This window comes from Actinomadura vinacea, assembly GCF_039532545.1.
Taxonomy (GTDB): Bacteria; Actinomycetota; Actinomycetes; order Streptosporangiales; family Streptosporangiaceae; genus Spirillospora; species Spirillospora vinacea.
Genome location: NZ_BAAARW010000045.1, coordinates 1 through 86,425, shown reverse-complemented (window position 1 = coordinate 86,425; position 86,425 = coordinate 1). Strand labels below are relative to the sequence as shown.

Sequence of the window (86,425 nt, the reverse complement as noted above, 5' to 3'; positions counted from 1 at the left end):
AACCTAGGATCGGTGTCAAGCATCACCCGAGCACCAAACGTCAAGCACCAACCGAGGTTGCACAAGCGATCTGGTGTCGGCTTGGCTCCTGGTTCTCATCGCAGCGATGTCATGCGGTGGAGGGATGCCCGTGCACCGCTGGAACCCTCAGCGCCAGCATCTAGCGCCCGAGGACGCCCGACGATCACCCTCGCCGCGGGATACATCGAGGAGCGCGACTCGATGCGGGACGGTCAGCCCATGCGGGAGGCGTTCCACGCCTGTTCCACAGATGGCCGGGAAGAGCCGGGGACGGCTGGGAAGAGGTGTAAGCAGCAAACAGGCCCTTCGCCAGTGTCTTGCCTGGTGAAGGGCCTTCTGCGCTGTGGTGGCGGGTCCAGGATTCGAACCTGGGAAGGCTAAGCCGACGGATTTACAGATCTACGCTCGGTTTGTGATCTTGGCCGGTTCCATCGCAGGTCAGGCCGGGATTGGAGCGGCCGGAGGGTCGTCGTCGTCCTGGTCGTGCCCCGTACGTGCCCCAGGCTCGATCTTGCCGTCTCGGAACGCGTCCAGGCCCCGCGCGACGTCGTGATCCCTGCCTTCCAGCCTACGCGCGTAGTGCCGGGTCGTGATGGTGGTGTTGGAGTGCCCGAGACGGCGCCCAGCCGCCAAGACGCCGAACTCGTCCGCGACCCATGACGCGTGAGTGGCCCGCAGGTCGTGAGGGGTCACGCCGTCGAGTCCGGCCTTCTCGACCGCCGGGTCGAACTTCCAGGTACGCCACGCGTTGTAATGCAGTGCGTTCCCCCGCTTGTTCACGAACAGGAGGGCGTTCGGCGACTTGCCCGCCATCTCGTCCAGGTGAGCCCGGAGCCGCCGCACCAGGAAGGCCGGGATCTGCACGTCCCGGATCTGGTGATCCTTGGGGGTGCCGAAGGACGTCTTCCCCGAGATCTCAACCAGGGTCTCAGTGACGCGGATGGCCCCCGCATCGAGATCGATGCTCTTGCGCCGCAGCGCGAACGCCTCGCCGACGCGCAGCCCCGCGTAGGCCATGATCTCGACCAGGAGGTCATGCGGAGCGACCGCCGCCTTGACCAGGTTCTCGACCTGGACCCGCGTGAGGATGACCGGATCGTGCACGACCAGACGGGGCAGCTTGGTCCCCGCGCAGGGCGAGACGCGAATCAGTTCGTTGGTCACCGCCGTTTCCATCACCAGGGCGAGCACGACGTGAGCCTGCCGGATCCGGGAAGCACTCAGGCCCCGAGCGTTCATCTCCGCGACCCACTCACTCACCCGGATCGGTCGAATGGACGTGAGCGCCGAGTCGCCGAATTTCGGCTTGATCTGGGTCGTGAACAGCGAGAGGTACGAGGCGTACGTCTTCGGTTTGAGGCTCGGACGGACTGATTCCAGCCACCGGGCGCCCCAGTCCCCCAGGAGGATCTTTCCTGCGTCCGGGTCGATCCACTCCCCCTTTTCGATCTCCGCCGCCTTCAGCGTGAGCCAGCGGTTAGCCTCCCGCTTGGTCGCGAACGTCATCGGGGCGTTAAACCGTTCCCCGTCCGGCGACCGGTAACGAGCCTGCCAACGTCCAGAGGGCAACTGCCGCAAAGTCCCGAAATCACGCTTTGCCATTACGCAGCCCTCCGAATGTCAGACGCGGTCATAGGCTCGACCAGCCCGGCGGTCACGTACTCGCTGAGTGCGGATTCCGGGATGCGGATAAGACCTCGTTTACCGGGCTCGCCCAGGCGGACGAAGCGAATGCGCCGTTCGTCGATCAGCCGCCGGGGGAACCGTTCGGTTGTGTTCAGGTACTCCGCCGCTTGCGCGACGGTCAGCAGCCGGTCATTGGCCGCGAGAGGGGCGGGGGGAACGGCCTTCAGGGTCAACCAAGACTCCCGTTCATCGGGTTTGGAGGGGGTAGGTCCTTGCCGGTCAGTGCTGCGGTGACCAGCGCCTCAGCACGGGTGAGGCCCTGGGAGTGGAAGCGCCATTCAGCGAGGGCGATGATCTGGCCGTCGGTCTGGTCGTCGCCCGGTTGCCAGGCGGGTTGCTGGGCGCGGATGAAGTCGATGCGCACCTGGCGGAGCGCGCCGAGGGTGGTGGAGTAGCGGCGGGACTTGGTGGAGAAGTGGCCCCGGAAGCCGAGCATGTGAGCCCAGGCCGTCAGCCGCAGGTCTGCGAACGCTTCCAGGGCGCCCAGGCGAAGGCATTCGGTGATGAGCCGCCGCGCGTGGGGTGTGATCGGTAGGACGTCGAGGTCTTCGTTCGGGCGTAGCCGCCGGTCGAGGGTGCCGACGCATTCGGCCGCCTTGGTGGCGTACTTGGCGACGTAACCGGCGACAGCTTGATCGGTGAGCGTCCCCGACGAGGTGATGGGGCGGATGTCGACCTGTGGGCCCCAGGCCAGGCCCCGCGCGGGCATCCCCTCAGCCTCAGGGGTGGTGACCGTGACGGCCCCGGCAGCGTGCCGCACGGCTGCATCCAGCAGGCCAGCCGTAGCCCAAGCTGGCGGGGACGTGGCGGGTCCGTCGGGTCCGTCGAACCTGATGACGGCGTGGAAGTGCACCACGCCCCGCCGCTGGTACTCGGCGACCTTGGCGTAGGAGACCGCGAGGGTCTGGCCGAACTCCTTGAGGGTCAGGCCCGCCGCCCGCGCCAGGTAGCGGCGCAGCGCCAGCGTGAACCGGCGCCACAGCTCCGGCGCCATGGCGTTGAACAGCACCGACCCGGCGTAGTCGTAGCAGTCAGGGCACAGCGGTTGCCCGAGCTGGGCGTCATCGACGCCATGCCGCACCGTGCACGAGGGCGTGACGCCGTGCGGGCACCTCTGGGCGTCGCGCCGGGGGTGACAGCTGGCGGGCTTGCCGCCCTTGCCCAGGAGGCGGGAGTGGACGGGACCGAACGAGGGGGCCGTCAGGGTGACGAACGCGGCCGGATGTGCGGTGACCGTGGCCGGGACGCCCTTGCCGCCGACCAGGCCCGCGCGGATCAGCTGGTAGGTGTCGGCCCGGTAGATCTCGGCGCAGGCCGGGCAGCGGGAGGCCCGCCGGGTCTTGCAGGCCACCGGAAGCGCGCCGTCCGGCTCCCCATCGGTGGAGTAGCGGCGCAGCACTTCCCCGGTACCAGTGTGGACGTGTTCGACGCCGCCCTTGAGGAACACCGGCTGTGCACACCCGCCGGTCGACCGGGCACGGGCAGCCCAGCGGACGAAGTCGGGACGGTCGAGGAGGCGGGATATCTGCCGGGCGTCATGCGCAGTGATGACGGGTTGGGGCACGATGAAGAGGTCTCCTGTCACTCATCAGGGGTGGTCGGTGAGGCGGGCCCCGGGCGGAGCGGCGAAACTTGGCGGTGGAGCAGCCCCGCCCGGGGCGTAATCAGCAGTGGCCGAGGCCGGAGCAGTGGGGGCAGGTGTCGCCGTGGGAGTCGAGGCCGGTGCCGCCGCAGTTGCAGCACTGCCACCACTCGACCGGCGGGACGAGCGGCCGGGGGAAGGTGATCGCCGATCCGGTCGCCGGGTCCTGCGCGGTGACTTCGCTCGACCCGCAGGCCGGGCACGAGGGACCGCCCCCGATGGCCAGCAGGGCCACCCAGGTCAGGCCGCCGGTCGTGATGTCACAGGTCCGGCACCGCAGCCGCCATGCCGTCGAGTCTCCGGAAGTCGTCGAGGTCATCAGGCCGCCTCACCCTCGAAGTCGGCCCGGATGTTGGCCGCGTAGCTGTGTTCCGCGTTGAGCTGGGCCATGCGGCGGGCCGGGATGTGAGCGGCCGAATAAGTGACCGGGCCGAAGTGCCGCCGCGCGGTGTAGGGGCCGCCGTCGGAGGTCTCGTCCCAGACCGGGACGCCGAGCAGTTCGGCGATGCGGTCGATCTCGGCACGCTGTCGGAGGTCGGTGGTCCCGTTGACGCTCACGCCGGAAGGGACGCGCAGTTCCCAGTCGAATCGGGGGACCGGCAGCGCCGGGTTTGCCTCCAGGAAGGCCGCCAGGTCGATCAGGCCCTGAAGCATGCGGTCCCGGTGGGCTGTCTCGTCGGCGTCGGGGGTGAAGTGGTGTTCAGACATGGTGATCTCCTGGGGTGATGGGGTTCAGGCGGGAGCGTCGGTGCGGAGCTGGCGGAGCAGGTCGGAGGCGAGTTGGTTGGACACGCCCAGCCGCCCCCGGAGGACGTCACGGGTGATCGGGCGCCCGTGCTTCGCGCTGTGCTCGTCCGCGACGCGGCGGGCAAAGTCCAGGAGCGGCGCGGCCGGACGAGGCGCCGACTCGGCGACGGGGACGGGGATCTCGGTTGCGGGGACGGGGATCTCGGTCTGCCCGTCCGGGACGGCCGGGAGTTCCGGGCGAGGCTCGTCCTCCACAGCCGGGGCAGGGGACGGCGCGTCCGGGTGGCCGAAGGACGGCGGGACGATCAGCGCGTCCGGGGACGGGACGGCCGACGGCGCGGGACGGGACGAGCCGGATGCGCGGCGTTCCAGCATGGAGACGGCCACCAGGAACGCAGCGGCCGGAGTCGCCGCCGACAGCCACCCCCACACCGACGGTTCCGCTTGCGCGAGGTTCGCGGCGAGGCTGAGCAGGATGCCCCCGACGAGGACGAGCGTCGGCCACGACAGCCGCCCCGTCCGCCGCTCGGTGCGCTTGTCACGCTGCCGCTCACGCGCCGCCATCACACAGGTCAGGTCGATGCACACGGCGACGGCCCAGGCCATCCACCCGCCCTGACCGTGCTCGGCAGCGGTATCGCGGATGTGAGTGAACGACCCAGCGGCAGCGATCCCCGCCAGCACCAGCACCGGGCCGGAGTCGACCAGGGCGCCCAGGACGCGGCGCATCAGGACGCCTCACCGAGGACGAGAGCGAGCAGCGCGGCCAACTCCGGATCGCAGGTGTGCAGGTCCGCCCACTCGTCCACCTGACCGACGTCCCGAGTGTCGATCGACTCGGCGCAGCGCTCGCACCGGGCGACGTGCAGGTTTCGGGAGTCGTCCCAGCCGACCCGCACGCCGCCGGCGGGGACGAGATCCCGGAACGAGGACGAGGCGGGACGGGTCACCAGAGCGGGGACGGAGGCAGGACGACGGCGGGGACGGAAGGCGATCACGCGCGCACTCATGGCAGATCCTTCAGGACGGTTTCGGGCATGGATCGGGTAGGGACGTGGCGCGATCAGGGCTCACACCAAGCCCGTTGGGAGGGGGAAGGTCAGGCAGCCTCAGGCAGGTCCGGCAGGTCCGGCAGGTCGGTTGGCACCGGGCCGCCGCCGGTCAACTCCGCCCAGGACGGCGCCAGGTGGGCGTACTCACGTGCAGCCTGTTCGGTCTCCTCTTCGGTCACGTAGACCGAGCGGGCACGGTGCCAGGTCCCGTCCTGTCCGGCGACGACGCACACGCCGGGGGTCTCGGCGGGGATCGCTCGTGCCGTGACCAGGGAGGCGGGGTCCAGGTCGCCGAGGGTCATGTTCGCGGTCTCGGGATCGTTCACTCGATGGCAGACGCGGCCGGACAGTTGCGCGCGGAGCGCGGTGACGCCGGGGCCGAGGTCGGAGCCGATGCGCTGGCCGGAGATGATCAGATAGACGGCGAACGCGCGTCCGAGCTGTGCCAGCCGCAGCAGCGCCGTACCGGTCTTGGCGATCTCCTCTTTCTCGGACTTGTCCGCCATCAGGAACAGTTCGGCCACCTCATCCACCAGGACCACGATGGGAGTCGGGCGAAGGTCCTCAGGCAGCGTCCACACGTTCCGGGCACCGTAGGCCCGGCACACGGCCATGCGCTTGGCGACCTCGCCGACCAGATCACCCAGCAGCCCTACCGACTCTTCGCGGTTGGTCGCCAGCGCCGACAGGCGGGGGGCGTAGGGGGTGAACTCGACCCCGCCCTTGAGGTCGAACCCGACCAGAGCGACCGGCTGTGGCGCCAGGCCCTTGATGACGGCGTTGGCCAGGTTCGACTTACCCGACTGAGTCGCCCCCGCATTCAGCCAGTGCGGCATGGTGCGGAAGTCGATCACCCAGTCATGGCCGTTCTCCAGCAGCCCCGGGCGCACGGTGAGAAGCTCCCCCGTCTCCGGGATCACCCGGACATCGGTGAGCGAATCGCGCAGGGTCGCCCACAGGGTGACCTTGCCCGGCTTCACGTCCACGACGCGGACCGAATGGACCCGCCAGGCATGCGCGATCCCCTCAGCCGCGCGAGCGTAATCGGCCGGAACCTGGCCATCATGCAGCCGGAGCCGCATACGCCAGCCCAGCCGGGTCGGCCGCAGCAACCCCAACCGAGGGGACCGTTCGACGTCCACACGACGGACACGACGCTTGTGCACCACCGTCGACGCCGAGCGCGCCGCCGCACCCGCCAGCGGAACGGCATCCAGGGTCCAGCGCCAGCGCCGCCGACTACGGGTCAGCTTGCACCCGGACGCGACATGGTGCCAGGTCAGATAGACCAGGACGGCGCGGAGGGGGAAGCCGACGCCGTACCAGAACGAGACCGGATGCCAGCGGCGCCAGGCCCAGAGCCCGACCGCCGCAGCGGCCGAGGCTCCGAGCACCAGAGCGAGAGCGGAGTCATCCATCTCAGGCAGCCGCCGCACCAGAAGCGCCAACGGGGACGATCTGTTCCGCGCGGAACGCGACGCCGGATCGGTGCTGCCCGTTGAGGGTCTGTTCCCAGAAGAACCCGACCAGCCCGACCGGGGTTACCACCTGGCCGAGCGTCACCCCCGGGTCTCCCGTGATGGCGACGTTCACCAAGTCGACGCGGCCCGTCTGGTCCGCCGCCGACAGCCCGACCTGAAAGACCGCTTCGCCGTTGCGGTCAACCTTGATCTCTCCCGTCTCCTGATTCACCAGCTTCGGACGTGGCGCAGACACGCACACGAACGTGAGTGCCGAGGTGTCCACCGGGATGTTCCGCATGTGCAGTCTCCTGACCGTCGTTCGTTCCTAGACACATAGGTTACCCAGGAAAGTAGGAAGGTCAAGCGATTGGCCGAAACTTACCTAGGAACACAGGAACCTAAGTCAGGGAGCTATGCTGCTGACATGGGAAAATCCACTCCGGCCGACCGGCGTAAGATCTACGTCCGCATCGCGGACGAGCTGCGCGCAGACATCGCGTCAGGTCGGTATCCGGTCGGTGAGACCGTCCCGAGCATCGCGGCCCTCTGCGACCGCTTCGGCGCCGCCAAGGCCACCGTAGAGCGCGCCCTTGCCGTTCTCCGGGATGACGGCCTCATCATGAGCAGGCAGGGAAGCCCCAGCGTCGTCATAACCAAGCCCGAGCACGACGAAGCCGAAGAGGCGCCCCAGGAGCAGGAGCCGAGCCAGGAGTTCACGCTTCTATGGGGCCAACTCCAGGAGATGAGGGAGCTACTCCGACGCCAGGCCGCCAAGCTGGACGAACTGGACGAGCGGACGAGAAACCTGTGACTCAGCACAGTCCAGACATGGAAGACGGGGCCGATGACGGAACGACGAGGGTAGGGGTCAGGCTTGCCCCTCGTCCACATCACCGGCCCCGCCGCTTGCGAGGCCCCGAGCATCTACGCGCGGGGCACTATCGGCCGAGGCAGAGCGCCTACCGGTCAGGCGAACACCTGAAGATCTTGCCTAGCTCCCACGCCAGTCCTTCCGGCGTAGTCGCCTCCACCAGGCGCCCAGACCGGCCCCAGAACACGGCCGCCCACCAGTGCGACGTGTGTACGCCGTACCAGAGAAACACCCCAGGGAACCGGCGCCGCAGATCCTTCGTGATTGCTGCGATCTCGTCCGGCCCGCGCGCCATCGCCTCAGGCGGACCCGTCACGCCGCACCGTGCCAAGTCGACCGCGCGGGAGTCTCAGCGCCAGCGACCCGCCGCCCGATCTCCTCAGCGCGCGAGAGAAGCTCGTCAAGTTCGGCCGTGATCTCCGCCAGTTCCGTAAGCACGGCCTGACGTTCTTCGTCGGTCAGGGTGACCGTCCTCCTTGCCCTCGTGCCACGCGGGCCGAACGACACGACCCCTTCCACACCGGACGTACGCCGACGACCGGTCATCGATTCCCCTCCTGGGTCACGACCCCCGAGAGCTTGGCCCGCAGGCCAATCGAGTTCTTGGCGTAGAGCTGGCCCCAGTCCGGCCGGGTCGCCGTCCACCGGCCGGAGCTCTCCCGAGTGATCAGCCACCCGGGAAACTCCGACTCCAAAGCCCCCTCCATGGCTTTGACCAGTAGGGACAGGTCGATCTCTGCGTCACTCATGCGCCGCCGCCTCTCGAAGCGACCCAAGAAACCCCGCAGGGCGCACAAGCCGCCCTGTTGTGCAGAACCCAACGTCTCGCCATCAGGCGCCTCCCGACCCAAAGACCAAAGGATTGGTGTATGAGCTAGCCTGGACCTGCCACACGTTGGGCGTCAAGAGATACCAATGGTTTGGTGTTTGATCGAAGTTGACCTTAGGGTGCGGTTAGGTTGCCCTAACAAAGGAAGGAGCGCGTCACATGTCGCCGACCAAGCTCGGCTTTCGCGAGATCGCTAAGGAGATCCGCCGCGAGATTCTGGACGGCCGGTACCCTCCGGGATCCGTGCTGCCTGCGGTTCCTGTGCTGGCCGAGCGGTACGCAGCATCGCCCAGTCTGGTCAACCGTGCGATTCAGGTCTTGGCGGCCGAGGGGAAGGTTCGGCCGCAGCAGGGACGCGGGACGAAGGTCACGTGGTTGCCGCCCCGGGTCCACTCCCCCGCTCGGTTCAACCGCAGCACCCGCGAGGAGGGTGGTGCCAAGGGCGCGTTCGACGCCGAGATCAAGGCGCTTGGCTTGGAGCCCAAGCATGAGATCACCGTTGAGCACGCCGAGCCACCTGCGGAAGTCGCCGACTTGATGAACCTCCCGCACGGTGAGGTGAACTGCCTTGTTCGCCGCCGCCGACTGCTGGCGAGCGGTATCCCGATCGTGCTCAACGCCTCATGGTTCCCGCTATCGATCGCCCAGGGCACGATCCTTGAGGAGGCCGGACCGGTCATCGTCGGAGGTGTCAAGTCCGCCCTTGCCGAGCTGGGCCACCGGCAGACGCGAGCGACTGAGCGGATCACCGACCGCTTGCCCGACGAGGCCGAGGCACTCGCCCTGGAGATCAGCCCCGAGCGCACCGTGTTCGAAATCGTGCACGTCGGACACACCGCCGACGACGCGGTTGTGGAGGTGACCATCACGGTCACGCCAGCGCACTACCTGATCATCGAGAGCAACTTTCGGCTCGACTGACTCCCGCCCGTCCGACCCACCAAGGAGGATCCCAAGCATGATCACGAACCGGGCCCGTGAGTACGCCGCCGATCTGGCCGCCGCCGACAAGGGACTACCGGCGTTCGTCTACGATCTGGGCGCGCTGGACGAGCACGCCGCCGCCATCCGCCAGGCGCTCACCGTCCCCGGAGCGCCGGAGATCTTCTACGCGGCCAAGGCCAACCCGGACGCCCCGATCCTGCGCACTCTCGCCCCGCACGTGGACGGCATCGAAGTCGCTTCAGGTGGCGAACTGGAACACGTCCGCCGCACCCTGCCCGAGGCCCGCATCGCGTTCGGTGGCCCCGGCAAGACCCTGGACGAACTGAAGCTCGCCCTCGACCTGAACGTCGAACGTATCCACGTCGAGTCGCCCCACGAGCTGACGCGACTGGCCACCCTTGCGCGCTCGTATGACCGCCAGGTCGACATCATGCTTCGGGTGAACCTCGCCGGAGACCGTACCGGGGTGGCCCTGGCGATGTCCGGCCCGTTCGGCATGGACCCCGACACCATCGAGGAATGCCGAGCGATCCTCGCCGACTCCCCGCAGCTCCGGCTACGCGGTATCCACGCACACCTCGCCTCAGGGCTGGACGCCGACGCCATGGTCACCCAGTCCCGCGAGATCCTCGACTGGGCCCGCCCCTGGCTGGACAAGGCCGAGGTGACCAACCCCGAGTTCAACCTCGGTGGTGGCATGGCCGTCGACTACGCCGACCCGAACCACCGGTTCGACTGGCAGTCCTACGCCCGCCAAGTCGCCACTCTGGGACTCCCGGGCGAGACGCTGAGGATCGAGCCGGGCAGGGCCGTCAGCGTGTACGCAGGTTGGTACGTCACCGAAGTTCTGGACGTCAAGAAGGCCCACGGCCAGTGGTACGCCGTCCTACGCGGCGGGACCATGCATCTCCGCACACCGGTCACCAAGCAGCACGACCACCCGTTCACCGTCATCCCCCAGAACGGCACCGGCCCGAGCGTCACCGACGAGCCCGTCACCCTGGTCGGGCAACTGTGCACCCCCAAGGACGTCTTCGCCCGCCAGGTCCCCACCCAGCACCTCGCCGAAGGTGACATCGTGACGTTCGCCATGTCCGGCGCGTACGGCTGGAACATCTCCCACCACGACTTCCTGATGCACCCCAAGCCCGGACACCACTACCTCAACGACGAGGAGAGCTAACAGCAGCACGCGGCCGGGAAGCACTTCACCGCCCAGCCGACCACATCCCCACAGGGCCTTCAGGACCGCCACGAGCGGACCCGGAGGCCCTGACCTTTTACAACGACCAGGGCGAGACACCCAGACGAGCCCGGATGAGGACTTTCTATACGTCTTTAAAGGCGCCCCGCTTCGCGGGTCGCCGAGCGGCCGCCCGCCCCGGCACGCCGGGCGTGCGGCCTGTTCCGTCCGGTCCCGCCGCACCGTGTCGCCCGACCGCTCCGACAGCAGCAGGGACCCCTAAAGGACGATCGAGAAGCACCACCAGGGCGACGAGCTTGAGCCCTGTCTCAGCAGATCAGACGGGTCTCGACCGTGACGGCCCCAGCATTGGACGATTGGACGTGCCCGAAGCGAGGGCTTCGCAGCCCCCAGCCCCCCGCGAGCCGGAGCACTCATCCGCGCGAAACGGTCTGTCACACACTCGCGCCGTTCGCGCGGATAAGCACTCCGGTCCGTGGTGAGCGAGGACGCCCAGGTGCCGGGCAGCGGCTTCTATGTGGGATGACTCTTGGGCTGGAATCTGCCCACGGCGCCGGCCACTCCCTTCGGTCGCCCCTACGGGGTGGCCTCCGGCCACGGCAGGCCCCGACCCTGTCAGCGCGGAGAGGAAGCCGCGGCCCTCATGCCGTCGAAGAGGCCCTACCGATGAACCTGCGGAGGCGGAGCGGTGTGCCCCTGAGAAGGAGTCACAGGCCACGACCGCCGGAAGCGGGCAAGAACCCACTCACAGCCGATCCGGACGACCAGAACCGCAATCAGCCCCGCCCCGACCACGATCGGAGCCGCAAGCCACATCCCCCAGCCCATCCACGACGCCAGAGACCACACCAACAGCAGTCCGAAGAGGATCCCCAAGCCGACCACGCCCAGCGCGCCAACGTAGACCCACCGGACGAGGATCGGGGTTACCTGCCGCTCGAACTTCAAGTCGGACAGGGCAGCGAGCAACGAGGCAGGGCGCGCCGAACGGGCACGGTCGTCGGGAGGCATCATGCAGCCAAGATCACCGCATGGAATAAGCACCGGTCAACCGCGCCCAGACCATGCCCCGCGCGTGCCCCACGCGTGCCCCACGCGTGCCCCACGCGTGCCCCACGCGTGCCCCACGCGTGCCCCAAACGTGCCCGTAAGGGCGGTCAATCAGGGGTATTCAGGGGGACTCACGGTAAGAAAGAAAAGGGCCTTCCCCAGGGTGTTTCGCCTGATAGGAAGGCCCTTTTGCTGGTGGTGGCGGGTCCAGGATTCGAACCTGGGTAGGCTAAGCCGACGGATTTACAGCCCGCCATGGATCTTGGCGGCAGTATCCTCCTGACCTGCACCGAGTCTGTTTGGCTGCCTCCCACAGCTCCGGAGCGTTCCGCGTATATTCCGGATCTTGGTATGCGGCTCGACTTGCGCCTTGACCTTGTCCGCTTCCATCCGGTGATCTTGGGTGCATGGTGCCTCCCGACCAACACAACCGCTCTCGTGAACGCTCGTCGCTCGTGGCTGCCCTGCTAGATCTGAAGTTCGAGCGCCAGGTGACGCCGATCCTCGTCCGCTGGGTCTACTTGGCTGCGCTCGTCGTAGTCGCCTTCGGCGTGCTGTTCGCGCTGCTGTGGGTGTGGTCGTTCGCCTCGTGGATGGGGGCGGCCGTCTGGTTGGCTGCTCCGGTCGTCGTCGGCCTGGGCCTGGTGGTGCTCCTCGTCGTCCGTATCGCATGTGAGCGAGTCCTTGCCAGCTTCCACGTGACCATGGGTCGTACACCATCCGCGGACCACATCCCGCCTCGTCGTTGAACGCTTCAACCTGCGGACGCGTGGTGTGCGCTCCCCGTGACGTGCTTGAGCGTGCGGCGTAGCCGCTGTTCTTCCCCCACCTTCCTCCCCCCGGCCCCGACGAGACCTGTACTTAGCGACGGACAGGTTCCGTCAAGGGTGGCGTAGCCATCACGAAGTGACGCGTAGCGCCCTTGACGGGTTCTGGCCGTCGCCATCCTCGACAGATCGGGGTCGGGGGGAGCCCCGTGCCATTCCAGATCAAGCGGCGACATGCTCAACCGAGGTTCGTTAAGGCCGATCTTTCGGCAGTGCGAGCGGGCTGCCTGCCAATGCCGAAGGCACCCCGTAGGGGCGAGCTTGCTCGTTGGCCGGCGGCCTGCGGCCCATGAGTGATGACGTTCGGGCGGCGGCGCGTACCCCGTGGCCGGAGTCAGCCGGGGAACTGGGCGGGGCGCGCGACGCGCGGCCGTCCGGGCCGCCGGTCGGTGACCGGCGCCCACGCCGCACGCGCCGACCGGCGGAGCCGGGCGGCCGGGGCAGCGCGGCGAGCGGCGCCGCCCCTTGATCTCAAACAGCGCAATTCGGCAATGCTCGCTGGCTGCTCGGCGTCACGAGCGGGGACGTCTGCACCGGTCGATAGGCTTCGATGCGCAGGACGGCAGCGCAGGGAGCGGTATGGAGAAGTGGAAGCTCACGTACGTGATCAACGACGGGAGCGGCATGTTCGGCCTAGAGCGGGCAACGGAGTACACGCACGAAGTTGAGTTGGACACTGCCAACTTGGAACGTACGGGCGAGGATGAACAGCGCATTCTAGAGATGATGCGCTCTGCGGTCCGTGAGCACGCGGGAGAAGGCGCGATACTCACGGACGCTGAAGAGGTCACCCGTTAGAACTGGCTCGGCTACGTGCGTCCCGGTAGCGGGCCGAGTAGTACGCGTGATCGCGTGGGTACTCGCGAAGCTGGTCAAGGTTCTGGGCGTATCCGGCTGCGGCGTCGCTGAAGTCACGTACCGCATATGCCCTGTCGGCGCGCTGAAGCTGGGCACGTACCGGATCAAGCCAGTACAGCCAACCCGGCCGGTCCTCGGCATCTGGAGCCTGTAGCGCAAGGTCTAGTGCCTCGTCGGAGAGACGGCGTGCCCGGTCACGCTCTCCGACTGCCGCCGCTGCCATGCCTTCTTGGTGCGCCGCAACGGAAGCGGCTGCCGGTGAGAGCCCATTCGCGCTTCGGCGGGCCAGCTCGGCAGTGCGCAACGCGCGGACGGGGTCACCTCGATCTAGGGCGTAGTGGGAACGCACGCGGTTGACCCATGAGCCAAGGTCTTCGGCTCCGGCGTCGATTGCCCACCCCTGAGCAAGGTCCAACCATGCCAAAGCCGGGCCGCGCTTGCCCTCCTGGGCAGCTACCCATGACAACCAGTGCGCGTGCTCTGCGGCCAAGGTGAGCAACCCATCAGCGACCTTCCCTGACGAATCGGGGAGGCGCTCCGTCACGGCGTCCAACTGGCTGCGGACGACTGGCCAGAGATCAACACCCCCGGCGTTGTCCTCCGCTCGGCGGTAGGTGCCCAACACGTTGGCAATCCAGTTCGCGAGGCTCATGTCAACGCGACCACGGCTCTGAGAGTGGGCGATGCGCTCTCTCAGCTCAACGGCCGGTTGCCAGATGGATGGATCGTCCTGGTGTCGTGCTACGCCGCTCAACTCTTCTGGCACCTCTAGACCGCGAGTGATCCGCTCTACTACCTCGGCGGACGTCACCTGGTGACGCCCCTTCTCGATGTTCGATATGTACGGTTGCGCCATCCCCACCAGGGGCTCTAGCTGGCGCTGCGTCAGACCGGTTACGGCTCGGTAGCGACGGAAGATCACAGCCCAATCGCCCCTTGCCCATGCCGCGCGTAGTTGTGGGTCTGCCCAGGGTTGCGGATCGCTCACGCTCCGACGATACGACGCTCATATACGAGCTGCATATCGGATTCGGTCACTTGCTTCCGCACGATGGTCCTCACCTAATCGCCGATGGGGTCGGAGGTAGCGCGTGAAGGCGAACGACCGGAACGAGTGCGTTGCGTGCATGGGGCGCGGTTGGTCCTGGGTGTCGTCCAGGGCTGACCTGTTGCTCGCGCAGCACAGCTCCGGACGTGGACCGGAACGACGTCGGGAACCCTGCGCCACGTGCCGCGGGAACAAGCGGGCCGAGGTGGCGTAACAAGCTGCGGGACCGGCGACATAGCAAGGAGCTAAGGGGTGGCGGCCCCGTCGCCGGTCCCGCTTTCACTGGAGGTGGGGCGTGGACGTAGTGGAAGCTCCCGTTCCTGACGGGGCCTGGTACCCGGCGGCCCGTGCGCTGACGACCCGGCTGAAGGCTTCGGGCCTTGCGGTCGTGGTGTTGGGGTATGGCGCCGTCCGCGTGTGGAATCCGGCCGGTGCGCCTGACCCGGACGACAAGCGCGGGCAGTTGATGAGTCATGGTCTTCAGCAAGAAGTGCGATGCGGACGCCGGGCTGATGGTCGCCTGTGGTGGTTCTGGGTGTGGTCGGGTCCGACCCGCGACGCTCCTCCGGAACTCGAACCGCTCTGCCCCCTCGAAGATGTCGAGATGGCGGCTGGCCTCATCGTCAAAGTCCTAGCGGTTCCCTTCGCTGAGGCATCGCACGAGGTTGTGTGATGGCAGCCCTTTGGGATGGGTCCTGGCACGCTGAGGACATACGGCGGGCGAAGAGCGCGCTCAAGCGGGACTTCCCCCAAAGCGTCATCTGGTACGGAGAGCGAACCGGATCTTGGTGGGCGTTCGTACGGCTGGGGGAAGGCCCTCGTCTCCTAGAGGCGATCAGTCCTGATGAGCTTCGGGAAGCATTGTCCCAAGCTCTAGCGTGGCCATGGCCGCGCTGAAGAAGTGCCAGCTCAGGAACTAGTGAGGGCGTGACAGCACGGGGCCGGTCTGGTTTCCTTGTGCTACTCGTGTTGTCGAGCTGTTGGCAGGCCCTCATGTCGGATCACAGTGCGTACGCCCCGAAGTATGTCCGGATCATGGAGACACTTCGTCGCCGGATCAAGGACGGGGCCTATCCCGTTGGTGAGCCGATTCCTTCTGAGGCAATGCTCGGCAAGGAGTTCGGGGCGTCACGTCCGACTGTCGTCCGCGCGCTGAATGAGATGCAGCTTCTTGGCGAACTCCAGCGCGAGCATGGGCGGGGCACCTTCGTTAAGGCCCCAGCGTCCTCCGGTCCCGCTCAGCACAGTCGTCCGGGCCTGGCTGTCCTGGACCGCCAGGAAGACGAGACGTCTGTCCGCGTCCTGGAGATCGGCCGTCGCCCCGTAGCGAACCCGATCGCGGTACTGCTGGGCCTGGCCGAGTCGGCGCCGGTCCACCTGCGGCGGTATGTGGGGCTGTACGACTCCATCTCTAGCGAACTGGTCTCGCTCTGGGCTCCGCTCGATGTGGCGCGGGCATCTGGTCTCGACCAAGAGGGCCCGCTTACCGTCCCGGTCCGCCAGCTGCTCACAGCCCGAACCACGGATCGACTGACCCGCGTTGACGAACGGCTCCGGGCTCGGCGTCCCACCGACGAAGAGCGCAAGGCACTCGACCTGGTCGAGAATGAACCGGTCCTTGCGGTGCTCGGCTCGGTGATCGACTCCACGGGACGGACAGTCCTCGCGGTTGAGGTCGTCCTTCCGGGGTCGCTTCACGAACTCGAAGACAGCTACCTCCTGTGACATAGGTCACCTCGATAAGTCGTCTGCGCCTCTTGCGTTTCGATCTTCCTCGCGTAGCCTTCAATACAGCAACTCGACAAACCGAGTTGTCGTCAGGAAGACCTCTCGATGGGAGTGCAAGGATGGCGATTCAGGGTCGGATCCCGGTGAGCTTCGGGGACGTGTTCCCGCACGGCGTCTACGCGACGGGACCAGCGGAACCGCTGACCAACTTCGACACCAAGCGGCAGGAGCTCGACAAGGAGACCGGTCTGCCGGTGTGGGTCGTCGACGTGTACGACGCGGACCCGGACGCGAATCACAAGGCGTCCGCGATCAAGATCAAGATCGATGCGCAGGTGTGCCCGGTGGTGCCGGAACCGGCGTTCGGGCCGTTCCGCCCGGTGGAGTTCGACGGGATGACCGTCACGCCGTGGATCGAGGAGACCGGACGCATGCCCAACGGCGAGATGCGGACGCGGGTGGCGTACTCGTTCCGTGCTCGGACGGTGCGGGCTGCGGGCGGCGGCAAGGGTGCGGGTCGTCCCGCGTCGGCTAAGGACGCTGCCTGATGGCGGGCGGGCGTACCTCGGCGCTGTCGCTGCCCGTCGACGCGACCGCGAGCAGCGAGTTCCGTTCGTTCCGGGCGCGTACTCCGCTGTTCACCGTCTCGGCGGGGCGGGTGCTGGTCACGCTGACGCTTCCCGAGCGGCTGGGGGCGGCGGATGTGGAGTTCGCGCGTGGCCTGGCCGAACAAGCGGCGGCGTACGCGGTGGAGGTCGAGCGGCTTTACCGCTCCGGGCGGCGTCCTTCTGGCCGATCGGGTCGGGGCTCGGGCAAGGGGAGGGCGGCGTGAAGGACTCCTACGGCGACATGCAGATCGTCCTCGGTGAGGGCGCGCACTTCCTCTGCCACACCTACCCCAACGATCCGGAGTCGGGGCCGATTCTGGTGATCGACACCTCGGGCGTGACGTTCCGGCTGACCAACCGTGTCCGCGGCGGGGTGGAGGTCGGCGACGTGCGCAACGCCCGCCGACTGTTGGAGGTCGTCTCCCGCTTCGTGGCCGAGGTCGAGCGGCTGCACGCCCAGAGCAGCGAACGCGCCGAGAGTGCCGCGGAGTCGGCGGCTTGATTTGGGTGGGGCGGCTGGAGCTGGTACCTCCGGCCGCCCCGCTTCTCTGCCCTCCAACCACGAAGAGAAGAGGTGTCCAGGCTATGTCCTGGGAGTTCCGCAAGCTCGGTCCCGGCGAAAACGTCGCCGTAGAGGCCCAGAAAGACCCGTTCGCCGCGCCCAAGTGGGCGCCTCCGGTCTGGCACATGCCCGAGGGGCTGGTGCTGCTCGTCAACGTCGTCCGCGTCCTGGTGCGGACGGTGGTGTTCCTGGTCCGCAACATCGTCCCGGTCTCGGCGGCGGCCGGTCTGGGCTGGCTCGGTTACCGGTTCGGGTGGGTGACGCCCGTGCTCGTCCTGGCCCTGGTCGGCGTGGTCCTGGGGACGTGGGCGGTTGCGGACCGTCCGTCCTTCGTCCGGTACGCGGTCCGTCCGGCGCGGGCCCGGTGGCGGCTGGTGAGGGTGTACCGGCGGGACTGGCAACCGGTCTTGGTCACGGCCGGGCTGACCAAGACCCACAAGGGCCGCGAATACCTGCCCACCCTCGTCCGGGTCCGGTGCGGGCCTACGTCGGATCGCGTGCTGGTGCGCATGCTCAAGGGGCAGGCTCCGGATGCCTGGGAGAAGGTGGCGGCCAACCTCGCGCACGGCTTCGGTGCTCAGCTCGTCCGCGTCCGGGAAGGCGACCGTCCCGGCCGGATCTGGTTGGAGTTCGTCCGCCGAGACGCTCTCGCCGTCCCCATCCCTGCCCTGCCGGTCCCCGATCCGGCTGATGTCGACTTGTCCGGGGTGGTGGTCGGGCGCCAGGAGGACGGGGCGCCCTGGCGGCTGCGGCTGTCCGGGACACATGTCCTGGTCGCTGGGGCGACGGGGGCCGGTAAGGGGTCGGTGATCTGGTCGACGGTGCGGGCGCTGCTGCCGCTGATGCTGGCCGGGCTGGTGGAGGTCTGGGCGGTCGATCCCAAGCGGATGGAACTCAGCTTCGGGCGTTCCCTGTTCGAGCGCTACGGCCGCTACAGCGATGACCCGAAGGGCGGCATGGTCGAGCTGCTGGAGACGGCGGCCGAGGACATGAACGCGCGGGCCGAACAGTTCGCCGGAGTGACGCGCTCGTTCACACCGACGCACGAACACCCGTTCCGGGTCGTGATCGTCGATGAACTGGCGTTCCTGACGGCGTACTGCCCAGAACGGGACCTGCGCAAGCGGGCTGAGCAGGCGATTGGAGTGCTCACCTCGCAAGGGCGGTCGGTCGGTTACTGCGTGATCGGGGCCCAGCAGGACGCGCGCAAGGAGGTCAACAACCTGCGCAACCTGTTCCCCACCCGGATCGCGCTGCGCCTGGACGAGGACGACCAGGTTGACATGGTGCTCGGGCAAGGTGCTCGCGACCGTGGCGCCCTGGCCGACCAGATCTCACCCATCCCCGAGATCGGCGCGGGCGTGGGCTTCGTCCGGCTGGAAACCGTCCCCGATCCGGTCCGCGTCCGCGCGGCGTTCGTCTCCGATGACGACATCCGCGCCATGGTCGCGCTCGGGCTCCCCGAGTCGGGTACCGGGGCCGCCGCATGACACAGCTCACCCTGGACGGCCACGGCTCGGACTCGCCTGCGGCCGAGGAAACCACGGGCGCGGTGGTCAAGAGGTTGCCGCCGCTGGCGCGTGGGGTGCTGGAAGCCGTGGCGGTCGAACACGGGGTGTGCATCCGGCCCGTTCCGATGCGGCGGGTGGACCTGCACACGGGCGCCTCCGAAGTCGTCTACGTCCCGTGCAATCACACCTTGGCCTCGGTCTGCCCGTCGTGCGCCGAACGCAAGCGCAAGCTGCGCGCTGTGCAGTGCAATCAGGGCTGGCACCTGGCCGAAGAACCGGTCATCGAACGTGCCGACCCCGATGAACAACAGCGCTCGTTGATGGAGCTTCGGGCTCGGGCACAGACCGAACGCGACAACGCGTCCGAGACCGGTTCCGCACACGGGGAAGGGGTCGAGTTCTGGGACGGGCTCCTGCGCGAACTCGATGTCGAGATCGAACGCTCGGGAGTCCGCGGTGCCCTCAAGACCGGTGAAGAGACCAAAGGCCGGCGGACTCGCTCCACCCGGCGGCGCCAGGACGCACCCGATCTCCCCCGGCGGCCGGTGGACTCCCGCACGGTCGGGAAGGTGTTCCGCGGCAAGGACGGCAACACCTTCCGACCGTCGATCTTCCTCACGCTGACGCTGGACTCCTACGGACGGGTTCGGGACGGGGTGCCGGTCGACCCGGACGGCTACGACTACCAGCGGGCGGCCCGTGATGCCCTGCACTTCTCCAAGCTGGTCGACCGGTTCGTCCAGAACCTCCGCCGGTTCGTCGGCTACGACGTGCAGTACTTCGCCACCGTCGAACCACAGCGCCGTCTCGCCCCACACCTGCACATGGCCATCCGCGGGACGATCTCACGCGCTGAACTGCGTCAGGTCGTCGCCGCGACCTACCACCAAGTGTGGTGGCCTCCGACCGACCGCGTCGTCTACCCGGGGGATCGACTCCCGGTCTGGGACGACGCGGCGGGCGAGAACGGCGGCTACCTCGACCCCGATACCGGCGTGGTCCTTCCCACCTGGGACGAGTCCCTAGACGCCCTCGGTCAGGACGACGACGCCGAACCTCTGCACGTGATGCGGTTCGGCCGCCAAATCGACGCACAAGGCGTCATGGCAGACTCGCCCGAATCCCGCAAGCTCATCGGCTACCTGACCAAGTACCTCGTCAAGGGCGTCGCCGAATGCCATGAAGCCGAAACCGACGCGCAGCGTGAGCACGTTGACCGGATGGCCGAAACGCTCCGCTACGAGCCGTGCTCACCGACGTGCGCGAACTGGCTGCGCTACGGCGTCCAGCCCAAGAACCCCCGGCAAGGGCTCACCCCCGGCTTCTGCAAAGGCAAGGCACACCGACGCGAACACCTCGGCTACGGCGGACGCCGCGTCCTGGTCTCCCGCAAGTGGTCCGGCAAGACCCTCGCCGACCACAAAGCCGACCGCAAAACCTGGGTCCTCGCCCGACTCGCCGAAGCCGGAATTCCCGTCCTGAATCCGGCCGACCCAGCCGCGGTGCATGTCTGGGAACGGGCGGGGCCTGGTGATCCGGACGTCAAGCCAGTCGAGCAACGGCTGATGCACATGATCAACGAACGCGTCACGCGACGCGCACAACTCGACCAAGCCACCACACAGACCACCCCAGAACTTTCGGCAGCACGGGAGGCAGCGTGAGCACGCGGCGTGATGAGCTTCTCACCGTCGCTCAAGTCCTCGACGAACTCGGCGGCGTCTCGGAACGCACGTTCTACCGCTGGCGCGAGGTCGGGAAGGGTCCTGAGGCTCTCAGACTTCCCAACAAGGAGCTTCGCATCTGGCGGAGTGACCTGATGCGCTGGCTCGGCACCCTGCGGGAGGCGGCGTGAACACCTCCTACAAGGTCACGTTCTGGGAGCTGCGGCCGAACAAATCGGCTCCGAAGCCGGGCAAGCCGTCCAAGGTCATCTCGTACACGGCCCGGTGGACGGTCGGCGGGCGGGAAAGGTCCCAGACCTTCAAGCGGTCAACGCAAGCGAACAACTTCCTCTCAGACCTCCGGCAGGCTGCCAAGAAGGGCGAAGCCTTCGACATCGACTCGGGCCTTCCCCTGTCAATGCTCGCCAAGGAAAAGCCCGTTCAGACGTGGCTAGCGTTCAGCCTGGACTACATCGACATGAAGTGGCCGGATGCTGCTCCGAACAGCCGGGACGGCCTCACGGAGACGATCGCGACTGTGAGCCCTGTCCTCGTGCGGGAGGACGCTCCGAAAGCACCCGATCCCTCGATCCTCCGAACGGCGCTGCGGGGGTACTACCTGTCGCCCGGCGATCGTGAGCGCCGTCGGCCTCCCGAGATCATGGAGGCGCTGACGTGGCTTGAAAAGGTCTCTCTCACCATGGCCGAGGTGCCGGAGCCTCGGAACGTGCGGGCGGCGCTGAACGCGCTTACACGCCTCCTGAACGGCTCTCCGGCGGCGGCCTCGACGGTGGCGCGGAAGCGAGCCGTCCTTCACAACGCTTTCGAGTACGCGGTCGAGCTGGGGGAGTTCGAGCGCAACCCGATCGACAGGGTGAAGTGGACTCCGCCCAAGCTGGCGGAAGAGGTCGATTGGCGCGTCGTGATCGGTCCTCGGCAGATGCGGGAGTGCCTGACGGCGGTTACCTACATCGGCAAGCGTGGGCGGGGCCGACGGCTGCGCGCCCTCTACGCCTGTCTGTACTACGCGGCCCTTCGTCCGGCTGAGGCCGTGGCGCTGTGCCAGGACGACTGTCACCTACCCTCGTCCGGCTGGGGTCGGCTGGTCCTGACCAAGACTCTCCCGGAGACCGGATCACGGTGGACCGACAGCGGCACAACCCATGAACAACGCGGGCTCAAGCTCCGGCCGGTGGACGAGATCCGTACAGTCCCGATCCCTCCCGCGCTGGTCAAGATCCTCCGGGAGCACATCGCCGCGTACGGGACGGCTCCGGATGGGCGGATCTTCCAGACCGAACGGGGCGGCATCGTCGGATCGACCGCCTACGGCGACGTGTGGGCCGCGACTCGGGCTCTGGCGCTCACACCTGCCCAGGTCGCCTCTCCCCTGGCTCGGCGGCCGTATGACCTCCGGCATGCGGGGGTCTCGCTGTGGCTCAACTCCGGTGTTCCGGCAACCGAGGTGGCAGAGCGGGCGGGGCACAGCGTCAAGGTCCTGTTGCAGATCTACGCCAAGTGCATAGAGGGCCAGCAAGACAGGGCGAACCGGCGGATTGACGATGCACTCGACGAGTAGCGGGCGGGCTGTGCCGAACACGTGCCGAAGCGGCGGCCGACTCGACTACCTTGCAGGGACCCCGGTTCACGCCGGGGTCCCTTCCCCGTTCGGGGGTCGACCTGCTGAAACGCTCCGGATTGCATTCCGCGTATATTCCGGGACCAGTGACATGCGGCTGCATCTGGCTGCATCCGGCTGCGGGGCACGAGGTCGCGGCAACAGCACAGCCCCTGACCATCATCCCTGGTCAGGGGCTGTTTCAGCTGGTGTGGCGGGTCCAGGATTCGAACCTGGGAAGGCTAAGCCGACGGATTTACAGTCCGCTCCCATTGGCCACTCGGGCAACCCGCCAGTGGTGTCGCTCTGCGACGGCACTGGAAAGAATAGCGGACGGTGGGAGTGGTCGTGACATCGGGAGCCGTGCGGGGCGGGGCGCTACGCTGAGGCGATACGCGAAAGGTGCGCCGGCGGCGGGGGTGTGCGCGGGCCGGGCGTGCCGTGGTCTGGCCTGTGCGGGTTCGCGTCCCCGGGCCTACTCCGGAGAAGGGCTGGTGTCCCAGTGGCAGATTCTTCTTTTGACATCGTCTCCAAGCTTGATCGGCAGGAGGTCGACAACGCGCTGAACCAGGCGGCCAAGGAGGTCGCGAACCGGTTCGACTTCCGGAACGTGGACGCTGGGATCAAGTGGTCCGGTGAGGTCATCGAGGTCCAGGCCAACACCGAGGAGCGGGCGCTGGCGGTGCTGGACGTGCTCAAGGACAAGCTCGTCAAGCGGGGGATCTCGCTGAAGGCGATCGAGCCGGGGGACGCCAAGGTGTCCGGCAAGGTCTACAAGATCGTCGTGGCGTTGCGGGAGGGCATCTCCCAGGAGAACGCCAAGAAGATCGGCAAGATCATCCGGGAGGAGGGGCCCAAGGGGATCAAGGCCCAGATCCAGGGGGAGGAGCTGCGGGTCAGCTCCAAGAAGAAGGACGACCTGCAGGACGTCATCGCGTTGCTGAAGGGCAAGGACCTCGACGTGGCGCTTCAGTTCACGAACTACCGGTGAGTGTGGCGAGCGCGCCGGTCCCCCTCCCCCGCTGAGGAAGTCCGGCGCGCTCAGTGTGTATGACGGGGTAAACGGGCTGGTGGTTCGTTGCTCTTCGGGCAGAGAATCTTCGCATGGTGTCGTATCGAAGCCCCCGCGAGTGGGAGATCATGCGCGAGGCGGGCCGGGTCGTGGCCCGGACGCTGGAGGCGGTGCGGCGTGCGGCCGAGCCCGGGGTCACCCTGGCCGAGTTGGACGCCGTGGCGGCCCGCACGATCAAGGAGATGAACGCCCGCCCGTCGTTCCTGCACTACCACCCCGACTGGTCGCCGACTCCGTATCCGGCGACGGTGTGCGTCTCGGTCAACGAGGTGATCGTGCACGGGATCCCCGACGGGCGCGTGTTGCACGAGGGTGATCTGGTGTCGGTCGACTGCGGGGCGGAGGTGGGCGGCTATCACGGGGACGCGGCCGTCACGTTCGCGGTGGGTACGCCTGATCAGGCCGGGCAGCGGCTGATGGACGTCACGCGGCGGGCACTGGAGCGGGCCATCGAGGCGGCGCGGCCGGGCGCGCGGATGGGTGATCTCGGGTACGCGGTCGAGCGCACGGCGCGGGAGGCCGGCTACGGGATTTTGGAGGGCTGCACCGGGCACGGCATCGGCACCGCGATGCACGAGGACCCGGAGGTCCCCAATGTGGGGCTTCCCGGGGAGGGGATGGTGCTGCGGGAGGGGCTGACGATCGCGATCGAGCCGATGCTGCACGAGGGCGGGGGCGACCAGGCGGTGATGCTCCGGGACGGCTGGTCGATCGCCACGGCGGACGGCAGCCGCGCCGCCCATTTCGAGCACACGATCGCGGTCACGGCGGACGGGCCTAGGATCCTGACCCTTCCTTAGGGCGGCCCGCCATTCGTTCCAGGCGGGCGATCCGCTCCTCGACGGGCGGGTGGGTGGAGAACAGCCGCCCGATCCCGGCGCCGCGGAACGGGTTGGAGATCATCAGGGAGCTGGTGGTGGCCAGTTCGGGGTCCTGCGGCAGCGGTCGCGTTCTGGTGCCGGCGTCGATCTTGCGCAGGGCGGAGGCCAGCGCCAGCGGGTCGCCGGTGAGGCGGGCGCCGGACGCGTCGGCCTGGTACTCGCGGGTGCGGCTGATCGCCATCTGGACGACCGCGGCGGCGACGGGGCCGAGCACCAGCATCATCAGCGCGCCGAGCAGCCCGGGGCCGTCCTCGTCGTCGTCGCGGCCCAGCGACAGCAGCAGCGCCAGGTGCGACAGGTAGGTGATCAGCGTGGCGATCGCGGCGGCGACGGAGGAGACCAGGATGTCGCGGTTGTAGACGTGCGACAGCTCGTGGCCGAGGACGGCGCGCAGCTCGCGCTCGTCCAGGATCCGCAGGATGCCGCGAGTGCAGCAGACCGCGGCGTTGCGCGGGTTGCGGCCGGTGGCGAAGGCGTTGGGCTGCATCGTCTCCGAGACGTACAGCCGGGGCATGGGCTGGCGCGCCGAGGTGGCCAGTTCGCGGACGAGCCGGTACAGCATGGGCGCCTCGACTTCGCCGACCGGGTGGGCGCGCATGGAGCGGAGGGCGATGCGGTCGCTGAAGAAGTAGGCGACGCCGTTGCCGCCGATCGCCAGGATCAGCGCGAGCGCCAGCCCGCCACCGCCGCCGGCCGCCCATCCCGCGGCGAGCAGCAGTGCCGACAGCGCGGCGATCAGTGCCGCCGTCCTGACGCCGTTGAACCGCACGTGCCCCCCGTTCGTGTGACTACCGGTTGAACGGGTCGACGTGCCCGAATCGTTCCCGCTGGTCAGGTGACCGCCGAGACGGTCTGCAGGACGAGCTGCGGGGCCGCGCTGAGCACGATCGCGCCGGCCGCGGTGGCGGCGATCGCGGCCCTCACGGCCGGGCCGGCGTCGGCCGCCTCGGCGGGGCCGGGGGCGAAGAGCCGGGCGGCCCAGGCCAGGTAGTAGTAGAGCCCGATCACGGTGTTGATCGCCATGACGACGGCGAGCCAGGTGACCCCGCCGGCGACGGTGGCGCGGAAGACGACGACCTTCGCGAACAGCCCCATCACGCCCGGCGGCAGTCCGGCCAGGCAGATCAGGAAGAAGGCGAGGGCCGCGGCGGCGGCCGGGCTGGTGCGGGCCAGGCCGCGGAAGTCGTCCAGGGTCTGCCAGCGCCGCCGTCCCGCGTGGAAGGCGATGACGACGGCGAACGCGCCGAGGTTCATCGCCGCGTACAGGGCGACGTAGGCGGTGGTGGCGGCGACCGCCTCGGGGAGCCGGCGGGCGCCGACCGCCAGCGGGGCGATCATGTAGCCGGACTGGGCGATGGACGACCAGGCCAGCAGCCGGATCGCGGTGCGCTGCCGCAGCGCCATGAGGTTGCCCAGGGTCATGGTGAGGGCCGCGAGCACGGCGACCAGCGGCCCCCAGACGTGGCCGTAGGCGGGGAAGCCGAGGGCCAGGACGATCGCCAGCCCGGCGAACCCGGCGGCCTTGGACACCACTGAGAGGAACGCGGCGACGGGCAGCGGCGCGCCCTGGTAGACGTCCGGTGCCCAGAAGTGGAACGGGACCGCCGCGACCTTGAACCCGAACCCGGCCAGGACGAGCACGACGCCGACGGCGGCGACCGGTTCGAGGTCGGCGGGCAGCCGTTCCAGGGCGGGCGCGATCCGGTCCAGGTGCATGGCGCCGGTCGCGCCGTACACGAGGCTGATCCCGAACAGCATGACCGCGGCGGAGACGACCGAGACCAGGAACAGCTTGAGCGCGGCCTCGGAGGCGGCGCCGTCGTAGCGGCGCAGCGCGACCAGTGCGAACACCGGCAGCGAGAGCGTTTCCAAGGCCACCACGAGCAGTACCAGGTCGCGGGCGGCGACCAGGGTGAGCGCGCCGATGATCGCGGCGAGCAGCAGGAAGTGGTACTCGCCCGCGGGCATCTTGGACGCGCCGATCTCGCGCAGCGACAGCAGCACGACGATCAAGGCCGCGGCCAGCACGATGCCCTGGAACAGCAGGGTGAAGTCGTCGGCGACGTAGGAGCAGGACGGCGGGCCGCCGGCGCGCAGATCGCCGGGCAGGCAGAACGTGGCGCGGCGGTCGCCGGCGGCCAGCGCCACGACGGCCGCCAGCGCCGCCGCGAGGGCGCCGCCGCAGATCGGGCCGAGCAGGCGGCGCGGGACGTCGAAGGCGTCGGCGAGCAGCAGCGCGACAGCGCCCACGGCCAGGATCAGCGGCGGTGCGATCGCCGCGTAGTCGATGCCCTGGATCATCGCTCAGCCGCCTCCCAGGAGCGCGCGGACCGGCGCGGTCGTCACGTCCAGCAGTGTCTTGGGCCAGAGGCCGACCAGCAGGGTGAGCGCGATCAGCGGCGTCCAGGCCGCGTACTCGTACGGCGAGATCGCCGCGACCGGTCCGGCGGCGCCCGGACGGCCATGGGTGATCTTGGCGAGCAGGCGGAGGAAGTAGGCGGCGGTCAGCACGGCGCCCAGCGCGGCCACCGCCATGAACGTCACGAACGTCTCGCGCGGCAGCCCGGCGTGCGGCTGGTACGAGCCCATCAGCGCCAGCAGCTCGCCCCAGAACCCGGCCAACCCGGGCAGGCCCATGCTGGCGACGCACGCGAAGGTGAGGAACGCGGCGAGGCGGGGCGCGGCCGCGAGCATGCCGCCGCCGAGCGCGTCCAGGTCGCCGGTCCCGTACCGGTCCTTGACGGCGCCGGCCAGGAAGAACAGCAGGCCGGTGATGAGGCCGTGCGCGATGTTGCCGAAGAGGGCCGCGTTGATCCCGACCGGGGTGAGCGTGGCGATGCCCAGCAGCACGAAGCCCATGTGCCCGACCGACGAGAACGCGATCATCCGTTTGAGGTCGCGCTGGGCCAGGCAGGCCAGCGCGCCGTACACGATCCCGGCGACCGCGAGGAACCCCAGCCAGGGCGCCCAGAACTCGGCGCCGTCGGGGGCGGCGGGCAGCGCGACCCGGACCAGGCCGTAGGTGCCCATCTTCAGCAGCACCCCGGCCAGCAGCACCGAACCGACCGTCGGCGCCTCGGTGTGCGCGTCCGGCAGCCAGGTGTGCAGCGGCCACATCGGCGCCTTGACCGCGAAGCCCAGCCCCATCAGCAGGAACGCGGTGATCTGGACGCCGCGGGTGACGCCCGAGCCGTGCCGCGCGGCCAGCCCGGTCATGTCGAGGGTGCCCGCGTTCACCGCGACCAGCAGCATCCCGGCCAGCAGCAGGCCGGAGCCGAGCAGCGTGTAGAGGATGAACTTGTTCGCGGCGGCGCGGCGGGCCGGCCCTCCCCAGCGCGCGATCACCACGTACATCGGGATCAGCACGACCTCGAAGAACACGAAGAACAGCACCATGTCGAGGGCGACGAAGGTGCCGAGCAGGCCGACCTCCAGGACCAGCAGCAGCCCGACCAGCAGCCGCGCGGCGCCCCCGGCCGGCGGGTGCTTGGCCAGGTGGACGAAGCAGAGGAAGGTCAGCAGCGCGGTCAGCACGACCAGCGGCAGCGAAATCCCGTCGACGCCCAGGTGGAACCGCAGCCCGATCGCGGGCGCCCAGGCGCCGTCGACCTCCAGCTGCATGCGGGAGGTGGCGCCGAAGTCGAACGCGGCGGCCGCGGAGACCGCGACCAGCAGCGCGGCGCCCGACACGCCCAGGCCGTACCGGCGGACGGCGGCGTCGCCCGGCAGGAAGCGGTCTGCCGGAAGCAGGAGCAGCAGCGCCCCGGCCAGCGGGATCGCCGTCATCAGCACGAGGATCATAGGAAGATCACCACTCCGGCCGCGATGACGACGACTCCGGCGAGGAGGCCGGTGAGGTAGGCCTGCGGATTGCCGTTCTGCGGCCTGCGCAGCGGGCCTGCCAGCCGGCGTGCGACTCTGGCGGTGCCGACGACGAGGGCGTCCAGCCCCCGGCTGTCGAACGCGACGACCCGCCAGGCCAGCGCCCGCACGGGACGGACGATCGCGAACGCGTACGCCTCGTCCACGTAGAAGGCCCTGGCGAAGAGCGTGCGCACGGACGTGCCGAGCACCCGCACGGGATCAAGGGCCGGGTCCTTGTTCCAGACGAGGAACGCCGCCCCGCCGCCCACCGCCGCGAGCAGCAGCGCCAGCAGCGCCGACCCCGCGTGCGGACGCAGCTCGGGCGCCCCGAGCCCGAAGAACCCGAGGATCGCGGCCGGTACGGCGAGCGCCGCGACCGTCCACGACATGAGCTTGGGCGCCTCCCTGATCTCGTACCCGCAGCGCGGCTCGCCGAAGAAGGTCATCAGCCAGGCGCGCATCGCGTAGGCGGCGGTCAGCGCCACCGTCACCAGCAGCCCCAGGTAGATGGTCCAGGCCGCGGCGGCCGGGATGTGCGGGAGCGTCGTCCGGGCGGCACCGCCGGTCGCGAGCTCGCCGCCGTGCAGGGCGGTGTGCTGGGCCGCCTCGATGATGGAGTCCTTGCTGAACCAGCCGCTGACCGGCGGGACGCCCACCAGCGCCGCCAGCCCGATCGTCGTCGACCAGAACGTGATCGGCATACCGTGCCGCAGGCCGCCGTAGTCGCGCAGCAGGTTCGACCCGGCGACCAGGATCACGCACCCGGCGGCCAGGAACAGCAGCGCCTTGAACGCCCCGTGCGTGAGCAGATGGAAGATCGCCCCGGTCTCGGTCCCGGTGGCGAGCCCGGCCGCCATCACCGCGAGCTGGCTGATCGTGGAGTAGGCCAGCACCCGTTTGAGATCGTCCTGCGCCAGCGCGGCCAGCGCCGAGCCGGCCATCGAGACCACCGCGAGCAGGCCCAGCACGGCCAGCGCCGCCGGGACGGCCAGGAACACCCCGTACAGCCGGGCCACGACGTAGATCCCGGCGGCGACCATGGTGGCCGCGTGGATCAGCGCGCTGATCGGCGTCGGGCCCGCCATCGCGTCCGGCAGCCAGGTGTGCAGCGGGAACTGCGCGCTCTTGCCCGCCACCCCGGCGAGCAGCAGCAGCGCCGCGGCCGTGACGGTGCCGTCCGGCAGCGCCGGGAGGCGGGCGAGCACGCCGTCGACCGTGAACGTCCCGGCGCCCAGGCCCAGCACGATGATCCCCAGCAGGAACCCGACATCGCCGAGCCGGGTGACCAGGAACGCCTTGACCGCGGCCCGCGAGTTGGCCCGGTCCTCCCAGTGGTGCCCGATCAGGAAGTACGAGCAGATGCCCATGACCTCCCAGCCGGCGTACAGCAGGATCAGGTCGCCCGCGTACACCACCAGCAGCATCGCGGCGGTGAACAGCGACACGAACGCCGCGTAGGAGGAGTAGCGCGGGTCCTTCTCCATGTACGCGACCGAGTAGAGCTGCACGGCGAGCGCGACGCAGCAGACCATGAGGCCGACGACCGCGGCGAGGCCGTCCACCAGCAGGCCGACCTCGATCTGGACGGTGCCGGTCGGGACCAGCGTCAGCGTGCCGGTGCGGGCGCCGGGCTCCCGCCAGACGGCGACCGCGACGATCGCGGCGAGGACGGTCGCGACGGCTATCGGCAGGCAGGCGATGAGCGCCGGGCCGTCGCGCAGCGGCGAACGCCGGTCCGCCTCGGTCTCCGTCTCTGTCTTCGTCTCCGGGGGCACGGGCGCGGGGCCGCGGGCGCGCAGCAGGCGGGAGAGCCGGGGGCCGAGCAGCAGCCCGGCGAACGCCGCCGCGAACGGCAGCAGGATCACCAGTGCGGCGAGCGCGATCACCGGACGCCTCCCTCGGTCCGGGCTGCCTGTTCGGCGGGCGGTTCGGCGGGCGGCTCCCCGCCGGACTCGCGTTCCGGCCCGGACCCCGCGAGGGCCGGGACGGTGCCGTCCTCGGCCAGCGTCCGCAGCCGGTCCACCTCGATCATCCGGCGGTTGCGGAACACCAGCAGCACGATCGCCAGCCCCAGCCCGACCTCGGCCGCCGCGATCACGATCGTGAACAGCGTCAGCACCTGGCCGCCGTGCAACCGGTCGCGCAGCCACACGTCGAACGCCACCAGGTTGAGGTTGACGGCGTTCAGCATCAGCTCGACCGACATCAGGACGAGGATGGCGTTGCGGCGTGCCAGCACGCCGTAAACGCCCACGGAGAACAGCAGCGCGGACACCACCGTCGGGTACGCGAGATGCATCAGCGCTCGCCCTCCCCGGCGCCCGCGTCGGCGTCGGCGTCGGCGTCGGTGTCGGCGTCGTCGGGGGCGTCCGGGCCTATGTCGGAGCGGGACAGCACGATGGCGCCGACCAGCGAGGCCAGCAGCAGCACCGACAGCACCTCGAACGGCAGCACCCACGTGCGGAACACGCCCGCGCCCAGCGCCTCCGCCGACCCGCCGCCCGCGCGCAGCCGTATCGAGGCGTCGCCGAAGCCCATCACCATCACCGTCACCAGCACCGCGGCGGTCGCCCCCGCGACCGCCAGCGCCGCCCACCGGTTGCCCGAGTCCAGCTCGGCCGACTCCCCGATCGGCGCCCGGGTCAGCATGATCCCGAACAGCAGCAGCACGACCACCGCGCCGACGTAGATCAGCACCTGCACCCAGGCGACGAACTCGGCCGTGAGCACCAGGTAGCCCCCGGCCAGCGCGCCGAACGACACCACCAGCCACAGCGCCGCGTGCACCAGCTGCCGCGTCGTCACCACCAGGATCGCCGACCCGACGGTCACCACCCCGAGCAGCGCGAAGACGATCTCCTGCCCGGTCATGCGGGCCCTCCCCGGGCACCGCCCCGCGGGCCGCCCCCCGCGCCGCCGCGGGCGGGGCGCGCCGCGGCCTTCTCCGCGGCCGACACCTCCTTGGGCGGCTCGGCGCCGGGATCGTGCGCCTGCGGCGGCGGGACCGTCCACATCCACTCGCGCAGCCGATCCTTCTCGTGGGTCAGCTCGGCGATGTCGTACTCGGCGTACTCGAACTCCGGCGACCAGAACAGCGCGTCGAACGGGCAGACCTCGATGCAGATCCCGCAGTACATGCACAGCGCGAAGTCGATCGCGAACCGGTCCAGCACGTTGCGGGTGCGCGCCCGGCCGCCGCCCTCGGCGGGCAGCGTCTCCTTGTGTGAGTCGATGTAGATGCACCAGTCGGGACACTCGCGTGCGCACAGCATGCACACCGTGCAGTTCTCCTCGAAGAGCGCGATCACCCCCCGGCTGCGCGGGGGCAGGTCCGGTTGCACCTCCGGGTACTGTCGCGTGATGGAGCGCCGGGTCATCGTCCGCAACGTGACCGCCAGCCCCTTGGCCAGTCCGCCTCCTGGTAGCCGTCCCACGGGTCACCATGATTCCGTACTAACGGCCGCGGGGGAACGTGGCAGCCCCCGCGTTCGTCAGACCAGACGTGACCGGCCGTGCCGATCACTCGTCCAACGGTGAGGAGGGGACGTGGACCACAACGTGGACGGTCCTCCCGACAAGGAACGTGACCAGGGCGAGCCTCGGCACCGGCCGCCGTCCCAGCCGCCCGGCCACGCTCCAGGGCCGGGCGCGGGTCCGGGTCCGGGTCCGGGCCCTGGTCCGGGGGCGGGGCATCCGACCGGGCCGTTCCGGCGCCCGCCGCACCCCCACCCCGGTTCCATCCCCGGCCGGCCGCCGATGACGCCGGGCTGGCGGCCGGGGCTCCCGGTCCCGCCGGTCCCGCCCATGCCGCCCTCCCTGCCGAGCCAGCTCCCCATCACGCCCGGCGTGCCGCGCGGCATCCTCTGGTCGCTGGTCCCGCTCCTCACCTTCGGCTACGGCACCCCCTTCTCCTTCATGTTCGCGGCGCTGCGGAACCGTTCGGCGGGCCTCGGCGCGACCGCGGCCGGGTACGGCGTCGTCCTGTCGGCCGCGATGGTGGCGATGGTCTCGGGGGGCATCGGCCTCCCCGTGATGGGCATGATCATGATGTTGGTGCTGTGGCTGGGCGGCACCGCGCACGCGTTCGCGGTGCGGCCGTCGGTGTTCCCGCGCGCCTCCCCGCACAGCCGCCGCAACGAGCACGCCGTCAAGCTCGCCCAGTACCGCCGGACGCTGCGGGACGAGGCGCGCGCGCTGGTCACCGAGGATCCGGCGCTGGCGCACGAGCTGCGGATCGGACGGCCCGACCTGCCGCGCGGCTACGACGACGGCGGGCTGATCGACGTCAACCACGCCCCGGCGGCAACCCTGGCCCTGCTCCCCGGCCTGACCGAGGAGCTGATCGAGCGGATCGTGCGGCACCGGGACGAGCAGGGCGGCTTCATCTCGGCCGAGGAACTGGCCGTGGACGTCGACCTGCCCCCGTCGCTGCTGCCCCAGCTGTCCGAGTACGCGATCTTCCTGCCCTGACCGTCCGCCCGGGGATCAGCTCTCGATCGCGACCTTGACGACGCCGGTCAGCGCCAGCTGCGCCAGCGACAGCGGCACCAGCCACGCCCACGCCAGCCTCTGGAGCTGGTCCTCGCGCATGCGCGGGTAGCTGACCCGCAGCCAGATCACCACGAACGCCAGCGCGAACGTCTTCAGCAGCGTCCACAGCCAGCCCAGCTCGGCGTCCAGGAACGGGCCCTTCCACCCGCCCAGGAACAGCACCGCGGTCAGCGCGCTCAGCACCACGATGCCCGCGTACTCGGCCAGGATGAACAGCGCGAACCGCAGCCCGCCGTACTCGGTGTACGGGCCGAAGATGATCTCCGAGTCGGCCACCGGCATGTCGAACGGCGGGCGGCGCAGCTCGGCCAGCCCCGCCACGAAGAACACCACCGCGCCGACCGCCTGCCAGGGCAGCCACCACCAGCGCCACTCCTCGACGATCCCGCTCAGCGACAGCGTCCCGGCCGCCATCGCGACCGACGAGGCCGCGAACACCAGCGGCAGCTCGTACGACATCAGCTGCGCCGCGACCCGCATCCCGCCCAGCAGCGCGTACTTGTTGGCGCTGGCCCAGCCCGCCATGATCGCGCCGATCACGCCGACGCCCATCACGGCCAGCGCGAAGAACAGCCCGAGCCCGAGCTCCAGCGCGACCTGGCCGTCCGGCCCGACCGGGATCACCAGCAGCACCAGCAGGTACGGAACCAGCGCCACCGCCGGGGCCAGCTTGAACACCCGGCGGTCGGCGGCCAGCGGGACGACGTCCTCCTTCTGCGCGAACTTCACCCCGTCGGCGACCAGCTGCGCCCAGCCGTGGAAGCCGCCCGCGTACATGGGGCCGAGCCGGCCCTGCATGTGCGCCATGACCTTGTGCTCGGCCTGCCCCACCAGCAGCGGCAGCAGCGCGAACGCGGCCGCGACCAGCGCGAGCTTGACGACGGCTTCAAGCATTGGGCCCCCAGTCGTCGGGCACTCCGGGCGGCCGGACCCGGCGGCGGCTCGGCGCCCCGCCGGCGGACTCGCCGGGCTCCTTCGCGCCGGGCCACGCCTTGGCGACCCGCGCGGCCAGGACGAACTCCTTGCGCAGCGGATGCCCTTCGAAGCCGTCCGGCAGCAGCAGCGGTTCGAGGTTCGGGTGGCCCTCGAAGACCACCCCGAACATCTCGAACGTCTCCCGCTCGTGCCAGTTCGCGCCCCGGTAGACGCCGGTCGCCGTCGGCAGCACCGGCTCCGCGCGCGGGACGCGGGTGCGGATCAGCAGGTGGTGGCGCCGTTCCAGGGAGTAGAGGTGCACGACGACCGCGAACCCTTCGTCGAGCTCGTCCACGCCGGTCAGCCAGTCGAAGAAGCCGCAGGAAAGGTCGTCGCGGGCGAAGGCGAGCGCCTCCAGCCACAGGTCGGACGGCACCCCGACGGCGAGGCCGCCGAAGGTCTCCTCCATGCTGACGTCCTCGCCGAAGCGCCGCTCCCACGCCGCCGTCAGCACCGCGCCCACGTCTTCAGGGCCCGCTTCTTCGAGGTTCGCTTCTTCAGGGCTTGCGTCTTGCGGGCTCGCGTCTCCGGCGCCGGTCTCGCGCTCGCTCACCGGCCGGCCCGTCCGATCTGGTCGTCGGGCTCGTCGTCGGCCAGGCCGGGGATGATCGAGGGGTCGTGGTCGGCGGACCTCGGCCGCCGGGGCCGCGCGGCACCGCCGGCGCGCCCGGGCCCGACGTCCGGCTCAGCGGCCGCCTCGGGCCCTGGTTCGTCCGGCGTTCCGGACGGCGCGGGCTCCTCGACAGGGGTGACCGGCTGGGTCGCATGGGCGGGGCCGCCCGGACGGTTCTGGTCATCGCCGGCCGCCCTCGGCTCGGCGGCCCCTTCGGTGTCCGGTGCGGTGTCCGGTGCGGTGTCCGGCGCGGTTTCCGGTTCAGCGGCGGGTCCGGAGGTCGCGGTGGGCGGTGAGGGGGGTTCCTCGTCCGGGACGGGGGTGAGGCCAAGGGCCGGGATGTCGTTCTGGGGCGGTGGAGGCTGCAGTGGCCTGCGCAGAACCGTGGCCGAAAGCGGACGCGGCGCGGGTGGCGGCGTGACAGGCTCGCCGCCGCCGTTGTAACGGTCCCCCAGCGACTCGCCCGCGATCTTCTCCTGCAGTCGGACGATGCCGTGCAGCAGGGCCTCGGGACGGGGCGGGCAGCCGGGCACGTACACGTCCACCGGGACGATCTGGTCGACGCCCTTGGTGACGCAGTAGGAGTCCCAGTAGGGGCCGCCGCAGTTGGAGCAGGCCCCGAAGGAGATCACGTACTTCGGCTCGGGCATCTGCTCGTACAGCCGCCGGACGGCCGGGGCCATCTTGTCGCTGACCGTGCCCGACACCACCATCAGGTCGGCCTGCCGGGGGCCGGGCGCGAACGGGATCACGCCGAGCCGGATGAAGTCGTGCCGGCTCATCGAGGTGGCGATGAACTCGATCGCGCAGCAGGCCAGGCCGAAGTTGAAGACCCAGAGGGAGTACCGGCGGCCCCAGTTGAGCACGAACTTCACCGGTTTGGGGGCAAGCCGGGACAGCGGCCCGACGCTGGGCGGGGGCAGGTCCACCGCGCTCATCGGCTCGCTCCGCTCATCGGCTCGCTCCGGTGGTGGTCACAAGAGCATTCTTACAGCCGCGGGCCGGTGCGGCCGAGCCTCAGACCCACGACAGAACACCCTTTTTGCCCGCATAGAGCAGTCCGGTCGCGAGGAAGCCCAGGAAGACGAACATCTCGCCGAGGGTGGTCATGCCGTAGCCGGGCGCGGCGAAGACCGTGGCCCAGGGGAAGAGGAACACCGCGTCGACGGCGAACACCACGTACAGGTAGGCGAAGACGTAGTAGCGCACGTACGACTGGGCCCACCCGCTGCCGACCGGATCGACGCCGCACTCGTAGGTGGTGAGCTTCTCGGCGGTGGGGCGGTGCGGGCGGAGCATGCGGTTGGCGGCGAGCCCCCCGCCGACGATCCCGCCACCGACCAGGATCAACGCAACAACGACGACATATCCGTCGAAATAGTCGGCCACAACCGCCTCCCTGAGCCTCCCGGCGCCGGAAGTCAAGTATCCCTGAGATCACGAGATCGTGAACGTCGCGATCTCGCCCGAACCTCTCAAACGTTTTGTCCGTCTTTGCTGTCAGACTAGATAACTATTGGGGGCAATTGACCTGGAAGGACGTGACCGGATGAGCAACCCTCCGCCTCCGCCGGGTTGGGAACCACCTGGCGGGTCGTCGTGGCCTCCTCCACCCCCCGCGGGACCGGGCGGGGGCGAGCCCGGGGCACCGGGTGCTCCGGGCGGGCCGGGCGCGCCGCCTCCGGCCGCTCCGCCGCCGCCTGGCGCCCCGCCGCCGCCTCCGGGCATCCCTCCGGCGCCGGGCGCTCCGGGCGCCGAGGGCTACCCCGGGCCCGGCACCCCGCCGCCGTTCTACCCGCCGCCGCCCGGTGCCCCGGTCGGGCCGCCCGGACCGCCCGGGATGGGCATGGGCATGCCGCCGCCCAAGCGCGGTGGCAGCGGCGCGCTGATCGCGATCCTGCTCGGCGGCGGCCTGGTCGTGGTGCTGCTGATCGTGGTGGTCGTCGTCGTGGTGATCGCCAACAGCGGCAAGACGCCCGCGGAGCGGCTGACCGCCGCGGCCAATTCGCTGTCCACGGCGCGCGCCCTCAAGCTCAAGGGCTCCTTCAGCGCCGGTTCCGACAGCTTGCAGGGCGAGCTGACCGTGACGCGCGGTGGGCGCGCCGGCGGCCAGGTCACCTGGGACGGCAACAGCGTGACCATGCTGTCGGCCGACCAGAAGCTGTTCGTCAAGGCGCCCAAGAGCTACTGGCAGACCAAGGTGAGCGCGCTGTCGTCCAACCGCTTCCTCAAGGACGGCGACCAGTGGGGCATGATCGACAACACCGATCTCACCCTGGACTTCGACCGTGACCTCACCCCCGAGGCGCTCGCGACGGAGCTGCGGCAGTCGAGCCGGTACAACATCAAGGAGACCGAGACGACCGTCCAGGGGCGCAAGGCGTACAAGATCGGCAGCAGCCTCTCCACCTTCTACCTCAGCGACAACGACGAGCAGCCGGAGCTGCTGCGGTACGAGAGCGCCAGTTCGCCGCGGGTCTCCGCGGACGTCACCGTCCAGTCGACCGCGGCCGCGCAGTCGTCGATCGGCCAGATGCGCACGATGATGGGCGAGCTCACCGACTCCTTCGACTCCAGCAAGACCCCGCGCAACTCGGCCAAGCCCGAGTTCGTGTCCTGCGACCGCGGCGGCGAGCCGTGCACCGTGCGGGTGAAGGTCTGGAGCACGCGGGGCGGCGCGTCGTCCGTGCTCATCAAGGTCAACTTCCGGCTGACCTCGGAGCAGGGCGGCGGCCGGGTGTACGGCGAGTGCGACTCGTCCGGCACTGTGACAGGAATCTCGGACGTGTCCGTGCAATGCACGATCTCCGGCGGCGACTGGGCCAAGTACGGCAAGAACGCCCGCCGGGTGTGGGTGGCGGCGACGCCGGTGGCGATCGCGGCGACCTCGGGAGACATCCAGACGATGCAGCGCAACCTCGACTCTGAGTGAGCCGGGCCGGCCCTGGGCGAACCGGAGCGGGAGCCCGGGGGAGGCCGGGTGCACTGATCATCGGGAGTGCCGGACGATACGCGGTCCTGCTGCGCGGGCGCGTATCGTCCGGCACTCTGTATGTCTGTGATGCCGGTTGTCAGCGGAATGAGCGCCGAGTGAGCGTTGAACACGGAGGGTCGCATTTCGCGAGCCCTCAGCCTCCCTCTCCCTCCGACCCGCCGCCGATGGACCCGCTCCCCGAGCGCCTGTCGTCCCCCGGCGCCGTGCCGCCCGGGCCCATGCCTCCAGGGCCCGTGCCTCCGGGACCTGTGCCGCCCGGGCCCGTGCCGCCGGGCGCCGGGCCGCCGGCCCCGCCACGGCCGGGGAAAGGCGGGAGGTCCCGGCGCAAGCTGCTGATCGTCGCCGGTTCGGTGGTGGCGCTCGGCACCGCCGCCGCGGTGGCGTTCGTGGTGCTGTCCGGCGGCGAGGACGAGCCCGGGAAGCCGCGCCGCGCCGCCGCGCCCGCCCCCGCCGCCTGGACCAAGGAGGCGGGACGGCAACTCAACGCCCTCCCAGGGCTCCGCTACGACGGGACGGTCACCGTGAGCGGCCGCCCCGTCCAGGTCATGCTGAAGGTGACCCAATCGGGCCTCGCCACCGGCACCCTCACCGCGGGCGGCGTCCAGAGCGCCCTGGTCTCGGTCGACGGCTCCACCTACGTCAAGGGCGGCTCTGCCTTCTGGCGCACCTACAGCGGCGAGGCCGCGCGCGCCTCCTCCTTCGCCGGACGCTGGGCCAGGCTCCCGGCGACGTTCCCGAGCCTCGCCTCCGTACAGGACGCGCTGTCCCCGCAGGCGATCGCGAAACTGCTGGCCGAGGCGCCCGCCGACCCGCCGACCGAGAACGTCGGCACGACCCGCGCCTACAAGGTGAAGACCTCGAAGGCCGACTACTTCCTGACCGCGTCCGCGCCATACCGGCTGCTGCGGGTGCAGACGGCCGGGCAGGGCGATCCGCGCTTCACCGCGGCCCCGCTGGCCGACCCGGCGCTGGCGTTCACCGAGATGCGGCCGCGGGTGGCGGCGCTGGGCGGGGCCGCCGACCCTTCGCTGCGCTTCCAGCCGAGCAAGCCGTCCTTCATCAACTGCAACGACAACATGGACGGCTGCACCCTCAGCGTGCCCGCCACGATGACCGTCCCGGCGGGGGCGGTGCCCGCGGGGGCGCGCGCCGCGCTGCTGGCGAAGATCACCGCCAAGAGCATGACGCTGGGCTCGTGCACCGCGGCGGGCGCCGTCCCTTCCGGCCGCCAGGTGACGCTGCGCTGCAAGGTCAGCTCGCGCGGGTGGCGGGCGTGGATGCGGCAGGCGCGCGAGGTGCCGGGGCCGCACCCGTACGAGGGGCACGCCCGCGTGCTCGGCGAGGCGGTGGCGGTCTCGGACGTGGCGCGGCTGGTGGGCCTGGTCGACCGCGAGCGCGCGGAGCGGCGCGGAGCACCCGGATCCGGGGCGCCGTCGGCGAAGCCGTGACCGGAAGTCGATCGACACGCGCGGGCCGGGGACCCGGCCGCGCGTCCGTCCGCCCGTCCCGCCGCGCGTCCGTCCGCCCGTCCCGCCGCGCGGACGCCGGGGCCGGTTGTACCGGGCCTTTTTCGGTCTGTCTATAGTTCGGGGCGTGAACTTCGTGCCACCGGGGAGCAGCGGTTCCCCATCCGTCCCTCCACGGCTCGTGCGGCGGCTTCATGTCGACCTGTGCCGCCTGGCCAGTTGCCTGTGTTCGCGGTGAACTCGGGAACCGTCTAGGTCGTACTACCGGTAAGGACCTGCCCGAATCCGGCTGAGCGGCGTGCCCTCCGCGCTGAAGTGGTAACTAATTGTGCGACGGGGTCGCGACTCCCTGGATGAGGGATGTCACATGGCGGGTGGAACGGTGTCCGAGCCGACCGGGGGTCGGTTGGACCAGGATGCCGCGGGTGTACTCAGACCACCCTCCCCCGAGAAGAGCGTTCCATCCGGGACATACCATGAAGGTAAGCCTAAGTAGCATCACGATCCTGGGTACCTCCTCCAGGACGGGTGCTGCGCGTCGAGGAGGTCTTCCTCTGTGACCAAACAGGTCCAGCAACTCGACCGCGTCATCATCCGTTTCGCCGGGGACTCCGGCGACGGAATGCAGCTGACCGGCGATCGCTTCACCCAGGAGACGGCCGCGTTCGGCAACGACTTGTCGACGCTGCCGAACTTCCCGGCCGAGATCCGCGCCCCGGCCGGCACGCTGCCCGGCGTGTCCAGCTTCCAGCTGCACTTCGCCGACCACGACATCCTGACCCCCGGCGACGCGCCCAACGTCCTGGTCGCCATGAACCCGGCCGCGCTCAAGGCCAACCTCGGGGACCTGCCCCGCGGCGCCGACCTGATCGTCAACACCGACGAGTTCACCAAGCGCAACCTGGCCAAGGTCGGCTACGCCGCCAACCCCGTCGAGGACGGGTCGCTGGACGAGTACCGGGTGCACGCGCTGCCGCTGACCTCGATGACGGTGGGCGCGCTGGCCGACTTCGAGATCAGCAAGAAGGACGCCGAGCGGGCCAAGAACATGTTCGCCCTGGGCCTGCTCTCGTGGCTGTACCACCGGCCGACCGAGGGCACGATCGGGTTCCTGGAACGCAAGTTCGCGCGCAAGCCCGAGATCATGAAGGCCAACATCGCCGCCTTCCAGGCCGGCTGGTCCTACGGCGAGACCACCGAGGCGTTCTCGGTGCAGTACGAGATCAAGCCCGCCGAGCACGAGCCCGGCCTGTACCGCAACATCACCGGCAACGTCGCGCTGTCCTACGGCCTGATCGCCGCGAGCGAGCGCAGCGGCCTGCCGATCTACCTGGGCTCCTACCCGATCACGCCGGCCTCGGACATCCTGCACGAGCTGTCCAAGCACAAGCGGTTCGGGGTGCGCACCTTCCAGGCCGAGGACGAGATCGCCGCGGTCGGCGCCGCGCTGGGCGCCTCCTTCGGCGGATCCCTGGGCGTGACCACCACCTCCGGCCCCGGCCTCGCGCTCAAGAGCGAGACGATCGGGCTGGGCGTGGCGACCGAACTGCCGCTGCTGGTCATCGACGTGCAGCGCGCGGGCCCGTCCACCGGCCTGCCCACCAAGACCGAGCAGGCCGACCTGCTGCAGGCCATGCACGGCCGCAACGGCGAGGCCCCGGTACCGGTGGTCGCGCCGCGCTCGCCCTCGGACTGCTTCGACGCGGCCCTGGAGGCGGCCCGGATCGCGGTCAAGTACCGCACCCCGGTCATCCTCCTGTCGGACGGCTACCTGGCCAACGGCTCCGAGCCGTGGAAGCTGCCGGACGTGGCGTCGCTGCCGGTGATCGAGCCCGGTTTCGCCGAACCGGACCAGGAGGACTTCCAGCCGTTCAAGCGCGACCCGCAGACCCTGGCGCGGCCGTGGGCGATCCCGGGCACGCCCGGGCTGGAGCACCGGATCGGCGGGCTGGAGAAGGCCGACGGGTCGGGCAACATCTCCTACGACCCGTCCAACCACGACCTGATGGTCCGGCTCCGCCAGGCCAAGGTCGACGGCATCGCCGGCGACATCGCGCCGCTGGAGGTGGACGACCCGTCCGGCTCCGCGCGGGTGCTGGTAATGGGCTGGGGCGGCACGTTCGGTGCGATCTCCGCCGCGGCGCGCCGGGTGCGGCGCGCCGGGCACCAGGTCGCGCAGGCCCACCTGCGGCACCTCAACCCCTTCCCCGCCAACCTGGAGCAGGTGCTGCGCTCCTACGACAAGGTCATCGTCCCCGAGATCAACCTCGGCCAGCTGGCGCTGCTGCTGCGCGGCCGGTTCCTCGTCGACGTGATCGGCTACAACCAGGTCCGCGGCCTGCCGTTCAAGGCCGAGGAGCTGGAAAGCGTCATCCGGGATGTGATCGACAGTGAGTGACAACGGACTCAACGGCGCCAACGGCGCCAACGGCAACGGCGGCGCCGACGGGCGCACGGCGCTGTCGCTGGTGCCCAAGACCGACACGCCGCAGAAGGCCAAGGACTTCAAGACCGACCAGGAGGTGCGCTGGTGCCCGGGCTGCGGCGACTACGCCATCCTGGCCGCCGTCCAGTCCTTCCTGCCCGAGCTGGGGCTGCGGCGGGAGAACATCACGTTCGTCTCCGGCATCGGCTGCTCCTCGCGGTTCCCGTACTACATGAACACCTACGGGTTCCACTCGATCCACGGCCGCGCGCCGGCGATCGCGACCGGGCTGGCCTCGTCCCGCCCGGACCTGTCGGTGTGGGTGGTCACCGGTGACGGCGACGCGCTGTCCATCGGCGGCAACCACCTGATCCACGCCCTGCGCCGCAACGTCAACCTCAAGATCCTGCTGTTCAACAACCGGATCTACGGGCTGACCAAGGGCCAGTACTCGCCGACCTCCGAGGTCGGCAAGATCACCAAGTCGACGCCGATGGGGTCGCTGGACGCCCCCTTCAACCCGATCTCGCTCGCGCTGGGCGCGGAGGGCTCGTTCATCGCCCGCACCATCGACTCCGACCGCAAGCACCTGCAGTCGGTCCTGCGCGAGGCCGCCCAGCACCAGGGCACCGCGCTGGTGGAGATCTACCAGAACTGCAACATCTTCAACGACGACGCCTTCGAGCCGCTGAAGAACCCCGACGTCCGCGACGACATCACCATCCGGCTGGAGCACGGGCAGCCGATCGTGTTCGGCGCCGAGCGGCAGAAGGCGCTCCGCCGCACGCCGACCGGGTCGTTCGAGGTCGTGAACGTGGCGGACGTGGACCCGTCGGAGATCGCGGTGCACGACGCGCACGACCCCGACCCGTCGCAGGCGTTCGCGCTGTCGCGGCTGGACTCGCCGGCGTTCGAGCACACCCCGATCGGGATCTTCCGGCAGCTGCGGCGGCCCTCGTACGACGAGGCGCTGCGCGGGCAGCTCGACGAAGCCGTCCAGACCCAGGGCAAGGGCGACCTGGCGTCCCTGCTCAGCAGCGGGGACACCTGGCGCATCGACTGACGTACCGGACAGGCGACACGCGCGGCGGCCCGGGATCCATACGATCCCGGGCCGTCGCGCGTGCGGGGAAACAATGCGTTGACTTCTCCCCAGCTAAGGCGGGGGATTCAACCCTCACGGGTTGACCTTTCTGCTTCACCGCCAACAGCCGACCCGAACCAACGGCGAGGGACGGTGTACCGCCCATCGGTCTTACATCAGCTCCACAGACCTGACATCCCGCCAGCCCGGCGGTAGAGCCGGCCGACCTGGTTTCCGCCAGCCGAGCACTTGGACGTTAGCACATCTGTTCGATCTCTGCAGTGGATTCTTGGCGGACTGCGCTGTGAACGGCGCGCGCCCCTTCCGCGTCCTGACAGACTGAGAGATCATTCTGCCGGGAGGTGCCGATGCGGGTCGTTCCACGCCGCCGGAAGGACCGCGGGAGTCCACCGGGCCCCGTGCCCGCGGGCCGTTCCGCGGGCGCCGCCGTCGCGACGCCCGTGCCGCCCTCCGGCGGCACCGAGACGCTGGAGCTCGGCCCGCCGCCGAGCGAGGCGGCCGTCAAGCGCCGGGCCCGCGCGGCCGAACGGCAGCGGGCCACGACCGAGCTGAAACGCAGCCGCGCGGCGCGGCGCCGTGGCACCGCCCGGCGGGACCGCGCGGCGCGCGAGCACCGCTCCTCGCTGCTGGTCATGGTCATCACGCTGGGGCTGCTGATCGCGACGGTGGTGGTGAGCGGCGGGCTGATCGCCGCGTCGATGCGCACCCGCCCGGTCACACTGGCCGCGCCGCTGCACATCTACCCGGTCACCCAGACCGTGCCGGGCCAGTGCCCCGCCGGGACGCAGGGCATCACCGGCCAGTCGTCCTCCGGCCTGGCCTGCTACCAGATGAGCCAGGGCATCGCGATCCGCAAGGTCGCCGACCTGCGGGTGCAGCGCGCCCGCAACCGGGGCGCCTACGACGTCGCGGTGACGCTGCGCACCAACGACCGGCGCGCCTTCGCGACCCTCACCCGCGCGACCCTGAACCGCGACCTGGCCTTCGTCGTCCGCGAACGGCTGGTGACGGTGCCGCGGGTCGACACCCCGATCCTGGACGGCAAGGTGGTCATCACCGGGCCCGCCAGCAAGGCCGAGGCCAACCAGTTGGTCCGCAGCCTCCGCGGCCGCTGACCCGCCCTGCCGTCAGGACGGCGGGAGGGACTCGCCCTGTACGGCCTGGATCTCCAGTTCCACGCGGAGGCTCTCGCCCACGGCGGCGACGCCGGCCTCCAGGATCTGGTTGTAGCGGATGCCGAAGTCCGCGCGGCGCAGTTCGGTGGTGGCGCGGAACGCGGCGCGGACGCCGCCCCACGGATCAGGGCCGGTGCCGAGGTAGCTCAGTTCCAGGTCGACCGGACGGGTGTGGCCGTTGAGGTCGAGGTTCCCGTGGACGGTCCAGCGGTCGGGGCCGATCGCGGTCAGGCCCTCGCCCGCGTACTCGATCACCGGGTGCGCGTCGGCGTTCAGGAAGTCGGCCGAGCGCAGGTGGTCGTCGCGGGTCTTGTTGCCGGTGTCGATGGACGCGGCCTCGATGCGGGCGGTCACCCGGGACCGCTCGACCTGCCCGGCCACCTCGATGCGGCCCTCGAACGCGCCGAACCGGCCGCGCACGCTGGACAGCCCGAGATGCCTCGCGACCGCGGCGACGCTGGAGTGCACCGGGTCGATCGTCCACGGGCCGGGCGGGGGCAGTTCGGCGCCGCCCGCGCGGGCCAGCGTCACCGTGCCCAGCCGGGCGGCGCCCGAGCCCGGCACGATCAGCGTGGCCGCCGCCGGCTGGTAGCCCACGGCGGTCACGATCGCGGTGTAGGTGCCGGCGGGCAGCGGGCCCGCGGCGATCCGGCCGTCCTCGCCGGCCTGGACCCGGGCGGTCTGCGCGCCGGCCATGTCCGTCACGGTGACGATGGCGTGCGGCACGGCCCAGCCGTCCCTGGTCCGTACGGTGCCGCGCAGGGCGGGCGCGTCGTCCATGTGTGCTCGTCTCCCGGTGTGCTGGTCGTTGCGGGTGTGCGGGACGGTCCCGGGGCCGCGCCGCGCGTCGAGTCTGTCCCCATGCCCGGACGGCGGGCGGCCCCGGGGGCTACAACGGCTAGTCGTCCGGGTGGCCGAGCGTCATGTCGTGCCCGTACTGGTCGGTGCCCGACAGCGACAGCGCGGCGGCCACCGGCGGGTAGCCGGAGGCGATCACGGTGTACCGGCCGCCGACCAGGTCAGCGAAGGCGTACTCGCCGTCCGGGCCGGTGACGACCACCGCGACGACGTCGCCGGCGGCGTCCACCAGCATGACCCGGGCGTCGCCGACGGGGTCGCCGGCGTCGTCGCGGACGGTGCCGCGCACCCGGGCGCCGGGCGGCAGCCGCACGTCCTGGCGGGTGCGGCCGCTGCCGAGGATCTCGGCCTGGACGGCGACCGGACGGTGCGCGGCGGCGCTGACCGCCAGCGTGTAGCCGCCCGGCGCAAGGTCCTTGAACAGGTAGGCGCCGTCGGCGGTGGTGCGGCTGGTGCCGACGACCTCGCCGCGCACGTCGGTGACGACGACCATCGCGCCCTCGATCGGCTCGCCCTTGGCGCTGTGGACCGTCCCGCCCAGGCCGCCGTTGGCGGCGAGCGTCAGGTCGTGGTCGACGGGCTTGTCGCCGACGACGAGGGTCGCGGCGCACGGTTCGTGCTCGCCGGTCGCGGCGATGAGCACGTAGGTGCCGGGGCCCGGGACGGGCAGCGCGTAGCGGCCGTCCGCGCGGGTGAGGGCGCGGCCGAGCTGCTGCCCGCCGACGTCGATGAGGGTGAGGGCGGCCGAGCCGATCGGGGCGCCCTCGCCGCCGCTGACGACGCCGCGGATCTGGACGCCGCCGTCGCCGTTCGACCCGGCGCTGTTGTGCACCGCCAGGGCGCGGCCGGACGGTTCCGCGGCGCGGCTGGGTGAGGCCGCCCCGTTGAGCGCCGGGGCGGCGTGCCCTGCCGGGACGAGCTCTTTCCGCTCTTGATGGGCCGGGCGGACGACACGGGCTGTACGGGGGGCATGGGCAGGACGGGCGTGCCTGCCCGGCTTGCCGGCCATCCGCGGATCGTCGTCCGGCGGGGCGGCGGCAGCGGCGGGCTGTGCGGCGGTGAGCGGGCCGCCGCGCAACGGCAGCTCGCGCAGTGCGAGCACGGCGAGGAAGCCGAGCACCGCGATCGGGATGCCGCACAGGAAGACCATCTCCAGGGCGCCGGTGAACGCTTCCAGGACGATGCCGCGGAACGGCTCGGGCAGCGCGTGGATCTGGTCCGGGGAGCCCAGCACGCCGCCGCCCCCGCCGGGGGGCCGGACGTGCGCTGTGGCGAGCGCGTCCTGCAGCTCGGTGGCGAGCCGGTTGGACAGGATCGCGCCGAAGGCGGCCACTCCCATGGAGCCGCCGAGGTTGCGGAAGAACGAGACGCCGGAGGTGGTGGCGGCCAGGTCCGCGTTGGCGGCGGCGTTCTGCGCGGCCAGGATGAGGATCTGCAGGGTGAGCCCGAGCCCGATGCCGAGCACGGCGACGTCCACGCCGATGACCAGCGCGCTGGAGTCGGTGTGCAGCCGGGACAGCAGGAACAGGGAGGTGCCGACGCAGAGCATGCCGACCACCGGGAAGATCTTCCAGCGTCCGGTGCGGCTGACGAACTGCCCGGAGACCGTGGAGGTGATGAACATGCCGAGGACCAGCGGCAGCGTCATCAGGCCGGAGGCCGTGGGGCTCATGCCCTTGACGATCTGCAGGAACTGGGGCAGGTAGATCATGGCGCCGAACATCGCGATGGCCATGGACATGGACGCGAACGCGGTGAGCACGAACGTCGGGTTGCGGAACAGCCGGGGCGGCAGGATGGGGTCGCCGGCGCGCCGCTCCGCGACGACGGCCAGGAGCACCAGCGCGATCGCGCCCCCGCCCAGCCCGTAGGTCCAGGTGGAGCTCCAGTCGAACTCCTTGCCGCCCAGCGACAGCAGCAGCATCACCAGGGTGGCGCTGCCGGTGATGGTGAACGCACCGAAGAGGTCCAGCCGGGTGTCGCGCTTGACCTTCGGCAGCTTGAGCACCTTCTGGATGACCAGGAAGGCGAGGACGGCGAGCGGGATGCAGACGTAGAAGCACCAGCGCCAGCCGAGCGCGTCGGCGTCCACGATGAATCCGCCGAGCAGCGGCCCGGCGACGGTGGCGACGCCGAAGACGGCGCCCATGAAGCCGGCGTAGCGGCCGCGCTGCCGGGGCTCCACCACGTCGCCGATGATGACCTGGGCCAGCGCGGACAGCCCGCCGACGCCCAGGCCCTGGACGGCGCGGGCCGCGATCAGCTGGCCGATGTTCTGGGACAGCCCGGCGGCCACCGAGGCCAGCACGAAGATCAGCAGGGCGCTCTGGAACATCAGCTTGCGGCCGAACAGGTCCGACAGCTTGCCCCACAGCGGGGTGGAGGCGGTCATGGTCAGCAGCGTGGCGCTGGCCACCCAGGCGAGCTGGTCCTGGCCGCCGAGGTCGCCGACGATCGTCGGCAGCGCGGTGCTGACCACCGACGTGGAGATCATCGATGTCAGCATGGCCATCATCAGGCCGGACAGGATCTCGAGGATCTGCCGGTGTGTGTACTGCGGCCGCACCTCCTGTGCCGCCGCCGGCGGCTCCGTCACCGGCGGCGCCACCGCGCTCGCTCGAACCACTCTGCCCCCATCGAAGGTCCTTTACCTGTGTTCTACATATATATTAAGTAGTCGGGTGTTTACTTGCAAACCGGACTAATGTGACGAGGGATACTTGAACGGTGCTTGATCGACTGGAGCTCGCGAACGCGGGCGAGACGCGGCCACGTCCGAAACGGGACCGGAACGCGACCCGGCAACGCCTGCTGGAGGCCGCCCGCGACCTGTTCGGCGAGCACGGCTACGACGGCGTCACGGTCCGGATGATCGCCGCCGCCGCGGACGCCAACGTGGCCCTCGTGCACCGCTACTTCGGCTCCAAGGCGGCGCTGTTCGCCGAGGTCCTGGAGGGCGACTTCGTCATCCAGCGGGTCATCGCCGGCGTCGGCGACCCCGAGCCCCTCCACCTCCGGCTGGCCCGGCACTTCGTCCGGCAGGCGCAGCGCGGCCCGGCCTCGCCCATCCCGCGCATGCTCGACCGCTCGGTCGGCAACGAGGAGGTCCGGCGCATCCTCGCCGAGCAGACCGAGCGGCTCATCGTCGACCCGCTGGTGGCGCAGCTGCCGGGGCCCGACGCCCGGGTCCGCGCGATGCTCGCTGTGACGATCATCATGGGCGGCGGCCCGGTCCGCCGCACGCTCGGGCTGGACGACCTGCGCGGCGCCGACCCCGAGGAGCTGACCGAGCGCGTCGCCGCGATGTTCGAGACCGCACTGGCTCCGTTCCGCTGATCCCCGGTCACCGTACGCCGCTGGGCGTAACGCGGTGACCTCGCGTACCGCAGCGGGCGCAGACGAGATCGACTCAGGGTCGGAGCAGCCCGCTTTGCCAGGCACATAGGCTTTCCCGCATGAAGCTGGGGGGAGTCAGAGGGCTCCGGGAGAGGTGGGGTTCGGCCCGTGCCGCCACGCGCTGGACGGCGGCGGCCGGAGCCGTCGCGCTCCTCGCGGGCGGCGGAGTGCTGTGGGGCGCGGCCATGGACGACGGGCCCGCCGTACGGGCGCAGCAGCACCGCGTCCAGGTGGTCGACGGCCCCAAGGACGACCAGCGGGTGACCTTGGACACCACCTTCTACCGTCCGGACGAGGCCGGGAAGGTGCCGGTCGTGCTGCTCGGGCACGGGTTCGGCGGGTCCAAGGACGACGTCCGGGAGGAGGCCGAGCAGCTGGCCCGGCACGGCTACGGCGTGCTGGCCTGGTCCGCGCGCGGCTTCGGCCGCTCCACCGGGGAGATCGCGCTCAACTCGCCCGACTACGAGGTCAAGGACGTCCGGCAGCTCATCGACTGGCTGTCCGAACGTCCCGACGTGCGGCTCGACGGCCCCGGCGACCCGCGGGTCGGGATGGCGGGCGAGTCCTACGGCGGCGCCATCGCGCTGCTGACCGCCGGGTACGACGCGCGCGTCGACGCGATCGCCCCGCAGATCACCTGGAACGACCTCGCCGACGCGCTCTTTCCGAACGGGACCGGTGAGGGCGCCGACAAGGGCGTGTTCAAGAAGCTGTGGGCCGGGCTGTTCTTCACCAGCGGCTCCGGCGAGGGCCCCGGCGCCCAGGGCGGCCCCGGCGGCTCCACCGGGCAGACTTCGGCCTGCGGACGGTTCCTCCCGGCGATCTGCGACATGTACCAGGAGATCGCCGAGACGGGACGGCCCACGCCCGAGGCCGTCGAGATGCTGCGGCGGTCCAGCCCGTCCCAGGTCGCGGGCCGGATCAAGGCTCCGGCGCTGATCGTCCAGGGGCAGGCGGACTCGCTCTTCCCGCTCGACCACGCAGACGCCAACGCCCGCGCCATCGCCCGGAACGGCGCTCCCGTCTCGGTGGTGTGGTTCCAGGGCGGGCACGACGGCGGCGACCCGGAGACCGACCGGATCCGCGGACTGGTGCGCGGCTGGTTCGACCAGCGGCTGCGCGGCCGCGAGCCCGCCTCGGACGAGGAGCGCGCCGCGGCGTTCACCGTGACCCGCGCGGGCGGCATCGACTCGTCCACGCAGGAGGTCGTGGTCCAGCCGGCGACCGCCGGCACCTACCCGGGCCTGCACGCCGCCCCGCGCACGCTGCCGCTGGCGGGACGCGAGCAGACGATCCACAACCCGGCGGGCGGCACCCCCGCGGGCGTCTCCGCGCTGCCCGGCCTCGGCGCCCTCGGCAGCCTCGGCGATCTGGGCGCCGGGGACGCGGCGGGGCAGCTGCCGATCGACATGCCGGGGCAGTCCGCCCTCTTCGACACCGCGGCGCTGCGCGAGCCGCTCCAGCTGACCGGCGCCGCCACCGTGCGGGTGCGGGTCACCGGCGAGGGCGACGTGCCGCTGTTCGCCAAGCTCTACGACGTCGGCCCGAGCGGCCGGCAGGGCACGCCCGCCCGCCGCATCGCCGCCCCGGTCCGGGTGCGGGACGCGGGGCAGGGCCGCGAGGTCACGGTGACGCTTCCGCCGATGGACTACCGGTTCGACCGCGGGCACAAGGTCAGGCTCGTCCTGTCGACGACGGACATGGGATTCTCGACGCCGGCCGCGCCCGCCTCGTACAAGGTCGCGGCGGTGTCCGGCCTGGCCGTGCCGACCGTGCCCGCGCTGCGCGCCGCGCCCACGCCGGTCCCGAGCTGGGTGTGGGGCCTGCCCGCGGTCGCGCTCGCGATCGCGGCCGGGCTGCTGGTCACCGGGCGCGGCCGGCGCGGCGCGAACAGGGACCTCGATCCGGAACTGGCCGACGTGCCGCTGCAGATCGACGGGCTGACCAAGGCGTACAAGAACGGCCACCTCGCCGTGTCCGACCTGTCGTTCCGCGTCGAGAAGGGCCAGGTGCTCGGCCTGCTCGGCCCGAACGGCGCCGGCAAGACGACTTCGCTGCGGATGCTCATGGGCCTCATCCATCCGGACGCCGGCGAGATCCGGATCTTCGGGCACCGGGTGACGGCCGGGGCGCCGGTGCTGTCCAGGCTCGGCTCGTTCGTCGAGGGGCCCGGGTTCCTGCCGCACCTGTCCGGCCGCGACAACCTCGACCTCTACTGGCGCGCCACCGGCCGTCCCGCCGGTGAGGCGCACCTGGAGGAGGCGCTGGAGATCGCCGACCTCGGCGCCGCGCTCGACCGCGCGGTCCGCACCTACTCCCAGGGCATGCGGCAGCGGCTGGCGATCGCGCAGGCCATGCTGGGGCTGCCCGACCTGCTGGTGCTCGACGAGCCCACCAACGGCCTCGACCCGCCGCAGATCCGCGAGATGCGCGAGGTGCTGGTGCGGTACGCGGCGGCCGGGCGCACCGTCATCGTGTCCAGCCACCTGCTCGCCGAGGTCGAGCAGACCTGCACGCACGCGGTGGTGATGTCGCGCGGACGGCGGGTCGCGGCCGGACCGGTGGCCGAGATCGTCGGCTCCGGCCGCCGCCTGGAGGACGCGTTCCTGGAGATCATCGGCACGGGGGAAGCCACATGAGCACGCGCGACGCGACGCCGACGCTGGACGGGGACGGCCCGTCCACCCGGGAGGCCGGCGGCCCGGACGGACCGGCCGGGGCCGGTGCGGCGGGCGACGGCGGGGCCGCGGCCTACCGGGTGCGGCGGACGCTGCCGCTGCGGGTGGAGATCGTCCGGCAGTTCCGGCGCCGCCGCACCCTGGTGGCCTTCGGGATACTGCTGGCGCTGCCGTGGGTGCTGGTCGCCGCGTTCCAGATCGGCGGCGACGAGGGCGGCCCGGACAACGGGCCGAGCCTGGTCGACGTGGCCACCTCCGGGGCGCTGAACTTCGCGCTGTTCGCGCTGTTCGTGTCGACCGGGTTCCTGCTGGTGGTGGCGGTGGCGCTGTTCTGCGGCGACACCGTGGCCAGCGAGGCGGGCTGGTCGTCGCTGCGCTACCTGCTGGCCGCGCCGGTGCCGCGTGCCCGGCTGCTGCGGCAGAAGCTCGCCGTCGCGCTCGGGTACGCCACCGTGGCGGTGCTCACGCTGCCGCTGATGTCGCTGGTCGCGGGCACCGTCGCGTTCGGCTGGTCCCCGGTGGAGCTGCCCACCGGCGGCACCGTCTCGACCAGCACCGCGCTCGGCCGGATGGCGGTCATCATGGGGTACGCGCTGATCGGGCAGCTGGTGGTGGCGGCGCTGGCGTTCCTGCTGTCGGTCACCACCGACTCGCCGCTGGGCGCGGTCGGCGGCGCGGTCGGTCTGGTGATCGTGTCCAACATCCTGGACGCGGTGACCGCGCTGGGCGACTGGCGCGAGTTCCTGCCGAGCCACTGGATGTACGCGTGGATGGACGCGCTCCAGCCGCAGATCCAGTGGACCGGCATGGCCAAGGGCACGGCCGTCTCGCTGGCCTATTCGGCGGTGCTGTTCGCGCTGGCCTTCCGCCGCTTCCGCGGCCGCGACGTGGTCTCCTGATCGGCTGGCCGGTTTCGGCCGTGAAGGAAATCGGCTACGCCGAGTGATGGTGCGAGCACATTTTACCAATCAATCCCCCCAGAAAATCGGTCGAACCGGCACAGGCAGTGTCATATGCTCGGCGAACCTTTCGCGTGATGTGTACGTCACACGAAAGGAGTGCGACATCGGCTCGATCGACGGGTTAACACCCGGCCCGACGGGGGAGATGATCACCATGGCACGGCAGCAGCTCGTCAAACGCCCTAAACCGCCACGGCAACCGAGCCCGCCCGACCTCCGGACCCCCTCGGGCCGCCTCCTGCCGTACTGACCCAAAAGACCTCACGAGGGCCCCGCCACAGCCTGTGGCGGGGCCCTCGCCCTTTCCGGGCTCACGCTGGGTATCGACCCGATTTCACCCTTTGACCTGCATAAACGTCCACTGACTGAAAAGCGCGCCACAATGCGTCCATGCTGGAGACCGAACGCCTGATCCTGCGGCCGCTCGCCGGCGCCGACTTCGACGACTACGCGGCGATGCTGGCCGATCCCGACGTGACGAGCGGGCTGGCCGAGACGGTGGGCACCTCCCCCTCCGACGCCTGGCACAGCCTCGCCACGTTCATCGGCCACCACCAGATCCGGGGCTACTCGCACTGGGCCGTCATCGAGAAGGAGACCGGGAAGTTCGCCGGACGCGCCGGCCCCTGGAGCCCGCACGGCTTTCCCGGGCTCGGCGTGGGCTGGTGCCTGAGCCGCGAGCACTGGGGCAAGGGGTACGCGACCGAGGCGGGCCGCGCCGCGCTCGCCTACTGCTTCAGCGCGCTGGACGCCGAGGAGGTCATCTCGCTCATCCTGCCGAGCAACCGCCGTTCGGCCGCGGTGGCCGAACGCATCGGCCACCGGTACCTGCGCGACGAGGAGTACCACGGGCAGACCGTCCACGTATACGGCCAGCGCAGGCAGAACCGCGACTCCTGAGTCAGCAGGGACGTCCGGTGACGGTGAGGCGGGCGTGGGACAGGATCCGCGTCCGGACATCGTCGATCGTCATACCGCCGCCTTCGAGAAGGTCCACGAAGTCGGCGCGCGGCAGGGTGAGCAGGACGTAGGCCATGAAGCCGGCCTCCTCCTCCGGCAGGTCGGGCCGCGCCTGCGCGATCACGTCCGCGAGCCTGGACTGCCAGATCCGGTAGCGGCGCACCCGCTCGGGGGTCGCGTGCGCGCCCATCGCGCGCAGCAGCGGCCGTCCCGGGACGGTGATCCGGTCGAACAGCCCGGCGATGAACGCGACGACGCGGTCGACCGGCTCGGCGGCGGTGTCGCCGAGCCGGTCCAGCGCCTCCGGCTCCCAGTCCTCGGTGAGCTGCTCGAACAGCGCGTTGATCAGGCCGGCGCGGTCGCCGAAGCGGCGGAACAGCGTGCCCTTGCCCACCCCGGCCGCGTCCGCGATATCGCTCATCGAAACCTGGTCGACGCCGTTCTCGCAGATCAGACGGTGTGCGGCCAGCAGGATCGCGCGCCGGTTGCGCGCGGCGTCGGCGCGCTCCCGAGGTGCCAACGAGTCCCTCCCTTGACATAACCGGACCGCTAGTCCGTATTCTACCTTCCATCGAAGCGGACCGCTGGTCCGCCTATGGAAGGATCCTCATGCGCGCTGTACGCTTCCACGACTACGGCCCCGCCGCGACCCTGACCGTCGACGAGGTGCCCGACCCCGCCCCCGGACCGGGCGAGGCCCTGATCAAGGTCGCCGCCGCCGGGGTCAACTTCGCCGACCTCCAGCTCCGCTCCGGCGCCCTCCGCGCCTGGATGCCAGACCTGCCGCTCCCGTTCACCCCCGGGCACGAGGTCGCCGGCACCGTCACCGCGGTCGGGCCCGACACCGACGCCTCCCTCGTCGGCCGCGAGGTCCTCGCGGTCTCCCCGGCGGGCGGCGGCTACGCCGAGCTGCTCGCCTTCCCCGCCGAGGGCCTCATCCCCGCGCCGGACCTGGACGCCCACAAGGCCCTCGCCGCCCTCACCCAGGGTGCCACCGCGGTCGGAATCCTCGACAAGGCGGCCCTCTCCCCCGGCGAGACCGTCCTCGTCACGGCGGCCACCGGCGGCGTCGGCAGCGCGCTCGTCCAGCTCGCCGCGCACGCCGGGGCCGAGGTCGTCGCCCTCGTCGAGGACGACCGGAAGGCCAAGATCGCCCTCGACCTCGGCGCCCGCCGCACGATCACGGCCGACCGGCTGGAGGAGGCCGGGCCCGTCCAGGCTGTGCTCGAATCGATCGGCGGCCCGTTCACCCGCGCCGCGCTCGACCTCCTCGAACCCACCACCGGCCGGATGGTCGTGTACGGCAGCATCACCGGCGCCCCGCACGAGTTCGACCCGCAGACCGTCTACATGCGCGCCCTGTCGGTCCTCGGCTTCGCCAGCGCCCTCCTGCCGCCCGAACGGCTCGTCCCGCTCCGCGACCAGGCCTTGGCGCTGGCCGCCGAAGGCGTCCTGGACCCGCTCATCGGCTCGGTGCGGCCCCTCGCCGAGGCCGCCGCCGTCCACCAGGCCATCGAGGACCGCGCGAGCGTCGGCAAGCACATCCTCACGCCCTGACCGGATCCCCTTTTCAGCCTTGTCCGAAAGGAGAAGAATGGCGATCTGATCCCCCCTCGAGTGAGAGGGACGCGACATGACCCAGATCCGCGACGAGGCCGCCACCCGGCTGCGCCCCCGGCTCTCGGGCCGGACCCTGCTGCCGGACGACCCCGGCTACGAAGAGGCGCGGACCCTGTTCAACTCCATGATCGACCGCCGCCCGGCCGTCATCGCCCAGTGCGCCGACCCCACCGACGTCGCCCGCGCCATCGAGTTCGGACGCGGGCACGACCTGGAGATCGCGGTCCGCGGCGGCGGGCACGGCGTCGCCGGCAAGGCCCTCACCGAAGGCGGCCTCGTCATCGACCTGAGCCGCATGACCACCGTGACCGTCGACGCCGACGCCCGCACGGCCCGCGTCGCCGGCGGCGCCATCATGAGCGACCTGGACCGCGCGACCGAACGGTACGGCCTGGCCACCACCGGCGGCCGCGTCTCCACCACCGGCGTCGGCGGCTTCGCCCTCGGCGGCGGCTCCGGCTGGCTCGAACGCCGCTACGGCCTGGCCTGCGACAACCTGCTCGAGGTCGAACTCGTCACCGCCGCCGGGGAGACCGTCCGCGCGAACGAGGACGACAACCCCGACCTGTTCTGGGCCCTGCACGGCGGCGGCGGCAACTTCGGCGTCGCGACCTCACTCACCTTCCGCCTCCACCCGCTCTCCCAGGTCACCGTGGCCCTCCTGCTCTGGCCGCCGGACCGCGACGTGGTCACCGCCTACCGCGACTTCATGGAGTCGGCGCCCGACACCGTCGGCGGCGCGGCGATCTACCTCACCGCGCCACCGGAACCGTTCGTCCCGGACGATCTGGTCGGCCGCCTCACCCTCGTCATCCTGATCGTCCACGCCGGCACCGGCCCGGACGCCGACGACGCGATCGGCCCCATGACCGGCCTGGGCCACACCGGCGGCCTCATCGCCGAAATGCCGTACGCCGACCTGCAGTGCATGCTCGACGACCCGCCCGGCTTCCGGAACTACTGGTCCGCCGAGTACGTCGCCTCCCTGCCCGACGACGCGGTGGACCGCTTCCGCGCCCGCGCGCCGGACATGGTCGTCCCGTCGGCGTCCCAGCACATCCTCTTCCCGCTGGGCGGAGCGGTCGCCGACACGCCCGCGGACTACCCGATCCCGTGGCGCACCGCCCGCTGGGCCGTCCACCCGCTGGGCCTCTGGGAACGTCCCGAGGACGACGAACGCGCCATCGCCTGGGCCCGCGGCACCCTCCGGGACATGCGCCCCTGGTCGACCGGCGCCGTCTACCTGAACTTCATCGGCAACGAGGGCCGCGACCGCGTCATCGCCGGCCTGGGCACCGACAACTACGACCGCCTCAGGCAGGTCAAGGCCCAGTACGACCCGGACAACATCTTCCACCTGAACCACAACATCGAACCCACCTGACGACCACGTTTGCGCCCGCGACGGCACGTCCGTCCTGCCCGAGGACTCGGCGATCACCGCGATCGCACGGCACCGCGAGGGGGAGCCCCTGGACCCGCGCACCGCCGCGGTAGAGGTGATCAATGTGCTCCGGCCCACCGCGGCCGTCGCCTGGTTCGTCGCCTTCGCCGCGCACGCGCTGCACCTGTGGCCCCGGCACCGGGAGCCGCTGGCCGCCGGCGACGCCGCGTTCGCCAAGGCGTTCGCGCACGAGGTCCGCCGCTTCTACCCGTTCGCACCGTTCGTCGGCGGGCTGGCCGCCCGCGACCTGACCTGGCGCGGCGAGCCGATCCCGGCGGGCGCGCTGGTCCTGCTGGACGTGTACGGGCAGCACCACGATGAGGCTCTGTGGCCGGATCCCTACTCGTTCGACCCGCACCGCTTCACCGGAAGGGAGATCGACCCGTACGCGCTGATCCCGCAGGGCGGCGGCGATCCCCGCACCGGCCACCGCTGCCCGGGCGAGAAGATCACTGTCGCTCTCCTCGGAGCACTGGCCACCCGGCTGGCGCGGCTGCGCTACGACGTGCCCGACCAGGACATGAGCATCTCCCTGCGCCGCGTCCCCGCCCGCCCGAACAGCGGCCTGGTCATCACCGGCATACCGGCGGGTGGCGTTTCGTTGCTCGGCCATGGGTCACATCATGGGAATGACCGACCGTAATGAGGAGCCCAGGCCATTGGCCGACCGGCGCGCCGAGGAGGGCGCCCCGATCGAGGACGACGAGCAGGACTTCGCCGAAGAGCACACGCCAGGGGACAGCGACCCGCCGAACGCTCCCGCTCGGACACCGGGAGGCGAGGACGAGGGCTACGGCCCGCAGACCGAGGTCCCCTGAGTGAGAATCCTGGCACTCGGATTCGCGCTGATCGTCCTGGCGTCCTGTGACCGCGCAGGCGGTGATGCCGACGTTCGCCGTGCGGCGCTGGCCTTCCTGGACGCGGTGCGGCGGGACGACGGCGCGGCCGCGTGCGCCGTGCTGGCGCCGCGGGCCGCGGCGAGCCTGGAGACGTGCCCCCAGGAGGTCACCGGGCTGGGGCTGCAGGCGGGCCCGATCACGACGGCCCAGGTCTGGGGCGACCGGGCGCAGGTCCGGATACGGGCGGGCGGCGGAAACACTCTGTTCCTTGCCCGTTTCCCTTCGGGCTGGAAGGTGACCGGTGCGGGATGCGCGCCGCGTCCGCGCGGCCCCTACGACTGCGATGTGGCGGCCTGAACGATGCGCACCGTCTTCATCCTCACCCTGTTGATCATTTTCCTGGGCCTGGCCTTCGTGCTGACCATCGGGATCATGGGGAGGTAAGCGGATGAGGCGCTTCCTGCGCGAGAACGCGCTGACGCTGTTCTTCCTGGGCATCCTGGTGCTCGCGTTGATCGGGCAGGCGTTCTCGGGTTGGTCCCTGTACAACGATGAGCAACTGGCCCAGGCGGGCGCCGAAGTGTCGTTGTGGCGCTACCTGACCTCCTCATCGTTCGCCGTGGACGTGGCGGAGAACTGGCAGTCGGAGTATCTGCAGTTCTTCCTCTACATCTTCGTGACGGTGTGGCTGGTCCAACGCGGGTCACCGGAGTCGAAGGAACCGGGCGAGGAGGGTTTGGAGTCCGACAGGGCGCAGAAGGTAGGACCTCACGCCGCGGACGACTCGCCACGCTGGGCGCCGATCAAGGGATTGCGCGGTGCCCTGTTCTCCCGTTCACTCGGCCTGGCGATGGGCGGAATCTTCCTGCTGTCGTGGCTGGCGCAGTCGCTCGCGGGCCGGGCCGCCTACAACGCCGAACAACTCGCCTCGTACCAGGACCCGCTCTCCTGGACCGGATACGTCACCTCTGCCGATTTCTGGAACCGAACGACGCAGAACTGGCAGTCGGAGTTCCTGGCCGTGGCCTCCATGGCGGCTCTGAGCATCTATCTGCGTCAGCGCGGCTCACCGGAGTCCAAACCCGTCGGCGCACCGGACGAGGCGACCGGCATCGAGGGGTGACCGAAAAGCGTTCGGACAGCGACGACTCCCTTGCTCTACCGGCCCAGCGCCGCACGGTAAGCCGTAGAGCGCAAACAAGAAAACCAAAGGGGTCGCCATGTGCGAACTGATTACTCCGGCTTCCGACGGAGCCGGAGAAGAACAGACGGCCGACGTGGTCGCACCGGAAGAGGCGCGGCAGATCCGCACGCTGATCGCCAATCACGGCCGGGACGTCGAGGACATCTTCAAGAAGTACCTGAAGGTGCACCAGGTGATCGAGGTCATCGAGCTGGGCATCATCGAGCTGGCGCCCTTCGCCAGGGCGCTGAAGGCCGGCGCCACATACGAGGAGGTCATCGACGCCTGGAACAGGCGTATGTCCCTCCTCTACTACGCCGACTACCGGGCGGCGGGCGCAACTCACCAGGAGGCGCTCGAAGCCAAGGGCATGCCGTACTACGACCACCTGCGGGAGGCGGGCGCAAGCCACACTGAGGCGCTCTACGTCCACGAGAAGGCAAAGGACGCCGACGCCTACCACTTGGCCGTTGAAGGCTATATCAAGGCCCGCAAAGCGGGCGCCACACACGCTGAGATCGTCGATGCACTCGACAAGGGCATCGACTTTCCCCTCTATGCCAAGGCACGCGTGGCGAAGATCAAGCACCATGTGGCGCTCTTCAACCACGCCGAGGGGTTTCTCCAACAACTCATCTCCGGTATGCACGTCCACAACCGGATCTGAGGCGCAACCGCCACCGGCCCTCCCCAAGAGGGCCGGTGGCCATTCACCGATCCACCGGCGAACCCGAGCCTGGTGCGGAGCATCGAAGAACATGATCCCGTACCCTCCCCTGGAGAGTGATCTTGGATACTCCGCTCGCGGCCTGGCTCATTCTCCTCGTCATGGTCTTCGGGCTGGCCGGCTGCTACATCTTCAACGTCATGTTCGCCCATGAGCTGGCGGAGCGGCTGGTGGCGCACGGGCCGCGAGGGTACGCGTCGCTGGTGACGGGCGCCACGGCGGTACTGGCCGGCATCGGGACCGCCCTCATCACCGCTTCACTGGAAGTCGGCAACCCCTGGTACGGGCTGGTACTGGGCACGTTGGCCGGGGCTGGCTGGTCCGCCCTGGCCTTGAAGCAGCGGAGCCGCAACGGGGGCCACTGGCTGTCTCGTACAAGGTCCCGCTTGCGGCGCCACCTCGACCCGCGGCACCGGCCCGCCGACCTCGCCCACGTGATGGCGCAGGTACGCCGTATCGAACGGACCGGTGTCCGGCTGACCGACCGCGCCGACGGCCTGACCGTCCGCAGTTGGGCGGCGCGACCGGCCCGGAGGGACCTGCTGACAGCGGCGGTGTGGCTCTCCACGTCCGCTGTGATGGGGGTGCTGGTGCTGGTGAGGTTCATGGGTGTGACCGTGCCGGACATCACCGACCTGGCGGCCATGGCGATCCTGGGGCTGTCGTTCCTGGCCGGCCCCGCCGCGATGCTGCTGCGGCGCGACAACCGGCGTTGGCGGCTCCGCCGGATCGGCACCGAACTGACCGATGACGCCCGCCGCGCCGCAGTGGCGCTGGCCGCTCAGCGGTAATCGCCGCTCTCCGCTTCGGCGTCCGCGATGCAGATCCGAGCCCTTACCGGACGACTGGACGTGCGGGCCGCTCCCCCGGTGTAGCGGAAGACCGGCGGCCCGCCGGTCTGACCCATATGGGGATTCCCCTGATGCGTCTTCCTCGTGGCCGCGAACCTGAGGCCGGACACTGGCCACACAGAGGAAGACGACGGCCCGACCTTCCGCTTTCCAGAAGTGGCAACCAGCCTCAATCGCCGTCGTCCGTCGAGGTCGGTGCCAACGGTGCCGTTGGTCCCGACGTTGCCGTCACATTCAGGGCGTCGAAGCAGCCCGCCGCATTTCGCGCACGCCCGCGAGAGCCCCTCTCTGTGGCGACATGCGCGTTCGGCGATCGAGTCACCGAGCGGCCGGTTGCGGTTCGGCCGCGATGAGCGCGAAGGACTCTCGGACCGCGTCGAGTGCGTTTGCCCGGTCGCGCTGGGCCAGGTGTGCCGGCCCGTAGGTGATCACGGGGTCCAGGACGTCGTAACCGACGAACTCCAGCATGCCGCGGTGGATGTGGAACAAGAAGTCGGTCATCGAGCCGAAGGCTCCGTCGGATTGGAAGGACTCACTGGGGCCACCGGTGGTGAGCAGCAGCACTGCTCGTTTGCCATGGAGCGCGGCCTGGTCGAAGAGTCCGTGGTCGCCACCGAAGACGCCGCCCATCACAAAGACGCGATCGACCCAGCCCTTGAGGACGGCGGGCATCGAGAACCACCACATCGGGAACGACAGCACGAGCAGATCGGCGACGAGCACGCGATCAAGATGAGACGCCACGGTCGCGTCGAGTGTCCCGTTCTTGACAGCACGCATCTGTTCGGCCTGGGGCTTGAACGGCTGCTCCGCGGAGGGGAACTCGTGGCGATCCAGAACAGGCGCCCATCCCTCGGCGTACAGGTCCAGCACGTCGACGGTGTATCCGGCCTCGCCCAAGGCCTGGGCCGCGGCCACCGATTGGGCGGAGCTGAAGGAGTCGGGCTCGGGGTGGGCGTGGACGATCAAGGCTGTGCTCGCAGCGGATGTCAGCATACGCCCAGTGTATCGAAGAATCGCGATATGTCGATTAGACGGTGGTTTCGATCGAGTGTGCGAGTTGAGCGATGCGCCCCTCATCGCGTCGGTAGTGCGTCCACTTGCCCACCCGCGTGGACGCGACCAGCCCGGCACGTTCGAGCGTGCTCATGTAGCTGGACACAGTCGACTGAGCGAGCCCCGCCTTGGCCTGGATGTGAGTCACGCACACCCCCACGGATCCACGGTCCGCGATGGGCTCGTACTCGGCGAAGCTGGCCTCGGGATCCTTCAGCCACTGCATGATCTGCAGGCGGGCCGGGTTCCCCAGAGCCTTGAGCATCTCGATCAGAGCATCGGTATCGGGATTCGCCGTCGCAGCCACACGCCGCCCCTCTCAGACAGTCCTACAAACCACGATATCTCGATACAAGCATCCATGCGGTCGCCTCAACCACGTCAGGCCCCGCAGCCCCCAGTCGGCTGGGGCTACGTCTATGGATCAGGAGAGGGCTGGTGCCGCCGAGGCCGTATTCCCACGTGACCGGTCGGGTGACTCCGCCCGCCCATCCCCAAGGTGTGCCAGGAGATCGCCTCCGGAGGCGTACGGGCACTCCTGCGACAGCGGTCAGGGTCGCGGAATCCAGGGCACGCCCCCTTGACTAGCGCGGATCTCGTGGGCGAGCGGTGCCACATGGCCGATGGAGACGATTCCGCTCGAGCGTTTGACGTAGTGACTACGTCAACCTATCATGAGTGAAATGCTGTTCCCCACACCCGAGCTCAGCGATCTCGACCGCGTCGTACTGGACGAGATCGAGAGGATGCGGAGCGATCTGCGGCACCAGATACGTCGTGCGCCCACAAAGTGGACGGAGGGACTTCGGAAGTTCCTGACAGCGGACGCGGTGGCCGCTTCGAACTCCATCGAGGGTTTTCGGGTGTCCACGGTTGACGTCGTGGATCTGATGGAAGGCGAGCGCGACGTCGAGGTCTCCGAAGACGACCGCGAAGAGACTCTGGCCTACCAGCGGATGATGACCTATATCCAGTCACTGCACAATGCGGTGGACTTCTCATTCAGCAAGGGCCTGCTGAATGCGCTTCACTGGATGCTCCAAGGTCACCGTCACGCGCCGGCCAGACCCGCCGGCCAATGGCGTGGAGGGCCGGTGTACGTCACCGACCCCAGGGATCCGAGTATCGCGGCCTACACGGCTCCCGATGCGGCAGACGTACCGGACCTGATGACGGAGCTGGTGGACTGGCTGAATTCGGACGCGGAAGCCCACCCTCTCGTCCGAGCGGCCATGGCGCACCTGCACCTGGTCTCGATCCACCCGTGGAGCGACGGGAACGGCCGGATGTCGCGCTCACTCCAGACCCTCATGATCGCTCGCGAGGGCGTCCTCGCCCCCGAATTCTCCTCGATCGAGGCATGGCTGGGACGCCCCGGCAACACTTGGGAGTACTACCGAGAGCTCAACGCCCCAGGCACCAGTTACCAGCCCGACCAGGACGTCGCCAGCTGGATCAGGTTCAGCCTGACCGCGTACCACCAGCAGGCTCAGACGGTCAGAAACCGCCTGAGCAGATCCGGCAGAGTCATGGCGCTCCTCACAGACTTCACCGCCGACCAGGGCATGGACGAGCGCTTGGTGTCGGCCCTGCACGAGGTCGCGATGACCGGACGGGTCCGCCGCCTGCGCTATGAACACGCCGAAGGCTTGAGCGTCCAGCAAGCTCAACGGGACCTACGCGATCTGGCAACCTCCGAAATCCTGGAATCCGTCGGGCGAACCCGCGCCCGCTACTACGTCCCAGGTCCCGACTTCCCCGAACCGGCCCTCACCGAAGCGACGACCCCTGCTTCCCTGACCGATCCCTACCACCGCTGACATTCGCTGTTCGGCCGACTCAGGCAGACTGCCGAGCGACTCGGCCGGACCGTGGTCAAGGACCCCCGCGCCCTGGCGAGCGCGGGGGTCTGCGCGTGGCCGGGCCCGCCCACCGCGCGGATACCTCAATGCGGGGGTTGGCAGCTCACGCTGCCGCCCCTGCTTCCGTTCCTCGGGCCGTGGACGGCCCTGCGGTCCGGGTCAGGGTTGCCCTCGAACAACACGGACACGGACACCATCTGCCGACGGCACCTGGCACGGTCGCCCCGGACGGTCCGGCCGCAGTCCCCGCCGCGCCGCAGCACGCGCACCACTGTTGACGGCACCTCTCGTGTCTGTCTTGGGTGCAGGCACGGCACTCGGCGCCGGGCGGAACGATGAGCTTGCACAGGATGCTCCGTACCTTCTTCACCAGCCACCCCTCTGCCGTCAGGACGGATCGCGAGCCGGGAGAGGTCAGGCCCGCAGGGACGAGCCGTTCTTGGGCCAGGGCCAGTTCGCAGCGTTCTCGATCGCGTCGCGCAGTTCGCGGGGGTTGAGCGCCTCCACCAGCCGGGGCCCGCACCGCAGCGGGACCATCGCCCACCATGAGCCGGTCGCGTGCCCGTACCAGGCCCAAACGCCGGGAAACTCCTCCCGGATCGCGTCGGTCACCGGCCGCCCGTCATCCGGCGCGCCGCTAGGGCCCGTCATCGCCCGCCCCGTCCGGCCCATCACCGAACGGGACCGCCAGCACATGCGCGATCCGATCCGCCGCCGTCTCGACATCGGACACCGGGCACAACGGCTCCAGTTCCGCAGACGAGTGCCGCTCAGCACCGGACCAGGCCCACAGCCACCACAGCGACCCGCCCAACGGACGACACACCACCTCTTGCTGTAGACGCGGACTCAGCGCCCGCCCACCCGGATCGTCGACGTCCGGATCCCCCGCCGGGTTGCGAGCCCGCACCGCACCATGCGCCCACGCTTGAGCGACCAGGCCACGCCCCTCCAAGGCAGCGACCAGAGCCAACGCCGCATCCCGCCAGGGATGCAAGGAGGCGGCCGGAGCATCTGGCCCTTGACGTGTGCCCGCCTCGTTGAGTTCGCTTCGCCCCGTCTGCTCCATCGGGCTGGCCCTTCCCGTGAGGTTGTTGGTGCCAGCGATCCTCCGAGCAGACCCCGCAGCCGGGCAGGCGCGACCACCGAGCCGACTACGCCGGATTCCTCTTACGACTACGGATCGCGAAAACGCCACACGTAGCCTTAGCTTCATGGAGCAGACAGAACACAACCTCCCGCTTGCGTTCTGGTCCGCGCCCGGGGTTGCCGCAGCTCTATCTAGCTGCGACATGCCCGCGCTTCTGAAAGAGATCAGACGCGCCCACGGATGGACGCAGGCCGAGCTGGCGGCGGCGGTCGGCTACTCCCAGAGCTGGGTCTCGAAGGTGCTCCGTGGTACTCAACCCCTCACCGTTGACCAGGTTCGGGAGATCTCACGCCGACTTGGAGTGCCTGTTCAATCGCTCCGATTCGGCGGCCTGGAAGGAGGTGACGATCCGACGAAGCGCCGAGATTTCAGCAAGGCGATCGCTCTGAGCTTGCTGCCGCTTCCCAGCCGCGCCGAGGCGGATGGGAGCACCGCGCCGACGTTGACGGCCATCACCGGAAACCATCGGCGGTTGGACGCCAGCACCCCTGCGCGTGAGCTCGCCCGCAGCGTTACCGCCCACGTGGACATGGCGAATCGACTCTACGCCCGAACCGAACGATCTCCGTTCGCCGCCAGCATCGCCGCCGCGATCAGCGAAGCCGCAGGGTTCGCCGCGTGGCTGCACGCGGACATGCACGACCTTGGTACGGCACGGACCTATTACCGCCACGCGATCGAGCGCGCCCGGCAGGCTCGGCACGACCTGTTGGCCGCCTACATGATCGGCAGCCTCGCCGCTTTCGAGATCGACGCCGATGACCCTGACCTTGGGCTGGCGCTAGTGGCCGAGGCCCGCAAGCAGATCGGGCACAAACCGCATCCCACTCCGCGAGCCTGGCTGGCATCGGTCGAGGCACTCGCACACGCCACGGCAGGACGAGACGAGCCCAGCGTGACTCGCGCGTTGCTCCATGCCGAGGATGCCGTTCGGGACCAAGGAAGGACAACCACCCCTCCATGGCCTTGGGTCTTCCCGTTCGATCACGCCAAGCTGGCGGGGTACCGAGCGCTCATCTCCGTTCGACTCAATCAGCCGAGCCAGGCACTGGCCGCATTCGCCGAGTCCCTCAAGAGCACGCAACCGGCCCCCAAGCAGCGAGCCGCCGTCATGTTGGAGGTCGCCACGGCCGCCAGGCAGGGAGCGCAGCGCGAGCACGATGCCGGACGCGTGGACGAGGCGTTCCGCCTAGGGAGCGAAGCCCTCACCATCGGTGTCAGCTACGCATCCGAGCGCGTCATCCAGCGGGCCCGCAAGTTCAGACGGGTATACCAGGGACCGATCACGCCCAAAGTCCGCGAGTTCGACCGACAGCTACGAGCCACCCTCGTGTGAAAGCGGAGCACATGTCACGTATCGCCATCTCTGGGCATCGTGGATTCCCGGACGAGACGGAACGCCTCGTGGACTGGGGCGTCCGGGCCGCCATAGCGGATCACGGGGGGACGATCACCGGTCTCTCGTGTCTGGCGGACGGTGCGGATCAGATCTTCGCTCGCGCGGTTCTGGACCTTGGCGGCACGATCGAGGCCATAGTTCCAGCAGAGCGGTACCGCGAAGGGCTTCCTGAGGAGGCGCACGCTGAGTACGACCGACTTCTAGAAGCCGCCGTCAAGGTGCACCGTCTTCCCTTCGACGACTCCGACTCAGAGGCCCACATGGCCGCCAGCGCGCACATGATCGACCAGGCGGAAGAGCTGTGGGCGGTGTGGGACGGTAAGCCCGCTCGCGGCTACGGCGGGACAGCCGATGTCGTCGGGTACGCACGCGAGCGCCGTGTCCCCGTCCGGGTGATCTGGCCGGACGGGGCCCGGCGTGACTGATTGAACGTGCACGCGGCCTGAGGTCAACAAGCGCCGGGATCAGGACGGGGCCGTGACGTTGGTATCGATCAGTTCGGCCATCTTGAGGAGACGGCTCACATAGTCGCTGTCCTTGCCGCTCAACTGTGGACGCACACCACCGAGTTGCTCGGCGCAACTCCGGAGGATCCTGTGCCTCCTTGCGTCGAGGGTGCCCGACACCAGGTAGGCCTGGATACATCCGGCCATGTATGTGTCCAAAGCCGCTAATGACTCGCCGCTCGGCGCGTCCAACCCACCCATCCCGTCCGGGAACGTCAGGCCCGAGTGTTCCGCCCACAAGATCGCGACCTCATCGGCCGCCGTCCAGGTCACTCGGCCGGAGCTACGCCTACAGGGCAGGACAGGCCCGTTCCGCCGATGCCGCAGTAGCCGTTGGGGTTTTTATTGTCCGAGAGGTACTGCTGGTGGTAGTCCTCGGCGAAGTAGAAGTCGGTGGCCTGGACGACCTCTGTCGTGATGGGGTCGTAGCCGGCGGCGCTCAGGACCTTCTGGTAGGCCTCGCGGGACGCCTCGGCCTGTGCTTTCTGGACGTCGTCGCGGTAGAAGACGGCCGAGCGGTACTGGGTGCCCACGTCGTTGCCCTGGCGCATGCCCTGGGTGGGGTCGTGGGCCTCCCAGAAGATGCGGAGCAGCTGCTCGTAGGTGATCTGGGACGGGTCGTAGACGACGCGGACGGTCTCGGTGTGGCCGGTCAGACCGCTGCAGACCTCTTCGTAGGTGGGGTTGGGCGTGTAGCCGCCCTCGTAGCCGACGCTCGTGGAAAGGACGCCGGGGGTCTGCCAGAACTTGCGTTCGGCGCCCCAGAAGCAGCCGAGGGCGAACTCGGCGATCTCGGCGCCGTCCGGGTAGGGCGGGGCCAGGGGCGCGTCGAGGACCTCGTGCCGGGGCGGCACGGGGATCGGCTCTTCACGTCCGGGCAGGGCCTTCTCTGGAGAGACCATCTGGGTCTTCGCGAAGAACATGCCTCCAGGCTACGCGGTCGAAATGCCATCAGTGTGGGCCGACATGGCTGATTACGTTAGCGTGGCTTCGTGGATCGTCGTGGGTTGGTGTTCGGGGTCGCGGCGTACGGGATGTGGGGGCTGTTCCCCCTCTACTGGCCGCTGCTGAAGCCGGCCGGGGCGACGGAGATCCTGGCGCACCGGATCATGTGGTCGCTGGTGGCCGTGTTGCTGATGCTGGCGGCCGGACGGCGATGGCTGCGGGGACTGTCGTGGCGGCGGGCCGGGCTGCTGGCGGCGGCGTCGGTGGCCATCACGGTCAACTGGGGCGTCCAAATCTACGCCGTCAACACCGGCCGCACCCTGGACGCGGCGCTGGGGTACTTCATCAATCCGCTGATCAGCGTGGTGCTGGGCGTGGTCGTCTTCCGGGAACGGCTGCGGCGGTGGCAGTGGGTCTCGGTGGCGCTGGGCGCCGCCGCGGTGGTCGTGCTGAGCGCCGAGCATGGACGGTTGCCGTGGATCGCGCTGGCGCTCGCGTTGGCTTTCGGCACGTACGGGCTGCTCAAGAAGTTCGCCGATACGCCGTCGCTGGAAAGCCTGGCGGTGGAGACGGCGGTGATGTTCCTGCCCGCACTGGGGTTCGCGCTGGCCCTGGAGGCGCGGGGCGAGGCGGCGTTCGGGCATCACGGGCCCTGGCATGTGGCGCTGCTGGTGGGCGCCGGGTTCGTCACGGTCGTTCCGCTGCTGCTGTTCAACGGGGCGGCGATCCGGCTGCCGCTGAGCGTGACCGGGCTGCTGATGTACCTGACCCCGGTGCTGCAGTTCTTCATCGGGCTGCTCGTCCACCATGAGCGCATGCCGGCCGACCGGTGGGCGGGTTTCCTGCTTGTGTGGACGGCGCTGGTAGTGCTGACCGTGGACGGGCTGCGGGCGCGGCGGCGGGGCCCGGTCACCGAGAGAGATCATCGAACTTCACCGGGTTTCCGGACAACGCTAGAGCAGGGGACCTCCAAGCACTAAAGTGCCGGAGGTCACGTCGCCCGTCCCGAGGAGTCCGGTTGCGCCTGCTGAGCATCACCGTGGTGGGCGCGGCCGTGGTGGCCGCGGGGCTGGCCGCCCCGGTCTCGAGCGAGGCGGGCGCCGACGGTACGGCCGTGCGGGTCGAGCCGCAGGTGGCGCGGCCGGGCACCCGGGTGAAGGTGGTCGTTCCGGGCTGCACGGGCGGACGGCGCGCGGCCGAGTCCGCGGCGTTCGCCGAGTCGGCGCGACTGAAGGGCCGTTCCGGCAGGGTGGATCTGAAGCACGGCATCGGCGCCGGGACGTACCCGGTGACGGCCCATTGCGGTGGGCGCACATACGCCGGCCGACTCACCGTGTCGACGGAACGGTCGTGGCCGTCGCTGCTGCCGGGCGCCCTCAACCCCCAGATGGCCCGCGCCCAGGGCGATCGCTGACATTCAGCGCCGGGACGGGAAGACGACCGGGACGCTGGAGATACCGATGACGCCGGTGGGCCAGTCGACTTGAGGCCGGGCGCCGGGCGCGAGTCCGTATTCGGGGATGCGGCGATGCCATTCCTCCAGTACGACTCGTAGTTGCGTGCGGGCGAGGTGGACTCCGAGACAGCGGTGAGGGCCGCTGCCCCAGGTGAGGTGGTTGTACTCGCGCCGGGGGTCGAACGAGTCCGGGTCGTCGAGGTCGGCGGGGTCCCGGTTGGCGGCACCGACCGCCACGCCCACAGCGGAACCCGCGGGGATCCGCACACCCGCCAGTTCGACGTCCCGGGTCGTGACCCGGGGGACGACGGCGTTGGCGGGGTCGACCCGCAGCATCTCCTCGACGGCGGACGGGATCAGGCCGGGGTCGGCGGCGATCTCGCGCCGTAGGGCGGTGCGCTGGGCGAGCTTGGCGAACATGAGGCTAAGCGCGTTGGTGACCGAGTCGATGCCGGCGAGGACGAACAGGAAGCACAGCCCGATCGCCTCCTCGTCGGTGAAGGTGGCGTCGGAGTCGAACAGGCTGCACAGCAGAGCCTCGCCACGCCCAGCCCGGCAGGCGGCGACATGCCCGCTGACGTAGCCGAACAGCTCGTTGGCCGATTCGAGCGCGGCGGGTGGCGGGGCGCCGGCGCCGGAGAGGTCGGCGAGCTGGACGATGACGTCGCGCCAGCCCAGCAGCCGGTCGAGATCGGCGGTGGGCAGCCCGAACAGGGCGAGGAACACCTGGGCGGGCAGCGGCCTGGCCAGGTCGGCGACCGCGTCGCAGGCGCCGCGCGGGGCGATGGCGTCGATGAGGGCGCGGACGCTCTCGCGGGCCGCCCCTTCGAGGGCGGTGGCGGCACGCGGGGTGAAGAACGGCTGGAGCAGCCGCCGGTATCGGGTGTGGCCGGGCGGGTCGAAGGCGATCGGAACCAGCGGCACCGGGCTGCCGAGGGTGTCGAAAGCGCGCCGCGAAGAGTAGATCTCGGGGTTCTTGAAGACGTGCTCGGCGAGTTCGCGGGTGGTGACGAGGTAGCCGGCGTCGGTGTGGACGACCGGCCCGGCTTCGCGCAGTACGGCGTATCCCTCGCCGCGGTCGTCGGCCATCGGGAGCCGCTCCATGCGGAGCATGCCTTCTTCCGTGATGCCTGCAGTCATACCTGTCTCCGCATTAGAGACTTTTCCCGTTATCAACGCTTTCACTCCGAAGATCATGGGCAGCCGGCCGGCGGCAGGGAAAGGGCGCCGCGCAATCCTGCCGCACCGCACGGGCCGCCGCCACCCCCCTTAACACACAGGCCCGCCAAATCGCTGCAAACGAGATCATTCTTTTACCGGATCACCAGTGCTTGCGGTAAAGATCGCGACGGGATCGGACACCGACAAAGATCTTTCGGCAACCGGCTGGCGATGCATTCTCGACGCCGGCCGCGCGCACTCCAGCTCGATCACAGTGCGTCACCGATCATTGCTCGACGCTCGAGCCATCCGCTTGACGACGCGCTTCACCGCGACCGACAGGCGCCACTTGAGTGACGCAGATCACTCGGAAATCCATATATTTCCTACCATCGGGCACCTTGCTCCAGTTATTTGATCATGTGATACTTCCCCAGAAACACCCATAAGGTACAAGCCACACAGAGGACCCAGAACCCCCGCCAACACACTCCACAAGGGCTGCCGCCCGTGCGCCGACGACCCCGGACCCCCCGACCATCTCCAGCCTGAGGGGCAGTCGACAATGGCCATTGACATCGGCACGATTCCCGCACGTAGAGCCAAGAAGTTCCCCCTTTACAGAACCGCCTCCGGATTTGTCAGAGACCCGCTTCGACAACTCGAACAAATGAGCGAAATCGCCGACGGGCGTCTGGTCCGCCTCGACCTGGGCGCCTCCCGCCCCTTCTTGGCCACCCACCCGGACGACGTGCAGCAGGTGCTCCGCCGCGAGTCCGGCAACTTCGTGCGCGACGGGTTGTTCTGGCGGACGATGCGCGAGCTGATGGGCGACAGCATCCTGGCCGAGGGCGCCGAGTGGGAGCACAGCAAGAAGGTCCTTCAGCCGGTCTTCACCACGCGCAACGTCAACCGGCTGTCCGGCCTGATGGCCGAAGCGATCAATCACGCGGTGGACGGCCTGGAGGAGCCCGCGAGCATCGGCGCCACCATCGACGTGCTCCCCGAGATGAGCTGGATCGTCAACGAGAGCGTGATCAAGGTGCTGTTCGGGGACAAGATCTCCAACGACCAGGCCAACGTGCTGGTCCCGGCCTTCGACCAGGTCGCCACCAAGATCACCTATCGGTTTCTGCTGCCGTTCGTGCCGCGCGCGGTGCCGCTGCCGGGCGACCGGGCCTACCGCGAGGCCGTCGAGACCATGGACCGGATGCTGTTCGACCTGGTCGACCGCTACCGCGACGACCCCGGTGAGGGCAACGACATCTTCACCGCGCTGTGCCACGCCCGGATGGCCGACGACAGCGACCTCGACGACCGCTGGGTGCGCGACAACCTGCTGGCCATGTTCGCCACCAGCACCGAGACCACCACACTCGCGCTCACCTGGCTGTGGCCGCTGCTGCACGACCACCCCCACGTCGCCGAGCGACTCCAAGAGGAGATCCGGTCGGTGGTCGGCACCGAGCGGGTCCACACCGGCCACCTGGACGACCTGCACTACGTCAAGCAGGTCGTCCAGGAACTGCTGCGGCTCTACCCGGTCGGCTGGATGTTCCCGCGGATGGCGACCAAGGACACCTCACTGCGCGGCGTGCCGATCAAGGCGGGCTCCCCCGTGCTGATCAGCCCCTACCTGACGCATCGGCTGAAGTCGGTGTGGGAGGACCCGACGCGGTTCGACCCGGACCGGTTCCTGCCCGAGCGCACCCGCGACCACCACCGGTACGCCTACTTCCCGTTCGGCGGCGGGCCGCACCAGTGCATCGGCAGGCACGTCTTCAACGTCGAGGCGCAGTTGATCCTGACCAGCATCCTGAGCCGGTTCCGACCGCGGCTGCTGGAGGCGGTGCCCGCCGAGCCGCGCATCGGCGCGACGCTGCGGCCGCGCAGCCCGATCCAGATGACGCTGACCCGCGTCCGGCGAACGGCATGAACGTATTCGCATCACCGGGCCCGGAACACGCTCCCCGGGGCCCGGCCAACCCTCCCGGCCCGCTGGACGAGGCGCTATTCGCCGGCACCGTCATGGCCCAGGCCGTACGGGCCGCGCGAGACCTGGTGGCCTGCGCCGAGACCCATCCCGACCTGTTCTCCGCCAAGCCGATCGATACCACCACCTACCACGCCGTCGCCTGCGCCAACGCGTTCGGCTCCCCCGATCTGGAGGCGGGCGACCTGCGCATCGCCAACCGCACCGCATTGTGGATCTTCGGGCTGGACTGGCTGGTCGACCACAAGGCGGCCGCCCGGGAGGAGATCGAGGACCTCAACCGGCGCTGCCTGGCCGTGGCCGACGGCGGCGAGCCGGTACCCGGGGACGGCCTGACCGCCTTCCTGGCCGAGATCCGCGACGAGGTCGCCGCCTCGCCCGCGTTCCCGGCGCTGCGCGCGGACTGGCGGACGGAACTGGACCGGCTGCTGGACGCGGGCGTACGGGAGTGGGACTGGAAGGCTGCCGCGGCGGCCGGCGACACGACCGCACTGCCGACCCTGAACGACTACCTCGACAACGCCGACAACTTCGGTTCCGCCTGGGTCAACGTCTCGCATTGGATCGTCCGCGCCGATCCGGCCACCCTCGCGCACGTGGCACCGCTGCGAACGATCAGCCACGAGGTGCAGAAGGCGCTGCGCCTGCTGAACGATCTGGCGACCTACGAGCGCGATGTGGCCTGGGGCGACCTCAACGCCCAGATGCTCGGGGTGGGCCGCGCCGAGGCCGCCGCCCGGATCGGTCAGATCATCGAGGGCTGCCGTGACCTGCTCGAACCACTGCGGGAAGACTGCCCGGAGGCGACCGCGTACCTGGAGCGGCAGATCGGCTACAGCACGGCGTTCTACGGCGTGAGCGACTACTGGGGGGCACTGTGACCGCGGGCGGGGCCCCGCACCGCACGGGCCTGGTCGATGTCGCCGCTGAAGCCTCGGAGATCGTCGCCGAACTCGTCGCCCACCCTGGGGGCCGCTCCTCCCCGTCGGTGTACGAGACGGGCCGGCTGGTGTCGCTGGCCCCAAGGCTGGCCGGCCACGCCAGACGGGTGCGGTTCCTGCTGGCGGCGCAACGGCCCGACGGCGGCTGGGGCCTGCCCGACGACGGGTACGCGCTGGTCCCGACGCTGAGCGCCACGGAGGCCCTGCTCTCCGTCCTCGTCCCGCTGCACGCGGGCCCCGGGTCGGTGGCGGGTGTGCCGGAGGTGCCGCCCGGAGTGCCGCGGGCGGAGCTGCTGAAGGCCGTCGACGAGGCGCTGCGGTTGGTGTCCGAACGGCTCCTGCCCGCCTTCGGCACGCAGGCGCCCGGCGGCGGTGCCGGAGTGCCCGACATGCCGGCGATCGAGCACATCACCCCCTACCTCGTCGAGCTGATCAACCGGCGGCTGGCGGCGCTGCGCGTGCGCCCGCCCTCGGGACTGGAGTCCTGGCAGGAGGCGGAGCCCTTGCGCCCGCCCGCCGGGATGGCCGGGGAGTTGCTGCCAATGATCCGGGAACTGCTCGACCGGAGCGCGCCCGTGCCGGTGAAGCTGCTGCACGCCCTGGAGGTCGCGGGCGGGTCGGCGGTGGCGGCGCGTTCGGTGCGTCCCGAGCCCTCGGGAACGGTCGGCGCCTCGCCCGCCGCCACCGCCGCCTGGCTCGGCGATGGCGGCTCCGGCGGCGGCTCCGGCCTCGGGCGAGCCAACGCCGCGGTGCGCGGGTCGGCGCGTCGCTACCTGGAGGCGACCGTGGCGCGGTTCGGCGGCCCGGTCCCGGTCGCGGCGCCGATCACCGAGTTCGAACGAGGCTGGGTGCTGAGCTGGCTGGCACGCGCGGGAGTCCCGGTGACGGTGCCGGCGTGGCTGCTCGAGGAGATGAGCGCGAGCCTGGGGTCGTCCGGGACGGGGGGCGGGTCCGGCTTGCCACCAGACGCCGACAGCAGTTCGGGGATCCTGTACGCGCTGTCGCTGCTCGGCCGCCCGCACCCGCCCGACCTGCTGTGGAACTACGAGACGCCCACGCACATGTGCACCTGGCAGGGAGAGAACGGCCGTTCGATCACCACCAACGCGCACGTGCTGGAGGCGTTCGGCCACTACGCGGAGAGCACCCGCCGCGGCGGACCGCGCCATGACGCGACCCTGGCCAAAGTGGCCGGGTGGTTGTGCGACCAGCAGGACGTGGACGGGGCGTGGCGGGATCGATGGCATGCGTCCCCCTACTACGCCACGGCCTGCGTCACGCCGGCCCTGACGCGGTTCGGCGGTGCCGCGGCGGGCGGCGGCACGGCGCGTGCGGTGGAACGCGCCGTCCGCTGGGTTCTCGACACGCAGCAGCCAGACGGATCGTGGGGTCGCTGGGACGGTACTCCTGAGGAGACGGCGTACGCACTGCACGTCCTGCTGCTCGGCCCGCCGCTCGCGCCGGAGGCTCGTCCGGCGGTCGCCCGCGGGGCGGGCTTCCTCAGGTCGGCCATCGCCGCACAGAAAATCGGACTATCTGCACCAGTCATGGTTAAAGATAACAATCTTCCTCTTTGGCATGATAAAGATACATATTACCCAATAACGATCGTGCGTGCGGCGACGCTGGCCGCACTCCACCTCGCCCAGATCTCTCCCGCGTTTACGTAATGTGAATTACCTCACCCCACACCACGCCCTCTCTGGGAGTTTCACCGAAGTAAACGGTTCACCTTGAGGCCCTATGAGTACGTTGGTAAGGTCCTGCGTGCACCGAACCGGTTGAGGCCGGCCGTTCCTGCAAACCCCCGCCACACGTGACTTGCATCCGGGGCCGCTACCGCGCATTGCAAGCACCTTGACAATTGTTGGGCGATTCCAATGCGCTTTCGCAACTCGCGACTGCGGACCAAGATTACGGCGATGCTGCTGTCACTCACCGCGCTGTGGGCGTTCGCGGCGTGGGTGACCGCCCGGGAGGGCATCAACCTTCTCTGGGTGAGCACGCTCGACAGCGTCGCCGAGCCGAGCGACCCCATGCTGGTCGACCTGCAGCGTGAACGACGGCTCACCATCGTCTACCTGGCCGGTCCCTCGCAAGCGCGCCGCGCCGCCCTTGTCGCACAACGCGCCCGCACCGACAAGACCACCGCCGTGGTGCTCAAGCAGGCCGCGTCCGGCTCCGTCAAGCGCGCCGCCGACGACCAGCTCGAACGCCGCCTGGCCGACCTCTCCCGCCTGCTGCATCGGCTCGGCAAGGACCGGCAGGCGATCGACGCCGGCACGATGGACCGCGCACAAAGCTTCGACGTCTACTCGACGATCAACGAGACCACCTTCCGGGTATACGACTCGATGGCGACGCTCGACGACGACGACTTCGCCGACACCGTACGCGCCCAGGTCGCCCTTAACCGGACCTGGGAACTGCTCTCCCGCGAGGACGCGTTGATCGCGGGCATGCTTACCACTGGCCGGATCAGCGCCGCCGACCTGCTGCAGATCAGCCAGTTGGTCGGCATCCGCCGGTACTCCTACGACCGCGCGATGACCGACGTGCGCGACTCCGAGCCCCAGCAGTACACCGAGCTGAGCACCAGCCGGAAACTCGCCGAGTTCCGTTCGACGGAGGACGGCCTCCTCAGGTCCCGTCCGGGGCAGCGCCTCCGAGTGAACGCCGACCAATGGCAGGCCGCGTCCGAGCCCGCCCTGGCCCAGATGCGGCAGAGCGTCCAGTCCGCCGGTAACCGTCTGGTCGGCCGGGCCACCCCCATCGGCATCTGGGTCGTCATCCGGCTGCTGCTCGCCGGAGGTCTCGGCCTGCTGGCGGTCATCGCGTCGATCACCGTGTCGATCACCACCGCCCGTGCCCTCGTCCGCCAGTTGGAAAGGCTGCGCCGCGCCGCGTGGGAGCTGGCCGAGCAACAACTGCCGAGCGTGGTGGAACGGCTCGGGCACGGTGAGAAGGTCGACGTGGCCGCCGAGGCCCCGCCGCTGCGCTTCGGCGACGACGAGATCGGCCAGGTGGGCAAGGCGTTCAACAACGTCCAGGAGACCGCCATCCGCACCGCGGTCGAGCAGGCCGAACTGCGCCGCGGCATCCGCGACGTCCTGCTGAGTCTCGCCCGCCGCACCCAGACGCTGGTGCACCGGCAGCTGTCCCTGCTGGACACCATGGAGCGCCGCCGCGACATCGATCCCAAGGAACTGGACGAGCTGTTCCGGCTCGACCACCTGGCCACCCGGATGCGGCGCAACGCCGAGAACCTCATCGTTCTCTCCGGTTCCATCCCGGCCCGCGGCTGGCGCCGCTCCGTCCCGATGATCGACGTGGTCCGGGCCGCGGTCGGCGAGGTCGAGGACTACACCCGGGTGCAGGTCATGCCGTTCGGGCCGATCGAGCTGACCGGCCGCTCCGTCGGTGACGTCACCCATCTGCTGGCCGAGCTGATCGAGAACGCGGTGTCGTTCTCCCCGCCGGACACGGTCGTGCAGATCGGCGGGCATCTGGTCGCCAGCGGCTTCGCGATCGACATCGAGGATCGCGGGCTCGGCATGACCGATGAGAAGCTGGCCGAGATCAACGCCCGGATCGCCGACCCGCCCGAGTTCAACCTGCAGAGCTCGGTGCAGCTCGGCCTGTTCGTGGTCGGCAAGCTGGCCGAACGCTACGGTCTGCAGGTCATGCTCAAGCGGTCCGCGTACGGAGGCACCACCGCCGTCGTGGTGATCCCGAGCGAACTGATCGTGGAAGACGGCGGGGGCCGCCCCGACCCCGTCGCCCCGGTGGTCCCGGCCGAGGCCGTCCCCGCCGGGACCGCGGAGTCCACGGGGCCGCGGCCGGTGCCCGCCGGCACCACCACCGAGAACGGACTGACCGTCCGCCAGCCGACGATGGTCGGCGCGGCCCCGGCACAGGGCGAGCAGGACGCTTCGCCCGGAGCGCCCGCCGGGCCGGGACAGCCGTCCGCGCCATCGCTGGTCGCGGTGCCCAACCTGGCCCACTCGCCGGGGCCCCGCACCGACGCCGGCCCGGCGGGCTCGCCGACCACGACGGGCCCGCTGGACCCCGCCGTTCCGGCCGGCGGCGAGGGCCACGGCCTGGCCGGTGGCCAGGCCGACGATCCGAGCGACGCCGGGGCCGAGGGCGCCGCGTCCGCGACCCCGGAGGACCTACCGCCCGTGCCCGAGATCGACAGCACTCCCTCCGGCCTGCCCGTCCGGGTGCCGCAGGCGAACCTGGCGCCGCCGCTGCGCACCGCCGAGCCGCTCGCCACGCAGGACGACGAGGACGACGAGGACGAGGACCCGGGCCGCTCACCCGAGGACATCAAGCGCATCATGGGCTCCTACCAGCGTGGCACCCGCCGCGGCCGGTCGGAGGCCGCCCGTTCCGGGCACCACGACGTAGAAGGCGAGGACGATCAGTGATGCAGAAAACGGGCTCGTCGGGCGACCTCAGCTGGCTGCTGGACGACATGGTGGGACGGCTGCCGCACGCCCGGCACGCGATCGTACTCTCGGCGGACGGGCTGCTGATGGCGGCCTCCCGCGACTTCTCCCAGGACGACGGCGAGCACCTGGCCGCGGTGGCCGCGGGGATCCAGAGCCTGGCGAAGGGCGCCGGAACCCGTTTCGGCGGCGGACCGGTCCGGCAGAGCATCATCGAGATGCAGTCGGCGTTCCTGCTGGTGTCGGTGGCCGGCAAGGGCGCCTGCCTGGCCGTGCTCAGCGACGAGGAGGCAGACGTGGGTCTGATCGCCTACGAGATGGCCATGCTGGTCACCGCGATGGGCCACCACCTGAGCACGCCGTCGCGGGCGGAGTCGTCCAGTGTGGAGGGTCGCCCCGTCCGATGATGCCTCCCGAGGATCAGGGCCATAGCCCGCAATACGCCGAGGACGTCCCGCACGACCGGCTGCTGGACGAGCACGCCGGGCCGATGGTGCGGCCGTACGTCATGACCAGCGGTCGGCTCGAACCCACCCGCGGCAAGTTCGACCTGATCACGCTGGTGGTGGCGATCGGGATCAGTCCCGACTCCGAGATCGGGCTGGGCCCCGAGCATCTGGCGATCATGCAGATGTGCCAGTCGGTGATGTCGGTCGCGGAGCTCACCGGCCATCTGAACCTTCCCGTCGCCACCGTGCGGGTCCTGCTCGGCGATCTCCTGGACAAGGGGTTCATCTCGATGCAGGAGCCGGAACCGGAGGCGGACATGCACGACATCAGGCTCTACAAGGCGGTGATCGATGGTCTCCGGGCCCTCTAGTCGCGATGCGAACGGCCGCAGGCTCCCCACTGCGGCCAAGATCGTGATCGCGGGCGGTTTCGGTGTCGGCAAGACCACGATGGTGGGCACGGTCTCGGAGACCCAGCCGCTGCGCACCGAGGAGATCCTCACCGACGAGGGCATCGGCGTGGACGACATCTCCGGCGTGGAGCGCAAGAACACCACCACCGTCGCGATGGACTTCGGCCGCATCACGATGGGCGACGACTACGTCCTCTATCTGTTCGGCACCCCGGGCCAGGAGCGGTTCTGGTTCATGTGGGACGAGGTGGCGCTCGGTGCGCTGGGTGCGGTCGTCCTGGCCGACACCCGGCGGCTGTCGGACTGCTTCCCCTCGGTCGACTACTTCGAGCGCCGCGGCACCCCGTTCGTGGTGGCGGTGAACTGCTTCGAGGGCGCCCGCCGGTACGACCTGGAAGAGATCCAGATGGCCCTGAACCTGGGCCCGAAGGTCCCGGTCATGCTGTGCGACGCCCGCCGCATGGAATCCTGCAAGAAGGTCCTGATCAACATGGTCCTGCACGCCATGAAGGCCAGAGGCCTAAGCCCAGAAGCCCAACACGCCTGAAGCGAGGGAGGGCCTACCCCCAACGGGGTAGGCCTTCTTCGTTCCTCGTGCCGCACGTCCAGGCCAAGGCGCCCCGACACTACGGGTGCCGCCATTCGTCTTCGAGGATCGAGTGGACGATCGAGTCCCGCCAGGATCCGCCGATCTTGATATGCCCCCGGATCCGGCCTTCCTCGATCATGCCGAGCTTGCGCATGAGACGGTCCGACACCTCGTTCCCAGGCGAACGGGCACCCCACAACCGATGCAGCCCCAACTCCCCGAACCCCAACCGCAACAGCAGGGCGACGGTTTCGGCCCCGAGCCCCCGGCCCCACTGGTCGGCGCGCAATGCGAACCCGAGTTGAGCGCTCGACTGGCCGGGATGTTGGGCGTCGATCGCCAGACGCGCGAAGCCGATGCACGTCCCGGCATCGATCATTTCGACGGCCAGGGAGTACTCGCTGCGCGGGTCGGCCTGGGCCGCTCGGGTCACGGACCGGATCGTCTTGGCGACTTGCTCGCGGTCACGAGGATCGAACGACAGATGCTCAGTGACTACCGGATCTCCGTACACCTTCAACACCGCGTCGATGTCGTCCTCGGTGAACTCCCGCAGGACGACCCGTTCGCCCGAGCCCCTCACCGGATACATGCGAGCGAGCCTAACGTTCCGGGGACCGTGCGAGATCTGCTCGCCACAGGCGTCTCGGTGGGGTCGGCGCGGTCTGTTGCCTCTTTCGCTCTGCGGGGCTGGAGGCTTGAGCGGTACGAGGAGCGGGCGTTGGCGATCGTCAGCGAGTTGGCGACGAACGCCGCCGCCGTCTCCGCTCCGGCCGACACCGTCCGCCTCTACCTCACGGCTCTGCCGGACCGCCTGGTGATAGGGGGTCTCAGACACTGCTGTCGGACGTGTGCCCCAGCCTCGGGAGGCGGTCTCGACCGTAAAGGAGATCGACGAGGCCGGCTCGGACGGGTTCGGTGGGTGGGGCTTGCTGCTCGTGACCGCCCACGCGGACGCGGTGTGGACGGAACCCGCCGAGGATGGAACCGCGAAATGGGTCTGCGCCTCGATCTACGTGGAGACGGAGCGGTGATACCGCCGTCGTCCCCTTCAGCCGGTGCGGCTCACCACGTAGTCACAGAGGCCGGTGAAGGCGGCCCTGGCCGGGATGTCGGGGAGGGTCAGCAGTTCGGCTCGGGCGTCCTCGGCCCAGCGGCGTAGGTCGGTGCGGGCACGGTCCATTGCCGGGTGGGCGCGCAGGAGCGCCAGGGCTTCGGCGTGCAGGGCGTCGTCGGTGAGGTCGGCGGCCAGGAGTTCGCGCAGGCGGGCGTCGTCGGTGTTCGTTCCGGCCAGGACGTGGTGCATCGGCAGGGTGCGGATGCCCTCGCGCAGGTCGGTGCCGGGGGTCTTGCCGGACTGCTCGGCCTCGGAGGCGATGTCGAGGATGTCGTCGGACAGTTGGAAGGCGACGCCGATCTTCTCGCAGGCGGAGGTGACGGTGTCGACGACGTGGCCGGGGGCGCCCGCGAGGAGGGCGCCGAACTGGCCGGACACCGCGATCAGCGAGGCGGTCTTGTCCGCGACGACCTGCAGGTAGTGCTTGAGCGGGTCGGCCTCGGGGGTCGGGCCGACGGTCTCCTGGATCTGGCCGCGGACCAGCCGGGCGAACGCGCGCGCCTGGATCCGGACCGCCTCGGGGCCCAGGTCGGCGAGCAGGTCGGACGCGCGGGCGAACAGGTAGTCGCCGGTGAGGATGGCGACGGTGTTGGTCCACCGGGAGTTGGCGGACGGCTCGCCGCGGCGGACCGTCGCCTCGTCCATGACGTCGTCGTGGTACAGCGTGGCCAGGTGGGTCAGCTCCACCACCACCGCGGCCGGGATGACGCCGGACGCGGACGGGTCGCCGAAGTGGGAGGCCAGCAGCACCAGCATGGGCCGGAACCGCTTGCCTCCCGCCTCGACGAGATGCTTGGAGGCCTGGGCGAGCAGCGGGTCGTCGCTGTGCACCGAGTCGAGCAGCAGACCTTCGACGGCGGCGAGCCGTTCCTGGGTCTCAGCCGCCAGTCGTTCGTCCACGGCGATCCCGAACGGACCCTCTGCCGATCCCCCGGCGAAAGCTCTACTCACCCAAGACCCCCTACCGGACGAACATTTGTGTCGCGGCGTCTCCCGCCAGGTCCAGCACGGGCTGCGGGAGCACACCGAGTACCACAGTAGCCGCCAGCCCGAGCGCCACAGCCGTCACGGTCGCCGGGCCGAAAATCACCGACGGGCCGTCGGCCTCCGGCTCGCTGAAGAACATCACGACGATCACCCGGACGTAGAAGAACGCCGCGATCGCCGAGGACACCACGCCGACCACCACGAGCGGGGTGGCGCCGCCCTCGATCGCCGCCTTGAACACCGCGAACTTGCCGGTGAAGCCGCTGGTCAGCGGGATTCCGGCGAACGCCAGCAGGAAGAAGGCGAACACTCCGGCCACCAGCGGGGAGCGCCTGCCCAGGCCGGCCCAGCGGGACAGGTGCGCGGCCTCGCCGCCCGCGTCCCGCACCATCGTGATCACCGCGAACGCGCCGATCGTGGTGAAGCCGTAGGCGGCCAGGTAGAACAGCGTGCCGGACAGCCCGGCCTCGGAGGTGGCGATCACGCCCGTGAGCAGGAAGCCCGCGTGCGCGATCGAGGAGTAGGCCAGCATCCGCTTGATGTCGGTCTGGGTGATCGCGATCACCGCACCGGCGATCATGGTGAGAATCGCCACACCCCACATCGCGGGCCGCCAGTCCCAGCGCAGGTTCTCCAGCGCGACGTAGAAAACCCGCAGCATCGCGCCGAACGCCGACACCAGCGTGCAGGACGCCATCAGCGCCGTGATCGGGGTGGGGGCGCCCTGGTAGACGTCGGGCTTCCACATGTGGAACGGCACCGCGCCCAGCTTGAACAGCAGCCCGACCGACAGCAGCGCGACCCCGCCCAGCAGCAGCGTCTCGCTGCCGGCGTCCCGGCTGAGCTGCGCGGCGATCACCGACAGCCGCACCGAGCCGGCGTACCCGTACAGCAGCGCAGCGCCGTACAGGAAGAACGCCGAGGAGAACGCGCCCAGCAGGAAGTACTTGACCGCGGCTTCCTGCGACAGCAGCCGCCGCCGGCGGGCCAGCCCGCACAGCAGGTACAGCGGCAGCGACAGGATCTCCAGCGCCACGAACATGGTGAGCAGGTCGTTGGACGCCGGGAACATCAGCATCCCGGCGACCGCGAAGGTCATCAGCGGGAAGACCTCGGTCTGGACGACCCCGGCCGCCGCCGCCTCCTGCTCGGCCTCGCTGCCCGGCAGCGCGGACGCCTGCGCGGCGAAGTTGCCCTGCTTGCGCTCGATGATCAGCAGCAGGCTGATCAGCGCCAGCACCAGGATGGTGCCCTGGAGGAACAGGGTGGGGCCGTCCACCGCGAGCGCGCCTTCGGCGGCCACGTGGAACGGCTTGTCGCGCCAGGCCAGCACGATCGTCCAGACGAACGCGCCTGCCAGGCCGAGGAAGGCCAGGCCCACCTGCAGCGGGTAGCGCAGCCTGCGCCCGGCGAACGCCTCGACCAGCACGCCGACGATGGCGACGCCGAAGACCAGCAGCATCGGGGCGAGCTGCCCGTACTCGATGTTCGGGGCGGGGATCTCGCTGCCGCCGCCCGGGGCGGCCAGGACGGCCGCGCCCAGCTGACTGGTGAGGCTCATGGACGGGCTCCGTTCTCAGCGACGTTGCCGGTGATCTTCGGCGCCGGATCTCGCTGCTCCACCCGGACGAGAGTGTGCTCCACCGAGGGATTGATCACGTTGAGGACCGGCTGCGGGAAGAAGCCCAGCGCCACGATGATCGCGAGGATCGGGCCGACCGCCCACAGCTCGCGCCCGGACAGGTCCTTCATCCCCGCGGTCTTCTCCGCGGTCGGCCCGCCCATCGTCCGCTGGTACATCCAGAGGATGTAGATTGCGGCCAGCACGATGCCGACGGTGGCGATGATCGCGGGTACCCGGTAGCGGGTGAAGGTGCCGGTGAAGACCAGGAACTCCGACACGAACGGCGCCAGGCCGGGCAGCGACAGCCCGGACAGGCCCGCGACCAGGAACGTCCCGGCCAGCATCGGCGCGACCTTCTGCACCCCGCCGTAGTCGTCGATCCGCGCCGACCGGCGCCGGACGATCATGAAGCCGACCAGCAGGAACAGCGCCCCGGTGGAGAAGCCGTGGTTGACCATGTAGAGCGCGGCGCCGGACTGGGCCTGGCTGGTCATCGCGAAGACGCCCAGCACGATGAACCCGAAGTGGGAGATCGAGGTGTAGGCGACCAGCCGCTTCAGGTCGACCTGGCCGATCGCCAGTACCGCGCCGTAGATGATGCTCACCACGGCGAAGCCAAGCACGACCGGGGTCGCCCATTTGGCGGCGCCCGGGAACAGCTCCAGGCAGAACCGCAGCATGCCGTACGTGCCGACCTTGTCCAGCACGCCGACGATCAGCACCAGCGCGCCGGCCGGGGCCTGCTGCGCGGCGTCCGGCAGCCAGGTGTGCACCGGCACCATCGGCGCCTTGATCGCGAACGCGATGAAGAAACCGAGGAACAGCCACTTGGCCGTGTTCGGGTCGATGTTCAGCTGGGTCAGCTCGGCGAACAGGAAGGTGCCGCGGCCCAGGCCGCCCTCGCCGACCGGCTTCGCCGACAGCGGGTACAGCCAGATCACCGCGACGAGCATCAGCAGCCCGCCGAACAGCGAGTACAGCAGGAACTTCACCGCGGCGTACGAGCGCTGGGCGCCGCCGTAGGACCCGATGAGGAAGTACACCGGGATCAGCATCGCCTCGAAGAAGACGTAGAAGAGGAAGACGTCGGTCGCCGCGAAGACGCCGATCATCATCGCTTCCAGCGTCAGCAGCAGCGCGAAGTAGGTGCTCGCCGACCGCTTGGCCGGGACGTCGACGCCGCCGGAGCGGTCCGCCTCGTTCCAGGACGCCAGGATGACCAGCGGGACCAGGATCACCGACAGCACGATCAGCACCAGCGCGACGCCGTCGACGCCGACCGCCCAGTGCACCCCGAACTGCTTGATCCACCAGTACTTCTCTTCGAACTGGAAGCGCGGCCCGCCGGTGTCGAAGCCGGCCGCCATCACCAGCGTGCCCGCCGCGACCAGCAGCGAGACGCCCAGCGCGGTCTGCTTGACCAGCGACTCGCGGGCCCGCGGCAGCGCGCCCACCAGCACCGCGCCGACCAGCGGCACAGCGATGAGCACGCTCAGCCAGGGAAAGTCTTCCATCAGACGTTCACCACCAGCAGCGCGGCCACGATGATGGCCGCGCCGAAGAACATTGACAGTGCGTACGAGCGGGCGTAGCCGGTCTGCAGCCGCCGGATCCGTCCGGAGCTGCCGCCGACCCCGGCCGCGAGGCCGTTGACCACGCCGTCGACGCCGCGGCCGTCGAACCAGACCGCCAGCCGGGTCAGCCACTGGCCGGGCCGCATCAGCAGCGACTCGTTCAGCGCGTCACCGTAGAGGTCCTTGCGGGCCGCGACGGTGACGAACGACCCGGCGGGCGCCTCGCGCGGCACCGGACGGGCACCGTACTGCCGCCACGCGATCCCGGCGCCGATCACCATCAGCACGAACGTGGCGATGCTCGGCCCGGTGACCGGCTGGAACTCGTGGTGCTCGGGCTCGCCCACCACCGGGGCGAGGAACTCGGAGAACCCGCCGAGGATCAGGAACCCGCCCGCGAAGACGGACCCGACCGCCAGCAGCATCAGCGGAACGGTCATGACCTTGGGCGACTCGTGCGGGTGCACGTCCTCGTCCCAGCGCTTCCCGCCGTAGAAGGTCATGAACATCACCCGCGACATGTAGTACGCGGTGATCCCGGCGCCGATCACGGTACAGGCGCCCAGGACCATCCCGGACGTGCCGCCCTTGGCGAACGCGGCCTCGATGATGCCGTCCTTGGTGAACCAGCCGGACAGGCCCGGGAAGCCGATGATGGCCAGGTAGCCGAGCCCGAACGTGGCCCAGGTGATCACCATCAGCGAGCGCAGCGCCCCGTACCGGCGCATGTTCACCTCGTCGTGCACGCCGTGCATGACCGATCCGGCGCCCAGGAACAGGCCCGCCTTGAAGAAGCCGTGCGCGATCAGGTGCGCGATGGCGAGGGCGTACCCGGCCTTGCCGAGCCCGGCGGCCAGGTGCATGTAGCCGATCTGCGACATCGTCGACCCGGCCAGCGCCTTCTTGATGTCGTCCTTGCCGCACCCGATGATCGCACCGGCCAGCAGCGTGGCGGCGCCCACGATGGTCACCACCAGCTGGGCGTCCGGCGCCATCTCGAAGATCGGCGCGGACCGGACGATCAGGTAGACGCCCGCGGTCACCATGGTCGCGGCGTGGATCAGGGCCGACACCGGGGTGGGGCCCTCCATCGCGTCCAGCAGCCAGGACTGCAGCGGCAGCTGCGCCGACTTGCCGCACGCGCCGAGCAGGAGCAGCAGCCCCAGCGCGGTCGCGGTGCCGGTGCTCAGCTCGCCGGCCAGCCCGACGTGCTCGGCGCCCTCGCCGAGGATCCGGTCGAACCCGACGGTCCCGAAGGTCGCGAACATCAGCATGATCGCGAGCAGGAAGCCCATGTCGCCGACCCGGTTCACGACGAACGCCTTCTTCGCCGCGACCGCCGCGGTGGGCTTGTACTGCCAGAACCCGATCAGCAGGTACGAGGCGAGGCCCACGCCCTCCCAGCCGAGGAACATGGCCACGTAGCTGTCGCCCAGCACCAGCAGCAGCATCGCCGCGACGAACAGGTTGAGGTAGGCGAAGAACCGGCGCCGGTCGGGGTCCTCGGCCATGTAGCCGATGGAGTAGATGTGGATCAGCGACCCGACCCCGGTGATCAGCAGGACGAAGCTGATGGACAGCGGGTCCACCAGCAGGCCCAGGTCGACCTTGAACGAGCCGACGTCGAAGAACTCCCACAGGTGGACGGTGCGGCGCCGTTCCTCGGCCCCGTATCCGAGCATCTGGACGAACATGGCCGCGCCGGCCACGAACGAGGCCAGCGACATCGTGACGCCGAGCAGGTGGCCCCACTTGTCGGTGCGGCGCCCGCCGAGCAGCAGGATCGCCGCGCCGGCCAGCGGCAGCGCGATCAGGAGCCAGGCCAGGGCCTGGATGCCTTCCGCTTTCATCCCCGACCTCTCAGTACTTCAGCAGGTTCGCGTCGTCGACCGACGAGGACCTGCGGGTCCGGAAGATGGTCATGATGATCGCCAGGCCCACCACGACCTCCGCCGCGGCCACCACCATCACGAAGAACGCGATGATCTGCCCGTCGAGGTTGCCGTGCATCCTGGCGAACGAGACGAACGCCAGGTTGGTCGCGTTGAGCATCAGCTCGACGCACATGAAGACCACGATCGCGTTGCGGCGCACCAGCACGCCGACGGCGCCGATGGTGAACAGGATCGCCGAGAGCGCCAGGTAGTGTCCCGGACTCATTGACCAGCCTCGCCTTCAGCCTTGGCGGACGGGGAGGCCGGGCCCGGCTTGCCCGAGCCGACCTCGACCTCGGTGCCGGGCTCTTCGGCTCCTCCGGCCGCTTCGGCCTCTTCGGTCACGGCCTTGACCGCGGCCACGTCCTGCTCCACCGCGTGCTCCTCGGTGTCGCCGTACAGGTCGGCGTGCCGCTCGGCGGTGTCGGTACGGGCGGCGATGACCGGGTTGATGGACAGCTCCGAGACGCTGCCGTCGGGCAGCAGCGCGGGCATGTCGACCGCGTTGTGCCGCGCGTAGGTGCCGGGGCCCGGCAGCGGGCCCGGGTGGGCGGCGCTGGAGGCGAACCGCTCGAACCGCTTCTGCGCCAGGTCGCGCTGGGTGGGCTTGGGCGTCAGCCGCTCGCGGTGCGCCAGCACCATCGCGCCCAGCGCCGCGGTGATCAGCAGCGCGCTGGTCGCCTCGAACGCGAACACGTACTTGCTGAACAGCAGCCGCGCCAGGCCCACGACGTTGCCGCCGTCGCCGTTGGCGGCGCGCAGGCCGACCGAGTCGGTCAGCGCGGCGTTGCCGAGCCCGGCGGCCAGCAGCACCAGGAAGCCCACCGCGGCGATCGCGGCCCACAGCCGCTGGCCGCGGATCGTCTCCACCAGCGAGTCGGTGGAGCTGACCCCGACCAGCATCAGCACGAACAGGAAGAGCATCAGCACCGCGCCGGTGTAGACGATCACCTGGACGAAGGCCAGGAACGGCGCGTCCTGCACGGCGTACAGCGCGGCCAGCGACAGCATCACCGTGGCCAGCATCAGCGCCGAGTGCACCGCCCGCCGCATGAAGATCATGCCGAGCGCGGCGCAGACCGACACCACGGCCAGCAGCCAGAAGATGAACGGCTCTCCCGGCTGGGCGTCGGCGACCTGCGCCACGACCACGTCGGGACTGCTCACTTGGGCTCACTCCTCTCACCGGAACCGGAACCGGCCCCGGGGCCCGAGGAGGCGCTTTCGTCGGACTTGAGGCCGAGGCGGTAGTAGTCCTCCTCGGTCTCGCCCAGCCGCATCGGGTGCGGCGGCGTCTCCATGCCTTCGCGCAGCGGGGCGAGCAGCATGTCCTTGGTGTAGATCAGGCTCTCGCGGCTGTCGTCGGCCAGTTCGTACTCGTTGGTCATCGTCAGCGCCCGGGTCGGGCACGCCTCGATGCACAGGCCGCACAGGATGCAGCGCAGGTAATTGATCTGGTAGACGCGCCCGTACCGCTCGCCCGGGGAGTAGCGCTCCTCGGGGTTGTTGTCGGCGCCCTCCACGTAGATCGCGTCGGCCGGGCAGGCCCAGGCGCACAGCTCGCAGCCGATGCACTTCTCCAGCCCGTCCGGCCACCGGTTGAGCTGGTGCCGGCCGTGGAAGCGCGGCGCGGTCGGCTTCTTCACCTCGGGGTACTGGACGGTCTCGCTCTTCGTGAACATCTGATGGAACGAGACCCCGAACCCCTTGACCGGGTTCAGGAAGTCAGTGAATCCCACTTTCGACCTCCTCACGCGTGGTCGTGGTCGTGGCCGACCGCGACGGGGTCTCCGCCTGGCGGCCGTGGTAGTGGGGGGCGTCCATCGGCGGGACGGGGAACCCGGCCGCCGCGGCAGGGGCCTTCCCGCCCCCGCCCGCGCTCCCGCCGCTGGCGGGCGCCTCGGAGACGGCCTGCTCGTCCTTGCCGCCATCGCCGCGCAGTGTCTCCCACAGCAGCGTGGCCACCAGCACGACCCCGGCCACGATCGCCGCGTACAACGCGATCGCCCGCATGTCATAACCCTCGTTGCGCAGCGCCCGGACCGTGGCCACCAGCAGGATCCAGCCCAGCGAGGCCGGCATCAGCACCTTCCAGCCCAACCGCATCAACTGGTCGTAGCGGACGCGGGGCAGCGACCCGCGCAGCCAGACGAAGAAGAAGATGAACGCCCACATCTTCGCCAGGAACCACAACACCGGCCACCAGCCCGCGTTGGCGCCCTCCCACACCGTGGAGATCGGCGC

88 protein-coding genes, 1 tRNA gene and 1 pseudogene are annotated in these 86,425 nt (G+C 70.0%); 48 read left to right on the top strand and 42 right to left on the bottom strand.

Features of this window, described 5'->3' with window-relative positions; all coding sequences use genetic code 11:
* Nucleotides 1–459: 459 nt before the first annotated feature.
* From ABD340_RS45185 to ABD340_RS45145, 9 genes are all read right to left on the bottom strand, one after another.
* Nucleotides 460–1,623: a tyrosine-type recombinase/integrase gene (locus tag ABD340_RS45185; RefSeq protein ID WP_486303569.1), complete on the bottom strand. Its 1,164-nt coding sequence runs from the start codon at nucleotides 1,621–1,623 to the stop codon at nucleotides 460–462.
* Nucleotides 1,623–1,880 (bottom strand): excisionase family DNA-binding protein, encoded by a 258-nt coding sequence (locus tag ABD340_RS45180; protein ID WP_344598018.1) that lies wholly within the window; start codon nucleotides 1,878–1,880, stop codon nucleotides 1,623–1,625. Before ABD340_RS45180 ends, ABD340_RS45185 begins: the two co-directional genes overlap by 1 nt.
* Complete coding sequence (locus tag ABD340_RS45175; RefSeq protein WP_344598016.1) at nucleotides 1,877–3,271, bottom strand: replication initiator; 1,395 nt, start codon at nucleotides 3,269–3,271, stop codon at nucleotides 1,877–1,879. The genes ABD340_RS45180 and ABD340_RS45175 overlap by 4 nt, the downstream gene beginning before the upstream one ends.
* Nucleotides 3,272–3,371: 100 nt before the next feature.
* On the bottom strand, nucleotides 3,372–3,668 hold the full coding sequence (locus ABD340_RS45170) for a hypothetical protein (RefSeq protein WP_344598015.1): 297 nt from the start codon (nucleotides 3,666–3,668) through the stop codon (nucleotides 3,372–3,374).
* Nucleotides 3,668–4,057 carry a hypothetical protein gene (locus tag ABD340_RS45165; RefSeq protein ID WP_344598013.1) on the bottom strand — a complete coding sequence of 130 codons (390 nt, stop codon included), beginning with the start codon at nucleotides 4,055–4,057 and terminating at the stop codon, nucleotides 3,668–3,670. Before ABD340_RS45165 ends, ABD340_RS45170 begins: the two co-directional genes overlap by 1 nt.
* Before the next feature lie 24 nt (nucleotides 4,058–4,081).
* Entirely contained in the window at nucleotides 4,082–4,825 is a 744-nt protein-coding gene (locus ABD340_RS45160; protein ID WP_344598012.1) for a DUF2637 domain-containing protein, read from the bottom strand.
* Nucleotides 4,825–5,106 (bottom strand): hypothetical protein, encoded by a 282-nt coding sequence (locus tag ABD340_RS45155; RefSeq protein ID WP_344598010.1) that lies wholly within the window; start codon nucleotides 5,104–5,106, stop codon nucleotides 4,825–4,827. The genes ABD340_RS45160 and ABD340_RS45155 overlap by 1 nt, the downstream gene beginning before the upstream one ends.
* 89 nt (nucleotides 5,107–5,195) lie before the next feature.
* Nucleotides 5,196–6,566, bottom strand: coding sequence for an FtsK/SpoIIIE domain-containing protein (locus ABD340_RS45150; RefSeq protein WP_425547543.1), 1,371 nt, complete (start codon nucleotides 6,564–6,566; stop codon nucleotides 5,196–5,198).
* Nucleotide 6,567: 1 nt separating this feature from the next.
* Entirely contained in the window at nucleotides 6,568–6,909 is a 342-nt protein-coding gene (locus tag ABD340_RS45145) for an SCO3933 family regulatory protein (RefSeq protein ID WP_344598007.1), read from the bottom strand.
* Nucleotides 6,910–7,035: 126 nt separating this feature from the next.
* Between ABD340_RS45145 and ABD340_RS45140 the strand changes: the two genes are divergently transcribed.
* Nucleotides 7,036–7,422, top strand: coding sequence for a GntR family transcriptional regulator (locus tag ABD340_RS45140; RefSeq protein WP_344598005.1), 387 nt, complete (start codon nucleotides 7,036–7,038; stop codon nucleotides 7,420–7,422).
* 602 nt (nucleotides 7,423–8,024) lie between these two features.
* Here the strand turns inward: ABD340_RS45140 and ABD340_RS45135 are convergent.
* The gene (locus ABD340_RS45135) at nucleotides 8,025–8,231 is read right to left on the bottom strand and encodes a hypothetical protein (protein ID WP_344598004.1); all 207 of its coding nucleotides are present in this window, start codon (nucleotides 8,229–8,231) and stop codon (nucleotides 8,025–8,027) included.
* A gap of 239 nt (nucleotides 8,232–8,470) precedes the next feature.
* Between ABD340_RS45135 and ABD340_RS45130 the strand changes: the two genes are divergently transcribed.
* On the top strand, nucleotides 8,471–9,232 hold the full coding sequence (locus ABD340_RS45130; protein WP_344598002.1) for a GntR family transcriptional regulator: 762 nt from the start codon (nucleotides 8,471–8,473) through the stop codon (nucleotides 9,230–9,232).
* 37 nt (nucleotides 9,233–9,269) lie between these two features.
* Nucleotides 9,270–10,439, top strand: a complete 1,170-nt coding sequence (locus ABD340_RS45125) for a type III PLP-dependent enzyme (protein WP_344598000.1) — start codon at nucleotides 9,270–9,272, stop codon at nucleotides 10,437–10,439.
* Nucleotides 10,440–11,120: 681 nt separating this feature from the next.
* Here the strand turns inward: ABD340_RS45125 and ABD340_RS48265 are convergent.
* Nucleotides 11,121–11,471, bottom strand: coding sequence for a DUF4282 domain-containing protein (locus tag ABD340_RS48265; RefSeq protein ID WP_425547542.1), 351 nt, complete (start codon nucleotides 11,469–11,471; stop codon nucleotides 11,121–11,123).
* Between the two features lie 446 nt (nucleotides 11,472–11,917).
* Here ABD340_RS48265 and ABD340_RS45120 point away from each other — a divergent pair, with 446 nt between their 5' ends.
* Both ABD340_RS45120 and ABD340_RS45115 read left to right on the top strand, forming a co-directional pair.
* Nucleotides 11,918–12,259: a DUF4282 domain-containing protein gene (locus ABD340_RS45120; protein WP_344597998.1), complete on the top strand. Its 342-nt coding sequence runs from the start codon at nucleotides 11,918–11,920 to the stop codon at nucleotides 12,257–12,259.
* Nucleotides 12,260–12,916: 657 nt separating this feature from the next.
* On the top strand, nucleotides 12,917–13,135 hold the full coding sequence (locus ABD340_RS45115) for a hypothetical protein (RefSeq protein ID WP_344597996.1): 219 nt from the start codon (nucleotides 12,917–12,919) through the stop codon (nucleotides 13,133–13,135).
* On the opposite strand, the gene ABD340_RS45110 is transcribed toward ABD340_RS45115, so the two are convergent.
* Nucleotides 13,125–14,183 carry a helix-turn-helix domain-containing protein gene (locus ABD340_RS45110; RefSeq protein WP_344597995.1) on the bottom strand — a complete coding sequence of 353 codons (1,059 nt, stop codon included), beginning with the start codon at nucleotides 14,181–14,183 and terminating at the stop codon, nucleotides 13,125–13,127. The two genes, ABD340_RS45115 and ABD340_RS45110, sit on opposite strands and share 11 nt — an antisense overlap.
* 355 nt (nucleotides 14,184–14,538) lie before the next feature.
* Here ABD340_RS45110 and ABD340_RS45105 point away from each other — a divergent pair, with 355 nt between their 5' ends.
* From ABD340_RS45105 to ABD340_RS45065, 9 genes are all read left to right on the top strand, one after another.
* On the top strand, nucleotides 14,539–14,916 hold the full coding sequence (locus ABD340_RS45105; RefSeq protein WP_344597994.1) for a hypothetical protein: 378 nt from the start codon (nucleotides 14,539–14,541) through the stop codon (nucleotides 14,914–14,916).
* Nucleotides 14,917–15,278: 362 nt separating this feature from the next.
* Nucleotides 15,279–15,968, top strand: coding sequence for a GntR family transcriptional regulator (locus tag ABD340_RS45100; protein ID WP_344597992.1), 690 nt, complete (start codon nucleotides 15,279–15,281; stop codon nucleotides 15,966–15,968).
* A gap of 122 nt (nucleotides 15,969–16,090) precedes the next feature.
* Complete coding sequence (locus ABD340_RS45095) at nucleotides 16,091–16,519, top strand: plasmid replication, integration and excision activator (protein WP_344597991.1); 429 nt, start codon at nucleotides 16,091–16,093, stop codon at nucleotides 16,517–16,519.
* On the top strand, nucleotides 16,519–16,803 hold the full coding sequence (locus tag ABD340_RS45090; protein ID WP_344597989.1) for a hypothetical protein: 285 nt from the start codon (nucleotides 16,519–16,521) through the stop codon (nucleotides 16,801–16,803). Before ABD340_RS45095 ends, ABD340_RS45090 begins: the two co-directional genes overlap by 1 nt.
* Nucleotides 16,800–17,081 (top strand): hypothetical protein, encoded by a 282-nt coding sequence (locus ABD340_RS45085; protein WP_344597987.1) that lies wholly within the window; start codon nucleotides 16,800–16,802, stop codon nucleotides 17,079–17,081. The genes ABD340_RS45090 and ABD340_RS45085 overlap by 4 nt, the downstream gene beginning before the upstream one ends.
* An 83-nt stretch (nucleotides 17,082–17,164) precedes the next feature.
* Complete coding sequence (locus tag ABD340_RS45080; RefSeq protein ID WP_344597985.1) at nucleotides 17,165–18,631, top strand: FtsK/SpoIIIE domain-containing protein; 1,467 nt, start codon at nucleotides 17,165–17,167, stop codon at nucleotides 18,629–18,631.
* Nucleotides 18,628–20,316: a replication initiator gene (locus ABD340_RS45075; RefSeq protein ID WP_344597983.1), complete on the top strand. Its 1,689-nt coding sequence runs from the start codon at nucleotides 18,628–18,630 to the stop codon at nucleotides 20,314–20,316. The genes ABD340_RS45080 and ABD340_RS45075 overlap by 4 nt, the downstream gene beginning before the upstream one ends.
* Nucleotides 20,313–20,507 (top strand): helix-turn-helix transcriptional regulator, encoded by a 195-nt coding sequence (locus ABD340_RS45070; RefSeq protein WP_344597982.1) that lies wholly within the window; start codon nucleotides 20,313–20,315, stop codon nucleotides 20,505–20,507. The genes ABD340_RS45075 and ABD340_RS45070 overlap by 4 nt, the downstream gene beginning before the upstream one ends.
* On the top strand, nucleotides 20,504–21,895 hold the full coding sequence (locus ABD340_RS45065) for a tyrosine-type recombinase/integrase (protein WP_344597981.1): 1,392 nt from the start codon (nucleotides 20,504–20,506) through the stop codon (nucleotides 21,893–21,895). Before ABD340_RS45070 ends, ABD340_RS45065 begins: the two co-directional genes overlap by 4 nt.
* Before the next feature lie 251 nt (nucleotides 21,896–22,146).
* Here the strand turns inward: ABD340_RS45065 and ABD340_RS45060 are convergent.
* Nucleotides 22,147–22,228: transfer RNA gene (locus ABD340_RS45060), tRNA-Tyr, on the bottom strand.
* Between the two features lie 208 nt (nucleotides 22,229–22,436).
* Here ABD340_RS45060 and ABD340_RS45055 point away from each other — a divergent pair.
* Nucleotides 22,437–22,925 (top strand): YajQ family cyclic di-GMP-binding protein, encoded by a 489-nt coding sequence (locus ABD340_RS45055; RefSeq protein ID WP_344597980.1) that lies wholly within the window; start codon nucleotides 22,437–22,439, stop codon nucleotides 22,923–22,925.
* Between the two features lie 113 nt (nucleotides 22,926–23,038).
* Nucleotides 23,039–23,806 (top strand): type I methionyl aminopeptidase, encoded by a 768-nt coding sequence (map, locus tag ABD340_RS45050; protein WP_344597978.1) that lies wholly within the window; start codon nucleotides 23,039–23,041, stop codon nucleotides 23,804–23,806.
* Here the strand turns inward: map and htpX are convergent.
* The 7 genes and pseudogenes from htpX to ABD340_RS45015 all read right to left on the bottom strand — a co-directional run bounded on the left by htpX (nucleotide 23,784) and on the right by ABD340_RS45015 (nucleotide 31,185).
* A complete protein-coding gene (gene htpX / locus ABD340_RS45045; protein WP_344597977.1) occupies nucleotides 23,784–24,656 on the bottom strand; it encodes a zinc metalloprotease HtpX in 873 nt (290 codons plus the stop codon). The genes map and htpX overlap by 23 nt on opposite strands.
* A gap of 62 nt (nucleotides 24,657–24,718) precedes the next feature.
* Nucleotides 24,719–26,188 (bottom strand): NADH-quinone oxidoreductase subunit N, encoded by a 1,470-nt coding sequence (locus tag ABD340_RS45040; RefSeq protein ID WP_344597976.1) that lies wholly within the window; start codon nucleotides 26,186–26,188, stop codon nucleotides 24,719–24,721.
* 3 nt (nucleotides 26,189–26,191) lie between these two features.
* Nucleotides 26,192–27,688 carry a complex I subunit 4 family protein gene (locus tag ABD340_RS45035; RefSeq protein WP_344597975.1) on the bottom strand — a complete coding sequence of 499 codons (1,497 nt, stop codon included), beginning with the start codon at nucleotides 27,686–27,688 and terminating at the stop codon, nucleotides 26,192–26,194.
* A complete protein-coding gene (locus tag ABD340_RS45030; protein WP_344597973.1) occupies nucleotides 27,685–29,637 on the bottom strand; it encodes an NADH-quinone oxidoreductase subunit 5 family protein in 1,953 nt (650 codons plus the stop codon). Before ABD340_RS45030 ends, ABD340_RS45035 begins: the two co-directional genes overlap by 4 nt.
* Before the next feature lie 110 nt (nucleotides 29,638–29,747).
* Nucleotides 29,748–30,050, bottom strand: a pseudogene (gene nuoK, locus ABD340_RS45025) (NADH-quinone oxidoreductase subunit NuoK); the annotation flags it as partial.
* Entirely contained in the window at nucleotides 30,050–30,622 is a 573-nt protein-coding gene (locus ABD340_RS45020; protein WP_344597969.1) for an NADH-quinone oxidoreductase subunit J family protein, read from the bottom strand. The gene ABD340_RS45020 and the pseudogene nuoK (ABD340_RS45025), both read right to left, overlap by 1 nt.
* Nucleotides 30,619–31,185, bottom strand: coding sequence for a NuoI/complex I 23 kDa subunit family protein (locus ABD340_RS45015; RefSeq protein WP_344597967.1), 567 nt, complete (start codon nucleotides 31,183–31,185; stop codon nucleotides 30,619–30,621). Before ABD340_RS45015 ends, ABD340_RS45020 begins: the two co-directional genes overlap by 4 nt.
* 112 nt (nucleotides 31,186–31,297) lie before the next feature.
* Here ABD340_RS45015 and ABD340_RS45010 point away from each other — a divergent pair, with 112 nt between their 5' ends.
* Entirely contained in the window at nucleotides 31,298–32,221 is a 924-nt protein-coding gene (locus tag ABD340_RS45010) for a ComEA family DNA-binding protein (protein ID WP_344597965.1), read from the top strand.
* Between the two features lie 15 nt (nucleotides 32,222–32,236).
* On the opposite strand, the gene ABD340_RS45005 is transcribed toward ABD340_RS45010, so the two are convergent.
* The 4 genes from ABD340_RS45005 to ABD340_RS44990 all read right to left on the bottom strand — a co-directional run bounded on the left by ABD340_RS45005 (nucleotide 32,237) and on the right by ABD340_RS44990 (nucleotide 35,279).
* Nucleotides 32,237–33,196 (bottom strand): complex I subunit 1/NuoH family protein, encoded by a 960-nt coding sequence (locus ABD340_RS45005; RefSeq protein ID WP_344597964.1) that lies wholly within the window; start codon nucleotides 33,194–33,196, stop codon nucleotides 32,237–32,239.
* Nucleotides 33,189–33,830 carry an NADH-quinone oxidoreductase subunit C gene (locus ABD340_RS45000; RefSeq protein WP_344597963.1) on the bottom strand — a complete coding sequence of 214 codons (642 nt, stop codon included), beginning with the start codon at nucleotides 33,828–33,830 and terminating at the stop codon, nucleotides 33,189–33,191. The genes ABD340_RS45005 and ABD340_RS45000 overlap by 8 nt, the downstream gene beginning before the upstream one ends.
* The gene (locus ABD340_RS48260; protein WP_425547540.1) at nucleotides 33,827–34,828 is read right to left on the bottom strand and encodes an NADH-quinone oxidoreductase subunit B; all 1,002 of its coding nucleotides are present in this window, start codon (nucleotides 34,826–34,828) and stop codon (nucleotides 33,827–33,829) included. The genes ABD340_RS45000 and ABD340_RS48260 overlap by 4 nt, the downstream gene beginning before the upstream one ends.
* Nucleotides 34,829–34,907: 79 nt before the next feature.
* Nucleotides 34,908–35,279 carry an NADH-quinone oxidoreductase subunit A gene (locus ABD340_RS44990; RefSeq protein ID WP_344597962.1) on the bottom strand — a complete coding sequence of 124 codons (372 nt, stop codon included), beginning with the start codon at nucleotides 35,277–35,279 and terminating at the stop codon, nucleotides 34,908–34,910.
* Nucleotides 35,280–35,736: 457 nt separating this feature from the next.
* Here ABD340_RS44990 and ABD340_RS44985 point away from each other — a divergent pair, with 457 nt between their 5' ends.
* From ABD340_RS44985 to ABD340_RS44965, 6 genes are all read left to right on the top strand, one after another.
* A complete protein-coding gene (locus tag ABD340_RS44985; RefSeq protein ID WP_344597960.1) occupies nucleotides 35,737–36,822 on the top strand; it encodes a hypothetical protein in 1,086 nt (361 codons plus the stop codon).
* 296 nt (nucleotides 36,823–37,118) lie between these two features.
* On the top strand, nucleotides 37,119–38,333 hold the full coding sequence (locus tag ABD340_RS44980; RefSeq protein ID WP_344597958.1) for a hypothetical protein: 1,215 nt from the start codon (nucleotides 37,119–37,121) through the stop codon (nucleotides 38,331–38,333).
* A 145-nt stretch (nucleotides 38,334–38,478) separates the two neighbouring features.
* Nucleotides 38,479–38,589 carry a putative leader peptide gene (locus tag ABD340_RS48255; protein WP_425547539.1) on the top strand — a complete coding sequence of 37 codons (111 nt, stop codon included), beginning with the start codon at nucleotides 38,479–38,481 and terminating at the stop codon, nucleotides 38,587–38,589.
* A 318-nt stretch (nucleotides 38,590–38,907) separates the two neighbouring features.
* Nucleotides 38,908–40,749, top strand: coding sequence for a 2-oxoacid:acceptor oxidoreductase subunit alpha (locus tag ABD340_RS44975; protein ID WP_344597957.1), 1,842 nt, complete (start codon nucleotides 38,908–38,910; stop codon nucleotides 40,747–40,749).
* 61 nt (nucleotides 40,750–40,810) lie between these two features.
* A complete protein-coding gene (locus ABD340_RS44970) occupies nucleotides 40,811–41,839 on the top strand; it encodes a 2-oxoacid:ferredoxin oxidoreductase subunit beta (RefSeq protein WP_425547541.1) in 1,029 nt (342 codons plus the stop codon).
* A gap of 389 nt (nucleotides 41,840–42,228) precedes the next feature.
* The gene (locus ABD340_RS44965) at nucleotides 42,229–42,996 is read left to right on the top strand and encodes a SecDF P1 head subdomain-containing protein (protein WP_344597953.1); all 768 of its coding nucleotides are present in this window, start codon (nucleotides 42,229–42,231) and stop codon (nucleotides 42,994–42,996) included.
* A gap of 12 nt (nucleotides 42,997–43,008) precedes the next feature.
* On the opposite strand, the gene ABD340_RS44960 is transcribed toward ABD340_RS44965, so the two are convergent.
* On the bottom strand, nucleotides 43,009–43,836 hold the full coding sequence (locus ABD340_RS44960) for a YceI family protein (protein ID WP_344597952.1): 828 nt from the start codon (nucleotides 43,834–43,836) through the stop codon (nucleotides 43,009–43,011).
* A gap of 118 nt (nucleotides 43,837–43,954) precedes the next feature.
* The gene (locus tag ABD340_RS44955; protein ID WP_344597950.1) at nucleotides 43,955–46,510 is read right to left on the bottom strand and encodes an MFS transporter; all 2,556 of its coding nucleotides are present in this window, start codon (nucleotides 46,508–46,510) and stop codon (nucleotides 43,955–43,957) included.
* Nucleotides 46,511–46,641: 131 nt separating this feature from the next.
* Between ABD340_RS44955 and ABD340_RS44950 the strand changes: the two genes are divergently transcribed.
* The 4 genes from ABD340_RS44950 to ABD340_RS44935 all read left to right on the top strand — a co-directional run bounded on the left by ABD340_RS44950 (nucleotide 46,642) and on the right by ABD340_RS44935 (nucleotide 51,850).
* A complete protein-coding gene (locus ABD340_RS44950) occupies nucleotides 46,642–47,250 on the top strand; it encodes a TetR/AcrR family transcriptional regulator (protein ID WP_344597948.1) in 609 nt (202 codons plus the stop codon).
* Between the two features lie 119 nt (nucleotides 47,251–47,369).
* A complete protein-coding gene (locus tag ABD340_RS44945; RefSeq protein ID WP_344597946.1) occupies nucleotides 47,370–49,949 on the top strand; it encodes an alpha/beta fold hydrolase in 2,580 nt (859 codons plus the stop codon).
* Nucleotides 49,946–50,887 carry an ABC transporter permease gene (locus ABD340_RS44940; protein ID WP_344597944.1) on the top strand — a complete coding sequence of 314 codons (942 nt, stop codon included), beginning with the start codon at nucleotides 49,946–49,948 and terminating at the stop codon, nucleotides 50,885–50,887. Before ABD340_RS44945 ends, ABD340_RS44940 begins: the two co-directional genes overlap by 4 nt.
* Before the next feature lie 453 nt (nucleotides 50,888–51,340).
* The gene (locus ABD340_RS44935) at nucleotides 51,341–51,850 is read left to right on the top strand and encodes a GNAT family N-acetyltransferase (RefSeq protein ID WP_344597942.1); all 510 of its coding nucleotides are present in this window, start codon (nucleotides 51,341–51,343) and stop codon (nucleotides 51,848–51,850) included.
* Nucleotide 51,851: 1 nt separating this feature from the next.
* Here the strand turns inward: ABD340_RS44935 and ABD340_RS44930 are convergent, their stop codons facing one another.
* The gene (locus ABD340_RS44930; protein ID WP_344597941.1) at nucleotides 51,852–52,430 is read right to left on the bottom strand and encodes a TetR/AcrR family transcriptional regulator; all 579 of its coding nucleotides are present in this window, start codon (nucleotides 52,428–52,430) and stop codon (nucleotides 51,852–51,854) included.
* A gap of 89 nt (nucleotides 52,431–52,519) precedes the next feature.
* On the opposite strand from ABD340_RS44930, the gene ABD340_RS44925 reads away from it, so the two are divergent.
* The 8 genes from ABD340_RS44925 to ABD340_RS44890 all read left to right on the top strand — a co-directional run bounded on the left by ABD340_RS44925 (nucleotide 52,520) and on the right by ABD340_RS44890 (nucleotide 58,514).
* Nucleotides 52,520–53,467 carry a quinone oxidoreductase family protein gene (locus tag ABD340_RS44925; protein ID WP_344597940.1) on the top strand — a complete coding sequence of 316 codons (948 nt, stop codon included), beginning with the start codon at nucleotides 52,520–52,522 and terminating at the stop codon, nucleotides 53,465–53,467.
* A 76-nt stretch (nucleotides 53,468–53,543) separates the two neighbouring features.
* Nucleotides 53,544–54,914 (top strand): FAD-binding oxidoreductase, encoded by a 1,371-nt coding sequence (locus ABD340_RS44920; RefSeq protein ID WP_344597938.1) that lies wholly within the window; start codon nucleotides 53,544–53,546, stop codon nucleotides 54,912–54,914.
* Nucleotides 54,915–55,038: 124 nt separating this feature from the next.
* Nucleotides 55,039–55,617: a cytochrome P450 gene (locus ABD340_RS44915; protein ID WP_344597937.1), complete on the top strand. Its 579-nt coding sequence runs from the start codon at nucleotides 55,039–55,041 to the stop codon at nucleotides 55,615–55,617.
* Nucleotides 55,604–55,792 (top strand): hypothetical protein, encoded by a 189-nt coding sequence (locus tag ABD340_RS44910; protein ID WP_344597935.1) that lies wholly within the window; start codon nucleotides 55,604–55,606, stop codon nucleotides 55,790–55,792. The genes ABD340_RS44915 and ABD340_RS44910 overlap by 14 nt, the downstream gene beginning before the upstream one ends.
* Nucleotides 55,793–56,170 carry a hypothetical protein gene (locus ABD340_RS44905; RefSeq protein ID WP_344597933.1) on the top strand — a complete coding sequence of 126 codons (378 nt, stop codon included), beginning with the start codon at nucleotides 55,793–55,795 and terminating at the stop codon, nucleotides 56,168–56,170.
* A 91-nt stretch (nucleotides 56,171–56,261) separates the two neighbouring features.
* Complete coding sequence (locus ABD340_RS44900) at nucleotides 56,262–56,936, top strand: DUF6766 family protein (protein ID WP_344597932.1); 675 nt, start codon at nucleotides 56,262–56,264, stop codon at nucleotides 56,934–56,936.
* Between the two features lie 97 nt (nucleotides 56,937–57,033).
* The gene (locus tag ABD340_RS44895) at nucleotides 57,034–57,663 is read left to right on the top strand and encodes a hypothetical protein (protein ID WP_344597931.1); all 630 of its coding nucleotides are present in this window, start codon (nucleotides 57,034–57,036) and stop codon (nucleotides 57,661–57,663) included.
* Nucleotides 57,664–57,785: 122 nt separating this feature from the next.
* Complete coding sequence (locus ABD340_RS44890; RefSeq protein ID WP_344597929.1) at nucleotides 57,786–58,514, top strand: hypothetical protein; 729 nt, start codon at nucleotides 57,786–57,788, stop codon at nucleotides 58,512–58,514.
* A gap of 378 nt (nucleotides 58,515–58,892) precedes the next feature.
* On the opposite strand, the gene ABD340_RS44885 is transcribed toward ABD340_RS44890, so the two are convergent.
* Nucleotides 58,893–59,543: an NAD(P)H-dependent oxidoreductase gene (locus ABD340_RS44885; RefSeq protein WP_344597928.1), complete on the bottom strand. Its 651-nt coding sequence runs from the start codon at nucleotides 59,541–59,543 to the stop codon at nucleotides 58,893–58,895.
* Between the two features lie 61 nt (nucleotides 59,544–59,604).
* A complete protein-coding gene (locus ABD340_RS44880; RefSeq protein WP_344597927.1) occupies nucleotides 59,605–59,937 on the bottom strand; it encodes an ArsR/SmtB family transcription factor in 333 nt (110 codons plus the stop codon).
* A gap of 367 nt (nucleotides 59,938–60,304) precedes the next feature.
* On the opposite strand from ABD340_RS44880, the gene ABD340_RS44875 reads away from it, so the two are divergent.
* Nucleotides 60,305–61,450, top strand: a complete 1,146-nt coding sequence (locus ABD340_RS44875; protein WP_344597926.1) for a Fic family protein — start codon at nucleotides 60,305–60,307, stop codon at nucleotides 61,448–61,450.
* 456 nt (nucleotides 61,451–61,906) lie between these two features.
* On the opposite strand, the gene ABD340_RS44870 is transcribed toward ABD340_RS44875, so the two are convergent.
* A complete protein-coding gene (locus ABD340_RS44870; RefSeq protein WP_344597925.1) occupies nucleotides 61,907–62,143 on the bottom strand; it encodes a hypothetical protein in 237 nt (78 codons plus the stop codon).
* A gap of 563 nt (nucleotides 62,144–62,706) precedes the next feature.
* On the opposite strand from ABD340_RS44870, the gene ABD340_RS44865 reads away from it, so the two are divergent.
* Nucleotides 62,707–63,978, top strand: coding sequence for a helix-turn-helix domain-containing protein (locus ABD340_RS44865; RefSeq protein ID WP_344597923.1), 1,272 nt, complete (start codon nucleotides 62,707–62,709; stop codon nucleotides 63,976–63,978).
* Between the two features lie 11 nt (nucleotides 63,979–63,989).
* Nucleotides 63,990–64,466, top strand: a complete 477-nt coding sequence (locus ABD340_RS44860; RefSeq protein ID WP_344597922.1) for a hypothetical protein — start codon at nucleotides 63,990–63,992, stop codon at nucleotides 64,464–64,466.
* Nucleotides 64,467–64,505: 39 nt separating this feature from the next.
* Here the strand turns inward: ABD340_RS44860 and ABD340_RS44855 are convergent, their stop codons facing one another.
* Nucleotides 64,506–64,820 carry a hypothetical protein gene (locus tag ABD340_RS44855; protein WP_344597921.1) on the bottom strand — a complete coding sequence of 105 codons (315 nt, stop codon included), beginning with the start codon at nucleotides 64,818–64,820 and terminating at the stop codon, nucleotides 64,506–64,508.
* On the bottom strand, nucleotides 64,817–65,470 hold the full coding sequence (gene msrA, locus ABD340_RS44850) for a peptide-methionine (S)-S-oxide reductase MsrA (RefSeq protein ID WP_344597919.1): 654 nt from the start codon (nucleotides 65,468–65,470) through the stop codon (nucleotides 64,817–64,819). Before msrA ends, ABD340_RS44855 begins: the two co-directional genes overlap by 4 nt.
* 69 nt (nucleotides 65,471–65,539) lie before the next feature.
* Here msrA and rarD point away from each other — a divergent pair, with 69 nt between their 5' ends.
* Together rarD and ABD340_RS44840 are read left to right on the top strand one after the other, a co-directional pair.
* On the top strand, nucleotides 65,540–66,472 hold the full coding sequence (gene rarD / locus ABD340_RS44845) for an EamA family transporter RarD (protein ID WP_344597917.1): 933 nt from the start codon (nucleotides 65,540–65,542) through the stop codon (nucleotides 66,470–66,472).
* Between the two features lie 38 nt (nucleotides 66,473–66,510).
* The gene (locus ABD340_RS44840; protein WP_344597916.1) at nucleotides 66,511–66,906 is read left to right on the top strand and encodes a hypothetical protein; all 396 of its coding nucleotides are present in this window, start codon (nucleotides 66,511–66,513) and stop codon (nucleotides 66,904–66,906) included.
* A 3-nt stretch (nucleotides 66,907–66,909) separates the two neighbouring features.
* Here the strand turns inward: ABD340_RS44840 and ABD340_RS44835 are convergent, their stop codons facing one another.
* On the bottom strand, nucleotides 66,910–68,088 hold the full coding sequence (locus ABD340_RS44835; protein WP_344597914.1) for a cytochrome P450: 1,179 nt from the start codon (nucleotides 68,086–68,088) through the stop codon (nucleotides 66,910–66,912).
* A 691-nt stretch (nucleotides 68,089–68,779) separates the two neighbouring features.
* Here ABD340_RS44835 and ABD340_RS44830 point away from each other — a divergent pair.
* The 7 genes from ABD340_RS44830 to ABD340_RS44800 all read left to right on the top strand — a co-directional run bounded on the left by ABD340_RS44830 (nucleotide 68,780) and on the right by ABD340_RS44800 (nucleotide 76,903).
* Nucleotides 68,780–70,045, top strand: coding sequence for a cytochrome P450 (locus ABD340_RS44830; protein ID WP_344597913.1), 1,266 nt, complete (start codon nucleotides 68,780–68,782; stop codon nucleotides 70,043–70,045).
* Nucleotides 70,042–70,983 carry a terpene synthase family protein gene (locus ABD340_RS44825; RefSeq protein WP_344597911.1) on the top strand — a complete coding sequence of 314 codons (942 nt, stop codon included), beginning with the start codon at nucleotides 70,042–70,044 and terminating at the stop codon, nucleotides 70,981–70,983. The genes ABD340_RS44830 and ABD340_RS44825 overlap by 4 nt, the downstream gene beginning before the upstream one ends.
* Nucleotides 70,980–72,713 carry a prenyltransferase/squalene oxidase repeat-containing protein gene (locus tag ABD340_RS44820; protein ID WP_344597909.1) on the top strand — a complete coding sequence of 578 codons (1,734 nt, stop codon included), beginning with the start codon at nucleotides 70,980–70,982 and terminating at the stop codon, nucleotides 72,711–72,713. Before ABD340_RS44825 ends, ABD340_RS44820 begins: the two co-directional genes overlap by 4 nt.
* Nucleotides 72,714–72,965: 252 nt before the next feature.
* On the top strand, nucleotides 72,966–75,473 hold the full coding sequence (locus ABD340_RS44815) for a sensor histidine kinase (protein ID WP_344597908.1): 2,508 nt from the start codon (nucleotides 72,966–72,968) through the stop codon (nucleotides 75,471–75,473).
* The gene (locus tag ABD340_RS44810; protein WP_344598024.1) at nucleotides 75,473–75,901 is read left to right on the top strand and encodes a roadblock/LC7 domain-containing protein; all 429 of its coding nucleotides are present in this window, start codon (nucleotides 75,473–75,475) and stop codon (nucleotides 75,899–75,901) included. The genes ABD340_RS44815 and ABD340_RS44810 overlap by 1 nt, the downstream gene beginning before the upstream one ends.
* On the top strand, nucleotides 75,898–76,314 hold the full coding sequence (locus tag ABD340_RS44805; RefSeq protein ID WP_344597907.1) for a DUF742 domain-containing protein: 417 nt from the start codon (nucleotides 75,898–75,900) through the stop codon (nucleotides 76,312–76,314). Before ABD340_RS44810 ends, ABD340_RS44805 begins: the two co-directional genes overlap by 4 nt.
* A complete protein-coding gene (locus ABD340_RS44800; protein ID WP_344597905.1) occupies nucleotides 76,295–76,903 on the top strand; it encodes a GTP-binding protein in 609 nt (202 codons plus the stop codon). The genes ABD340_RS44805 and ABD340_RS44800 overlap by 20 nt, the downstream gene beginning before the upstream one ends.
* A 79-nt stretch (nucleotides 76,904–76,982) precedes the next feature.
* Here the strand turns inward: ABD340_RS44800 and ABD340_RS44795 are convergent, their stop codons facing one another.
* The gene (locus tag ABD340_RS44795) at nucleotides 76,983–77,537 is read right to left on the bottom strand and encodes a GNAT family N-acetyltransferase (RefSeq protein ID WP_344597904.1); all 555 of its coding nucleotides are present in this window, start codon (nucleotides 77,535–77,537) and stop codon (nucleotides 76,983–76,985) included.
* Between the two features lie 259 nt (nucleotides 77,538–77,796).
* On the opposite strand from ABD340_RS44795, the gene ABD340_RS44790 reads away from it, so the two are divergent.
* The gene (locus ABD340_RS44790) at nucleotides 77,797–77,979 is read left to right on the top strand and encodes a hypothetical protein (protein WP_344597903.1); all 183 of its coding nucleotides are present in this window, start codon (nucleotides 77,797–77,799) and stop codon (nucleotides 77,977–77,979) included.
* A 17-nt stretch (nucleotides 77,980–77,996) separates the two neighbouring features.
* On the opposite strand, the gene ABD340_RS44785 is transcribed toward ABD340_RS44790, so the two are convergent.
* The 8 genes from ABD340_RS44785 to ABD340_RS44750 all read right to left on the bottom strand — a co-directional run.
* Nucleotides 77,997–78,968, bottom strand: coding sequence for a polyprenyl synthetase family protein (locus tag ABD340_RS44785; RefSeq protein ID WP_344598023.1), 972 nt, complete (start codon nucleotides 78,966–78,968; stop codon nucleotides 77,997–77,999).
* Between the two features lie 55 nt (nucleotides 78,969–79,023).
* Complete coding sequence (nuoN, locus tag ABD340_RS44780) at nucleotides 79,024–80,610, bottom strand: NADH-quinone oxidoreductase subunit NuoN (protein ID WP_344597901.1); 1,587 nt, start codon at nucleotides 80,608–80,610, stop codon at nucleotides 79,024–79,026.
* On the bottom strand, nucleotides 80,607–82,187 hold the full coding sequence (locus ABD340_RS44775; RefSeq protein WP_344597899.1) for an NADH-quinone oxidoreductase subunit M: 1,581 nt from the start codon (nucleotides 82,185–82,187) through the stop codon (nucleotides 80,607–80,609). Before ABD340_RS44775 ends, nuoN begins: the two co-directional genes overlap by 4 nt.
* Nucleotides 82,187–84,097, bottom strand: coding sequence for an NADH-quinone oxidoreductase subunit L (gene nuoL / locus ABD340_RS44770; RefSeq protein ID WP_344597897.1), 1,911 nt, complete (start codon nucleotides 84,095–84,097; stop codon nucleotides 82,187–82,189). The genes ABD340_RS44775 and nuoL overlap by 1 nt, the downstream gene beginning before the upstream one ends.
* Nucleotides 84,098–84,107: 10 nt before the next feature.
* Nucleotides 84,108–84,407, bottom strand: a complete 300-nt coding sequence (nuoK, locus tag ABD340_RS44765) for an NADH-quinone oxidoreductase subunit NuoK (RefSeq protein WP_160821744.1) — start codon at nucleotides 84,405–84,407, stop codon at nucleotides 84,108–84,110.
* Nucleotides 84,404–85,348, bottom strand: coding sequence for an NADH-quinone oxidoreductase subunit J (locus tag ABD340_RS44760; protein WP_425547538.1), 945 nt, complete (start codon nucleotides 85,346–85,348; stop codon nucleotides 84,404–84,406). Before ABD340_RS44760 ends, nuoK (ABD340_RS44765) begins: the two co-directional genes overlap by 4 nt.
* Complete coding sequence (gene nuoI, locus ABD340_RS44755; protein ID WP_344597892.1) at nucleotides 85,345–85,920, bottom strand: NADH-quinone oxidoreductase subunit NuoI; 576 nt, start codon at nucleotides 85,918–85,920, stop codon at nucleotides 85,345–85,347. The genes ABD340_RS44760 and nuoI overlap by 4 nt, the downstream gene beginning before the upstream one ends.
* Nucleotides 85,907–86,425 (bottom strand): NADH-quinone oxidoreductase subunit H (locus ABD340_RS44750; protein ID WP_344597890.1); only part of this gene is annotated, 519 nt, incomplete at its 5' end. The genes nuoI and ABD340_RS44750, both read right to left, overlap by 14 nt.

What these genes read in the sequence shown, in the direction of transcription:
- ABD340_RS45185 (WP_486303569.1), bottom strand. Translation starts at nt 1,623, where the DNA reads ATGGCAAAGCGTGATTTCGGGACTTTGCGGCAGTTGCCCTCTGGACGT.
- ABD340_RS45170 (WP_344598015.1), bottom strand. Translation starts at nt 3,668, where the DNA reads ATGACCTCGACGACTTCCGGAGACTCGACGGCATGGCGGCTGCGGTGC.
- ABD340_RS45165 (WP_344598013.1), bottom strand. Translation starts at nt 4,057, where the DNA reads ATGTCTGAACACCACTTCACCCCCGACGCCGACGAGACAGCCCACCGG.
- ABD340_RS45160 (WP_344598012.1), bottom strand. Translation starts at nt 4,825, where the DNA reads ATGCGCCGCGTCCTGGGCGCCCTGGTCGACTCCGGCCCGGTGCTGGTG.
- ABD340_RS45155 (WP_344598010.1), bottom strand. Translation starts at nt 5,106, where the DNA reads ATGAGTGCGCGCGTGATCGCCTTCCGTCCCCGCCGTCGTCCTGCCTCC.
- ABD340_RS45150 (WP_425547543.1), bottom strand. Translation starts at nt 6,566, where the DNA reads ATGGATGACTCCGCTCTCGCTCTGGTGCTCGGAGCCTCGGCCGCTGCG.
- ABD340_RS45145 (WP_344598007.1), bottom strand. Translation starts at nt 6,909, where the DNA reads ATGCGGAACATCCCGGTGGACACCTCGGCACTCACGTTCGTGTGCGTG.
- ABD340_RS45140 (WP_344598005.1), top strand. Translation starts at nt 7,036, where the DNA reads ATGGGAAAATCCACTCCGGCCGACCGGCGTAAGATCTACGTCCGCATC.
- ABD340_RS45135 (WP_344598004.1), bottom strand. Translation starts at nt 8,231, where the DNA reads ATGAGTGACGCAGAGATCGACCTGTCCCTACTGGTCAAAGCCATGGAG.
- ABD340_RS45130 (WP_344598002.1), top strand. Translation starts at nt 8,471, where the DNA reads ATGTCGCCGACCAAGCTCGGCTTTCGCGAGATCGCTAAGGAGATCCGC.
- ABD340_RS45125 (WP_344598000.1), top strand. Translation starts at nt 9,270, where the DNA reads ATGATCACGAACCGGGCCCGTGAGTACGCCGCCGATCTGGCCGCCGCC.
- ABD340_RS48265 (WP_425547542.1), bottom strand. Translation starts at nt 11,471, where the DNA reads ATGCCTCCCGACGACCGTGCCCGTTCGGCGCGCCCTGCCTCGTTGCTC.
- ABD340_RS45120 (WP_344597998.1), top strand. Translation starts at nt 11,918, where the DNA reads ATGGTGCCTCCCGACCAACACAACCGCTCTCGTGAACGCTCGTCGCTC.
- ABD340_RS45115 (WP_344597996.1), top strand. Translation starts at nt 12,917, where the DNA reads ATGGAGAAGTGGAAGCTCACGTACGTGATCAACGACGGGAGCGGCATG.
- ABD340_RS45100 (WP_344597992.1), top strand. Translation starts at nt 15,279, where the DNA reads ATGGAGACACTTCGTCGCCGGATCAAGGACGGGGCCTATCCCGTTGGT.
- ABD340_RS45095 (WP_344597991.1), top strand. Translation starts at nt 16,091, where the DNA reads ATGGCGATTCAGGGTCGGATCCCGGTGAGCTTCGGGGACGTGTTCCCG.
- ABD340_RS45090 (WP_344597989.1), top strand. Translation starts at nt 16,519, where the DNA reads ATGGCGGGCGGGCGTACCTCGGCGCTGTCGCTGCCCGTCGACGCGACC.
- ABD340_RS45080 (WP_344597985.1), top strand. Translation starts at nt 17,165, where the DNA reads ATGTCCTGGGAGTTCCGCAAGCTCGGTCCCGGCGAAAACGTCGCCGTA.
- ABD340_RS45075 (WP_344597983.1), top strand. Translation starts at nt 18,628, where the DNA reads ATGACACAGCTCACCCTGGACGGCCACGGCTCGGACTCGCCTGCGGCC.
- map (WP_344597978.1), top strand. Translation starts at nt 23,039, where the DNA reads ATGGTGTCGTATCGAAGCCCCCGCGAGTGGGAGATCATGCGCGAGGCG.
- ABD340_RS45040 (WP_344597976.1), bottom strand. Translation starts at nt 26,188, where the DNA reads ATGATCCAGGGCATCGACTACGCGGCGATCGCACCGCCGCTGATCCTG.
- ABD340_RS45035 (WP_344597975.1), bottom strand. Translation starts at nt 27,688, where the DNA reads ATGATCCTCGTGCTGATGACGGCGATCCCGCTGGCCGGGGCGCTGCTG.
- ABD340_RS45020 (WP_344597969.1), bottom strand. Translation starts at nt 30,622, where the DNA reads ATGACCGGGCAGGAGATCGTCTTCGCGCTGCTCGGGGTGGTGACCGTC.
- ABD340_RS45005 (WP_344597964.1), bottom strand. Translation starts at nt 33,196, where the DNA reads ATGCTTGAAGCCGTCGTCAAGCTCGCGCTGGTCGCGGCCGCGTTCGCG.
- ABD340_RS48260 (WP_425547540.1), bottom strand. Translation starts at nt 34,828, where the DNA reads ATGAGCGCGGTGGACCTGCCCCCGCCCAGCGTCGGGCCGCTGTCCCGG.
- ABD340_RS44985 (WP_344597960.1), top strand. Translation starts at nt 35,737, where the DNA reads ATGGGCATGCCGCCGCCCAAGCGCGGTGGCAGCGGCGCGCTGATCGCG.
- ABD340_RS44965 (WP_344597953.1), top strand. Translation starts at nt 42,229, where the DNA reads ATGCGGGTCGTTCCACGCCGCCGGAAGGACCGCGGGAGTCCACCGGGC.
- ABD340_RS44960 (WP_344597952.1), bottom strand. Translation starts at nt 43,836, where the DNA reads ATGGACGACGCGCCCGCCCTGCGCGGCACCGTACGGACCAGGGACGGC.
- ABD340_RS44945 (WP_344597946.1), top strand. Translation starts at nt 47,370, where the DNA reads ATGAAGCTGGGGGGAGTCAGAGGGCTCCGGGAGAGGTGGGGTTCGGCC.
- ABD340_RS44940 (WP_344597944.1), top strand. Translation starts at nt 49,946, where the DNA reads ATGAGCACGCGCGACGCGACGCCGACGCTGGACGGGGACGGCCCGTCC.
- ABD340_RS44935 (WP_344597942.1), top strand. Translation starts at nt 51,341, where the DNA reads ATGCTGGAGACCGAACGCCTGATCCTGCGGCCGCTCGCCGGCGCCGAC.
- ABD340_RS44925 (WP_344597940.1), top strand. Translation starts at nt 52,520, where the DNA reads ATGCGCGCTGTACGCTTCCACGACTACGGCCCCGCCGCGACCCTGACC.
- ABD340_RS44920 (WP_344597938.1), top strand. Translation starts at nt 53,544, where the DNA reads ATGACCCAGATCCGCGACGAGGCCGCCACCCGGCTGCGCCCCCGGCTC.
- ABD340_RS44910 (WP_344597935.1), top strand. Translation starts at nt 55,604, where the DNA reads ATGACCGACCGTAATGAGGAGCCCAGGCCATTGGCCGACCGGCGCGCC.
- ABD340_RS44900 (WP_344597932.1), top strand. Translation starts at nt 56,262, where the DNA reads ATGAGGCGCTTCCTGCGCGAGAACGCGCTGACGCTGTTCTTCCTGGGC.
- ABD340_RS44895 (WP_344597931.1), top strand. Translation starts at nt 57,034, where the DNA reads ATGTGCGAACTGATTACTCCGGCTTCCGACGGAGCCGGAGAAGAACAG.
- ABD340_RS44875 (WP_344597926.1), top strand. Translation starts at nt 60,305, where the DNA reads ATGAGTGAAATGCTGTTCCCCACACCCGAGCTCAGCGATCTCGACCGC.
- ABD340_RS44870 (WP_344597925.1), bottom strand. Translation starts at nt 62,143, where the DNA reads ATGACGGGCCCTAGCGGCGCGCCGGATGACGGGCGGCCGGTGACCGAC.
- ABD340_RS44865 (WP_344597923.1), top strand. Translation starts at nt 62,707, where the DNA reads ATGGAGCAGACAGAACACAACCTCCCGCTTGCGTTCTGGTCCGCGCCC.
- ABD340_RS44860 (WP_344597922.1), top strand. Translation starts at nt 63,990, where the DNA reads ATGTCACGTATCGCCATCTCTGGGCATCGTGGATTCCCGGACGAGACG.
- msrA (WP_344597919.1), bottom strand. Translation starts at nt 65,470, where the DNA reads ATGTTCTTCGCGAAGACCCAGATGGTCTCTCCAGAGAAGGCCCTGCCC.
- ABD340_RS44835 (WP_344597914.1), bottom strand. Translation starts at nt 68,088, where the DNA reads ATGACTGCAGGCATCACGGAAGAAGGCATGCTCCGCATGGAGCGGCTC.
- ABD340_RS44830 (WP_344597913.1), top strand. Translation starts at nt 68,780, where the DNA reads ATGAGCGAAATCGCCGACGGGCGTCTGGTCCGCCTCGACCTGGGCGCC.
- ABD340_RS44825 (WP_344597911.1), top strand. Translation starts at nt 70,042, where the DNA reads ATGAACGTATTCGCATCACCGGGCCCGGAACACGCTCCCCGGGGCCCG.
- ABD340_RS44815 (WP_344597908.1), top strand. Translation starts at nt 72,966, where the DNA reads ATGCTGCTGTCACTCACCGCGCTGTGGGCGTTCGCGGCGTGGGTGACC.
- ABD340_RS44810 (WP_344598024.1), top strand. Translation starts at nt 75,473, where the DNA reads ATGCAGAAAACGGGCTCGTCGGGCGACCTCAGCTGGCTGCTGGACGAC.
- ABD340_RS44805 (WP_344597907.1), top strand. Translation starts at nt 75,898, where the DNA reads ATGATGCCTCCCGAGGATCAGGGCCATAGCCCGCAATACGCCGAGGAC.
- ABD340_RS44800 (WP_344597905.1), top strand. Translation starts at nt 76,295, where the DNA reads ATGGTCTCCGGGCCCTCTAGTCGCGATGCGAACGGCCGCAGGCTCCCC.
- ABD340_RS44795 (WP_344597904.1), bottom strand. Translation starts at nt 77,537, where the DNA reads ATGTATCCGGTGAGGGGCTCGGGCGAACGGGTCGTCCTGCGGGAGTTC.
- nuoN (WP_344597901.1), bottom strand. Translation starts at nt 80,610, where the DNA reads ATGAGCCTCACCAGTCAGCTGGGCGCGGCCGTCCTGGCCGCCCCGGGC.
- ABD340_RS44775 (WP_344597899.1), bottom strand. Translation starts at nt 82,187, where the DNA reads ATGGAAGACTTTCCCTGGCTGAGCGTGCTCATCGCTGTGCCGCTGGTC.
- nuoL (WP_344597897.1), bottom strand. Translation starts at nt 84,097, where the DNA reads ATGAAAGCGGAAGGCATCCAGGCCCTGGCCTGGCTCCTGATCGCGCTG.
- nuoK (WP_160821744.1), bottom strand. Translation starts at nt 84,407, where the DNA reads ATGAGTCCGGGACACTACCTGGCGCTCTCGGCGATCCTGTTCACCATC.